Below are 115,343 nucleotides of genomic sequence, written 5' to 3'. Positions count from 1 at the left end.
CCGAAGGACGGCACGGGAACGGTCGCAGCAGGCGAGCAACCCGCGGGCCGCAAGATGGGCCATGTGGTGCTGCGCCGTGGCCACCAGGCGCTGCTGCCGGCCGGTTGCGCGTATCGCTTCAGCGCGCAGAAAAGCGGCGTGGCGCTCGTGCAGACCATGGTCGGCGCGCTCTCCGTGCAGAAGTGGGCGGATATCTGCCTGCACTGAACTCGCACACACGAACCGATCATCCCCAGGAGACACAGACATGGCCAGCCTCGAAAACCACGATCACCTCGCAAGCTTCGCCGCCGATACCGTATGCGCGAGCGAACCCGACGCCGTGACCGGCTATTGCCGCTTCAAGCTCGGCGCCTTTGAATTCACGCGCGACGAGTATTTCGTCAAGGTGCTGTGGCCCGCGAAAGGCCAGACCCGCACCCACGCCATTCCCGCCGATGCCTTCCTGCGCGCAATGATGCGCGACGTGGCATGGGGCTTCTTCTACGGTTGGGTGAATTTCGACCACGTGTTCGGCACACGCAACCATTACGGCAAGGTGGACGTGTATGCGGGTTCGTTCAACGGCATCATGAAGGATGCCGGCGTGGACTATACCGAGACCTTCGAAACGCCCACCATCATGGCGACCTTCAAGGCAATCCTGCACGACTGGACCAACGAAGGCTTCGACCCGTTCGCCGCGCCCGAGGAAACCGGCACCGCGTTTGGCCGCAAGCACGGCGATAACGACGCCGCGATCGAGCGCACGCGCATTGCCACGCGCCGCATGCCGGGCCTCGAAGGCGATTCGCCGCTGCGCGACGACCTGCCCGTGAACCGCGCCTTCGCCGACGTGCCCCAGGACAACCCCGAGGTGCACGTGGAACCGGGTTTCGAAGGCGAGCTGCACGCATTCAATCTCTTCAAGTACCTCTCGCGTTCGGACGTCACGTGGAATCCGTCCGTGACTTCGGTGTGCGGCCAGAGCCTGTTCTGCCCGACGACGGAGGAGTACATCCTGCCGGTTTTCCACGGCAACGACCGCGTCGAATGGTTCCTGCAGCTCTCGGACGAAATCGTCTGGGACATCGGCGACAAGAGCACGGGCACGCCGCGCGCTCGCATTACGATGCGCGCCGGCGACATCTGCGCGATGCCCGCCGACATTCGCCACCAAGGCTACTCGACCAAGCGCTCGATGCTGCTCGTGTGGGAGAACGCCACGGCCGACTTGCCCAAGCGCTACGAGCGCGGCGATCTCAAGCCGTATCCGGTCGAGTTCTGAACGAGTTGTGCAGCTATTTAGCATGACAAAGCATCAATCAAGGATTTAATCATGCAAACGCAATTGTTCATCGACGGCCGTTTCGTTGACGCCGTCGAAGGCGGCACCATCGACGTGCTCAATCCGCACGACGGCTCGCTGATCACGAAGATCGCCGCGGCTACCGCTGCCGATGTCGATCTTGCCGTGGCCGCCGCCACGCGCGCGTTCCCGAAGTGGGCGGCGCTGCCCGCCGCCGAGCGTGGCCGCCTGCTGCTGCGCCTCGCCGACGCCATCGAAGCCAACGCCGAAGAGCTCGCGCAACTCGAATCGCTCGACACGGGGCACCCGATTCGCGATTCGCGCGCGCTCGACGTGCCGCGCACGGCGGGCTGCTTTCGCTACTTCGGCGGCATGGCCGACAAACTGCAAGGCTCGGTGATTCCGGTCGAAACGGGCTTTCTCAACTATGTGCAGCGCGCGCCCATTGGCGTGGTCGGTCAGATCGTGCCGTGGAATTTCCCGCTTATGTTCACGAGCTGGAAGATGGGCCCGGCGCTCGCAGCCGGCAACACGGTCGTGCTGAAGCCTTCGGAAATCACGCCGCTCTCCACGCTGCGCATTGTCGAGCTGATGGCGGAAGTGGGCTTCCCCGCGGGCGTGGTCAACATCGTGCCGGGCTATGGCCACACAGCCGGGCAACGGCTTGCGGAGCATCCCGGTGTAGGCAAGATCGCCTTCACGGGATCGACGGCCACGGGGCGGCGCATCGTCGAGGCCTCGCAGGGCAACTTGAAGCGCGTGCAACTCGAACTGGGCGGCAAGGGCGCGAACATCGTGTTCGACGACGCCAATCTCGATGCCGCCATCAATGGCGCTGCCTGGGCGATCTTCCACAATCAGGGGCAAGCCTGTATCGCGGGCTCGCGCCTCGTGCTGCACGAGCGCATTGCCGACGCGTTTCTCGAACGCTTCGTCGACCTCGCTTCGTCGATTCGCGTGGGCAATCCTTTGGATCCCCAAACGGAGATGGGGCCGCTCACGTCGCTGCAGCATCTGGAGCGCGTGAAGGCTTATGTGGAGCTGGCGCGCGAGCAGGGCGGGCGCGTGCTCACGGGCGGCAGCGCACCGCAGGACCCCGCGCTGGCGAATGGCTACTATGTGCGCCCCACGGTGATCGAGGCGAAGACGCCGAAAGATCGCATCGCTCAGGAAGAGGTGTTCGGCCCGTTCGTGACCGTGCTGCGCTTCAAGTCCGACGAAGAGGCGCTGGCCATTGCCAACGGCACCGAATACGGTCTCGGCAGCGGCCTCTGGACGCGCGATCTGTCGCGTGCCCACAGCATCGCGGGCAAGATCGACGCGGGCATGTGCTGGATCAATTGCTACAAGCGCGTGAACCCGGGCAGCCCGTTCGGCGGCGTCGGTCAGTCGGGCTACGGGCGCGAAATGGGCTTTGAGGCGATGCACGACTACACGGAGGCCCGCTCGGTGTGGGTCAACGTGGACGCCCAGGTGCCGCCGCACTTCAAGCGCTGAGGCTCGTATGGATCGCTTCGTCTATCAAGGTTTGCCGTCGCGCGTGGTATTCGGCTGGGGCAATCTCGCGCGGCTGCCCGAGGAAGTGGATCGTCTCGGCGCGCGCCGCGCGCTGATTCTCTCGACACCTGAACAGCGCCCGCTCGCCGAGGAAGTCGCGCGTTTGCTCGGCGATCGTGCCGCGGGCATTCACGCCGAGGCGGTCATGCATGTGCCCGTGGAAGTCGCGCGGGCCGCCTGCGAAAAGGCGGCGGCGCTGGACGCGCAATGCTGCGTGGCCGTGGGCGGTGGTTCGACCATTGGCCTCGGCAAGGCCATTGCGCTTGAATCGTCGCTGCCGATCGTCGCGGTGCCCACCACCTATGCGGGTTCGGAGATGACGCCGATCTACGGCCTCACCGAAGGGCGCCTGAAGAAGACCGGGCGCGATTTTCGCGTGCTGCCGCGCACGGTGATCTACGATCCGTCGCTGACCGTGTCGCTGCCCGCGGGCATTTCGGCGGCCTCGGGCATCAATGCGATGGCGCACGCGGTGGAGGCGCTCTACGCGGAAGATGCCAATCCCGTGATCAGCCTGATGGCCGAAGAGTCGATTCGCGCCTTGGGCGAGTCGCTGCCGGCCGTCGTGCAGCGTCCCGACGATCCGGCGATGCGCGGCCGCGCGCTCTACGGCGCGTGGCTCGCGGGCAGTTGCCTCGGCGCGGTGGGCATGGCGCTGCATCACAAGCTTTGCCACACGCTGGGCGGCACGTTCAATCTGCCGCACGCGCAAACGCATGCGATCATGCTGCCGCATACGGCGCACTATAACCACGCGGCCGCGCCACGGGCGCTCGATCGCGTGGCGCGCGCGCTCGGTGCGGAGCAGGCGGCGCAGGCGGGGCCACGGCTCTATGATTTGAACGCGTCACTGGGCATTGCGACGGCGCTCAAGGACATCGGCATGCCCGAAACGGGCCTCGACGAAGCGGCCGATCTGGCCTGTACTAATGCGTATCCCAATCCTCGCGCGCTGGAGCGCGAGGCGATCCGCGCGTTGCTGCAGCGCGCGTGGGAAGGTGCGGCACCGCAATAGCCGGGCCCGGCTGTGCGAGCGGCGCGCGAGAAAGACGAAAGGAGACAACCATGTCGATGCATGGAAACGAGGCCGAGCAGGCCTTGACGGAACAGGTCGTGGCACGCTTCGCGAATACGTCCGACGCGCGCCTGCGCACGCTGATGCAAAGTCTCGTGCGGCATCTGCACGCTTTCGTGAGCGAAGTGGAACTGACCGAGGCGGAGTGGTTCGCGGCCATCCGCTTTCTCACCGAGACGGGGCAGATGTGCGACGGCGTTGTGCGTCAGGAGTTCATCCTGTTGTCCGACACGCTCGGTGTGTCGATGCTGGTCGACGCGATCAATCACCGCTACGCGACGGGCGCAACCGACACGACCGTGTTCGGCCCGTTCTACATCGAAGGCATGCCCGAGCGCGTTTATGGCGAGAACATGGCGTTCACGCCGGGCGTGCCCGCGATCGTGCACGGCCGCGTGCTGACGACCGAAGGCGCACCCGTGGCGAACGCGCTGCTCGACGTGTGGCAAACCGCTGAGAACGGCATGTACTCGGGGCAGGACACCGAGCAACCGCACGGCAATCTGCGCGGCCGTTATCGCACCGACGCCGAGGGCCGCTACGCGATCCGCACCATCGTGCCCGTGTGCTACCCGATTCCCACCGACGGCCCGGTGGGCCGCATGCTCGAGGCGACAGGGCGGCACCCGTGGCGGCCCGCGCATCTGCACTTCATGATCACGGCGCCCGGCCACAGCACGCTCGTGACGCATCTGTTCAACCGGCACGACCCGTATCTCGACTCGGACGCCGTATTCGGCGTGAAGCCGTCGTTGCAGGTGGACTATTGCGAGCGCGCGGCGGGCGATGCGAACGCACAGCAGTTCGGCTTCGAGGGTGGCTTTCGTGAGGCCTGCTACGACTTCGTGCTGGAACGCGCATGAGACCGTCGACCCGCTACTACGCGGTATTCGCCACCGACAAGCCGGGCATGCGCGAGGTGCGCGATCGCATACGGGCGGTGCATCGCACGTATCTGCGCTCGGCACCGCAGCACGGCGTGTTCGTGAGGCTCGGCGGATCGACCTTCGCGCCGCGATGCGATGGGCACAACGGCACCTTGCTCGTGGTCGAGGCCGAGGGTTACGACGACGTGATGCGCTTCGTGCGCGACGACCCGTATACGTTGGCGGGTGTGTTCGAACGTGTCGAGATCCGGCCGTGGGACTGGAATGTGGGTAATCCTGAGCAGAGGGTTTGAGTGATGAGCGCTCGCTTTCTGTGCTGCGTCGACGACGTGCCGGACGGTGGCGCACGCGTCGTGGACGACTCGCCCGGCGACGGTGCGGTCGTCGTCGTGCGGCGCGGCGCATCCGTGTGGGCGTATGTCAATCGCTGCCCGCATTTCTCGGTGCGACTCGATTTCGAGCCGGGCGAGGTCTGCACGTATCGATCGAAAGTGCTGATGTGCGCCCATCACAGCGCGCTGTTTGCTTTCGAGAACGGTCACTGCATCGAGGGACCGTGCGAAGGTGCTGCGCTGACGCCCGTCGCGGTGCGCGTGGTCGGTGCCGATGTGTGGTCGGGCGTGGCTGGTTGAATGGGGGCCGCGAAGTGTTCGAACCATGCCCACGGGAAAATACCCCGGTCGTGGCCGTCGCTGAAGACGAGTTGCACGCCATAGCCCATCGGGACAATGCCGGTCAGCGTGAGATCTTCATGTGCGGTGTCGCCGGCGCGGTCGCCCATGTTCGCCCCCGTGTTTCCATTCATGCGCTCACGGCGGCAGCCCGCGCAGGGGCATGCGCGGCGCAGACTCGCGAGCGGAAGATGCTGGCGCAGGCCGCCTGACCATACGAGAATGAGCGCGCCCGTTTCGCAACGGACTTCCAGAGGCACGTTCATGGCGCACCGCCTTCGAATCGCCCCGCGAGTTGCTGCAATGCGATCCGCACGGCTTTGCGCACTTCCGGGTCGCGGTCGTCGAGTGCTGCCTGCAATGGCGCGAGGCTCGATGTCGATGGAAGCTCGCCCAGCGCGAGCGCGGCCTCCTTGCGCAGGTTGCTGATTGGATGCACGAGCAACGCGCTCACGGCGGGCGCGGCGTGAGCATCGCCGATGCGCCCCAGCGCGCGCACCGCGCGCAGGCGCACTTGCCAGTAGTCGTCGGCGAGCGCATGGATCAGTGCGTCCCGAGCGGCGGGCAGGCGCAATTTCCCCAGTGTGGTCGCGGCTTCCTCGCGGACTTGCCAGTCGGCATCGGCGAGCGCGTGGAGCAGCGCCTTGCCTGCATGGCCCTCGTTCACGGCGGCGAAGCCGAGCGCGCCCACCGCAGCGCGCCGCACCGCGCCATGCGCGTCGCCGGTAGCGAGCGCCGCGAGCGGCGCCACGGCGCGCCTGTCCTTGAGCCAGCCGAGCACGGCTACCGCTTCGAGACGCACCTCGGCATCGGCATCGGCGAGCGCGGCTTGCGCGGGTTCGAAGGCCGCCGCGTCGCGCAATTCGCGCAGTCCGCGCAACGCCGCGCGCCGCGCGAACGGTTCGGGCCGCGCCGCCCAGCGCCGCAGCACGCGCGCCGAGCCGGGCTCCTTGAGTTCGGCGAGCGCTTGCTGGGCCGCTTCGCGCACGCCCGGGTCGGCGTCCAGCAGCGTGGCGCAGAGCGCTTCCACCACGTCTTCCTGTTCCCACGATGCGAGCACGGACGCGGCTTCGCGGCGAACCTCGGGCGAGGGGTCGTCGCGCAATGCTGCTATCAGTGGCGCAATCAGTGCACTGTCTTCCAGATCGCCGAGATCCAGCACGGCGATGCGGCGCACGGCGGCGTCGGCGGCCGCGAGACGGGTGAGCGCGCCGGCCGCTTCGGGCGGCGCTGCATTCAATTGAATAGAGTCGGTCATAACTTTTTATCGATATGGAATCCGAAATTAATGCGAGAGGTAGAGTCCGAATGTAGTCGCGCCACGGCTAGCGCAGCAGATACGGAATCTCGACTTTCACTGCGCCCGTGGGGCAGTCGCGCTCGCAAGGCATGCAGTACCAGCATTCGTCGAATTGCATATAGGCCTTGCCCTTCGTCATGTCGATGGCCAGCAGGTCCAGCGGGCAGACGTCGACGCATACGGTACAGCCCTTGTCGGCAATGCAGAGCGACTCGTCGATCGTGACCGCTGCGCTGCTGCGCTGGAAGATGTCGTGGGGCGTGTAACTCATGGTGTTTTCCTCGCTGCGTTCGTTCGGGAGTGAGTTCAAAGCGGGGCTCAAAGCGCTTCCGCCGGTTCGGGTGCGCGTTCGCGCTGGATGCGCATGCGGCTGTATGCGCCGAGATCGGCGGCGTCGACTGGCACGACATAAGGCGCGATGGCGCGCTTCTCGCAGGTCATGCGGCCGCTGGCGTCCTTGCGCAGGTCGGTGTGGCAGAACCAGTTGGCGTCGTCGCGCTGCGGATAATCGACACGATGGTGATAGAGCCCCCAGCGGCTTTCGGTGCGAAACAGCGACGCGCGCGCGGCCATTTCCGCGCAATCGCGAATCGCGCGTACTTCCGCTGCACGCATGAGTTCGTGCGGGTTATGGGCCTTGATCGCGCCGATGTCTTCGGCGATTTCGTCGAAGCGCTGCAGGCCGATCTCCATCTTGCGCGTGACCTTGGGCGGCTGAAGATAATCGTTCACCATGCGCCGCAGCTTGTATTCGACCTGCGCGGGCGCGAGGCCGTGTTCGCGTTCGAGCGGTGCGTAAATACGTGCGCGCTCGGCGTCGATCTGCGCGTGATCGAGCGGCGCGTGCTCGCGGTCGGCCACATAGTCGGCGGCGTCGTGCCCGGCGAAGCCGCCATAGGTGAATGCGCCAAGCATGTAGTTGTGCGGCACGGCGGCCATGTCGCCCGCGGCGTAGAGGCCGCGCACCGTGGTTCGCGCGCGTGCGTCCACATACACGCCGGATGCGCTGTGGCCGCTGCAAAAGCCGATTTCGGAAATGTGCATCTCGATCATCTGCGTACGGTAGTCGTTGCCGCGTCCCGCATGGAAGCGTCCCCGGCTCGGGCGCTCGTTGGTGTGCAGGATCTGCTCGATGGTCTGGATGGTTTCCTCGGCCAGGTGGTCGAGCTTCAGGAACACGGGACCGTTGCCGCTTTGCAGTTCCTGGTAGAACTCCCACATCATCTGGCCGCTCCAGTAATCGCATTCGATGAAGCGTTCGCCCTTGCCGTTCGCGGTGAAGCCGCCGAGCGGACCCGTCACGTAGGCGCAGGCGGGGCCGTTATAGTCCTTGATGAGCGGATTGATCTGGAAGCACTCCAGATTGGTGAGCGCCGCGCCCGCGTGGTACGCCATCGCATAGCCGTCGCCCGCGTTGGTGGGATTCTCGTAGGTGCCCATCAGATAGCCCGAGGCGGGCAGGCCCAGGCGTCCGGCCGCGCCGCAGCACAGGATCACGGCCTTCGCGCGCACCACCACGCATTGCGCCGTGCGGCAGTCGAAGCCCATGACGCCGCACGCGGCGCCTTGCGCATCGGTGAGGACGCGCGTGGTCACGATACGGTTGGTGATGCTCACGCGCGCACGCTTGAGCTGGCGGTACAGCACTTTCTTGATGTCGTGGCCTTCGGGCATCGGCAGCACATAAGCGCCCATGTGATGGACCTTCTTTACCGCGTAGTCGCCGTTGCCGTCCTTTTCGAACTTCACGCCCCAGCGGTCGAGTTGTTCGATGGTCGCGAAGCTGTTCTGCGCGTAAGCGTACACGGCCTCCTGATCGACGATGCCATCGTTCGCGATAGTGATTTCGCGCGTGTATTGCTCGGGCGTTGCGTGGCCCGGAATCACGGCGTTGTTCAGGCCGTCCATGCCCATCGAAATCGCGCCGCTGCGCTTGACGTTGGCTTTTTCGAGCAGCAGCACCTTCAGTTCGGGATTGCGCTCCTTCGCCTTGATCGCGGCCATGGGCCCAGCCGTGCCGCCGCCCACTACCACGATGTCGTATTCGAGTATTTCGGTGTTCATTGCAGTTTCCTTACGTAGTTGCGCAGGCAGGGGCTTTTTCGCGGTCGACGCGCAGGCGGTACTGGAACGCATCGCCGCGAAAGTAGAGGTATTCGAAATCGATCGGCGTGCCTTGCACATCGTGTGTGGTGCGCTCGATGCGCAGCACCGGGCTGCCTTCCTGCACGTGCAGCGCGTCGGCGATCTCGTCGTTGGCGAGCATGGCGTCGATCGACACGTCAGCGTGGCCGAGCCGCACGCCGCAGTCGTTTTCGAGGATCAAAAAAATATCGCGAGTGGCAAGGTCTGCGCTCGCGAGGCGCTTGCCGAGCGGCTCCGACACCCAGGTCAGCTCGAGCGAGATGGGCTCGCGATCGAGCAGGCGCACGCGGTGAATTTCGGCTACGCGTGCGCCTTCCGGTAGATCGAGTTTTTGCGCGATGTAGCGACTGGCCTCGACGATGCGTAAGGCCAGCAGCGTATTGACGATCTCATGCCCCATCGACAACATCGCTTGCGCGAAGCCCTGCAACGAGGTCACGTTCTGGAATGCCTTGGGCTTCGAAACGAAGGTGCCCTTGCCATGCACCCGGAAAACCAGCCCCTCGTTGCGCAGATCGCCGAGCGCCTGGCGCACGGTAATTCGGCTTACGCCGAACATGGCGCACAGCGCGTACTCGGAGGGCATCTGGCTGTTCGGGCCGTAGGTGCCGTCGAGAATGCGCGTGCGCAGGGTGTCCTTGATGCGCGCGTGGAGTGGCTGCGGTGCGCTCGCCTGGAGATTCGTTTTGGGCATGATCCACTTGTCATGACAAGATGGATCGCAGTGTAATCAGGCCGTTTGCCGCCACCAACGAAGCATTTCTGCTATCTATTTTCCCAGGCGCCATACGGCACTACAGGGCGCTGTGCGGTGCTATACAGCGCGCGCGGGCGTCCGTTCGAAGGCGGAAAGATCCGGTGCTGCCATGACCTCCCTGAAGCGGGCGTAGTTCCAGGGCCAGCTCGCGGGCACGCCTTCGCCGTCGAGGTACCAACTCTTGCAGCCCGATGCGAAGATCGTGTTCTTCGCGGCCGCAAGGCGCGCGGCCTCATAGGCATCAAGCGAATCCTGCTTCACGGAGATTTCCGTGCAAACGCCGCTGCGCAGCAAGTCGAGCAGTTGCGCAATATAACCCCATTGCTTTTCCGCCACGTCGATCAGCGAGAAGTTGCCAACCGGGCTCGTCGGGCCGTTGAGCATAAAGAAGTTCGGAAACTCGGGGATGGAGATCGCCAGGTAGGCGTGAGGCCTTTTGGCCCACACGTCGTCGAGACGCCTGCCATCGCGCCCGGTGATCTGCATCGGCCGCATGAACCGGTCCGCGTGGAAGCCGGAGGCCAGAACCAGCACGTCGAGTTCATGTTCGACGCCGTCGCGCGTGAGCACGCCTTTGTGGGTGACAGTCTCGATGCCTTCGGTCACCAGTTCCGCGCTCGGGTGCTGGATCGCCTGATAGTAATCCGGCGAGAAGATCAGGCGCTTGCATGCCGCCCGATAGTTGGGGCGCAGCTTCTCGCGCAGCACGGGGTCCTGCACGCTGCGTTCGAGGTTCTCCAGCACGATCGCTTCGATGGTGGCGATTTCGGGGGAAGTCGCATCGGCCACGGCGGTGGTGAAGCGCTCGACGTTGGCGAGATAGGTTTCGTCGTTTTGCATGCGTTTGAGCAGCGCGGGATCGTCGCGAAACGCCTGCTTCTGCTCTTCGGTGAACGATGGATTCTCCACCGGCATGATCCATTGAGCGGTGCGCTGGAAGTGCTTGAGTTTCCCGGCGCGGCTTGCGAGTGCCGACACCAGTTGCACGCCGGTCGACCCATTGCCGACGATGCCGATGCGCTTGCCGTCCAGCGCGACCGAGTGGTCCCACCGCGCGCTGTGAAGCAACTCTCCGCCAAAGCTCTTCAAGCCAGGAATGTCGGGCGTGCGCGGGTGATGCAGCACGCCGGTGGCCGCGATCACCACGTCGGCCTCGTCACGCAGGCCACTGGCCGTTTCCAGATGCCAGCGTCCGCCGACGAACGCGCAGCGGGTCACTTCCTGACCGAAGCGAATTAGTTCGCTCACCTGATATTTTCTGGTCGTGCGTTCGAAGTATTCCTGGACCTCGGCGCCCGGCGGCAGCTGGCGGGTCCACTCGGCGTTCGGCTCGAAAGAGTAGGTGTAGGCGTGAGAGGGGACATCGCAGGTCAAGCCCGGATAGGTGTTTTCGCGCCACGTGCCGCCCACGCGAGTCGCTTTCTCGTAGATCGTGACATCGCGGTAGCCGGATTCGAGCAGCTTGATGCCGCTCAGGATGCCCGACATGCCCGCGCCGAGTACAACGACGCGCAGGTCGCGATTGGAGTTGTGTTGCTTCATGGCGTGATTCGTCCTTGTGCAAAGTTATTCGAATGAGTTTTGCGTCGTCGAGAGCAGGAACTCGACGGCGCGGTCGTGTGCTTCGGGGGCGCCGGCGCAATTGATCTTGTCAGTGCCGCCCTGTTGCTCGCTGTAGCGGCGCACAGTGGCTTCGATCCAGGGACCGTGACGCCCGCACTCGCACGGTTCGTCCCAGCCGCCGATCGTGACTTCATCGCCGCTGACGAGCCCGCCCCAGTAGGTGTCCGGGAGCAAGTCGAGGTAAGCAAAGCGGCCCGTCTGGCGGCCTTCGCGCGGTAGCGCCTTGCCGGTTTCCGGGTCCAGAACGAAGGGGACGAGCACCGGCGGCACGTGATAGTGACCGTGTTCGCAGCGCGGGCAACTGACCATGAGTTCGCTCATGCTGTAGAACTCGAATACGCGCTCGAAGCCGAGGAACGTGAAGATCCGTTCGCGGTAGTCGTCGGGAAGCGCGCGCCCCTTGTTGCCGCCGCCGCTCATCAGCACGCTGCCCGTGCCGAAGGCGCCGCGCACGCCGGTTGCAAGCGCCTCCTCGGCCCATTCAAAGAGAATCGGCCAGACGGCGAACAGGCAGATGTCATGGCCGCCGTATCGCTGGATCGCCGTGTCGAGAAACGGCTTCATGCGCTGCGGCCGTGCCTGTTCGCGCGCGGCGAATTCTTCGCGCCGCGCCAGCAGCGCAGGCGAGAGTTCCAGCCGGCCTTGCTCGCCGCGCGCTTCCGCGGCGCGCAAACGCCCTGCCAGCGAAGCGATATCGGCGCTGAAGTATTCGTTCGGATAGAGGAACAGCGCGTTGTCGTCGCCGCCGGCCCAGCGCTCGACCATCTGTCCGACGCCGCGATAGGTCGCGCCTGCTCCGTGCCGATAGCCTGGCTGGATCATCGGCATGCGCGCGCCGTACAGGTCGGGACCGGAGTCCGGGCCGTTCCAGTCGCGCACGCAATGCGTGGTCAGGCGGTTCGCCTCGATCCATTGCGACGCCGTGCGCGGCACGAACGACAGCTTGCCGCTCGTCCCGAACGTGTGCAGCACGCGCAGGTCCGTGCTCTCGTCGAGTCGCTTGATCCAGGCGTCGATAGAGTCGATGCCGGCATGATCGATGCGGCTCAGGTCGCACGCGGTGAGTCCGCTCAGCCAGCGCGTCAAGCGTTCGAACTGGCCGCGCTCGATGATCGAGAACGGATACGACTTGTAGACCGTATGCGGAAACAGCAACGGCACCACGTCGTCGAGCGATGCGATGCGCTCCACCTCCTGTTCTTCAGCGAGCTTGCGCAACACGGGAATGCGCTCGCGCAGCGCTTCGAACCGCTGTTGCGCGCCCCTGAGGTGAATAGCGTCGAGTTGCGCGCGCGTGAGCCGGAATCCGTCGTCATAGCGTGCGTCGAGATACGACTTCGGGTCGTGCATCAGGTCTTCGGCAAGTGCTTCCATCAGGACTCCTTTAAAGAATGGGTGCCAGTGGCAAGCTGCTCGAGCATCGTGGCGTCGCTAGTCTGCTCGACGATCCACTTGCACATGCGCCGCACCGGTTCGATACCGTCCTGCGGCGTGGCTGCATCCTCGAAGATGGCAGCCGCGCCGAGCGAGACGAGCCGCTGCGCACCCTGAAATGCGAGACGGTCACGCAAGCGCACTTTCAACGCTTCAGGGTAGATGCCGATTGTCTGCGTGTACGCGTTGACCGAGCGCACGGCCACATCCACGTCGTCGATCGGTACGAGGTTCGCGACCCGGCAGGCGAGGGCGCGCGCGAAGTCGACGGGCGCGTCAGTGCGCGAGACGATGATCGCGCCTTCGTTGCGGCGCCCGCCGAACACCCTATATTCATCACTGGCAAAGCGCAGGCCGTCGATCTCGTCCTTGAGCGCGGTGTCGAACGCCTTGTGCGGTGTGCTCAGGTGCGGCGGCAACTGCTGAAGCGCTTCGAACGTCAGGCGTCCGAACTGCTCGATGCGCTCGAGCCCGGCGTCGTCCGTGCCGGAGGCCACGTACACCACGCGGGCGTTCACGCAGCCCTCCTGGTTCATTGCGCCGATATCGACGGCCAGGCGCTTCGCGACGTGCCGAAGCGTTTCATCGCTGGCGAACGCTTCCGCACCAATGAGCGTTGCGCTGTGCTTGGGATCGAGTGTGATTAAATCGAGCCCGGGCTGGAGGTAGCCGGAGATGTGCTTGATACTTGCGAAGCCGCCCCATGCGACGATTTTCTCCACCGCGCGCGGATCGTAGATTTCCCGCTCCACACGCGCATCGCCGCCTTTCCAGTAGACGACGCTCAGATGGCGCGTGAGGGGGTGGTCGGGTTCCATATCGATCATCGTCTGCGCAATCGCAGTGGCCGTGAGCGGATCGTTCGATGGCGTCTTGATGATGGCGTCCGAGCGCGTGAATGCATTGCGAATCACCGTGCCTACCCCGACCATCGGCACGTTGCCGGCAATCACGTGGACGCAGCGCGCGCCGAATGCGCGGATGCGCGTGGGCTCGCCCGTATGCACGGTGGACGGTTGCGGTACCCAACCTTCGAGGTAGTCGATACCCACGAGACGGTCGGCGGTTTCGCGCACCACGGCGGGCAGGAACGATGCAGGAATCGCCTCGTAGAAGTGGCGCAGTATCGACTCCGAGAGGCCGGAGGTGCGTCGCGACAATTCATAGGCGGCCTGCAGGTGTGCGTTGCGGTGGATGTCCAGACGCTCACCCAGGCGCGCGAGGTAAGCGACGATGTCCTCGAAGCGCAGCGCATGGAGATCGGCCATCTGCGAGGGATTGCGTAGCAGCAGGTCGGAGAGGTGCGGTATGAGGTCGGGCACGGCGAAGCGCACGCCGTCGAGGCGTGCGCCGAATTCCAGCGCGCAGTCGTCCAGCACCTGGCCGCGAATGACGATCGGCACGCGAAATGGGGATTGCATCATCGGTGATCTCTTCAAGAATGGCTGGCTCTTTTCGCTCACGTCAGCCGAATAGGCGGATGGGTTCGAGGCTCGCCAGATCGACCTCGATCAGATACGGTCCGTCAACAGCCAGCGCGGATTCCAGTGCGTGCGCAAACGCATCGGCCGAGCGGACTAGCGTGCCGGGCATGCCCATGGCGGCAGCCAGCGCGACGAAGTCCGGCGTGTGCAGATCGACCGCGTACGGGCGTCCCGTGGTCACGCGCTGCAGGCCCTTCAGCACCCCGTAGCCGCTGTCGTTGAAGACGCATAGCACGAGGAGCGCACGCGTTTGCACGGCGGTGGCGATCTCCGCGAGATTGAGCATCACGCCGCCGTCGCCGTGAATGACCAGCGTCTTCTTGCCGGTGCCGAGCGCGGCTCCGATCCCGATCGGCAACGCCGGACCAATCGCGAGCCCCGTGCTGTAGTGGCCGATGCGCGGGGCGCGGATGGAAAGCAGGTAGTTGCCCCAGGTGTTGGCGGTGATGGTGGCGTCGCCGACCACCGGGCTGTCGGCGGGGAGGAGGGCCTCGATCGCCTCGACGATGCGCTGATGATCGGGCCCGATCATCCGGTTCACTGTCTGTTTCAGCGTATGGCGGACCTCTCGGGCGAGCGCGGCGAACCCGCTGTCGATGTCGATGGGCGCCACGCGGGAGAGCAAGCCTTCGACGGCGAGCCGCGCATCGGCCACCACGGAGAGCGCTGCCGGATAGTTGCGGCCGATCACGCTCGAATCGGCGTCGATGTGGGCCAGGTTCTTCGGCATCGGCTGCTGCCAGTACTGGCTCGCGAGCGCCTGGAAGCGCGTGCCGATCGCGAGCACCAGATCCGCTTGCGCGAGCAGCTCGTTGAAGGCCGGCAGATGGGTCTGGCAGCCGACATAGAGCGGATGACCGGCCGGCAGCACGCCGCGCCCGTTGACGCTGCTTACGACGGGCGCACCGAGGCGCTCGGCCAGCTCGCGCACGGCGCTGGCGGCGTTCGCGCTCACGCAGCCGCCACCGACCCAGAGCAAGGGCTTGCGGCTTTGGCCCAGGCGTTGCGCCACAGCGTCGAGCATCGCGTCGTCGGCGGGCAGCGGCGCGGGGCTCGCATATTCGGACGTTTCATCAGGCAGCGTTGCCAGCAGAAGGTCGGTGGGAATCTCCACCGCACCCGGTTGCGGGCGTCCCGTGGCGATGTCGGCCATCACGCGATGGATCGTCGCGGCGATGTCGCGCGCATGCAGCACGCGCTCGCTGCGCCGTGTGACCGTGCGCAGCATCGCGAGTTGCTGATCGGCGTCGTGGATAAAGCCCTTGCCCCGGCCCAGATAGCGCGTATCGACCTGAGTCGTGAGCAGCAGCACCGGCGACGACGCGAAGCCGGCCTCGTACAGGCCGTTGACGGCATTGACCGTGCCGGGCCCCGTGCTGACGATGGCGACGCCGAGCTTGCCGGTCGCCCGTGCATAGCCATCGGCCGCATGCACGGCCCCTTGCTCGTGGCGCGTGCCGATCACACGAATGTCGCCGTGCCGGCACAACGCATCGTAGAGGCCGAGGTTGTGCTGGCTGGGGATGCCGAAAACGCAGGATACGTTCGCGGCCTTCAGTGCGTGGTAGACGGCATCGCCGCCGGTCATCGTCGACATGGAATCGTCCTTTGCGGTGAGCGGTCCGGAATTCGAGGTGACCCACGATGCCAGCGCGCGGCGAGACGCACATCGGACAAATGAACTAGGCGCGAACCCGCAGCCGCGCCTGGCCCGCTGATTAGTGCGCTATTTAGTGCGCTATTTAGTGCATTTGGCGGATGCACGACGCCATGACGTCCGACGATGATGGACCGATCAACCGCCAGACCAGGCAATCAGCCAACCAGCCGAGAGAGACAGGAGCGCGCCGCCCATGCTGAAGATCGTCCAGACACTTGCAATGGATGGCGTCCGCGAGACGCCTGCGGATTACCTCCCCGCGTTCGCGGCGCGGGAGATGACGCCCGATTTTCGGGTCATGCACTGCACCGGAGAGGACGAGTTGATTGCTGCCTGTGCCGATGCGGACATCGTGTTCGGGCAATGCAGCGTTCAACGTTTCAGCCGGCGGGTGCTCTCGGCCCTGCGGGCGTGCCGGATGATCGTGAGCATGGGCATCGGCTTCGAGAATCTCGACCGCGATGCGGCCAGCGAAGCCGGCATCCTCGTGGCCAACGTGCCGGACTTTTGCCTGGAGGAGGTCGCCGACCACACGCTCGCGCTGATCCTTGCCTGCACGCGGCGGATCGTGGCCTTGCATGGCGCGGCGCGCGAAGGGGGCGGCAGCGACGCCATCCGGCGGCTGCGCCAGCATCATTGGCCGCGCATGAGCCGGCTGAGCGGACGTACGCTCGGGCTTGTCGGGTTCGGCGCCATTGCGCGAGCAGTGGTCCCGCGCGCGGCGGGCTTTGGCCTGAATGTCATCGCCAGCGACCCGTATGTCGATGCGGGCACGATGGCGCTTGCCGGCGTTCGTGCGGTTTCACAGGACGCGTTACTGGCCAATGCCGACATCGTCTCGCTGCATGTGCCGCTGAACGACGGCAACCGGCACCTGCTGGGGGAGGCGGCTTTCGCGCGGATGAAGCCGGGGGCCATCGTCATCAATACGGGGCGGGGCGGGTTGATCGACCATGCGGCGCTCAGCATCGCTTTGCGCGATGGCACGTTGGCGGCGGCGGGGCTCGACGTGACCGAGCCGGAGCCGCTGCCGCCCGCGCACGATTTGTGGGGCCTGGATCAAGTGGTGATCACGCCGCATTCCGCGGGGATCTCGCCACAAGCCATGAACGCGTTGGTGCAACGCCCCTGGCAGGAGACCCTGCGCTTGCTCGATGGCGAATGGCCGGCCGGATGGATCAATCCGGAGGCCAAAGCGGCGTACCAGGCGAGGTGGCGTTGAACGGACGACTGCGTTTGCGGGCGGTTCGCGATGATCGTGCCGCGGGCGATATCATCGAGCATCGTTGATCGTCGGCACGCTTTCCGCCTATGGCACACAACCTCATCGGCCTGATAGACGCCCTGTTCGCCAGTACGCTGGACACCCCGCCGTGGACTGCGTTTCTCGAGGCGATGGGGCGCTCCATGCCGTGCCGTCATCCCACGCTGGTGTTGCGCAAGCCGCGTTCCGGCGATCCGGGCGTCGTGATCTCGGCCGATGCGCATACCGATGCGATCGTCGCGTTGCAGGAGCGCGTGTTCCGCGATTCGCCGTTTCTGGAGTTGCCGCAAGGCCAGGTGTGCATCCTCAGTCAGATGATGAGCGAGGCCGAGCTGGCACAGCGCTTCCCGGTCTATCACGCGTATCTCCGCGAGTATGGCGACGTCATCGACCTGATCGGGCTCGATCTGGCGGAGCCTGCTACGGGAATGATCTTTCGCCTGCGTGGCGCGCGCCTGCGAGGCGAGGCCGGTTTCGGGGAGGCTGAACGCAAGTTTCTGGAAGCGCTGGCGCCGCGCCTGCAAACCGCGTTCGCGATCTATGCGCGCCTCGCACATCAGCAATACCGGCTGCGCGTGCTCGACGATACGGCGGAACAGTTGACCGTGGGGTGTCTCGTGTTGAACGAAGACGGCCGTGTGCTGCTGAAAAACGCGGTGGCGGACCGATGGCTCGAGCAGCAGGATGGCTTTGCGCTGCGGGAAGGGACGCTGTATTGCACCGATTCGCGCAGCGAACGGGCGATGCGCGACGCGCTCGCCAGGGTGGTGGCCGCAGAGGCTGGAGGGCCGGACGACGCGCAGGTGTTTCGCGCGACGCGTGGCGGTGGTGCTCAGTCGTGGAGCGTGCTGTGCCGGCCGCACGGGGTGCGTGCAGGCCTCGCCGAAAAGACGACGGCAGCCGTACTGATGCTGATACGCGATGCGAACCAGCAACCCGAAATTTCGGTAGGCGTGCTGATCGAATTGTTTCGCTTGACAAGGGCGGAAGCCGTGCTCGCGACGCGCCTGGTGCAGGGTGAAAGCGTCAAGGAGGCGGCGGCTTCGCTGGGGATTTCTCACTACACGGCGCGTGCGCAGCTTGCGGCCATCTTCGGCAAGACGGGCACGCATCGGCAGCCGCAATTAGTCAGTCACATTCTGCACACGGTGCACAATCTGTGGCCGTGAGGCCACGCGCCAGATGCGCGATGCGGCCGGGGGCGCGTGTCTTGCGCGCCCCCCGGCACGCTAGAGGCGTGCTATCAGGCCTCGGAGACAGAAGGCAGCGCTTCGAGTTCGGCGAGTTTTTCGCGTTCGTCGAGGTACTGCGAGCGATAACCCGAGTTCACGCCCCAGTAGTAGAAGCCGAGCGAGATGATCGCAACCACCAGCATGTCCCAGCCGTAGGGAATGAGGTCGTGGCCGCCGAACTGCTTGCTGCCGATCAGCGACAGGACCGCCATCACCGGCAGGTACGCGCACAGCCACCATGCAGCCTTCAGATCCTGGCCCCAGCCGTCGAAGCCCGTCTTGCGCTGGAAGTAGAAGTACACCGGCAGCGCGACGACCATCAGCAGGATGATTTCGCCGGTCAGCGGCCACTTCGCCCAGTACAGGATCATCGACGCGCACACGAACGCGAACGGCGCAATGACCTTCATGAACGGCACGGTGAGCGGGCGTTCCAGATCGGTTGCCGCGCGCTTGAGCGCCATCAGGCTGATCGGGCCGGTGAGGTACGAGATCACGGTCGCCACCGAGATCACCGCCGCGAGCGAGCTCCAGCCGCGGAAGAAGAACATGAAGATGAACGAGACTAGCAGGTTGAACCACATGGCCTGGCGCGGCACGCCGTAGAACGGATGCACATTGCCGAACATCTTCGGCATCGTGTTGTTGCGCTCCATCGCGTAGATCATGCGCGAGGTCGTGGCCATGTAGGTCGTGCCGGTGCCGCTCGGGCTCACGAACGCGTCCACGTAGAGCATGATTGCCAGCCAGTTCAGGTTCAGCGCGATCGCGAGCTCGGCGAACGGCGACTTGAAGTTGAAGGTGTTCCAGCCTTTCATGACATCCGTCGGCGAGACCGCGCCGATGTACGCAATCTGCAACAGCACGTAGATCACGAGCGCGCAGAGGATCGAGCCGATCACCGCGAACGGCACGCTCTTCGACGGGTTGCGTGCTTCACCCGCGAGGTTGATCGGGCTCTGGAAGCCGTTGAACGCGAACACGATGCCGCTGGTTGCCACAGCCGTGAACACCGCCGACCAGCCATAAGGCGCGAATTCGGTCGACTGGCCGAAGTTCTCGTGATGGAAGCCGGTCGCCATCAGGCCTGCGATCGTGAGACCCGGGATGATGAACTTGAAGATCGTGATGGCGCTATTGGCGCGCGCGAAGAGCTTCACACCCCAGTAGTTGAGCATGAAGTAAATGATCACGAGCAGCGCGGAGAGCAATAAGCCCGATGAGGTGAGCGATCCGTCGACGAACAACGCGTGCGCCCATGGGTAGGGCCAGGTGCTCATGTACTGGATCGAGGCTTCGGCTTCGATCGGAATCACCGAAACAATGGCGATCCAGTTGGCCCATGCGCTGATGAAGCCTACGAGCGCGCCGTGCGAGTAACGCGCGTAACGCACCATGCCGCCCGATTCGGGGAACATTGCGCCAAGCTCGGCGTAGGTGAGCGCAATCGCCAGAATGACCACGGCGCCGATGATCCATGCGCAGATGGCTGCGGGGCCGGCAATCTTGGCTGCCTTCCACGCACCGAACAGCCAGCCCGAACCGATGATCGACCCAAGGCCGGTGAACATCAGTGCGAACGGCCCGATATGTCGTTTAACAGAACTACTCACATTGTCTCCTTATCTCCAGATCGCAAGAAATCGTCGCGACTTTCGTCCGAATCTTGTTCTCGTCATACGCATTTTTGCTGCGCCTTGAATGCCTGTATGCGCATTGAAAGGCTGGTGCGGCCAGGCAGCAATAAATGGTGAAGGCGGATACTCGTGTGACTTCCCTGGTGCGTCCAATGCTGAATGCACATAGCTTCATGCGAAATTTGCATGATGGAAATAATAGTGGCTATATAAAGGGGATTTGCCTGCGCGTGACATGCATGGAGTAGCGTCGAACCTATGCATATTCATCTATTTAATTCGCACATTCGATTAGCTTTCAAGACATTCAGGCAAATGAAGCGGATTTTCCGGCATGGCAGGTTCTGCATGCCGCGACTAGACTCCACAGGTTATTGCTCCGTCCGCCCACGCCAGGCGTTGGTACTTACACAGCACAGAAAAGGTCGAACAACATGGTACAGATCGTGGTGAATGGAAAGCGCCATCAATTCGATGGCGATCCCGGGATGCCCTTGCTCTGGTATCTGCGCGACGAGCTTGGGCTCACGGGCACGAAATTCGGCTGCGGCATGGCGCTGTGCGGCGCATGCACGGTGCATCTCGACGGCCAGCCCACACGCGCCTGCGTGACGCCGGTCGGCTCGCTGGAAGGCCGCAGCATTACGACCATCGAGGCCATTCACGAGCAGAAGGTCGGCGCCGCCGTGCAGGCCGCCTGGATCGAGAAACAGGCGCCGCAATGCGGCTACTGCCAGTCGGGCCAGGTGATGTCGGCGGTGGCGCTGCTTGCGGCCAAACCCAATCCTACCGACGCCGACATCAACGACGCGATGAGCGGCAACATTTGCCGCTGTGCGACCTATCAGCGGATTCGCGCCGCGATTCATCACGCATCGGAGGAGCTCAAGCATGCGTGATCCGATCCTTCGTGATGAGGCCGCGCAGGGCGGCGCGGAACCCCGTGCGACGCTTACGCGCCGCCAGTTTCTTGCCGGCATGTCGGCGTTGACGCTTGCGGTCGGCTTTCGCGGCGGCCTTGCGGTGGCGGCATCGCTCGATCCCGCGAAGCTGCCGTTCGAGCCGAATGCGTTTGTTCGCGTGAATGCGGACGGCACGGTCACGGTCATCTCCGAGTATCTGGAGATGGGCCAGGGCACGTTTACGGGGCTGGCCACCATGGCCGCCGACGAACTCGACGTGTCGCTCGACAAGGTGAAGGTCGTTCCCGCGCAGGCCGACGTGAAGAAATATGCGAACCCCATATTCGCAACGTTTGGCTGGACGGTGCAGGGTACCGGCGGCAGCACGGCAATGGCCGGCGCGTGGAAGCAGATGCGCGAGGCCGCTGCGGCTGCGCGCATGATGCTGGTGTCCGCCGCCGCGAAGACCTGGAAGGTGGACGCGAACACGCTGCACGTCGAAGACGGCGTGATCGTGCACGCGCCATCGGGCCGCCGTGCGGGCTATGGCCAGTTCGTTGCCGCCGCCGCGCGCGAAAGCGTTCCGACGCACGTGGTGCTCAAGCATCCCGACGACTTCAAACTGATCGGCAGCGATAAGACCCGCCGCGTCGACGTGCCCGCGAAGGTGGACGGTTCCGCGATTTATACGCAGGACATCAAGGTGCCGGGCATGCTGGTGGCGGTGATCGCGCATCCGCCGCGTTTGGGCGGCAAGGTCCAGCACGTGGACGCGAGCAAGGCGAAGGCGATCAAGGGCGTGGTCGCCGTGGTCGAGGTGCCGGGCGACGGCGAAGTACAGGGCGGTGTGGCGGTGCTCGCCCACAACACGTGGATCGCCCGCCAGGGTCGCGACGCGCTGGCGATCACGTGGGACGACAGCCACGCGTTCGCCCTGAGTTCCGACGACATCTACAAGCAGTTCCGCGCGCTTGCCGATCAACCTGGCGTTGTAGCGGAAAAACGCGGCACGGTGCTGAACGCGGCGCCCGAGGGCGGCAAGTATCTGGAAGCCGTTTATGAGCAGCCCTATCTTTCGCACGCACCGATGGAGCCGTTGAACTGCCTCGTGCATCTGCAGGGCAGCCGCTGCGAGATCTGGAACGGCGAGCAGTGGGCCACGGGCGACCAGGCGATGGCCGCGAAGGAGCTAGGGCTCAAGCCCGAGCATGTCACCATTCATCAACTCTATGCGGGCGGCAGCTTTGGCCGTCGCGCGAATCCGCAATCGGACTATGTGCGCGAGGCGTGCCGCATCGTGCGCGCGGCGCACGCGCAAGACATCAACGCGCCCGTCAAGCTCGTGTGGATGCGCGAGGACGATATGCGCGCGGGCTATTACCGGCCGCTCACGGTCCACAAGGTGCGAGTCGCGCTCGACAAGGCGGGCAACTTGGTGTCGTGGAATCACGATGTGGTCGGGCAGAGCTTCATGCAACTGCCCAAGCCGGATTCGGTCGATCCGGTGCTGGTCGAAGGCACGGCCGACATTCCCTACGACATTCCGAACTTCAAGGCCACGCAGCACGCGCCGAAGCTGCCGGTGCAGACCCAGTGGCTGCGCTCGGTCGGGCACACCCACGCCGCCTTCGTGGGCGAAACCATGATGGACGAAGCGGCGCGGGCAGCCGGTAAGGATCCCTATGCATTTCGCCACGCGCTGCTGGCGAGCAAGCCACGGCATCGCGGCGTGCTCGATCTCGCGGCGCAAAAGGCGGGCTGGTCGACGCCGCTGGCGGCGGGCGCGCAGGGCACGAAGCGTGGCCGGGGCATTGCGCTGCAATTCGCGTTTGGGACCTATGTCGCGCAGGTGGCCGAGGTGACCGTGCAGCAGGACGGCTCGTTCACGGTCGACCGCATGGTCTGCGCGGTCGATTGCGGCACCGTGATCAATCCGGATATCGTCGCGGCACAGGTGGAAGGCGGGATCGGCTTCGGCCTCGCGTTCCTGCACACGGCCATCACGTTCGACAAGGGGCACGTGAAGGAGGGCAACTTCAACGACTATCCGGTGCTGCGCATGAGCGGCATGCCCGTGGTCGAGGTGCATATCGTGCCGTCGAAGGAGGCGCCCACCGGCATTGGCGAGCCCGGCGTGCCGCCTGCTGCGCCCGCGGTGGCGAATGCGCTGGCAGCCGCTACTGGCGCGACGATTCGCACGCTGCCGCTCGGCGACACGCTGCGTCCTGCCTGATAGCGGATTGGGGGCCGGCAAAGCTGGGGCCTGTGGGGCGTGGCAACTACGCAAGGCGCGCATGATGCGATGAGGGCGGCAGTGTTCGCGAATGAGCAGGGCAATCGCGGATAAAATGTCCGGCCGAAGCATTCACGCGCCTTGCGGCAGTTCGCGCTCGCAACAGGAGAAAACATGACGGACCCCGGCATTATCGAGTTGACCCGCTTCCTGCCTCACACGCCTGAGCACGTATGGACCACCTTGACCGATCCGGTCATCCACGCGAAATGGTGGGCGGCGGGCGACGTGCGCGCGAGTGTCGGGCATCGCTTCACGCTCGACATGGGTCCGTGGGGGCAGCAACCTTGCGAAGTGATTGCCGTGGAGCCCGAGCGTTTGTTCGCTTATGCGTTCGCAACGGGCACGCTGAACACCACGATTACCTGGCGCCTCGCCCCGGAGGGCGACGGCACGCGCCTGACGCTCGAGCACAATGGGTTCGACCTCGACGCACCGTTGGGCAAGACGGCTTACCAGGGCATGGGGCGCGGCTGGCCAGGCGTCATCGAGCGGCTTCAGGACGTGCTGGCCTCAAACTGAGGCCGCATGCGCGGCTTCGATTAGCTGCGCACGCTCAGCAAATTGGCGTCGCGCGCGAGGCGCCACTTTCCATCGGCCTCCTTGCGCAGCAGCGTGAGCGTATAGCCCGCGCGGCGCACCGTGCCGCCGTCCGGCGGCGTGATGGCAATATCGATGCGATTGCGGATGAACGCCCAGTCGCCGAGGATCTGCAGTTCGACGATCTCGCTGTTGCCATCGACCTTCATGCCTTCCATGCCCTTCGAGGCGGCAGCGAACGTTTCCTTGCCGAACGGCTCCTGACCCGGGACCATGAAGATGACATCGTCCGTCATCAGGCTCAGAACGGTTGCCGTATCGCCGCGCTTGCTGGCGGCCATCCAGGTTTCCACGACTTGCCGAATGGCGCGTTCATCGTCGTTCATGGTGTGCTCCTCCAATTTGTTCAGACGTGGTGGAAGGCTACACCTTGTTGAACGTCACTTCCTCGTCTTTCTTGTCATAGTCGATTTCCACGCTATCGCCGGATTTGAGTGCATCGCCGAGTATTTCCTTTGCAAGACGGGTTTCCACTTCCTGGCGGATTTGCCGTTTCAACTCGCGCGCGCCGAACTCCGGTTGATAGCCGACTTCGGCCAGATGGTCGACCAGCGAGTCGCTCAGCTTCAGCGTGATGTCCTGCGCGGCCGCGGCCCGAACGACACGATCGAGCTGAATCTGCACGATCGCGCGAATATTCTCCTTTGAAAGGGCGTGGAACACGATAATGTCGTCGATCCGGTTGAGGAACTCGGGCCGGAAGTGGCCCTTGAGCACCGTCATCAACTCGTCTCGCACGGCCTTTTCGCTCTTGCGCTTCGCCTCGGGTTGTTCGAGGTTCTCCATGATGATCGAAGCGCCCAGATTGCTCGTGGCGATGATGATCGTGTTGCTGAAATCGACCACGCGGCCCTTGCCATCGGTGAGACGCCCGTCGTCGAACACTTGCAGAAGCACGTTATAGACATCCGGGTGCGCTTTCTCGATCTCGTCGAGCAGGATCACGCTATACGGACGCCGCCGCACGCGCTCGGTGAGTTGCCCACCCTCGTCGTAACCCACGTATCCCGGCGGCGCGCCGATCAGCCGGGCGACGGCATGGCGCTCCATGTACTCGCTCATGTCGATCCGGACGATTGCCTGTTCATCTCCAAAGACGCTTTCCGCTAGCGCTTTAGCGAGTTCGGTCTTGCCAACGCCCGTTGGCCCGAGAAACAGGAAATTCGCAATGGGCCGGTGCTCCTGGCCCAGGCCCGCGCGCGACAAACGCACGGCATCGCTCACCGCGACAACCGCATCGTCCTGGCCGACCACGCGCGCTCTCAGCGTGTCTTCCATCTTCAGCAGTTTTTTGCGCTCCTCCTGGGTGAGCTCAGTAACCGGAATGCCCGTGAGCCGCGAGACGACCTCCGCGACGGACGCCACCGTCACTTCCAGCGTTTCCGTGCCGGTCTTGCGCTGCCATGCCTCCATCTGCTCTTCGAGCTGTTTCTCTTTCTCGTTGATGCGTTCTTCAAAGGCCTTCGCCTGGTCGTAACGCTTGCGCGAGGAGGCATAGTCCTGTTCGCGCTTGAGTTGGGCTACTTCGGCCTCCAGCTCCTGAATGTCGGCTGGCCGCGACGTGGCGCCGATGCGCACGCGCGCGGCCGCCTGGTCGATCAGGTCGATGGCCTTGTCCGGCAGAAAACGCGAGGTGATATAGCGATCGGCGAATTCTGCCGCGGCGACGAATGCATCATCGGAAAACGTGACCTGATGGTGCGCTTCAAGTTTGTCGCGCAGACCGCGCAGGATAACGATGGTTTGCTCGACGCTAGGCTCGGGAACGAGCACGGGCTGGAAACGACGCTCCAGCGCCGCATCTTTCTCGATGTACTTCTGATACTCGTTCAGCGTGGTCGCACCGATCAGGCTCAACTCGCCGCGCGCGAGTGCGGGTTTCAGCACGTTCGCGATGTCGAGACCGCCTTCGCCGCCGCCTTGCCCGGCGCCAACGATCGTATGCAGCTCGTCGATGAACAGAATGAGTTCGTCCTGCTTGGCCGTCACCTCGTCGATCAATTGCTTCGCGCGCTCTTCGAATTCGCCACGATACTTCGCGCCGGCGACCATCGAGTTGATATTGACTTCCACCAGGCGTTTGCCGCGCAGCACCTCGGGGACATCGCCGTTGACCATGCGCTGCGCGAGTCCTTCAACAATCGCGGTCTTACCGACACCCGGTTCGCCGATGAGCACCGGGTTGTTCTTCTTGCGGCGCGCCAGGACCTCAATCGTGCTTTCAATCTCTTGAGCGCGGCCAAGCACCGGATCGAGCTTGCCCTGACGCGCGAGCGCGGTGAGGTCGCGCCCGAACTTGTCGAGGTTCGGCGTACCCGTGGGCGTTTCAATGCGCCCGTCTTCCGCGCCCTTGCCGACAACCTTGACCACTTTCTGGCGCAGCGCCTCTGGCGTCACGCCATATTTTTTCAGCAGCGTGCCCGCCAGGCTTTCCGGCACGGCGGCCAGGCCGATTAGCAGGTGTTCCGGACCCACGTATGAATGTCCGAGATCGCGCGACGCCTGGAATGCGAACTGAAATGCCTTCTTCAGGCGCGGCGATACGGTCATTCTTTCGAGCGATTCGTCGTCGCTGGCCGAGCCTTGCTTTGCGTGCTCGTCGATATAGCCCCTGATGTCCTGGGGGGAGAGCTTCAACTCTTTGAGTAGCGCCGCGCACACGTCGGTATCCGCGAGTACGTAAAGCAGATGCTCCGTATCGAGTTCGGTGCGGTGCAATTCGTGAGCCTTTTCGGCGGCGCGTTGCAGCAACTCCATGGTTTGCTCGCTGAACGCATCGGTGGCGTCGACGGACTCGCGAGGCACGCTCGCGCTCATTGCGGAATCGTCGCCGTATTCGCCGAGCAAACCTGAAAGATCGCCGCCTCCGCCGCCAAGCAGCGAATCGAACGGATTGAGCATGCTTTGGTGGCGCATCAACTGCCGATAGTGATAGTCGCAGATCGACAGCGACTTGCGCTCGCCGTTTTCGGTTACGACGACGCGCGCGACAGCGGGGCGAGCGTGGCAGATATCGCAGAGCGTAGACATGGCCGGAGTTCCTGTTCACAAGCGCCACGGACACCCGATGAGCGCGCGATGGCAACCCAAAAGGGACAATTTGACGATTGAATTTTATGGTTGGATTCAACCGGTGTGAACGTTCGGCGAGCCGATACTTTATATCGGAGAGCTGGCGGTCGAACTTTCTGCTCGATATTGGGTATCGTATTAAGCTGTACTATCGGTGTAGCGTGCGTGGCTGGCGCTGACCATATAGCTCTTTCGATCGGGATTCAATGATGAAAACTGACACCGAAGCGAGTGCGCGTGTTGAAGAGCGCAAAAAAGCCGGGCCGCATCTTACCGCGCATGAGCATGTGGGGCTGAACGGCAGGATTGCCGTCGCTATCACCAATGTCGTTGGAACGATGTGGTGTGCCTACGTTTTTGCGGCAATTGCGCTTGTGAGCTTGCCGTCGGCCATCCAAGGCGGCGTTGCCGCGCTCGTTGCGTGGCTCGCCCAGACGTTTTTGCAACTCGTACTGCTTTCCGTCATCATGGTTGGGCAGAAGGTGGCGGCTGCTGCATCGGATAAACAGGCATTGCAAACCTACAAAGATGCCGAGGCGCTTCTGAAACTGCAGGACGAAATGCGCAGGCTCATTGAAATCAACAACACGCTAACGGAAGCAATCCATGGCGCGGTACAGGAAATGCGAAACCCGGCGGCCAGACAGCCGTCCGTGACGGGGGAGTCCCGGCCGCAAACTAGATGATTACGGAGACAGCGGATGGCTCGAACCGAGAGTATGACGTGTCACGGGTTTGAAATAACGACGCAATCCCGCGACAACGGGCGAGGCGGCTGGATTGCGCACGTGGAGGTCCGTCACGATGGCCGCTTGTTTGCGACCTGTAGCCCGGACACCGTGCAGCCGGAATGGTTAACGGAGGAAGAGGCCAATCGCGATGGCCTGGAGCGAGGCTGCAAATTCATCACCCATATAAAGACTGGCGGTGAGGATCGCTCATGGGTCGCCATTCGCGAGCACGCTGAGCGCTGGTTTTTCAGAATCGAATCCTCGCAGGAGGCGGAGCAAATCGTTCGTGACCTGCATGACCGTTGATGTGACCCATTCGTGGGTTTTAACCATGCGATACACGGGGATCGCATGGTTCTGAGTTAGCTATCGGGACAGCGTATCGGCGATATAACCCCTGAGCGTGTCGACTACTTTACGGACCCGCAACGGAATTGGACGTTGCGGCTGGATAAGCAGGTTCAGCGCCAGCGCAGGCATTTCGTACTGTGGGAGCACCTGTACCAGTCCGCCCGTTTCGAGTGCGTCCTTTGCAGCCGGCGCTTCGAGCACGCCGAGCCCGAGTCCTGACAAAACCATTTCATACATCGGGCGCCAATGCGTGGTCTTGATGACCGTCTGAATCGGAACGCTCTCGATGAGTGCGCCATCTCGCGAGACCGGTAGCAGGTCGGCGTCGAACGATCCTTTCACGCGAATCAGATTGTGCCTTGCGAGATCCGCGAGATCGTCAATCGCGTCGTGCCGCTTTAGATAATCCGGCGATGCTACGAGCACACGCTCGATGTCCCCAAGCGGCCAAGCAATATACGCACCATCGGCTAGCTGTCCGAGGCGAAACGAGATGTCGACGCCCTCGGTGACCAGATCGGTGATCTTGTCGTTGAGCACGAGTTCGATGTCGATGCGCGGAAAGCTTTCACGGATACGCTTCACGCCTTCCGGCAGAAGCGTTTCACCGAAGCAGTGCGGCGCTGCAATACGGATCGAACCTTTCACGGCCTGTTCGTCGTTCGAAACCTCGGCCACGGCCTGCTCCACGGCCCCTAGAACCGCCTTGCTGCGCTCGTGAAAAATCGTTCCCTCCGGCGTGCATTTGAAGGCGCGTGCGTTGCGTTGCAGCAGGCGGCAGCCGAGGAACTTTTCGAGCCGCTCGATGCGCTCGCTCACGGCCGGCTGGCCGATGTCCAGATCCCGTGCGGCGCCCGAAATGCTCCCTCTTTCGACGACTCTCACGTAAATCCGCATGGCCTCCAGCAGGTTGACATTACGTTCCTTACTGTGGGTGGCGATATTCGCGGTGCGTCCTTCAGCAAATGGCGTTGACATATGATCCCTCTCATCTTTAACTCCGATTCTTGCTTCGCGTCCCGAAGTGGCGACGCGGCGATGGGATAAGAGTAAGAGCGATCACTCATGCGTGGAGCGCACAAATCTGGCTCATTGAATAGAGCACAGTTTGAATGAAGCGAGCCCCGTTTGAGCGTAGAGATAACAGTCGACGCTCAGGTCAGCTGATAGGGGCGAACCGGCTCGACCGGATCGGGAACGGGACATCCACAGAGTTCGAGAACGGAGCGCTCGATATTGCGCGACATCGCGTCGAGGGCGAGCGCGTTGGGCGCCACGCTGAACGGATCGGCCACTTCACTCGCAATCGCTTCGAGTGCGATCAGCGTATAGGCAATGAACACGCACAGTAGCGGCGTAAAAAACTCCGTGGAATCCACCAGCCCGAACGGCAGCAAAACGCAATAGGCGTAGACGGTGCGATGCAGCAGCACGTTATAGGCGAACGGAATCGGCGTAGAGGCAATCCGCTCACAGCCACCCAACACTTTGCCCAACTCGCCGATCTGGGCGTCGAGCATCCACAGCCTGGTATCGGATGGGTGAATGCGATGCTTCGGGGTTGAGAGCTCGCGCCGTATTTCGTTGAGAATGGACATCGGTCTATAGATCTGGCTGCACACGCTTTCAGTCTGTTCGGGGCCAAGTAGACGCTCGAGATCCATCGTGGGATCGGTGCCGCGCAATTCGTGCTTGATGGCGTAAACGAATCCGATGACCTGCTGCGCGATACGCAAGGTATCCGCGCGCTCCGGAATGTAGCAAAGCATCTGCGAAGTCAGCGTGCGCGACGCGATCAGCAAACTGCCCCAGAGATGCCGTGCTTCGTTGAAGCGCTCATAACTGGCGTTGTTCCGAAACGCGAGGAAGATAGCCAGCGCGACGCCGAACAGCGTGAAGGGCGCGGTGTTGAGCGGAATCTTTTCCCCAAACACGCGCCCGTGTGTGAAGACCGCAAGCGTGCTCACCACCGCCATGAAGCACAGTTGCGGAATGATTGAAGACAGAACCGAACCGTTCCAGACGAACAGCAACCGGAACCAGTTCTCGCGGGGCCGGACGATCATGATGGCCTTTTATACATTCTCGTGTACTTCAACTTCAGTGATAGCCGTGATCGCCTTCGCGCACCTTGCCCCGGAACACGCGATATTGCATGGCGTTGTAGACGAGAATGACCGGCAGCACGATGACCGTGCCCACGAGCGCGAAGAGCTGGCTCGAATGGCTGGACGAGGCGTCCCAGATCGTGAGTGAGGGCGGAATGATGTACGGCCAGATGCTGATTACCAGCCCGGTATAACCGAGAAAGCAAATCGCCAGCGAGAGCAGGAAGGGCATCGCTTCGTGGCTCTGGTTCAGCGAGCGGTAGATGCCCAACGCGCACAGCACCACGAGAATCGGCACCGGCAGGAACCAGCCGAGATTGCCGCTGAGGAACCAGCGTTGCCGCACGGCGGGCAGGCCTAGCACGGTCCAGAGGCTAACGATGGCAATCGCGAAGAGCAGCACGGCAAGGAGCGGACGCATCACCTGGCGAATCTTGCGTTGTAACTCGCCGTCGGTCTTCAAGATCAGCCAGCCGCAGCCGAGCGTCGCATACGTGAGCAACACACCGAAGCCGCAGAACACGCTAAACGGCGAGAACCAGTCGAACGGATCGCCCGCGAATTTGTCGTCGACAATCTTGATGCCTTGCAGGAGCGATCCCAGCGTGATGCCTTGGCACATGGCAGCGAGCGCCGATCCACCGATAAACGCGAGATCCCAAGCATGCTGCGTACGCGTGGCTTTCGCGCGCAACTCGAAGGCCGCGCCGCGAAAGATCAGGCCCACTACCATGAGAATCAGCGGCATGTAGTTGGCGGGCAGCAGCGTCGAGTAAACCACGGGAAAGGCGCCATAGAGGCCCGCGCCACCTAGCACGAGGAAGGTTTCGTTCCCGTCCCACACCGGCGCGACGGTATTGAGCATCACTTCGCGTTCGGCTTTTCCTTCGAAGAATGGAAATAGCAGGCCGATGCCCAGATCGAAGCCGTCGAGCATCACATAGATGAAAACGCCGAGTCCGATGATGGCGGCCCAGATCACAGGAAGATCGATTTGCATGGTCTCAGTCCCCCACCACAGCGTCGAGTGCGCGATTGTGCAGTCCCGGATACTTGAGCGATTCAACACTTTCGATGCCGGTAGCCGGTCCCTTTCTCATCATCTTGAGCATGTAATAAACGCCTGTTCCGAAGACGAGAAAATAGACAACCACGAAGATGAGCAACGACACGCCGACCTGTTGTGCGCCGATGGGCGACACCGAGTCGACGGTGCGCACGACGCCATACACGGTCCACGGCTGCCGGCCCACTTCGGTCGTGATCCAGCCCGCGAGCAGCGCCAGAATGCCCGAGGGTCCCATGCAGAACACGAACCACTGAAACCAGCGTGCTTCGTAAAGGCGGCCACCGCGACGAAGTAAAAGTCCGACTACGGCAGTCAATAACATCAGCATGCCGAGCCCCGCCATGATCCGGAATGTCCAGAACACAATGGGCGAAAATGGACGATCCTCTGGTGGAAACTCCTTGAGTCCGCGAATTTCGCCGTTCCAGCTATGAGTGAGAATCAGGCTGCCGAGATGCGGCACCTTGATCGCGTAACGCGTCACTTCTGCATTCATGTCGGGAAAACCGATCAGGTTGAGTGCGGTGCCGCCATGCTCGGTTTCCCAGAGTCCTTCAATGGCGGCGATTTTCGCCGGCTGATACTCACGCGTGTTGAGGCCGTGCGCGTCGCCGACCAGAATTTGAATGGGTGCGAGAAAGAGCAATATCCACAGCGCCATCGAGAAACTGCGCTTGACCGGCACGTCGCGCCGCCCGTGGAGCAAATGCCATGCGCCGCAGGCGGCCACGATAAAGGCCGCGACGATAAAGGCCGCGATCGTCATGTGCGCAAGACGGAACGGGAACGAGGGATTGAAGATCACCTTGAGCCAGTCCACGGGCACGATGCGGCCATTCTGAATCGCATAGCCCTGCGGCGTTTGCATGAAGCTGTTGGACGAGAGAATCCAGAATGTCGAAATGAGCGTGCCGACCGCGACCATGAGCGTGGCGAAGAAATGCGCTTTCGGGCTCACACGACTCCAGCCGAACAGCATGACGCCGAGAAAGCCCGCTTCGAGGAAGAACGCCGTCAAGACTTCATAGGTCAGCAGCGGACCCGTGATATTGCCCGCAATGGTCGAGAATCCGCTCCAGTTGGTCCCGAACTCGTAAGCCATCACGACTCCCGAGACCACGCCCATGCCGAACCCCACCGCAAAGATCTTCGACCAAAAGCGGTACATGTCCTTGTAGGCCGCATCGCCCGTGAGCAGCAGGCGCCATTCGAGCACGGCGAGGAAACTCGCCATGCCGATGCTGATTGCCGGAAAGACGATATGAAAAGAGACGGTAAATGCGAACTGCAGCCTGGCGAGATGAAATGCGTCGAAGATGTCCATGATTTTTTAGTGCTCCCAGGTGACGGCTGCATTCACACGCCAAAGACATGCCAGCCGGGGACAACCTGACCACGTGGCGCACCCGGCCGGACTACCGAAACTGCCCGAGACTAAGTCCCTGCCCCGCGCACCACGCGCACCGGCACAGACTTGTATGAGGGCGTGCCACTTTCTTTGTCGATATAGTCGAGTGGAACCAGCACGTTGGCTTCCGGGTAATAGGCCGCGACGGAACCGCGTGCGATGCTGTACACGATTGCAGTAATGTTCTTCAAGCGCAGCGTACGGCCCGGCGTGACCGTTTCGATATCGACAAGATCGCCGTGCTCGATGCCGTACGCGGCCATGTCGTCGCCGTTCATGAAGAGCACGTCGCGCCGGCCGAACACGCCGCGGTAGCGGTCATCCATTGCGTAGATCGTCGTGTTGTACTGGTCGTGGCTGCGTATCGTGATTAACCGCAGCACGTTCTCCGCGCCCAATACGTCGGCGTCTTCCTTCACGCCTCCATAGACGGAGAACTCGGCTTTGCCCGATGGTGTGTGCCACTGGCGTTCGGTTGGCGGAAGCGGCAAGCGGAATCCGCCGGGCACGCGAATACGCCGGTTGAAGTCCTCGAAGCCGGGTACGGTCTGCTCGATCAGGTCGCGGATCTTGTCATAGTCGGCTGTGAGGTCCATCCACGCCACTTTCGTATTGGGCAGCGTGGCGCGCGCGATGCCCGCAACGATAGCGGGCTCCGAGCGCAACTGGTCGGATGCGGGCGTGAGTTTTCCGGCCGACGCATGAACCATGGACATCGAATCTTCCACCGTGATGGACTGACGCCCGCTGCTCTGCATGTCGAGTTCCGTACGGCCGAGGCACGGAAATACATAGGTTTCCTTCGCAACTAGAAGATGCGTGCGATTGAGCTTCGTGCCGACGTGAACGCTCAAGTCGAGCGCCGCCATCGCGGGGAACGACTGTTCGGAGTCGGGCAGCGCAACCGCGAAATTGCCGCCCAGACAGAGCAGCGCCTTGGCCTTGCCGTCGATCATCGCCTGCATGGCCTGCACTGCGTCGTGACCGTGGCCGTCGGGCGGCGTGAATCCGCAGGCCTGCTCGATCAGCTTGAGAAAAGCTTTTGACGGCTTCTCGGTGATGCCCACGGTGCGATTGCCTTGCACGTTCGAATGGCCGCGCAGCGGACAAATGCCGGCGCCGGGTTTGCCGAAATTGCCGCGCAGCAACAGCAGATCGGCGATCAGGCGTACGTTTGCGGTGCCCTTGTTGTGCTGGGTCACGCCCATGCCGTACGTGACAATTGTCGCGTTCGATTTCGCGTAGGCAATGGCCACATGTTCGAGGTCGGGGCGCGTGAGGCCGCTGGCTTTCTCGATGTCTTCCCAGGCGGTCGCCTCGAGATCGGCGGCGAAAGCGTCAAAGCCTTCGGTGTGCTGCGCGATAAACGCCTGGTCGAGTACGCCGCCTTGCTCCGCCTCCATTTGCAGCAACACTTTCATGATGCCCTTGAGCGCAGCCGCGTCGCCACCGGCGTCCAATTGGAAATAGGTGGACGCGATGCGTGTCGAGCCGAACGTGGCCATTTCAATCATGCTTTGCGGGTCGGCAAAGCGTTCTAGCGCGCGCTCGCGCAATGGATTGAAGACGATGATGGGCACGTTGCGCCGCGAAGCTTCGTGCAAGGTCCCCATCATGCGTGGATGGTTCGTGCCCGGGTTGTGGCCGATGGAAATAATGAGTTCGGTCGAATCGAAATCTTCCAGCGAGACCGTTCCTTTCCCGATGCCGATCGATTGCGGCAGGCCAACGCTGGTCGGCTCGTGACACATGTTCGAGCAATCGGGGAAATTGTTCGTGCCGTACTCGCGCGCGAAGAGTTGATACAGAAACGCGGCCTCGTTGGAGGCGCGGCCGGACGTATAGAACTCAACCTGATCCGGCGAGAGCGAGCGCAGGATTTCGCCGATGCGCGCGAATGCGTCTTCCCAATCGACAGCGCGAAACGTGTCGCTGGCGCGGTCGTAGACCAGTGGGTGAGTGAGCCGGCCCATGTCTTCGAGTTCATAGTCCGTCTTTTGCAGCAGCGAGGCGACGGTGTTCGCAGCGAAGAATTCCGGCGTCACGCGCTTCGTTGTGGCTTCCCAGGTCACGGCCTTCGCGCCGTTCTCGCAGAATTGAAAGGTGGAACGATGCTCTTTGTCAGGCCACGCGCAGCCGGGGCAGTCGAAGCCGTCGGGTTGATTGGTCCGCATCAGGATAATGGGCGCCTCGATGCTGTCCATTTGATCGTGAATCGCTTGTGCGGTTGCTTTAAGCGCGCCCCATCCGCCTGCTGGACCCGTGTAGGGATGGATGCCGGGTACATCACGTAGTTTCGTCATGGGAAACTCCATTGTGTTTTCTACGCATGCAGCGCAAGGCCGGGGCCACGCTGCATCGGGGACCGCACAGGTCCGGGAATTCGTAGCTAGAACGAATATTTTCCACCTCATTCTAGGGAGGCGGCGTGTTGCCGTGAACGGTCGGCAATCCGATATTAGCTATCGGTTGTGAAACGCTTATACGCAAGCGTAAACGTTAAGGACTGCCTCTATGACACACAGAATTCACCGGTCGCTTAGAGTACAGTTTCGCCCACAGCAGTACACTGCACGAACTGTGCTGTGAGCGACCAGCGGGGAGAACGCGGTGAAGCTCTATGAAAAGCTCGCGGACGATATCGAGACGCTGATTCGCAAGGGCGTTTACCGGCCCGGCGACCGCGTGCCGTCGGTTCGCCAGGCGAGCCAGCAGCATCGCATCAGCATTACCACGGTGATTCGGGCGTACTTGCTGCTAGAAAGCCGTGGGGTGGTGGAGAGTCGCCCGCAGTCCGGCTATTTCGTGAGCGCGCGCATGGGCGATGGGGGCGCGGATTCGAATGAGTTGCGCACGAGCCGGCCGATTGCGGTGTCGGCAACTGTAGACGTGAGCCGTCTCGTGCTGTCCACTTTGCGTTCTATTGGCACGGACGACGCGGTGCCGCTCGGTTCGCCGTATCCAGACCCGCAGCTTTTTCCATACGAAAAGCTCAACCGCTATGCGTCGGCGGCGGGACGCAAGAAGTCGCTATGGGGCGTAACCAACGCGCTGCCGCCGGGTACCCCGGAGCTGGTTCGCCAGATCGCCCGTCGCTACCTCGAGAACGGCATGGCCGTGGACCCCAACGAGATCATCGTGACGGTCGGCGCGACGGAGGCGATCAATCTGTGTCTGCAGGCTGTGGCCAAGCCGGGCGACGTGATCGCCGTGGAGTCGCCCACGTTCTACGCCATGCTGCATGCTATCGAGCGATCGGGCATGAAGGCGATCGAGGTGGCGACGCACCCCGAGTACGGGATCGAAATCGAGGCGCTGGCGAAGATCATTGAAGCGGGGCCGATCGCCGCTTGCATGGTGATGCCGAATTTTCAGAATCCGCTCGGGTTTCAGATGCCCGACGAGCGCAAGCGCGCACTCGTCGATTTGCTCGCAAAGGCGGGGATTCCCGTGATCGAAAACGGCGTTTATAACGAACTGTATTTCGGCGATTCGCATCCCACCACGCTCAAATCCTATGACAAAAAAGGCACGGTGCTGCACTGCGGGTCATTTTCGAAGAGTTTGACAGCGGCGTATCGCATCGGCTGGGCTTTGCCGGGCCGCTATCGCGATGAGGTCGAAAAGCTGAAGTTTCTGAATACGCTGACGACTTCGGTCATTCCTCAATTGGCCATTGCCGAATACCTCGAGCGCGATGGCTATGAGCATCATCTGAGGCGTATCCGCAAAAATTACGCTCAGCAGGCCAATTTAATGAAGTCGATGGTCATGCGTTTTTTCCCGGCGGGCACGCGCACGTCGACTCCGATGGGCGGATACGTGCTCTGGATCGAGTTGCCTGCGAAGGTGGATTCGATGACGCTTTATCAGCTCGCTCTGGCGCGCGGCATCACGATTGGTCCGGGTTATATGTTTTCCGTGTCGGACAACTATCGCAACTTCATTCGGCTCAATTACAGCACGCCCTGGTCGCCGGAAATCGAGCAGGCGGTCATCACGGTCGGAAAGCTCGCAGCCTCGTGCGCGAAGTAGGCAAAAGTTCGTGCACCGCTACTTCCTCATCATGGCCATGACGAGAAAGTGAAACGGCAACACGAGTAAAACGGTTGCGCCGAATCCCACGCACCAGAGAATGATTGTCCACTTCAGGTCGCGCAGAAAACGGTGCGGTCGGTCCTTGGGTTCGCGCGTCACGATGGGCTCCCGTTCGTCATCCGTAAGGGCATGATCGCGTCGGCATGTGCGGGCGATCAGTACGCATTGAAGCAAACGGGGATTGAATTGCCAACGTTCAACGGGCGATTTTAAGTATCGGAGCAGGAAGGTCGGATAGCGAATTGCGGGCCGATGACGTCCTTCACCAGGCGAACCCAGTGTGCAGACAACTGCACACTGGGCGTCCTCAAGCCGGTGCGCCGTCCACGCTGCGCGGCAATCCGGCCGGATTGCCGGCGCGCAGCGTCTCGGGCAACAGCGCATCGGGCAGGTCCTGGTAGCTCACGGGCCGCAAAAAGCGCGTGATTGCGAGGCTGCCGACCGAAGTCGATCGGCCATCCGAAGTCGCCGGGAAAGGTCCGCCGTGGACCATCGCATGGCCGACCTCGACACCGGTGCCGAAGCCGTTCACGAGCACGCGGCCGGCTCGCCGTTCGAGTGTCGGGAGCAGGGTGCGCGCGAGGGCGTGATCGGCATCATCGAGATGGAGCGCTATCGTCAACTGGCCTTCGAGGCGTTCGACGATGGCGTGCAGCGTTTGCGCATCGGGGCATCGCACGACGAGCGAAGCCGGTCCGAAGACTTCCTCGTGAAGCGCCGCCTGCTGTGCGAATACCTCGGCGCGGGTCACGAAGAGCGCGGCGCGGCCTGCGTGCGCGCAGGCGCCGCTCGAGTCCGCGCCCATGCCCGCTTGCTCCACGCCAGGCTGGGTCCTCAGGCGCTCGATGCCGCGCAGATACGCGCCGTGAATGCCCGCGGTGAGCATCGGCGTGGCCGGCTGCGTCCCCAGCGCTGCGGCGGCCGAATCGACGAAGCGTTGCAGGTCCGGTCCGTCGATCGCGAGCACAAGGCCCGGATTCGTGCAGAACTGGCCGGTGCCGAGCGTGAGCGCAGCGGCGAATGCCTGGCCGATTGCCTCGGCACGGGCGGCGAGCGCATGCGGCAAGAGCAGGACCGGGTTGATGCTGCTCATTTCCGCGTAGACGGGGATAGGCTCGCTACGCCGGGCCGCGAGCTGCATGAGCGCGACGCCGCCCGTGCGCGAGCCCGTGAAGCCTACCGCCTTGATGTGCGGGTTCTCCACCAATGCGACGCCTGCGCCGATGCTATCGTCGAACACGAGCGAGAACGTGCCATCGGGCAAGGCGCAGTCGTGCACGGCTTGCTGGATCGCGCGGCCGACGAGTTCCGAGGTGCCCGGATGCGCGGGATGGGCTTTCGCGACCACGGGGCATCCCGCCGCGAGCGCCGCGGCCGTATCGCCGCCGGCCACGGAAAATGCGAGCGGGAAATTGCTCGCGCCGAATACCGCTACCGGCCCGAGCCCGATATGCCGCAGGCGCAAGTCGACGCGCGGTGCGGGTGTGCGCTGCGGCTGCGCGGGATCGATGCGCAGGCCGAGAAATTCACCGCGGCGCACGACATCGGCGAACATCTTCAACTGGCCGATCGTGCGCGCCCGCTCACCCTCGATGCGTGCGCGCGGCAAGCCGGTTTCCGCCATGCAGCGTTCGACGAGCGTATCGCCGAGGTTGAGCACGCATGCGGCGATGCGCTCGAGGAATGCGGCGCGTTGTTCGAGTGGCGTTTCGCGGTAAGTGTCGAATGCCTTGGCGGCGAGCTCGCATGCGAGTGCGACGTCCTGCGCCGATGTGCGCATGAACGCGGGTTCGAGTGGTGCGCCCGTGACCGGGTTGACGGCGCGGAACGCGGACGAGCCCATGACATTGTGTTCGTCGTGTTGAGCGCTGCGCTGACCGATCAGCGCACTTCCTGAAATCTCCATGAACCTTCCTGACTAGCTGTTTTCCGAAACGGGAGCGGTTTGTGATGCAAGGCGAGGCTGCGGACGCTCAGCGGCCCCAACGCAGCACGAGCGGATCGAGCCGCCGCGCGATGCGCAGCAGGCTCGCGCGCGTGGGTTCGGACATGCCGGGCAGCGGGGCGCGCACGGCGTCCGAGGCGATCACGCCGCCTGCTTTCATGAGCGCCTTGGCCGTGGCGATTCCACCCTGGCGGTTCTCATGATTGATCAGCGGTAGCCAGCGCTGGTATTCCTCCTCGGCCGCCTCGGTCTGTCCTGCCGCCCATGCGTCGACGATGCGGCGGATACCGTCCGGAAAGCCGCCGCCCGTCATTGCGCCGGTCGCCCCGGCTTCGAGATCGGCGATCAGGGTAATCGCCTCTTCGCCGTCCCAAGGCCCGAGGATCGTGTCGCCGCCCACCGCGATCAGTTCGCGCAGCTTGGCCGCTGCTTGCGGCACTTCGATCTTGAAGTAGCCGACGTTATCGAGCTCGCGCGCCATGCGGGCGAGAAAGGGGACGGAGAGTGCGGTGCCGCTCATCGGCGCGTCCTGGATCATGACCGGAATCGTGATCGCGTCCGAAACGGCGCGGAAGAACGCGTAGATGGCCGCCTCGCTCGCGCGTAGCGTGGCGCCGTGATACGGCGGCATCACCATCACCATGGCGGCGCCCGCATCCTGTGCCGTGCGGCTGCGCTCGGCGCATACGCGCGCGCTGAAGTGAGAGGTCGTGACGATCACCGGCACGCGGCCCGCGACGTGTTCGAGCACGGTGCGCATGACGGTGTCGCGCTCGGCGTCGGTGAGCGAGAACTGCTCGGAGAAGTTCGCGAGGATGCACAGACCGTTCGAGCCCGCGTCGATCATGAAGTCGGTGCAGCGGCGCTGGCCGTCGAGATCAAGCTCGCCGGTTTCGGTGAAGATCGTCGGCATGACCGGAAAAACGCCGCGATACGGTGTAGTGGAAGCTTGCGTTGCCATGAGCGGGTTGAGTCCTCGTAAATGCTTTGTCGATGTCGAATGATGTGTAGCGATTGCTCGAGCAGCGCGCCTCAGGTGATCGCGCCGATCTGCCACGGCACGAACTCGTTCTGCCCATAGCCATGCAATTCGCTGCGCGTGCGCTTGCCCGAAGCGGTGTCGAGCATCATGCGGAACAACGCTTCGCCGAGCGAGTCGATGTCGGCCTCGCCGTCTACCACGCCGCCGCAGTTCAGGTCCATGTCGTCGGACTGGCGCTGCCACAGCGCGCTATTGGTCGCGAGCTTCAGCGAAGGCGTGGGCGCGCAGCCGTAGGCCGAGCCGCGGCCCGTCGTGAAGCAGATGAGGTTGGCGCCGCCGGCGACCTGGCCCGTGGCCGAGATCGGGTCGTAGCCGGGCGTGTCCATGAACACAAAGCCCTTCGCCGTGACCGGTTGTGCGTATTCGTAGACTTCGACGAGATTGGTGCTGCCCGCTTTGGCGATGCCGCCGAGCGACTTTTCGAGTACCGTCGTGAGTCCGCCGGCCTTGTTGCCCGCCGAAGGATTGTTGTTCATCGAGGCGTGGTGGCGCGCGCAATAGTCCTCCCACCAGCGGATACGTGCGACGAGCTTTTCGCCCACTTCGCGAGTTGCCGCGCGGCGCGTGAGCAGATGTTCGGCGCCATAGATCTCCGGCGTTTCGGACAGGATGGCGGTGCCGCCGTGGCGCACGAGACGGTCCACCGCCGCGCCCAGCACCGGATTCGCGGTGATGCCCGAATAGCCGTCCGAGCCGCCGCATTGCAGGCCCACGCTCAGATGGCTCGCGCTCACGGGCTGGCGGCGTACGTCGTTGGCGGCCGGGAGCATCGACTTCACGATTTCGATGCCCTTGGCGATCGTCTTCGCCGTGCCGCCGCTGTCCTGGATCGTGAACGTGCGCAGGCGTGCGTGCTCTTTCAGGCCCTGCGTTTCGAGCAGGCGCGGAATCTGGTTAGTCTCGCAGCCGAGGCCGATGACGAGCACGCTCGCGAAGTTCGGGTGGCATGCGTAGCCGCCTAGCGTGCGTTGCAGCAGCGCCAGCGCTTCGCCTTCGGTGTCGACGGCGCAGCCCACGCCATGCGTGAGTGCAACGACGCCATCCACGTTCGCAAACGCAGCCAGCGCCTCGGGATGGATGTCACGGCGGAAGTGATCGGCAATGGCGCGCGCGACTGTCGCGGAGCAATTCACGGAAGTCAGGATGCCGATGTAATTGCGAGTGGCCACGCGGCCATCGTCGCGCACGATGCCGTCAAAGGTGGCGCGCTGTGTCTCGGGAACGTATTCGGTGGCGCGCGCGCCCTGGCCGAACGCGTAATCGCGTTCGAACTCGCCGATGTCGAGATTGTGCGTATGCACGTGTTCGCCCGGTGCGATCGGCTGGCGCGCAAAGCCAATGATCTGCCCGTAGCGATGCACCGGCGCGCCTGTCGCGATCGCGCGCGTGGCGACCTTGTGGCCGGGCGGAATCAGGCCGCTGACCACGACGCTCTCGCCCTCGAGGGGCGTGCCGCCGATCAGCTGTTCGAGCGCCACGACGACATCGTCGTCGGGATGCAGGCGGATGATGCGTGCGCGACGTTGCCGTTGGTGCGCAGGGTCGCTTGAGTGCAGGTCCGCAGTGGAAATGGAATGCATGTTTTGATACCGGGAGAAGGGGGATAGCCCTCAGTCGAGGCCGCGGTCGCGATAGTCGACGAGGCTCGCACACACGGCGAGGCCGAATGCTGCGGCGACGAAGAACATCAACGCGAGGAAATACGTGCCGGTCGTCTGCACGATGACGCCGATCAGAATCGGCACCACGACACCGACGATGTTGCCGCAAAAGTTCATGGAGCCCGCGAGCAGGCCTGCACGGGACTGGCCGCCGAGCGCGGCGGGCACGCCCCAGAACATCCCGCACCAGCGGATGAAGAACAGGGCAACCGAGAGCAGCACGATGACGCTCACAAAGCCCGTCGCGTAGCTCACCGCGAGTATCGCCGCTGCCGAGAAGAGGCCGGCGAAGCCGAACATCGATTTCATCACGCGGTTGGCATCGCCACCCGCCGCGCGCCATTTGTCGGCGAGCCAACCGCCGAACAGCTCGCCGAAAAAGCCACACAGGAAGATCACGAAGGTCGCGCCCCCCATCTGCTTGAGGTCGAAGCCGTGGGCCTTGTGAAGATAGGTCGGCATCCAGGTCATCAGACCGTAGAACACGCTGTTGTAGCAGGCCCAGCTCGCGAACATGCAGAGCACCGAGCGATCGGCCAGCACGGCGCGCAGCGGCAGGCGCTCGCGCGGCGCGCTGGTTGCGGGCTTGCGGCGCGCGGATTCCACGTGCGCGCGTTCTGCGTCGTTCACGCCCGCATGTTCGGACGGATCGTTGCGGATGTACCACCACGCCAGCACGCCCACGACCACGGTGCCCACGCCGGCTACCACGAACGCCAGCCGCCAGGAGCCGAGCCACGCGATCAGCGCGGTGATGATGATGGCGCCGAACGCCGAGCCGAGCGGCGCGCCGCCGTCGAGCAGCGCCGCACCGCGGCCGCGCTCGGAGGGCGTGAGCCAGGAGCCGGCGAGCTTGGCGCCGGCAGGCATGATCGGCGACTCCGCGACGCCGAGACCGAGGCGCGTGAGCAGCAGCGGTAGCCAGTGGAAGCAGCCCGCGGCGAATGCCTGACACGCGCCCCAGGCGATCGTCGCCATGCCGACGATGTTGCGTGCCTTGAAGCGGTCGACGAGCAGCCCGCTCGGAATCTGCATCAGCGCGTAGGTCCAGAAGAAGGCGCTCAGAAGCACGCCCTCCGTCGCGGGCGTGAGATGAAACTCGGTCGAGATGATCGGCAAGGCGACCGAAAGCGAAGCCCGGTCGATGTAATTGATCGATGAGAGCAGCAGGAGGATCCAGAAAATGCGCCAACGCACGACCGTGGGCGCGGCGACCTGATGCCCGGCCTGGCTCATGACCGGTACGGCGGCGCGCGCCTCTCCGGGATCGCGGCGGGATGCCGAGTCTTCGAATTGCATGGTGTCTCCTGCGTGAAAGTGGCTTACGTGGATTGATGCACTAGTCAACTAATATATTAGTACGCAGATGATAAGAGAAGCGCGATACGAGGGCAACCATGGCATGGGGATTTAGGGGAAAACCCTTGGATGGTGAAGCGCTGGAGGCAGAAGGATTAGGACACTAATATACTGACGCCCGCTCCGAGGCTTCGATGCCGGAGCGCGAAGCAACTCAAAACCACCTATGACAGAAGACCGTAACGAGCCGTCCGTATTCGTCGCCCGGCTGCTTCCCGCCGATTTCACCCTCGATCGTTCGAAGGCGCTGTCAGTGCAGCTCTACCAGTTGTTGCGCGATGCCATTGTGACAATGACGCTGCAACCCGACGACGTGATCTTCGAGCGCGCACTTGCCGACGCGCTCGGCATTTCGCGCACACCGGTGCGCGAGGCGCTTCTGCAGCTTTCGCGCGAGGAGTTGGTGCGCATCGCTGCGCAGTCGGGCACCTTCGTCGCGCCCGTGAAGCGTGAGCAGTTCGCGGAGAGCGCCCTTATTCGCAAGGTGCTCGAAACCGCGAGTATTCGCCGCGCCGCCGAAATCATCACGGCGCACGAGCTCGAACAATTGCATGACATTCAGGAAGCGCACCGGCGTGCCATCGAGCGCAATAACACCGTGGCGGCGATTGCGTGCGACAACGCTTTTCACGCCACCGTATGCGCGGCCGCGCGTTTGCCGCGTGTGCAGCAGCTTGTGGAGTTCGCGCGCGCGCCGATCGACCGTGTGCGTCATGTGACGGTACGCGACCCCGTGGTCGCCGACCTGACGCTGAAGCAGCATCAAAAGGTACTTGAGGCGCTGGAGCAGCACGATCCCGACGCGGCCGAGCGCGCGCTGCGTGAACATCTCGACGACGCCTACGCGCGACAGCAGGCGGCTTATGACGCGAACGTCGAGCTATTTCTGGGCAGATGAACGGGCTGATGCGCGCTCGAGATGGCAGCCTCGCCATCCTTGCGCATCAGGCTTCCCATGAAAGACAAAGGCGCCAGTCATCCCTGCCCTCGCGCCTCGATCACATCATCAAGCCTTTTCAGGCAAGAACCAGTTCATCACGAGCGCGCAGATGCCGCCCGTGGCCACGCCCGATTCCAGCACGTTCTTGAGCGCGTGCGGCAGGTTCGCGAGAATCTCCGGCACCTGCGAGACGCCGAGGCCCAGCGACAGCGAGACCGAGATGATGAGCAGCGCGCGGCGGTCCAGCCGGATGCCCGCGAGAATGTTGATGCCCGAAGCGGCCACAGCGCCGAACATCACCATGGCCGCGCCGCCCAGCACGGGCTCGGGCACGGCTTGCAGCGCGCCCGCGACCGGCGGGAACAGGCCGAGCACCACGAGCATGGCCGCGATCCAGATGCCCACGTGACGGCTGGCAATGCCGGTGATCTGGATCACGCCGTTGTTCTGCGCGAAAACCGAGCTCGGGAAGGTGTTGAACACGCCGGCGATCAGCGAGTTGGCGCCGTTCACGAGCACGCCGCCCTTGATGCGCCGCATCCACACCGGGCCCTCCACGGGCTCCTTCGAGATCTTGCTGGTGGCCGTGACGTCGCCGATGGCTTCGAGCGAGGTGACGAGGTAGATGATCAGCATCGGCACGAACAGCGACCACGAGAAGCTCAGGCCGAAGTGCAGCGGGGTCGGAATCTGAAAGAGAGCGGCTTCGCGTGCGCCTGTGAAGTCGAGCCGGCCCATCATGCCGGCCACCACATAGCCGACCGCGAGCGCGCTGACGAGCGCCGTGCTGCGCACCCAGACGATGGGCACGCGGTTGAGCACGATAATGGTTCCGAGCACGACTAACGACAGCGTGAGGTTTTCGGCGCTCGCGAAGGTGTGGTTGGCGATTGCGCCATAGCCGCCGCCCATGCTGATAAGACCGACCTTGATGAGGGTGAGGCCGATCAGCAGCACCACGATGCCCGTGACGAGCGGCGTGATGAGCCGCTTGATGAAGGGCAGGATGCGCGAGACGCCCATCTCGACGAACGAGCCCGCGATGACCACGCCGAAGATGGCCGACATCACGGTGGTCACGGGTGTGCCTTCATGGACCATCAGGCTGCCGCCGGCGATCAGCGGGCCGACGAAGTTGAAGCTCGTGCCCTGCACGATCAGCAGGCCCGCGCCCAGCGGTCCGAAGCGCTTGCACTGGAGGAAGGTGGCGATGCCGGAGATCACGAGCGACATCGATACGATCAGCGTGGTGTCGCGGCTCGAGACGCCCAGCGCCTGGCAGATCAGGAGACCCGGCGTGACGATCGGCACGATGATGGCCAGCAGGTGCTGCAGGGCGGCCACGAAGGCCAGCGTGGGGGCGGGCTTGTCGTCGGGACCGTAGACGAGGTCGCGGGCGAGGTCGGCGTCGTCGTCGACGCCGTGAGAAGTGCGTTGTGCGGAGGAAGCGGGTTGCATCTAGGGCCAGCGGGTCGAGAGGGTCAGAAGAAAACTGCGGGAAACTGCAGAAAGTGCGAGATTTTAACGGCAAGACCGCGCCCGCACCCGGAAAATCAACGAGCGTCATAGGATTGGAGCGCACTATTCGTGCAGCGATATGCATCGAATATGCTGGTGCGTATGATTGCAGCGGCAAGGAATCGGCATTCGTTGTGCCGGGTTCATATCACGCGCATGTTGCAGGCACTCCCGAAGGAGGGCGAGATGACGAACAGATTCAAGCCCGGAGACCGGGTCGGATGGAATTCCGAGGCGGGCTGGGTCACGGGCACGATCGTCGCGGTGCACACGGCGGACTTCGACTATAAGGGCCACACGCATCGTGCCTCGCCGGACGACCCGCAGTACGAGATCAAGAGCGACAAGACCGATCACATTGCCGCCCATCGCGGCCGCGTTCTTCAACGGCTTTGAAGCGGAGGCAGCCCGTGACGCTTCCATTCTTTACGATCGGCCACTCGAATCGCACCCTCGACGACTTCATGGGTTTGTTGAGCGGCGCGGAGATCGCGTTGCTCGCGGACGTGAGAAAAATGCCGAGGTCGAGAACTCATCCGCAGTTCAACGAGGCGACGCTTCCCGATGCGCTGGCGGCATTCGGCATTGCGTATGAGCATGAGGCTGCGCTGGGTGGCCTGCGCGGCAGGACGCGCACGGTTGCGGAAGACGTCAACGGCTTCTGGACCAACACGAGTTTTCACCATTACGCCGATTACGCGCTATCCACGCCATTTCATGCGGGCCTCGATCATCTGATCGAGCTGGGGCGAGCGCGGCGCTGCGCGGTCATGTGCTCCGAGGCCGTGTGGTGGCGTTGCCATCGGCGCATCATCGCCGACTATCTGATCGCGCGCGGCGAGACCGTTTTCCACATCATGGCGCCGGGCCGCGTCGTGCCCGCCACGCTGACCGACGGCGCGGTGGTCCAGCCGGACGGAACGATCGTCTACCCCCGCGAGCCGGGCGGGCAGATTATTGCGTGACGTACCAGAGGGCGCTGGTTCCGAGGGTACTCGCTTGCGGTTTGCGCGCGGGAGCCGAGCTGGCGCTGACTGGCTGGGCAGCTTGTGCCGTTGGTGCCGCTTGTGCGGTTGGTGCCTCCCGTGCCGTTTGCGGCGCGCCCGTTTGTGGCGCAGGCGCGCTCGCCGCTGGTGTTTTGCCCGGCGGCGACGTGGTTACATACCAAAGCGCGTCCGTCGAGACGCTGGAAGCGCCACGCGCGCCGGCGGTCTTCGATACTGGACGCACGCCCGCGTCCGGCGCCGCCGCTGCGCCTGTCTTTTGCGCGGTGGCTTCGGCCGAGCCGATCTGGAAAACGAGCTTGCGCTCCGGCGACGAAATCACGGCATAGGGCGGCTGCGCTTCCCAGCGCAGCACGACGCGCCCGCGCGGCGTGTCCGCGAAGATGGCCGGCACGCGCTTCATGTCGCTGAACTGCACGTAGACCCGGGTGCCGTCGTCGAACACTTGCACCGGTTTCGCGGCGTCCGCGCCGGTCACGTTCCAGCCGAAGTTATAGGCGCCGGGCGCGGCGGACGCCATCGCGGGCGGCGGCGCTGCGGGAACCGACTGCGCGCCGCGCGGCGCGCTCATCTTCACCTGGTTGACCTGCAGGGTCGCGAACGGGCTATAGGTCTCGGGCGGCACATACGACGGAGGAAGGATAGGCATGGGCGAATCCGGCGAGCTGGTGATGGATTGCGCGGTGGCGTAGACCTTGCGCGCATAGGCGAGGCGCTTGTCGGGCGACGTCGCGTTGTAGGCGCCGATCGCGCTCCACGTAGGGCCGTAGTGGCGGATATTTTCCGAGAGTATCCAGGCGCCAACATAAGCATTGGTGCACGGATCGAGCAGGCTGGGCTCCGAGATGCCTTCGCGCGCGAGGCGCGGCAGCCAGGAACTGTTGATCTGCATGAGGCCGATATCGACCGTGCCATTGCTATTGGTGTTGATCGCGTGCGTTTGCGTGCCCGACTCCACTTGGGCAATGGCGCGCATCAGGCTCACGTTGACGTGATGAAACGACGCTGCATCGTCGATGCAGTCGGCATGGGCCATGACCGGCATGGCGCATAGCATTGCGGGCAGAAAATGGCGGAACGAGGCAGGGTTTGAATACCGCATGATTTTAACGGCGGGGACGACTATCGCGTCCGATTCTCGGGTACGGGATTTTATCGAAGAATTAACGACATCGCTCGCGTAGATGCCGAACGCAATTCAATTTGATAAGGATGCCATATCATTGGGCAGCGCTTCACGCCCGCAGGGCGCGATGGCTATATGCACCTTAGGCGATGCGCAGCGTCGTGTCGATGCGCGTGCCGCGCTTGATGAAGCGCGTGACCGGCGTCTTCTCGCAGATCTCGGCAAGCCGCGCGCGTTGCATTTCGTCGAGCGGGCCAGCCACAGCGACGCCTCGGCGGATGTATTGCGTGCCGTCCTGGTCGGCGTGCAGGCTGACTTCCACGTCGATCACCGCATTCGGCCAGGTCTTGCGCTGCATGTACATGCGCAGCGTGGCGGCCGTGCAGGCCGCGAGGCCCGAAAGCACGAACTCGAACGGCGCCGGGCCGCGATCCTCACCGCCTTCGTGCGGGCCTTCGTCGCCGGTCAGCGCATGGCGGCCGGCCTCGATGGCGACGACATAGTTGGGCGCATCGGCGGCAAGACGGGCGGTGGCGGTGGCGAGCGGCATGGTCGACTCCTCGGGGCAGGTGTTTTTGTGGCAGTGCGGCGGTTGCGGAGATTGTGCCATCGACGCCGCGGCACGTGTCGGGCTGCCTCCGCATGAGCACGCCGTGGGCGTGAGTGCTACTGCGTAGCCTGTGCGCGACACGATTTATGCGTGATAGGTAATTTTGCTTCGGATAATTCCTAAAAATCCAGAAATTGCCGCTCGATTGACAATGTTTGTCCATTCCGAGATACGAACTGCAAGAAAATCGCTTGTACGGGAACAGTGATTGAATATTAAAAAAGGGCGATATCGAATCGGATGCCGTCTCAATACAACAGGAAGACCAAGCAAAGCCATGATTAATATTTCGCAGAAACAAATCGCATGTGGTGTCTGGAAACTCGTTGAGAGCGGCATTTTCCAGTACGTGGCCGATCACGGGCGCAAGCCGGCCGCGCTTATTCTGCACCCGGAGCAACAGGCCGAATTGATGCGCGAAATGGGGCTGAAAAGCGCGCTGCTCGACGGGATATCCATTTTGAGCAGCCCGTGTTTCGACATGCCGATACTCGCGGACAGCTACGGAAATTTTGTCGAGCTGTAATTGAAAATCCACAAGAGGTTGGCGGCGCTGCCGCTCACAGCCCTCGTCGCGCTCGCGTCGCACGCGCAACACGCACCAGGCCCGGCTGACGAAGCCGCAGCCGCACGTGCGAACGCAGAACAAAATCGCCAGCTCCAGCAACAGCACGATGCACAGCAGCGCGAGGCAGCCGTGCAGACGCCTTCAGTGCGTTCGACCTTGTCCAATCGTGCCGTGTACCCGGAACTGCCCGGCGAGACGCCGTGCTTGCGCATCGACGCGTTCGTGCTCGAGGTGCCCGCCACACTGTCAGAATCAGCACGCGCGAAGGGCGCGTCGGCACTACCGCAGGACCCGTTTGCATTCGCGCGCGAGTGGCTGGACCACTACAAGGGCAAGTGCGTGGGCAAGGCGGGAGTGGACGTGCTCACGAAGGGCGTGCAGCAGACCATTCTGGGTCATGGCTATGTCACGACGCGTGTGCTCGTGCCGCAGCAGGATTTGTCGTCGGGCGTGCTGAAGCTGTCGCTCGTGCCGGGCGTGGTGCGGCAGGTCCGCTTTGCCGATCCGTCCACGCGGGGTACGTGGAAGACCGCCTTCCCCGTGACCGGCGGCGACTTGCTGAACCTGCGCGACCTCGAACAGGGCCTCGAGCAGATGAAGCGCGTCGCGAGTCAGGACGTCGACATGAAGATCGAGCCCACCGACCTGCCCGGCGAAAGCGATGTGGTGGTGACCGTGACGCGCACGAAACCGTGGACCTTCGTTGCATCGGTCGACAACTCGGGCAACGAGGGCACGGGCAAGTGGCAGGGCAACGTCAGTCTCGGCATCGACAATCCGCTCGGGCTGAACGACATCGTCACCCTGGGCGCGAACCAGGACCTGTACTTCAGCAACAAGTCGCTCGGCTCGCACGGCTTCAACGGTTCGTATTCGGTGCCGTTTGGCTACTGGAGCGCGACGCTCTCGGGCAACACGAATACCTACTACCAGAACATCGCGGGCGTGAACCAGACGTTCGTTTCCAGCGGCAATTCGCAGACGGCGGCGCTGAGGCTGGCGCGCGTGCTCGCACGCAGCCAGAACGATGTTTTCGGCGCTTATTTCCAGCTCTCGAAGCGGTTTGGCGAGAGCTTTGTCGAGGACACCAGCATTGCCGCGCAGGCGCGCAACAACACGTTCATCGAGGCGGGCTTGACCGACCGGCATTACATCGGCGCCTCGCAGTTCGACGGCTCGCTGGCGTGGCGTCATGGCATTGGTGGACTGGGCGCGACGGCCGATCCGGTGCAGAGCGATGGCACGCCATTTTTCAACAATCCGACTTACCGCTTTCAGATGGCGGTGCTCGACGCGAATCTCTCCGTGCCGTTTGCGATCGCGAACCAGCGCTTTGCTTACGTGACCACCTTCCACGGCCAATACACCGACGACGCGCTGTTCTACATCGACGATCTGACGATCGGCAGCCGCTACACGGTGCGCGGCTTCGACGGCAACACGATGCTTGCCGCCGAGAAGGGCTTCTATTGGCGCAACGAGTTGCAGTGGCCGGTGTTTCAGACCGGGCAGACGCTTTATGCCGGGGTCGATTACGGGCGGGTGTTCGGGCCTGCCACTGAATTTCTTGCGGGCACCCAGCTTGCGGGCGCGGTCATCGGCATACGCGGCGGCATTCCCGCGAAATATGTGGGCCTCAGCTACGACTTGTTCGTGGGAACGCCAATCTACAAGCCCAGCGGCTTTCCGACCGCAAGCGTGACGGTCGGGGTTCAGGCCACGGCGCGGTTTTGATCAACCATGGCGCACGCGGCGGTTTGCACAAGCAAACCACCGCGTGACGTTCACGCCGTTATCGCGCGTTTCCCGCGGCTTCCCTCGCGATCTGGCCAAACCGGCCGCTATTGAAGTCCTGCACCGCCTCGCGGATTTCATCGGCCGTGTTCATTACGAACGGGCCATACGCCACCACGGGCTCGTCGATCGGCTCGCCGCCGAGCAGCAGGATCGTCGCGTCGCTGGACGCGTCGATTTGCACCCCGGTGCCGGTGCGCTCGAACAGCACCATCTCGCCGTCTCCCACTTGCTCGCTGCCGTTCACCACGATGCGCCCACGCGACACGATGAGTGCAAGCGAGCGTCCGGCGGGGTAGTCGAGCTGCGTGCCGTGCCCGGCCTTCACGCGCATGTCCCACACGTCCATGGGCGTGAACGTGAGCGCCGGACCTGCATGGCCCGCGTACTCGCCCGCGATCACGCGCACGCTGCCAGCGCCCCCGGGCAATTCAACGGTCGGAATCGCGCTCGCGAGCAAGGTTTGATAACGCGGCGGCGTCATCTTGTCCTTCGCGGGCAGGTTCACCCAAAGCTGAGCCATTTCCAGCGTGCCGCCCGACTTCGCGAAGTCGCCCGAGTGAAACTCCTCGTGAAGAATGCCCGCGCCCGCGGTCATCCATTGCACGTCGCCGGCGCCGATCTTGCCGCCGCCGCCCGACGAGTCGCGATGTTCGAGTTCGCCCTCGTACACGATCGTCACGGTTTCAAAGCCGCGATGCGGGTGTTGGCCGACACCGCGACGGTGCGTGGTCGGATCGAATCGGGCGGGGCCTGCGTAGTCGAGCATCAGGAACGGGCTCAGCTGGCGGCCCACCGTGCGGTCCGAAAACAGCGAGCGAACCGGAAATCCGTCGCCCACCCAATGCTGGTTGGGGTTGCTGTACTTGCCGATGATCTTCTTCATGGTGCGAATCCTTATCTTCCGGCCGTAATGGCCTCGTTGTCATGTAGGGAAGATAGGACCGGGACAGGGTTTCCGGTAGGGGGCGCCGGTAAGCCACTGTGTCTCATGGATGAAACAATCGAACGAACGTTCGAGTTTCGTTATTCCGATCTGTATACCAGCTTAGTTATGCAGATGTTTTGATCGGTAATTTATATGGCCGTAGATCATAGGAGATCGCACGCGCGCCTGGAATGCCTTTCGCGGGAAATCAGTATTGCGCGTGAGGGATAACCTTATTCGAGCGTTGATCCATAAGCTATTGGCAGATTTTGATCCATTGCCAGGGGTTTTCCAGCGCTATCCGGGCAAGACGGCATTTTCTACGCTGTCGCGCTATTAGAGGCACAGGTTCCAGCCAGGTGTAGCGGTGCTGATCCCAGTGTCTCATGAATGCAGTCCAAGATTCACGAACGTTCATGAGTTTCGCGCGCCCCTCATTGGTGGGGGCGGCGAGGCACGCAGTCCGCGGAGAGGAAATGAAGCGAAACCGTAATGCAAAGATCATCGCCACGCTCGGGCCGGCCAGTTCGGACCCGAAGGTCATCCGTTCGCTTTTCGAGGCCGGCGTCGATGTCTTCCGTCTGAATTTCAGCCACGGCACGCACGAAGACCATAGCCAGCGTCATGCGGAAATCCGCCGGCTCGAACAGGAATACGGCCGTCCGGTCGGCATCCTGCTCGATCTCCAGGGGCCGAAGCTGCGTCTCGGCACGTTCGAGACGGGTTTTGCGGAGCTCGCCGTGGGCGCGCGTTTCCGTCTCGACCTCGATACGAAGCCGGGCAATCAGGAGCGCGCGCCGCTCCCGCATCCCGAGATCTTCAAGGCTGTGAAGCCGGGCTCGGAACTGCTGCTCGACGACGGCAAGGTCCGTCTGCGCGTGGAGGCCTCGGGTGAAGATTTCGCCGAGACCGTCGTGCTGGTGGGCGGACGCATTTCCGACCGCAAGGGCGTAAACGTGCCGAGCTCGCATCTGCCGATCTCGCCGCTCACGAAGAAGGATCGCGCAGACCTCGCGTTCGGTCTCGAACTCGGCGTCGACTGGGTGGCGCTGTCGTTTGTCCAGTGCGTGGAAGACATCGAAGAAGCCCGCGAGCTGATCGGCGACCGCGCATGGATCATGGCGAAGCTCGAAAAGCCGCTGGCGATCGATCACCTCGAAGGCATCGTCCAGCGCAGCGACGGCGTGATGGTGGCGCGTGGCGACCTCGGCGTCGAGCTGCCGGCCGAGCAGATTCCGGAGCTGCAGCGCCGTATCATTCGCGAAGCGCGCCGCGTCGGCCGCGTGGTGGTGGTGGCGACGCAGATGCTCGAATCGATGACGAATTCGCCGGTGCCCACGCGTGCGGAAACCTCGGACGTCGCTGGCGCGATTTACGAAGGCGCTGACGCGGTGATGCTGTCGGCCGAATCGGCGAGTGGCAAGTTCCCGCTCGAAGCGGTCAGCACGATGAACCGCATCATCGAGCGCGTGGAAGGCGATCCCGCCTACCGCGAGCAGATCGACGCTTCGCACACGCGTGCCGATGCGACCGTCGCCGACTCGATTTGCTGCGCGCTGCGCAAGGCCGTGCAATTGATCCAGCCGGTCGTCACCGTCACCTACACGAGCTCGGGCTTCACGAGCCTGCGCGCGGCCCGCGAGCGTGCTCCGTCGCGCATCGTCGCGCTGACGCCTTCTGAGCAGGTCGCACGCCGTCTGGCGCTGACCTGGGGCGTGCACGCAGTGCCGCGCGTGGAAGCGTCCAACGTGGACGAGATGATCGGTCTCGCCTGCCGCGCGGCAGTGACCGAGGGCTTCGGCCGCGAAGGCGACCTCGTGGCGATTGCCGCCGGCCTGCCGTTCGGCGAGTCGGGCACGACGAACCTGCTCCAGATCGCGAAGATTGCGGGCTGAGAACGTCGATCGAGTTAGCCTGCGCTAGTTGCGCAGGTTTGCAGCGCCCCTCACAGCAGTGGCAGCGTCAGCCGGATGTGTTCGGCAAACGCTGCGACGAGATGTGAGGGGCGTTTGCGTTCGAACTTCAGCGTAATGCCGACGCTGGGCAAGGGCGGCAGACCGGGCTCGCCGTGCAGGATGGCAAGGTCCGCGGGCACGGCCGCCTGCGTCATCACGGCGAAGGCTTGCCCGGAGCGCACCAGCGCGGTCAGACCGGAGAGGCTGCTGCTCGCATAGGCCACGCGGTAAGCGCGGCCGATACGTTGCAGCGCCTCACACGCGGCCATGTGGTCGAGCGTGTCCGGGTCGGAGAGCGCGAGCGGCAATGGATCGAAGTGCTCGGGTTCCAGCCCCGGATAGCCGATCCACACGAGCTGCTCGTGGCGGATGATGTCGTCGTCCGCATGGCCGTTGGCATCTTCCGGCAATGAAATCATCGCGAGATCCACGGAGCAGCTTTCGAGTTGCTCGATGAGGCGCGGCGTAGGTCCGCAAACGACCTCCACGAGCGCCTGCGGGTGTTGGCGCGAAAACTGGCGCAGCAGCGAAGGCAGAAACACGGCGGCATAGTCGTCCGGGCAGCCGAAGCGGATCGTCCCCATCAATCCCTTGCCGCACAAGTCGGCCATGGCCTCGTCGTGCAGCCGCAGCATGCGCTGCGCGTGAATCAGCAGGCGCTCGCCGGGATTCGTCAGCGCCACGCCACGTCCGGTGCGCTGAAACAGCGGCTGATCGACGATCTCCTCCAGACGTTTCATCTGCTGGCTCAACGCGGATTGCGTGCGGCCGACCCGGCTGGCCGCGCGGCTCAGCGAGCGTACTTCCGCAACGACAGCAAACGAACGCAGCAGATCGATTTCCAGCGACCGGCTCACGGTATTCGTCACGATATTCGCCCCGGATATTAACGGCCGAAGTGGGTTGCCGACGCCGGCCGCTGAAATTGGCCGCCGATATTAGCCATACTGCTGGCTCGCATTAAAACTATTCGTTTCTATAAAAACAGAGGCGCGCCTACACTGCAAGTCATTCCCGCCAAGCCCTCGTTTGGCAGCCAACCACCAGGAGAAGCACGGTGTCCCGGAACGACGACGCAACGTTTTGGCGCAATGCCAGGCAGCACCTCATCCGCTATGGCGGTACGTTCGAACCGATGATCATCGAGCGCGCCAAGGGCAGCTTTGTCTACGACGCGGATGGCCGCGCGATCCTCGATTTCACCTCGGGGCAGATGAGCGCGGTGCTGGGGCACAGCCACCCGGAAATCGTCTCGGTCATCAACGAGTACGCCGGCAAGCTCGACCATCTCTTCAGCGGCATGCTCTCGCGGCCCGTGGTCGATCTCGCCACGCGTCTGGCCGAAGTTACGCCCGACGGGCTCGACCGCGCGCTGTTGCTCAGCACCGGCGCGGAGTCGAACGAGGCCGCCATCCGCATGGCGAAGCTGGTCACGGGCAAGTACGAGATCGTCGGCTTTGCCCAGTCGTGGCACGGCATGACGGGTGGCGCGGCCTCCGCGACCTATAGCGCGGGCCGCAAGGGCGTCGGGCCCGCGGCGGTCGGCTCGTTCGCGATACCGGCGCCATTCACGTACCGGCCGCGCTTCGAGCGCGACGGCCATTACGATTATCTTGCGGAGCTGGATTACGCATTCGACCTGATCGATCGCCAGTCCAGCGGCAATCTCGCCGCCTTCATCGCCGAGCCGATCCTGAGCTCTGGCGGGATCATCGAACTTCCCGAAGGCTACATGGCGGCGCTCAAGCGTAAATGCGAAGAGCGCGGCATGCTGCTGATTCTGGACGAGGCGCAAACCGGGGTGGGGCGCACCGGCACGATGTTCGCCTGCGAGCGCGACGGCGTGACCCCCGACATGCTCACGCTCTCGAAGACGCTGGGCGCCGGACTGCCGCTCGCGGCCGTCGTGACCTCCTCGGAGATCGAAGAGCGCGCGCATGAACTGGGTTATCTGTTCTACACGACGCACGTGTCCGATCCGCTGCCGGCCGCCGTGGGCCTGCGGGTGCTGGACGTGGTGGAGCGCGAGGGGCTGGTTGCGCGCGCGAACGTCATGGGTGACCGGTTGAGGCGTGGTCTGCTCGATCTGATGGAGCGCTTCGAGTGCATCGGCGACGTGCGCGGGCGTGGTCTTTTGCTCGGCATGGAGATCGTCAAGGATCGCCGCACGAAGGAGCCCGCCGATGGGCTGGGCGCGAAGATCACGCGCGAGTGCATGAACCTCGGGCTCAGCATGAACATCGTGCAGTTGCCTGGGATGGGCGGCGTGTTCCGGATCGCGCCGCCGCTGACCGTGAGCGAGGAGGAGATCGACCTGGGGCTTTCGCTGCTGGGTCAGGCGATCGCGCGCTCGGTCTGAGCGCGTGATATCGCGTCGAGCGCTATTTCCCGGGCACCAGCACGACCCTGAAGCGCGCCTTGCCGCTCATCATCCGCTCGTAGGCTTCGGCCGCACGGTTGAGCGGATATATCGCATCGTCCAGCACCACGTCGAACGCGCAGGCGCCGCCAGGCTGAGTGGGATCCTGGTGTTCCTCGAACTGCATGCGCACACGCTGGCGGACGCGTTGCAGGTTGGTGCGCCGTTGCGCGGTGTCTAGACCCGCATAGCGTTCGAGCTGCGCGCGCATCGCGCGTTCCCGGGCCGGACGGGCATGCCATGTGCTTGCGATGCATCGTTAAGCGCGAGATGCCTGCGACCCGAAACCTGCCTGTGCGATGCATACGACCGAAACGCAATCCATCGTCGAAACCGATCTTCCCGCGCGCCTCGACCGCCTGCCGTGGGGACGCTTTCATGTGCTGATTGTCGTGGCGCTTGGCGTCACCTGGCTGCTGGACGGGCTCGAAGTGACGCTCGCGGGCGCCGTGGCGAGTGCGCTGAAGACGAGCCCGATGCTCCATTTCGACAACACCCAGGTCGGGCTTGCCGGCAGCGCCTATATTGCCGGTGCGGTGTGCGGCGCGTTGGGCTTCGGCTGGCTCACGGACCGGCTGGGGCGGCGCAAACTCTTTTTCATCACGCTCACCGTCTATCTGATCGCCACCGCTGCCACGGCGTTCTCGTGGAGTTTCGCGAGCTTCGTGGTGTTTCGCGCGCTCACGGGCGCGGGCATCGGCGGCGAATACGCGGCGATCAATTCGACCATTCAGGAGTTCACGCCGGCGCGCGTGCGCGGCTGGACCGACCTCGGCATCAACGGCACATTCTGGGTGGGCGCGGGCATTGGCGCCGCGGGTTCGCTGGTCGTGCTCGAACCGCATCTGCTGCCACCCGATTGGGGCTGGCGCGTGTGTTTCTTCATCGGCGCGGTGCTTGCGCTCGTGATCCTGCCGATGCGCTCATGGATACCGGAAAGCCCGCGCTGGCTGCTCACGCACGGCGAGCATGACGAAGCCCGCGCCATCGTCGAGACGATCGAGGCGCGCTTTCGCAAGGCGGGACATGTGCTTGGCGATCCTCCGGGGAAGCCGTTGCGGCTGCGCGCGCAAAGCCATACGCCGCTCTCAACCGTGCTGCACGCGATCTTCGTGCAGCACCGCCGGCGCGCAGCGGTCGGACTTTCGCTGATGACGGCACAGGCGTTTTTCTATAACGCGATCTTCTTTACCTACGCACTGGTGCTCACGGACTTCTATCACGTGGCGGGCGGCGACGTGGGCCTCTACCTGCTGCCGTTCGCGCTCGGCAATTTCCTGGGGCCGCTCGTGCTGGGGCGGCTGTTCGACGTAATTGGACGCCGCAAGATGATTGCCGCGACGTATGCGATCTCGGGCCTGTTGCTGACGGGAAGCGGCTACTTGTTCGCGCAAGGGATGTTGACCGTCACGACACAAACTATTGCGTGGATGGTGATTTTCTTTTTCGCTTCGGCGGCGGCCAGCTCCGCTTATCTGACCGTGAGCGAATCGTTCCCGCTCGAAATCCGCGCGCTCGCGATTGCGGTGTTCTATGCGTTCGGCACGGCGCTAGGCGGGATTATCGGGCCGGTTTTCTTCGGACATCTGATTGATACGCATCAGCGCGGCGAGGTATTCACGGGTTACCTCGTGGGTTCCGCGCTGATGGTGGGGGCGGCGCTGGTCGCTGCGATCTGGGGCGTGGATGCCGAGCGCAAGTCGCTGGAGCAGGTGGCCGCGCCGCTTTCGGCGGTGTCGGACGAACCGTGAGCCGATGGTTGCCATCGTTCACGGCCCATGTGCCGTGCGTGGCGCTTACGACCCCCACACCTGCATTTCGTCGAGCGAGTAGCCCCACTGCGTTGCGCGCTTCGTGCCGTACATCCGCACATAGCGGCCCTGGCCGTTGAGATTCGACAGCTTGACGTGGCCGTAGGCGACGCCGTTGCTCGTTGAGTAGAGCGTCGTCCAGTTGACGTTGTCGTTCGAGGTTTGGATTTGATAGACGCTGGCGCCAGCGTCCCAGTACAGATCGACGCCACTGATGCTCTTCACGGCGCCGAGGTCCACGGAGATCCATTGCGGATCGACGCCCGCGCCTTCGGGCGAGTCCCAGCGCGTGCTGGTCGTATTGCCGTCGAAGGCCTTGTCGGGCGTGAGCGACGCGTTGTAGCTGGCCGAAGCGCTGGCGGGATGCCCCTGCGAAAGCAGCGCGGTCTGGTTCGCAGCCGGGCCGCCGTAATAGCTCGACCCGAGCTTGGCCTTGGTGGAATCGGCATTCACGCCGAACTGCGTGAGGCTCCAGCGCTGGCCCGTGGTCACGTCGGCCATGTAGAGCTGGTAGCCGCCCGCCGTCGTCGACGAGAAGAACAGGTAGTTCGTGCCGTTCACCGGGGCCGGGTCGGAGTTGTTGCTGACGCAGTCGTTGAGCGACAACGGGTTCGGCGTCGAAGCCGGGTCCTGCGTTTTCTCATAGATCTGGTCAAGCCCGCTGGCGTCCTTCCAGCGCGCGTAGAACACGTTGCCGTCCGCGCGCACGATCGGGTAGTAGGTTTGCAGCGAAGCGGGATGATCGAATACGGCCGTGACGCCGGTTGCGAGCGTGCGCTTCATGAGCCCCATGTTCGCGCCCGCGCCGGTGGCGTAGTAAACGGCGCTTGCGTCGGGCGCAAGAAAGGGCATTGAATACTCGGCGCCCGAGGGGGCGTTGGTCAGGCTCACGACCGAAGTGAAGGTCGGGCCCGCGCTCGTGTACGAGAGCGTTGCTTGCTTGACGTCGCCGTTCTGCTTGAACACGAGGGTCTTGCCGTCCGCGCTGAATTTCGGGTCTTCATTGCGCGTGGCGCCCGTGCTGTTTGTCATGTTCACCGGCGCGTTGCTGGTGCCAAGCTGGTACATGAACACATTCCACGCGTTGTTGGTCACGCCCATGAAGGCAATCCATTTGCCGTCGGGGCTGAACACGGCGTTCATCGGGTCCTTGATGCCCCACGAGGCCTTGCTCAACTGCGTGAGCGAGCGCGCCGAGAAGTCGTAGAGAAAGATCTGGCTCGTGCCGTCGCCGTATGTCACGTAACTGTGATAGACGAGCTTGCCCGTAAGCGTAGCGGGAAACGAGGCGTCAGGCTGGGCGGCGGGGTTGGTGACGCAAGCTGCGCCGGCGACGCCGGCAAACATATTGAGGGTGAGACCGGCCATCATTCTGGCAACGAGATGTTTCACTTTCACAATCAGTTATCCTTATCAAACTAAACTGGGTAATGCGCAGGATCTTCCAGCGAATTTGAAAAAACTCGCGAGGGTTTGCGGGCTGTCTGCTGCTGAGGGGCGCTTGAGGGGCTAGCCAGGCAAGCGCCTTTGCTGGGCCGATCTCAGGGTCCTTCGGGGCTGAACCGATAGCCGCCGCCAGAACGCTTGGCGTCGTACATGGCCTGGTCGGCTCGCTCGACGAGGTCGGCAAGCGTTTCGCTCGCCGCTTCGCGGATTGCAATGCCGATGCTCAGGCCCACAAAGCCGAACTCGCGCGCCAGCGGGCCTACCGCTGCAATGAGCCGGGCGCAAAGCTGATCGACGTCCGCGCGGTTTGCGAGGCCTGGTGCGATCAGCACGAATTCGTCGCCGCCCACGCGCGCGAGCAGATCGCCGGAGCGCTTCACTTGCCGCATCCGCTCCGAAACGCGGCGCAGCAGCGCGTCGCCGGTTGCATGTCCCTGGGTGTCGTTGATGAGCTTGAAGCCATCGAGATCCATGAACAGCGCGGTGACAGGGCCATGGGCCGTCGCCGTGTGGCCTTCGAGCGCGCGTAGCCGCAGATCCAGATCGCGGCGGTTCGGCAGGCCGGTGAGCGCGTCGCGCAGCGCGGCGCGCGTCATGCGTTCGGCGCCGCGCACGACGCCCGTGAACGCTTTTCTTTGCATGACGGTGGCAAACGCCAGCAGCGCGAGAACACCCAGCAGCAAGCCGGCGAATGCGTAGCCCGTGCGCTCGACGCGCAAGGTTTCGTCGCGCAGCGCAGCCGCGCTTTTTGCGTCGCAATCGGCAGCGATCGCCTCGATGCGCTCGCGAAGCCGGTCCATCGCCGCCTTGCCGGCATTGGTCCTGACCACGGCCAGTGCGCGCTCATGCTGGCCGTTGCGCTCGAGTTGCACGGTCTGGGCCAATTCGGCGAGCTTTTCGTCCATGTCGCGGCGGACGTCCCGCAGCGCGGCAACCTGCTCGGGGCCGTGAAGCAAACCGGAGAGCCGGCCGAGCGCGTCGAGCGCTTCCGCCCTGCCGCTCACATAGGGCGCCAGATACTGTTCGTCCGCGGTCAGAAGGAATCCGCGCTGCCCGCTCTCCGCGTCCTTCATGCCGCTGAGCAAGGCGTTGCTGGTGCTCACGAGCAAGGATGCGCGGTTTTGCACGCGGGCATCGGCGACAACCGCGCTTGCCTGCCAGGCGGAAGCCACGGCGCTTGCGAGGAGGGCGGCAATGATGCTTGCATAGACCCGCAGCGAACGGCGCCGCTCCGCAACAATGGCTCTTCGCACCTCGATCACCGCTCGCTCCCCAACGTCGCTGGCGGAAACACTCCGCTTCAGCATTGCGAACCCAGTCTATCTTTCTGTATGAACATCAATTGGGGGATTAGAGGTAATTCGTGCCGGCAGCTTACTCATTTGAGCGTGGGCGGTAGATCTTGCTGACCATGCGGGTTTTTCACATTGGCATATGAAAATCCGGGTCGGAAACGCAAATATCACCCTGTCGTTGCGGCCAGAATTATACCGTCTGCGGAAAGCGTTTCCGGTTAACGAGAGGGAGGTCAGGCACAATAAAGTTGTGCACACAACAGATTGTGTCGTAGTGCAAATAGAACTTATGAAAGCGCACGCAACTGCTTGCGTAACCGGTCGACTTCTCCTGCAGAGAAGTCCTGTTCGATTTCGGCATGCGTGCGCTGCCACACAGGGAACGCTTCGGCAAGCAGGCGTTCGCCCTCGGGGGTCAGGCTGAGCAGGCGGCTGCGCTTGTCGTCCGGATCTTGCACGATGCCGACGAGCCCGCGGCGCTCCAGCGGTTTTAGCGCGGCCGTGAGCGTGGTGCGATCCATGGCCAGCAGCGTGGAGACATCTTTGATGGCCGGCGGATCCGGCCGGTTGAGCGACATCAGCAGCGAGAACTGGCCGTTCGTGAGATCGAGTGGGCGCAAAGCCTCGTCGAAAATGCGCGCGAGGTTGCGCGCCGCGCGCTGCATGTGCAGACACAGGCAGCAATCACGCACCATGAGCGTGGTTTCGAAAGGGATTTTCTTTGCGCGTGACATGTTGCAATTATGTTGATATCAACCTATATTGTCAAGGCCGGATGAGCAACATCCCGTTGCTCTCAATGCAGACGGAGGACGCATGAGCGATCAGAAACTGTTTCTCGCCATTTTTCTCGGCAGCCACGACAACCCGCGTGCGCAGGCATGGTGGGCGCTTCCCGAAGACGAGCGGCACGCCCGCGAGCGCGAGGGCATCGCAGCATGGAAGGCGTGGGTGGAAGAGCACAAGGCCGACATCGTCGAACTCGGCGGGCCGCTCGGCAAGACCAAGAGCATTGGCCCGAACGGTGTCAAGGACACCAGTAATGCGCTAACAGGCTTCACGGTTGTGCGCGCCGCATCGATCGAGGACGCCACGAAGCTGTTCGAAGGCCATCCGCATTTCACGAAGTTTCCCGGGGATGCTGTCGAGGTGATGCCGGTGCTGCCGATTCCTCCCGGCTGAACTGCGGATTCAGCCCCGCCAGGCGGCGCAGGCGTTTTTCGACTGCGCTTTCGACTGATTGCTTTGGAGAGTCGCGATGAAGCTTTACGGATTTGCGGGAACTCGTTCGCAACGCGCGCTATGGGGTCTCAAGGAAGTCGACGCCGATTTCGAGTTCATATCGGTCAATCTGCTCGAAGGCGAGCACAAGCAGCCGGAATTCCTGCGCGTCAATCCGGCCGGAAAGGTCCCCGTGCTGATCGACGGCGACCGGGTCATTCCCGAATCGGCGGCGATCGTGCTGTACCTCGCCGACAAATATCCGGAGAAAGGCCTGATGCCCGCCGACCTGGATGCGCGGGCGCAGACTTATCGCTGGATCTTGTTCGCGGTAACGGAGCTGGAGCAGCCGCTGTGGCGAATCACGAGGCACTCGATGCTTTATCCGCCGGACAAGCGCCTGCCGGCCGATATCGAACTGGCGCGCGACGAATTCGCGGCCATGGCGGCCGTGCTCGAAAAGCATCTGGAAACGCGCGAATTCATCGTAGGGGACCGGCTCACGGCGGCCGATTGCGTGACGGTTTATCTAATGGACTGGGCCAACGAATTCCAGATGCTCGGCGGCTTTCCGCGTTTGCAGGCGTATCTGGAGCGGCTCTATGCACGCTCCGAAGCGCCGCCGCGTATTGCCGACGCACGCAAGGCGGCATGAGCCTGGCCGATTGAGCCGGACTGGCGGCTCAATCGGCCACTCAACCGCCATTCAATCGCCATTCAACCGCCCGCGATCAGCTTGCGCCGCGCCGCCTTCACGCGGGCGAGATGTGCTTCGTCCCAGTCGTAAAAGCCCGCGCCGCTGCGCACGCCAACCCGTCCGGCGTTTACCTGCTCGCGCAGCAGATCGATCACGTCTTCGTCCTTCGCGAGCGCGGGCATGAGGTGCGAAGCGATGTCGACGAAGGTATCGAGGCCGCCCATGTCCGCGCTTTCGAGCGGCCCGACGATGCCCCAGCGGCGGCCAAGCGATGCCTTCATCACGCGATCGACCACGTCGGGGCTCGCCGCGCCCGAGCGCACGATGTTGAGCGCCTCGCGCAGCACCGCGAATTGCAACCGGTTGCCGACGAAGCCCGGAATCGACTTGGCGAGCACGACCGGCTCCATGCTGATCGCGCGCATGAGCGCCTCCGTGCGCGCCGTGACCTCGGGCGCGGTCGCGCGGCCCGGCACCACCTCGACGAGCGGAATCATATGAGGCGGGTTCCAGAAATGGGCGATCACGAAACGCTCGGGCGCGGGCAGGGGGCCGGCGAGCAGATCGGGCTCGAAGCCGCTCGTGTTGCTCGCGAGAATCGCATCGGGGGCGAGCACAGCGCCGAGTTGCGCATAGAGCCGATGCTTGAGATCGAGCACTTCGGGCACGGCTTCGAAAACGAACTGTGCCTGCGCCATGGTGCCGAGCTGCGCGGTGGTTTCGATGCGCGCGAGCGTGGCTGCACGCGCGGCCGCGTCGATGCGTCCGGCGTCGATGAGTTCGTCGAGCACGGCCTCGGCCTTTGCCGCCACGCTCGCGAGCCGGGCGGGATCGACGTCATGCACGATTGTGCGCAGGCCATGCAGTGCACATTGCGTCGCGATGCCGACGCCCATCAGACCCGTGCCGACCACGCCCGCCACTGTCACCGTTCTGTCCATGACCACTGGCCTCCTTGCCTGGTCTTTGTCGAGACCGCAAGCATAGCGCGTTGCGTCTAGTCGACTGATTCAGGCGGGCAGTCGTTGCTCGGGCCGCGGCACGGGTTTCAGTAGCTCCTTTGCTGGATCGCCGGGGCTGCGCCCGCCTTATGTGCACAACGGCGGCCGTCACGCACCAAGCGCCGGCCCAAGGGGCCGTATACACCGTCCGGTTCCGGGAACAGCGTCAGCAGTGTCAGATACAGCACGCCGCCCATTAGCAGCGACACCGGCACGCTGAGGTCGATCCCGTCCGCGAGCTTGCCAAGCGGCCCGACGAATTGGCCCGGCAGGTTCACGAACGACAGGCCGATGAACGCGGCCGGCAGCCACGCGCCCATCGCGCGCAGGTTCCAGCCACGCGTGAACCAGTAGTGCCCGCCGTGCAGCCCGCGGTTGAATACCTGCAGGTCATCGGCAAGATAGTAGCCACGGCGCGTCAGATAGCCGATCGCCATGATCGCCATCCAAGGGCAACTGAATGTGTCGATCAGTGTCGAGAACGTCGCAACGCTTTCAACGAGGTTGAATGCGAAGCGGCCGATAAAGATGAATGCGATCGCGCAGGTGCCAATCAGCAGCGTGGCGCGGACGCGGTTCAGGAAGCGCGGGAACATGCTCGACACGTCGAGCCCCGTGCCGTACAGCGCGGTCGTGCCGGTCGACAAGCCGCCGACGATCGCGATCAGGCACATCGGCAGCAGGAACCAGCGCGGAGACACCGCCAGCAGGCCGCCGACGTAGTCGTTCGAGACGATGAAGGCAGGGGCTTTCGTCGCGATGACCGTTGCGGTGGCGAGACCGAAAAAGAATGGCAGGAAGGTGGCGATCTGCGCGGCGAACACCGCGCCGATCACCCGGTGCTTCGGTGTGGGCTCGGGAATGTAGCGCGCCCAGTCGCCGAGCGCCGAGCCAAACGACACCGGATTGCTTAGCGCCACCAGTACCGTTGCGACGAACGCGGCCCAGAAGCCAGCACTGCCTTCGTGCACTGTGCCCGCATAGTTCAGATCGAACAGGTTCGCGAACGCGATCAGGCCCACGATGAACATCGGGGTCGCGGACCAGACCGCAATCTTGTTGACCCACAGCATGAAGCGAAAACCGTACACGCACACGATCAGCACGAGTACCGCGAAGACCAGGTATGCGGCACCGAGCGTCCAGCTGTTGACCGGGACGCCGGCCACACTGTTTGCGCCGCCGACGAGCGCATCGCCGGAGCTCCAGACGGCGAGCGAGAAGAATGCGATCGACGTGAGCAGCGCAAGGAACGAGCCGACGATCCGGCCGTGAATGCCGAAATGCGCGCCAGACGACACGGGGTCGCTAGTGCCGTTGCGCGGGCCGAACAGGCTCATGGGGGCCAGGATGCACGTGCCGGCGAGCACGCCCAGTACGATAGCGCAGACGCCGGCCTTGAACGACAGCCCGACCAGCACGGGAAAGCTGCCAAGTACCGAGGTGGAAAACGTGTTGCAACCACCAAACAGCAAGCGGAACAGATCGATCGGTCGCGCGTACCGCGACGCATCCGGAATGCGCTCGAAACCGAACGATTCCACCTGCGTAATGCTGCCTTCACTCATTGTGTCTCCAACTTTTTATTGTCCATCTTGCCGGGGCGGTTGCCCCGGCCGGTCGTGGCGTCGCCGTCGAAGTACGGCATCAGGGCCAATGGCTCACGATCTTCCGGATACCATCAGGCGCTAGCCGCCGGACTTCAACTGCGTCCACAGTCTGCTTTCCAGTCGCTTGATCGTTGGCGGCAGCGGCTTGAGCAGGAACAGCGTTTTCAGCACCGGCTCGGGTGGATATACAGTCGGATCGTTCAGAATCTCGGGGCGAACAAACTTGCGTGCGGCCGCGTTGGCATTGGGATAAAACACCTCGTTGGTGATGCCCGCATGCACTTCGGGCTGCTCGATATAGTTGATCCACTCGAGCGCCGCTTGTGGATGCGGCGCATCTTTTGGAATCGCCATCATGTCGAACCACACCGGCGCGCCTGCGGCAGGAATGAAGTATTTGATCTCGTAAGGCTTGTTGGCCTCGCGTGCGCGATGACTCGCCATCGACACATCGCCCGACCAGCTCAGCGCAAAACAGATGTCGTCGCCAGCGAGATCGTTGATGTACGTGGTTGCGTTGAATTGCGTGACATACGGGCGAATCTTTTTGAGCGCCTCATAAGCCGCTTGATAGTCAGCGGGGTTTTCGCTGTTCGGATCCTTGCCGAGGTAGTGCAGCGTGACCGCAAACACATCGGCGGGCGCGTCGAGCATGGATACGCCACAACTCTTCAGCTTGCTCAAATATTCCGGTTTGAAGAGAATGTCCCAGCTATCGAGCGGCGCATCGTTGCCGAGAATCTTTTTGACATGGGTGATGTTGTAGCCAAGCCCTGTGGTGCCCCACGCCCACGGCACTGCATATTGATTGCCGGGGTCCGCATCGGCGACGAGCTTCAGCAGATTGCGGTCCAGGTTCACCAGGTTCGGCAATTTCGATTTGTCGAGTTTCTGATAAATGCCCGCTTCGATCTGTTTGGCGAGAAAATTCGAGGTTGGCACGACGACGTCATATCCGGTTGACCCAGCGAGCAGTTTCGCTTGCAAGGTTTCGTCGCCGTCGTAGACGTCATAGCGCACGTGAATTCCGGACTCCTTTTCGAAGTTCGGCACGGTGTCTTTCGCAATGTAATCGGCCCAGTTGTACAGATTGAGCTGCTTTTCTTCGGCATGCACGCTTGCGCCGGACGCGCATGCCAGCAGTGCTGCCAGTAACGGCTTCATGATGGTGTGGGACATGAGGGTCACCCAGAAATGGTTCGATCAAACCGGCTGTGGATTTACATGCGCTGGTGGCGGGCGAGCTTCTGATTGCGCATCAGGCACAGCATGTCGACGGCAAGATGAGCCGCGGCGAGCGCAGTCACATCGCTGTGATCGTAGGGCGGCGACACCTCCACCACGTCCGCGCCTACCAGATTGACGGGGCCCAGTGCACGAACGATTTCGAGCGCCTGCGCGGAACTGAGGCCGCCGGCTACCGGCGTGCCGGTGCCGGGGGCAAAGGCCGGATCGAGGCAGTCGATGTCGAAAGTCAGGTAAGCCGGCGCATCCCCCACAATGGACAGGACTTCGTCGATGGTCGCCTGCGTGCCGTTGCGATGTACCCACGGCGCGTCCAGAACCCGCACACCCATGAAGTCTTCGTTCCACGTGCGAATGCCGATTTGCACCGACCGTGCGGGGTCGATGAGTCCCTCGCGGATCGCCTTGTAGAACATCGTGCCGTGATTCAGCGAGTCGGGGTTGTCGTCCGGCCAAGTGTCGGAATGCGCGTCGAAGTGGATCAAGCTCAACGGTTTGCCGTACTTTTCTGCGTGCGCGACGAGCAGGGGGTAGGTCACGTAGTGATCGCCGCCGAGCGTCAACATGCGCGTGCCGGTCGCGAGAATGCCGCGCGCATGGGCGATGATCGCGTCGCGAATGCTGACCGGATTGTGGGCGTCGAACCAGCAGTCCCCGTAGTCGATCACGTTCAGGTGATCGAACGGGTCGATGCCCCACGGGAACGCGCCCAGCTCCGACAACATGACCGTCGCGGCCCGTACGCCCGCCGGACCGAAGCGGGTGCCGGGGCGGAAAGTCGTGGCAAGGTCGAGCGGAATACCGGATACGGCGACATCCACGCCGGCGAGGTCTCGCGTGTATGGCCGCCGCATGAAGGACAGCACGCCGGCGTAAGTGGGAGGGGAGGGTTGCCCGTCGATACCCGCTGCAGCGGTTGGCGTGAGGTGGGCAGGCGCAAGATTCAGGGTCATACGAATGGATCCGGTCAGTTGTGGTGGGAGCGTCACACAAATATTCCTCATGACTGCCTTAAAGCAGGACGCGTGTGGTGACGGCTGGCTGTATCATTGCGAGTAAGAATTCCGCTGAAAAGCGAAAAATCTTGCTGGAAGTATCGATATTTTTAATAGCTACTCGCCGCCACTCCATGCGCAGACTTCCCCCTTTGCAGGCCTTGCTTGCCTTCGACGCAGCGGCGCGGCTCGGCAGCTTCACGCGCGCGGCGCAAGAACTCGCATTAACGCAATCGGCAATCAGCCATCAAATTCAGCAACTCGAGGAATGGACGGGGCAGCCGTTGTTCCGGCGCATCGGGCGCGGTGTCGCGCTCACTGCCGCTGGATCGCTGTATGCGCAGACCGTGACGGCAGCGCTGACCACGCTCGCCGACGGTCGCGACCGTATCGAGCCGTATGGCAATCCTGATTCGGTAATCGTTGTGTGCACAGCCGAGTTCGCTTCGGGCTGGCTGATGCCGCGCATGCGGGCGTTTTCGGAAGCGTTGGGGAATATCGAGGTCTGGCTCGTGACCGGAGAAGATGTCAACGAGATCGATCGTGTCGATGTCGATCTGGTCGTATCACCCAAGGAAATCCGCACGCCTGAAGTCGTGTGCGAACACTTGCTAGACGAAGAAGCCGTCGCCATATGCGGGCCGGCGACGGAGCGCCGTTTGCGCTCTGTGCCGTTTCCCGACGTGTTGACGCAAGCGCCATTGCTGGTTCATGAGGCGCGCCCGGAATGGGCGCCATGGTTGCCGGATCTGAGGCGAAATGGCTTGCGAACGCGACGTGCCATGACCGTCAGCGATCCGCGTTTCCTGGTGGCGGCAGCCGGGCAGGAACTGGGGATTGCCATGGTGTCTCGCCTCGCCGCCGGGGATGCTTTGACGAGCGGGCGCATTAAGGTACTGCCGCAGGTGCCGGGATTTGCGCTCGCGCCGCTGTGGTTGATGCGCTCGGCGCAGCCTGCGCGCTCTGCTGCGGTGAATGCGGTTCACGAGTGGATGCTAAGGCTCAGCAGGAGTCAGGGCGACGGTTCAACCCGATAGGAGCCGCAAGACGCTTGGCGGCTTGTTCAGCATTTCAAAATACTCAATGGCTCGACGCTGGCACAACAGACCCGGTTACAGAAAGACGGCGCCAAGGCGGCGGAGCTGCAAATGGGCAAACGTATGATTTTTTGCGCGAGTGCGCGATGGTAACTTTCGCCGAACAATGGCGATGTGTCGGCTATGATGGGTTTCATCTTGTCACCGTGCCACGACATTCGCGCCCGCCGCGCCGAGGAGATGAACATGACTGCCCACGACTTTGCCGAGTTTTCCTGGGATGAACAGGCGGACGTCAAGGCGGTGCTCACGAGCCGGGGATTCGACCTCGGCGAGTTCAGGATCACGGACAAGAATCAGGACGACGGCGCGGCCAGCGGCGCGAAGGCTGCCGTCCGGCAGGTTTCTGTCACACGCATTGCCAACGGCAAGACAGAGACTTACGACACCGACCATTTCGCGCCGTGGATCACGGATTTCGACGAGGCGCTACAGGCCGGGAAATTCGACGACTGAGCGCAGCGCGCCCGCGCAGTTTCCCACCCCCGCGTCAGCGGAGGTGGGAATCGTGAAATCAGGCAGAAACTCAAGAAACTAAGGAATCCGATATTCATCGCCTCGTAAAGGTGCTCAAGGGAATATCGGCGTGGTTGGTTCGGCGCCTTCCGGATCGGCCCTTGGAACATGTTTCGCAACCGTCTGCGCGATTTCCTCTTCCCGCGCGGCGGGTACATCGGCCATGATCAGAAATTGCCCGTCTTGGATCGCTTCGCGAAAGCGCTGGAGCCGGGCATTCGGTTCGTCCACGCCTATCATGGCGGCGGTCCACGCGCCGAAGCTCGCGCCCGCCAACGTCAACGTCACGACCGCGCCGCCGCCGATGATGAGTCCGGCCGGCGGAAAAACCAGCGCCGCCAGACCCACAATGGCGCCGGCCGCGCCGCCCAGCGCCACGCCGCGTTCGAGTGCATGCACGACGTCGCTGCTTTGCAGCAACGAGGCGCCTGGCAATTGATCGAGCTGGACGGTGTGATTCGCGAGAACGTGCAGATGCCGCCACGTAATCCGGGCCAGCAACAGGTCGTCCACGACCGCTTTTGCCGTGGGTATGTCAGGCGCCAGGAAGTAAAGACGTCTCATGTTGGCTCCCCTCTGATCAAGCGGTGTTCGCCGCAGGGTAAGAGTTGATGGTACGCCTGCTGCAGCGAAGTGGCGCACCGTTCTTTCAGTGATTGCGCGGGTGAAATGGCAAGTCGGCGTGCAATTGCGTCGGGGCCGTGTACGATAGAAGCCGTAATGCCGTGCAGTTCCAATCAACGCAGGTGCCCTCATGATTTCAACCTCTCGCGAATCTCACGACGCCGACGCCGATGCCGAGGCATTGGCCACGCTGGCCGAATATCTCGAGCTTCTGCTCGACAAGGGCAAGAGCCTGATTCTGGTTCGAAACCAGGCGGAGAGCAGCGATGTGTTCCTCGGCGATGCGGGCGAGCCCGAGGAAGAATGGACACGGCACGGCAAAATTCGCAATGCAGTGGCGAGCGCGGTGCTGGGCGTGACAAGTTCGGGCTTCAACGAACTCACGATTGGCGGGCAGACTTACCGATTCGTGCGGGCGTTTACCGAGGTCGCTCATCATGGCGCCGTGGTTTTCAGCGCTGCGTAAAGCCGTCGTCACCAGCACACCCGCGAGATAAGACCTACGATATTTGAAAACACCAAGGAGGCCGTCATGACCACGGCTGCCAGTTTTCAAATCGGCTACACGCAGTATCTCGGCCCCAGCGGCGAACCCGTTCATCCGCTGCCACCCTTCGCAAGCGACCCCGCCGCGCTTTTGCCGCTCTATCGCGCCATGGTGCTCACCAGGGCGTTCGATACCAAGGCCGTGGCCCTGCAACGTACGGGCCAGCTCGGCACCTTTGCTTCGTCGGTGGGCCAGGAGGCGATCGGCGTGGGCGTGGCCAGCGCGATGCGGCCCGAAGACGTGCTGTTTCCCTCGTATCGCGACCACGCTGCGCAATTGCTGCGTGGCGTCACGATGACCGAAAGCCTGCTCTATTGGGGCGGCGACGAGCGCGGCAGCGACTTCAGCGTGCCGCTCTCCGACTTTCCCAATTGCGTGCCGATCGGCACCCAGGTCTGTCATGCGGCTGGCGCGGCCTATGCTTTCCTGCTGCGGCAGGAGCCGCGCGTGGCGGTGGCGATTTTCGGCGACGGCGCCACCTCCAAGGGCGATTTTTACGAGGCGATGAATTTCGCCGGCGCGTGGCGCGCGCCGCTCGTGCTCGTCATCAACAACAATCAGTGGGCAATTTCGCTGCCGCGCAGCCAGCAGAGCGCCGCGCAAACGCTCGCGCAAAAGGCCATCGCCGCCGGCATCGACGGCGTGCAGGTCGACGGCAACGATGTGATTGCCGTGCACCAGGTGGTGGGCGCGGCGCTCGCGAAAGCGCGGCGCGGTGAAGGCCCCACCTTGATCGAAGCGCTCAGCTATCGCCTCGGCGACCACACGACCGCCGACGACGCCACGCGCTACCGCGACGCCGAGATGCTGAGCCAGCAATGGGAACACGAACCGCTGCGCCGCCTGCGCGCCTGGCTGATGCGCATGAACGTGCTGGACAAGGCGCAGGACGAGCAACTCGGCAAGGCGTGTCACGAGCAGGTCGAGCAGGCGGTCGCCGCGTATCTCGCGGTTGCGCCGCCCGAGGTGGCGTCGATGTTCGACCATCTCTACGAGGTTCTGCCGCGTGCCATGCATGAGCAACTGGCGATGGCGCAGCGGTTTGCTTCAGTGGCTCCGGCGGATCCGGCCACGGAGAACGGCCATGGCTGATCTGAACATGGTCGAGGCGATCAATCTGGCGCTCGCCTGGGCGCTCGAGCATGACCCGGACGTCGTGCTGCTCGGCGAGGACATCGGCGTGAACGGCGGCGTGTTTCGCGCCACGGCAGGCTTGCAGGCGCGCTTCGGCGCGCAGCGCGTGATCGATACGCCGCTTGCGGAAACAGCGATCGGCGGCGCGGCGGTCGGCATGGCGGCGATGGGCTTGAAGCCCGTCGCCGAGATTCAGTTCAGCGGTTTCATCTACCCCGCGATCGACCATTTGCTCAACCATGCTTCGCGTTTGCGGCACCGGACGCGCGGCAGGCTTGCGTGTCCGCTCGTGGTGCGCTCGCCGAGCGGCGCGGGCATCCATGCGCCCGAGCATCACTCCGAAAGCCCCGAAGCGTTGTTCGCGCACATACCGGGCTTGCGCGTGGTGACTCCATCGTCGCCTGCGCGCGCTTATGGGCTGCTGCTCGCGGCGATTCGCGACCCGGATCCGGTGATTTTCTTCGAGCCCACGCGCCTTTATCGGCTCTTCAGGCAGTCGGTGGAGGACAACGGCGAAGCGCTGCCGCTCGACTGCTGCTACGTGCTGCGCGACGGCGCGGACATCACGCTGGTCAGCTGGGGCGGCGCGCTGCAGGAAGCGCTGGCGGCCGCCGACTTGCTGGCGCAAGAGGGCGTGAGCGCGGAGGTGATCGACGTGGCCACGCTCAAGCCGCTCGACATGGACACCATTCTTGCTTCGGTGTCCAAAACAGGCCGCTGCGTGATCGTGCACGAAGGTTCGCGCACGGGCGGCGTGGGCGCGGAGATTGCCGCTGGCATTGCGGAGCGCGGTCTTTATTCGCTGTTGGCACCGGTGCAGCGCGTCACCGGATACGACGTAGTGGTCCCGCTTTACCGGCTCGAAAGCCACTATATGCCCGGCACGACGCGCATTGTTGCGGCGGCAAGGCAAGCGCTGGAGGCGCAGTGAAGCCATGAAAATATTCAAGCTGCCCGATCTGGGCGAGGGTCTCCAGGAAGCGGAAATCGTCGAGTGGCACGTCAAGAGCGGCGACGAGATTCTTGCGGACCAGCCGCTCGTTTCGGTCGAGACGGCCAAGGCTATTGTCGAGATTCCGTCGCCGCAAGCGGGGCGCGTTGCCAAGCTGTTCGGCAAGCCGGGTGACATCGTGCATCTGGGCGCGCCGCTATGCGCATTCGAAGGCGCGGGCGCTGAGGATGCCGATGCGGGCACCGTGGTCGGCCACATGGAGGTGGGCCGGCAACTGGTGCAGGAAGCGCCCGCCGCGCTCGGTGGCGGCGCGGGGGCAGGGCAAGGCGCGATCAAGGCGATGCCCGCGGTGCGCGCGCTCGCACGCAAGCTCGACATCGATCTGGCGATGGTGACGCCGTCTGGTGCCGAAGGCGTCATCACGGCTGCGGATGTTCAACGCGCGGCGAAGCTGCTCGCCGAACTCGGGCCGCCCGAAGTCCTGCGCGGCGTGCGGCGCGCGATGGCGCAGAATATGGCGCGCGCGCAGAACGAAGTGGCGGCCGCCACGGTCATCGACGACGCCGACATCTACACCTGGCCATCGCACACCGATGTCACAATCCGCCTGGTCCGTGCGCTGGTGGCCGGGTGTCGCGCGGAACCGGGACTGAACGCCTGGTTCGACGCGAAGATGGAGCGGCGCCACGTGCTTGCGAAAATCGATCTCGGCATTGCCGTCGATTTGCCCGAGGGCCTGTTCGTGCCGGTGCTGCGCGATGTTGCGCAGCGCGACGCGGCGGGCTTGCGTGCCGGGCTCGATCGCATGCGCGCCGATATCCGCGCACGCAAGATTCCGCCCGAGGAAATGCGCGGCAATACGATCACGTTATCGAACTTCGGCATGATTGCCGGCAAATATGCGGCGCCCGTGGTGATGCCTCCCACGGTGGCGATTCTGGGCGCGGGGCGCATGCACGATCAGGTCGTGGCGCACGAGGGCGCGCCCGCCGTGCACCGGATTTTGCCGCTTAGCCTGACGTTCGATCATCGGGTTGTCACGGGTGGGGAGGCGGCGCGTTTTCTGGCCGCCGTCATCAAGGATCTGGAAATGGCGCAATGAACGGCACGATGGGCAGCACTCCGGCGCTCTCCCGTTAGAATTGCGCACGACCGGCGCCGTGTTGCGCGCCGGCGCTTTCCGAATTCCTTGCCATGGCCGGTTCCGTTCACGCGTGAAGATCTCTACCCTCGAACAACTGCGCGCGGGCCAGCTCGCTGGCGCACGACAGCTCAAGCTCGCCTGCGGGCTGAGCGAATTTCCGCGCGAAATCTTCGACCTCGCCGATACGCTCGAAGTGCTCGACCTGTCCGGCAATGCGCTGAGTTCGCTGCCCGACGATCTGCCGAGGCTGCGCAAACTGCGCATCCTGTTCGCCTCGAACAATCCGTTCGCGGAGTTGCCGGCCATGCTTGGCGACTGCGCGTCGCTGAGCATGGTCGGCTTCAAGGCGAACCAGATTCGGCACGTGCCGGCGAGCGCGCTGCCGCCGCAATTGCGCTGGCTGATACTGACCGATAACGCCATCGACGCGCTGCCGGCCGAGATTGGCGAACGGGCGAATTTGCAGAAGCTGATGCTCGCCGGCAACCGGCTGCGCACGCTGCCCGACACCATGGCCGGATTGAGCCGCCTCGAACTGCTGCGCATCTCCGCGAATCGACTGGATGCGTTGCCGGACTGGCTGCTGCGTCTGCCGCGGCTCGCGTGGCTTGCCTACGCCGGCAATCCGTTGAACGCCGCGCGCGAGCGCACTGCGTTGGCCGGCGCGCCGGTGCCCGATATCGACTGGCATACGCTAGCGCTCGGGCAGACGCTGGGCGAGGGCGCATCGGGCGTGATTCATCGTGCGACGCGCCTTTTGCAGGACGGCCATCCGTCCGGCGCGGTCGCGGTAAAGCTGTTCAAGGGCGCGGTGACGAGCGACGGTTTGCCGGACCTCGAAATGGCCGCGTGCCTGCAAGCCGGGCAGCATCCCAATCTGATTCCGGTGCTGGGCAAGATCACGGGGCATCCGCTCGACGAGCATGGTCTCGTGATGGCGCTGATCGACCCGGCGTTCGGCAATCTTGCCGGGCCGCCGAGCCTGGATTCATGCACGCGCGACGTGTATGCAAACGATGTGCTGTTCTCGCGGCCGACCGCGTTGCAGATCGCGCGAGGGATTGCTTCAGCGGCGTGTCACCTGCACCGGCGCGGAATCATGCACGGCGACCTTTACGCACACAACATCCTCCACGATGGCGCGGGCCACGCGTTGCTCGGCGACTTTGGCGCGGCGTCGTTTCATGACGCGGACGATCCGGCACAAGCGCAGGCGTTCGAGCGGATCGAAGTGCGTGCGTTTGGCTGCCTGCTCGAAGAGCTTGCGCAACGCGTGGCCGAGGTTTCAACCGATGGCGCGGCCGGGTTTGACTCGCTAATCGAGGACTGTCTGAGCGATCAGGTCGAAATGCGGCCATCATTTGATGACATTCTCAATCGCTTGAATGCGCTTTGAATATACTTTGAAGGCGTTTTGAATGCGGTGGAATGGAAATTGTCAATATTGCAGAGGGCAAATTAAAGGATCGACTTTTCCCGCCGATAGGCAGATGAGGCATTATTGCGGACACGAGTCCCAATGAAGCGCCATCCTCAATCTGAAAACGAGCCTTGCATGGGACGAGCCAAATTCTTCTGGTGGTGGCGATACGGTTTGACGGGTCTGGCGTGCCTGTTTTTCCTGTCTGGTTGCCACGCGCACAAAGACGCCACGCCAAGGACGACTGCTGCCGCCCGGACCACCATCACCGCATTGGTCTGGGCGCCCGACTGGCCGCAGGAGATGCTTCAGATCGCCGCCGAATTCAGCAAGCTCAATCCCGACGTGCGTGTGGACGTTCAGTTCATGATCGGCAATTCGGTCGAGGAGAATATCAAGCCGCGCGTGGCGGGGGGCACGCTGCCCGATTTCGTGAGCGTGAATCCCAACGCCTACGCGGCCGAACTCGCGGACCAGGGCGTTCTTGCTGATTTACGGGGGACCTCCGCGTGGAATAACATGCTGACTCCCCTCAAGGCGGATTGGACCAGCCGCCGGGGCAAGGGGTTTGGCATTTCGGGCGGCGTCGCGACAACCATGATCTATTACAACCGGGAAATGTTCGCAAAGGCCGGCATTACCCAGTTGCCGACCGACTTCTATGCTTTCCTGCGGGTTTGCGCCCAGCTCAAGCGGGCGGGTTTTACGCCCATCATGTGGAGCGGCGGTTTTCCGAATATGCTCGGCAACGGGCCCTTTGCTTCGGGCTTTGCCAATGACGTAGTGGCAAACGATGCGGATTGGCGCAACAAGATGGCCGACGGCACGCTGAATCTCGACACACCGGCGGTGGCCGACATTTTCGCCAAGATGGCGCTGATTCCGGAACGCGGATACGTGCAGCCCGCTTTCATGACGACGGGCTATGACGAAGGCATCCGGCTCTTCAAGGAGGGCAAGGTGGCGATGGCTTTCGAAGGCAGTTGGTCGGCTGGCTCGATGCTGCACGGCAATGCCTTTCAGACCGGCGTATTCGTGCCGCCGTGGAATGCGCGCGGCGCGCAGGTGGTGCCGGTGCTCGGCAGCGAGACGGGTTTTGCCGTGTGCGAGACGCCGCGCAAGGCCGCTGCGTTACGCTTTCTGGAATTTATGGCGGGCAAGGGCTTCCTGATTCTGCAAAAGAAACGGCATAACATTTCGCCGTTCCGCGAGAATGCCGGCACGGCGGTGAGCGATCCGGTGATCGTCGATTACACCAACGCGGTCCGCCGCTATCCGGTCACCGCGAGTCCGTATTATTCGTCGTTGCCGTCGAATACCATTGAATACGTGCATGGGCTCATGCAGGACGTGCTGCTTCACAAAATTACGCCGGCACTAGCGGCGAAGCGACTGGATCAATCGGTCAAGAACGAAGCGAATATGCACTACAAATAATGAACTTGATTCCTGTTCCGCTACGCCCCGCATTCGACTACCTCTCGCAGGATCTGCTTCGTCGCGTCGAGATCCGTTACCGGCTCATGGCGGCTTTCGTACTGCTGTGCCTGCTCCCCGTGATCATCTCGGGCTGCATCTCGTACGTGAAATCGGTTGCTGCGATCAAGGAGAATGCGGAGGTCCTTTCGCGGGAAGTGGTCGAGCAGGTGTCCAAGAACGTGCGCATGCGCATGGAGCAGATCGAGACCGAGAGCAAGCTGCTGGTGGTGTCGAGCCGGCTGCAAGGCGCGCTTGCCGGCGCAACGAGCACCGGGCACGGCAGCGAGGCGCGCGAAGACATGGCGCGGCTGCTGCTCGAGCATTTCGGCTCGATGGATTTCATCAACCAGAAATATCTGCTCGACAAGAACAATCGCATTCTGGACACGCAGGCGTTTGCGCAATTGACGCGTGGCGTCAGCAGCCTCGTCGGGCGCGCCGAGGCCCAGCCCGAACGCACCTACTGGGGTAGCTACGACAACGGCGTGGGCGAGCAAAACCTGGGGATGGTCACCGGGATCTTCGACAAAAGCAACGACCAGAAAATCGGCAATCTGGTTCTGGTGGTGAGGCCGCAGTACTTTTCCACGATCTTCAGCAACGTGGCTTCGCGAAGCGGCATGGAGATCTGCATTCTCGATGCGGACAGCAAAGCCGTCGTTATCCGGGCCGACGACGCCCAGGCGCATGGCGGCAAGCCGTGGGTGTCCCGCCTGATCGGGAGCATCGAGCACAACGGCACAGCAGGCGATGCGAGCCGCTTCCTGACCGTGACGGGATTGCAAGGCGAGCGCTACCTCGTCGCGTATGCGCGCATTCCCGACACGAGTTGGCTCGTGGTGAGCATGATCGCGGAGACGAGCCTGACCGCCGAGGTGCGTGCAGTGCGCAACCAGATCGTGCTGGTGGGCATCTCGGGTTTTCTGCTTTCGCTTTTTCTCGCGTACTTCATTTCGCGCAGCATTTCGGAGCCGCTCAGCAAGCTGTTGCGCAAGATGCACGATACCGGCGACGATGCGGGCGTGCCGTTCGAGGACGGCGCGCCGGCGGGAACCGCGGCGCGAGGGCAGGACGAACTGGCGAGGCTCGAATTGCGCTTCGAGCGAATGCGTGCTGCGATCGGCCAGAAAATACAGAAGATCAACGAGATCAACGCTTCGCTCGAACAGACCATTATCGAGCGCACGGCAGAACTCGTGGCGCGCGAGCGCGAGTCGCGCACCTTGATCGAAAATTCGCCGGATACCATTACCCGTTACGACCGCGACGTTCGCCGCATTTATGCGAACCCCGCGTTTTGCTCATCCTCAGGAAGCAGTCTGGTTGAAGCGCTTGGGAAGCGGCCATCGGAACTTCCCGGCGGCCCGAACGCGCTGATTTACGAAAGGAAAATTCGCGAGGTCATTGCCAGCGGAAAAAGCACGCAATTCGAGCTGAGATGGGTCGGCAAGGAAGGCTCCGAGCAATGCTCCCATATTCGCATCACGCCGGAAATCGACCTCTTTGGCGAGGTCAATTCCGTGATGGCAGTCGGGCGCGATCTTTCGGACCGCATGGCGTTCGAGGCGACGATCTGGCGGCAGGCCAATTTCGACGCGCTCACGGGCCTGCCGAATCGCCAGATGTTCCATGAGCGTCTCGACCACGAAGCGCAGCGCTCACGCCGCTCGGGCCGGCGTATGGCGCTGATGCTGATCGACCTGGACCGCTTCAAGGAAGTCAACGATTCGCTCGGCCACGACACGGGCGACGTGCTGCTGGTAGAGGCGGCGAGGCGTATCAATGCGTGCGTGCGCGAAATGGATACGGTGGCGCGCCTGGGCGGCGACGAGTTCACGATCATTCTTCCGGAGCTCGAAGACGACGAGCGCGTAGAGCGACTCGCGAGAGCGATCAATGCCAGCCTCGCATTGCCATTCAAGCTCGGCGCGGACGAGGAATTCATTTCCGCGAGTATAGGCATTACGTTCTATCCCGACGACGCCGACGAACTCGACGTGCTGTTCAAGAACGCCGATCAGGCCATGTACGCGTCCAAGAATGCCGGGCGCAATCGCTTCTGCTATTTCACGCCCGCCATGCGCGTGGTGGCCGAAAGGCGCTTGCGGCTCACGAGCGACTTGCGCGCCGCCTTGCCGGAAGGGCAGTTTCAACTTTTCTATCAGCCGATCATCGAGCTGGCGACCGGCACGGTGTGCAAGGCCGAGGCGCTGATTCGCTGGTTCCACCCGGTGCGCGGCATGATCAGCCCGCTCGAATTCATCCCGCTGGCCGAAGACACGGGACTGATCGTGCCGATCGGCGACTGGGTATTCCGGCAGGCAATGAGGCAGGCGCGACGCTGGCGCGAGCGATATCACGGCGCGTTTCAGGTGAGCGTCAACATGTCTCCGGTGCAGGTTCGCCAGGACAGCATGCAATGTGCGCGATGGTCCGAATATCTCGAACAGGAAGGCATGGCTGGCGGGAGCGTTGCCGTCGAAATTACCGAGGGCGTGTTATTGCAGCCGGAGTCGAATATCGATGAGAAACTGCTGACGTTGCGCCGCGCCGGCATTGGCATTTCGATCGACGATTTCGGCACGGGTTATTCATCGCTTGCTTATCTTCAGCGCTTCGAAATCGATTATCTGAAGATCGACCGGTCGTTTGTGCAGAATCTGAGCGTGAATGTAGATAATCAAGCGCTTTGCGAAGGGATGGTGGTGCTCGCGCACAAGCTCGGTATTCAGGTGATTGCCGAGGGTGTGGAGACGGCGGAGCAAGAGGCGTTTCTTAAAGCGGTGGGATGCGATTTCGCCCAGGGCTTTCTGTATTCGAAGCCGGTGTCGCCGGATCAGTTCGAGGCGTGGGCCTGGCGGCCCGTTGCTGAACTGGCGGACGAGGACTAGCGCGGCCAGGAAAGCGGGCGAGGCCGAATCGCAGGAGAATTTGGGCTGGACGATGCAGGGGAGCACATCATGCAACGCGATTCGAATGACGCCCAGGCCGCTGTGGTGACCGTTCATCCGGCGAGGGAGATCGCCACGTCACAGCGCCTGCCGTATTTCGTCGGCATCTCCTCCGCTACGGCGGGAGCGAAGGGCTTGTCGATGCATCTCGTCGTCGTCCCGCCCGGCGGGCATGCCGAGCCGCATAGTCATTGCGGCTACGAAACCGGCATCTACGTGCTCGAGGGCCAGGTCGAGACGCGCTACGGCCCGGGGCTGCGCCAGTCGGTGATTACCGAGGCCGGCGATTTTCTATTCATTCCGCCGGGCGTGCCGCACCAGCCATTCAATTTGAGCGAGACGACGCCCGCGAGGGCGATCGTCGCGCGCAATCATCCAGAGGAACAGGAGCAGGTGGTGCCGTATGATCCGTCGCGCGACGAGTGAGGGCGCCTGGCGCTACACGGCGCAAATCGGCCGCGGGAGCCTTGCGGACATGTATTGAAAGCGCTGTCCGAGGTTCGGCGACGCAAGCCATGATGGCGGTGGCAAGCGAACGCCCGCCGGTCTGTTCTCCAGATGAAAGCAATAAAAAACGCGCCCCGTATCCAGCCATGCCGGATACGGGGCGCGTTGCACTGCGGTGCGCACTAACTACGCAATAACGCGTCAGCTCTGCTTCGCCATCTCGCGCTTTTCCTCGCTCGAAGCGGGCGTGCCGTTGAGCTTGCTGCATGCCCACCAGCCCACCGTCATCAGCGCGATCCAGCCGATGCCGACGAACAGCGCGATGCGCGTGTCCTGCTCGTAGCCCAGAATGCCGATCACGAAAATCATGAACGCGATCGCTACAGCGGGGCCGACAGGCCACAGCGGCACCTTGAACTTCAGTGCGCGCACTTCGTCGCTGGACAGACGCCGGCGCATGGCCACCTGCGAAAGCAGGATCATCAGCCAGACCCAGACCGTGGCGAACGTCGCGATCGAAGCGATGATCAGGAAGATCTGGTCCGGAATCAGATAGTTGAGCAGCACGCCGCCAAGCAGCGCCACGCCCATCACGAGCACCGTCACCCAGGGCGCACCCGCGCGCGACGTGATCGCGAAGACGCGCGGCGCCTGGCCTTGCGCGGCCATGCCGTACATCATGCGGCACGCGCCGAAGATGTCGCTATTGATTGCTGAAACCGCTGCGGAAATCACGACCACGTTCAGGATCGTCGCTGCGGACTTGATGCCGAGGCCCGAGAAGATCTGCACGAACGGGCTGCCCTGGCCGTCGATCTTGGTCCACGGGAACACCGCCATCAGCACGACCATGGTGAGCACGTAGAACAGGAGGATACGCACCGGCACCGCATTGATCGCGCGCGGCAGGACTACTTCGGGATTCTTCGCCTCACCGCTCGTAATGCCGATGATCTCGACCCCGCCATATGCGAACATCACCACCGCAAGCGAGGCGATCAGGCCACCCATGCCGTGTGGCGCGAAACCGCCATGTGACCAGAGATTCGAGAGCCCATGTGCCTGCTCGCCATTCATGCCGATGCCCATCACGAGAATGGCGGCGCCGCCAATGATCATCGCGCCAATGGCGATAATCTTCGCGAGTGCGAGCCAGAACTCCATTTCGCCGAAGATCTTCACGTTGCACAGATTGAGGCCGCAGATCAGCAATACGATCGCCAGCACCCAGATCCACTGCGGCGTGTGCGGAAACCAGAAGGCCATGTAGATGCCGAAGGCCGTGACGTCCGCGAGGCCCACGATGATCATTTCGAGGATATAGGTCCAGCCGGTGAGAAAGCCGGCGAGCGGGCCGAGGTAGTCGCCGGCGTAGCGGCTGAACGAACCTGAGATCGGATTGCGCACGGACATCTCGCCGAGTGCGCGCATGACCATATAGACCGCTGCGCCACCGAGAATATACGCGAGGATGACTGCCGGGCCGGCGAGCTGGATCGCGGATGCCGACCCGTAGAAGAGCCCCGTGCCAATGGCCGAGCCGATCGCGAGGAACCGGATATGGCGGGCGCCGAGATTACGCTGAAGATTTTCCAATGTCTCTTTCCTTGAGCGGGCCGGCCCCGATGGCTGGCGCCAACGGGGCTAACCGCCGGCCCGCTTCATCTTCTCCTGGACACGGCCGTGGGGTGGCACCGGGCAATGCCGATGCATTGCTCAGTATTCCTGACGGCCGTGCATGCTTGATACGCGATGCGGGCCTTTACAGGCTCGGCAGCGTGGCGGCGGGCAGCAGCGCGCTCAGATGGCGCTGGGCGATCAATGCGCTTGCTGCTTCGATGTCGGGCGCGAAGTAGCGGTCCTTATCGTAGAACGGCACGGTCTGGCGCAGGATATAGCGCGCGGTTTCCAGGGCGTCGGTGGTCTTCAGGCCTTCGCGGAAGTCCAGGCCCTGGCATGCGCCGAGCCATTCGATCGCGATCACACCCTTGACGTTGTCGGCCATTTCCCAGAGACGGCGGCCCGCATTGGGCGCCATCGACACGTGGTCTTCCTGGTTGGCCGAGGTCGGCAGGCTGTCGACGCTGGCGGGGTGGGCGAGCGCCTTGTTGTCCGAGGCGAGCGCCGCGGCCGTCACCTGCGCGATCATGAAGCCCGAATTCACACCGCCGTTCGCCACGAGGAACGCGGGAAGCTGCGACATGTGCTTGTCCATCATCAGCGAGATGCGGCGTTCGCTGAGCGAGCCGATTTCAGCAATCGCGAGCGCGAGATTGTCGGCGGCCATTGCAACGGGTTCGGCGTGGAAGTTGCCGCCCGAAATGACGTCGCCTTCTTCGGGGAACACGAGCGGGTTGTCCGAAACCGCGTTCGATTCCACTTCGAGGACTTCAGCGGCGTTGCGGATCTGCGTGAGGCACGCGCCCATGACTTGCGGCTGGCAGCGCAGCGAATACGGGTCCTGAACCTTCTCGCAATTCTCGTGCGATGCGCCCACCTGGCTCGATGCGCCGAGCAGGTGACGATACACAGCAGCCGCGTCGATCTGGCCGCGCTGGCCGCGAGCGGCGTGAATGCGCGGATCGAACGGTGCACGCGAGCCGAGCATGGCTTCCACGCTCAACGCGCCACACACGCTTGCGGCGGCGTAGAGGTCTTCGGCGAGGAACAGGCCCTTGAGCGCGTACGCGGTCGAGGCTTGCGTGCCGTTCAGCAGCGCGAGGCCTTCCTTCGCGGCGAGGCTGAGCGGCTCGAGGCCGGCGATCTTGAGCGCTTCGCGCGCCGGCATCCAGCGGCCGTCGTGGCGCGCTTCGCCTTCGCCCAGCAGCACGAGCGACATGTGCGCGAGCGGCGCGAGGTCGCCCGATGCGCCCACCGAACCCTTCACGGGAATGCGCGGATACACCTCGGCGTTCACGAGCGCGATGAGCGCGTCGATCACCGAGCGGCGGATGCCAGAAATGCCGCGTGCGAGGCTGTTGATCTTGAGCACCATGATCAGGCGCACGAGCGCATCGTCGAGCGCTTCGCCCACGCCTGCAGCGTGCGAGAGCACCAGCGAGCGCTGGAGATTTTCGAGGTCTTCGCGAGCGATGCGCGTCGAAGCGAGCAGGCCGAAGCCGGTGTTGATGCCGTAGGCCGTGCGGTCTTCCGCGATGATCTGCTCGACGCAGGCCACGCTGCGCTCGATGGCTTCATTGGAGCTGGTGTCGAGCGAGAGTCGTACGGGGTTCTGATGCACAGTGCGCAACTGCGGGAGCGTGAGCGTTCCGGGGGTGATGCACAACGCCGTAACTTGATGAGTATCCTGGCAACGCGAAGTCACGGACTTCCTCCACATAAAAAATTGATAGCTAAGGCAGGTAGGTTTACTGCCACGGTCGAAGCATATTGTATAGACAACTTTGCCGATATGAGGGTTTACGCATAGGCCAATGTGGGCCGAATTTGCGTGATTCTGCGAGATGGTGTGCCGTGTAAGCCTGCCGAAAGTTGTCTAATCAATATGAATTGGGGAGGGAGCGTCAGGGGGCGCCGGGAGACTGGCAAGATCGGGCGAATAACGGCGAGCCGCGTAGCGCGTGGGGCAGTATTGGGAGGACTACATCAACATTCACGGTCGAGGAACCCACGCCTGCGCCGGCCGCCGCAGCGCGAGTGCGCAAAAAGGGGGCGGGCGGCCGCGAGATGCCCCTTGTCGTCGGCATCGAAGTAGGCGTGCGGCTGCGTAGATCGCGCAAATCTCCGAACACTTCTTCGATGCCTGCCATTGGCCGCAGGAATGTGCATGCCTCCGCGCATGCCGGCAAGCGTCGAATAAGCCCGATGGAGGAAACCGCGGAGTGCCCCAATGCGGTTGGGGGCTTCACGGCTATAACGATTGATAGATCGGGATGGTCAGTGGTGTCGGATTCGACACGGTCAGGCGGTGTGCCGGACGGTCGCTAACGCCATAGCGAAGCGGTGCAGTCGGGCATTCACGATGATGAAACGGGCGGGCGAAGCGCCAACGTTCGCCAGGCAGTTAGAGGGGGAAATTGGTTATACACTGCAAATGCGTCACGGCAGTGCTTGAATGCGCCCAATCCATGGAGAACAAATCATGCTCAAACGTCTGATGTTGACGCTCACAATCCTGCTGTTATTGCCTGTCTCTGCTGCTCGGGCCGACGAGTATTCGGACACACTCAACCTGTTCAAGAATGCGGGAGAAAGCGGCAGTCTTCTGCATAGTGCCTACGCCTACGCCGTGTTTCCGAAGATTGGCAAGGGAGGAGTCGGTATCGGCGGTGCCCGTGGCAAGGGCCGCGTCTATAAGCAAGGGAAACATATCGGCGATGCGACGATGACTCAACTCACTGTGGGTTTGCAACTAGGCGGCCAGGTGTACAGTGAACTCATCCTGTTCGAGGACGAACGCGCACTCAAGGAATTCACCGGCGGCAACTTCGAATTCGGCGCAGATGCGAATGCAATCGCGATCACTGCTGCGGCGGGCGCACAGGCAGGCACGACCGGAACGTCTGCTAACGTCAGTGGAGGCAAGAACGACGCAAAAACTACGGGATCCTATCGAAAAGGCATGGCCGTATTCACTGTGGCCAAGGGTGGGCTGATGTACGAGGCAAGCGTCGGCGGCCAGAAGTTCTCTTACAAGCCCCGGTGATTTGCGGCGACTGTTCCAGTGAGTTATGGCCCAGGGAGAAATCGAACGTCTCCATACCATGCCCGCGTCGTAGTGCCGGTGTTGTCGGTATCGGTGAGCAGGCCGTAGCTGGTGATCCGTCCTGGCGGCTCGTGAAAGACTTTCTCATAGTCCTGCACGATGTTGCGACGGAGGGTTTGCCACTGGCCGGCATCGCCCGGTTGGCCGGAAACGACGATCATCTGAACACGGTCCGTGTGAGGGTTGGCGATGACGCTGCCTTGCGCGGCCGAGGTCGACCAGATGTACATAAGCGTCGCGTAGGGCAGGTCTTGGCCGCCCATGCGCTTTGCCATTGCCATGCTCGTGCGAGCAAAAATCGAAAGCTTGCTCACGTCGCCGTCAAATGTAAATACCAGTCGCGTGGGTGCGTCTTCCTTCGAACCGACACGATTGTCGGCGCCCTCGATAGGCTTTTCTGCTTTCCAGCGCCATGCCACGACGGGTGTCTGCGTCAGTTCGATATTGCCTTTATGCATCAGCGCGGAAGCGGAACGATCCGCGTCTGCCTGAAGGACCGTCGTGTTGCCGTCGCGAACTAGTGTGTATTGCGTCATCGCCTTGCCGTGCACCACCGGCAAGTTCTTCCACCCCGCTGGCAGCGGTCCGCCCGGCTCGAGCGTGGAAAAGGCAATACCCGGTGTTTCGTCCTGGGCAGGCAGGGCAAGTGGTGACAGCAAAAAAGCGATGCACGCAGCGATACGGATTGGCCTGGCTGTTCGTTTCCACGCTCGCGTGATCGAGATGCGGTGCATGATGGACCCCGGTAGTCTCCTGGTGTTCATTCATTTTAGTGGATGTAGCCGACGACGGTCCGGCCCGGATGCGGTGCGCCCGCCGTTGTGCGGCCGCAGAACCACGAACTTCCGTGGTCGACCCTAAGCGGCCTTCCACTGTTGTATTGGCATAGCGGCTGTTTCCAAGGTGAAGCGGCCATTCAACCTATAGTGACAGTCGACAAGTCATATGCTTTCGTGGTCATAGAACTTCGTCGGCAAAAAAGCCGCTGAGCGTCACGAACAGGACGCGCAGTTGCGTGCGACTGTCCAACATTCACGCTCGCACTTTCGATTGTGGCGAACACCGCGAGTAGTTGGGACATAAACAACCCCGTTACTGGCCGGGGTGCTTGGCCAGCCTCATGAAATTACTCGCAGCAAAATTTGATCGTACGCGTGATATCGGCTTACTTTTCTTGTAGTATCCCGTCTATTGCCAAAACATCCAAATCATCGTGAGAGACCGCATGTGGACGGAAAATTCTGTTCCGCTGAAACCACCACATCCGCTATGACAGACGAACTAGACCAAGAACGGCATTCATTGAGCGCTACACCTGGCGATGTTCTCCTTTCACGCTGGCGCGTTCCGTACCCAGGGCTAATTCTTCAGGGCTTCAGCAGACAACGTAGATCTGAACCTGAGATTGAACCTTATTTTTCCTTCAAGGTATTGCGCGAGTTTCTTGAATTCCTCGAATTTGTGGTTTGTACCGAGCGGATCATTGTCCCGATCCCAGTCTTCTCAAAGAGGACAGATAGGATAGTCAATAGTAAGCGAAACTGGGTTGATTTTTCTGTTTTTCACCTTAAGGGCGACCTTGACCTAGACGACGAAGCGATCATCGATCGGCTGGCTAAGGCAGGCGTACTACACGCGGCACATATAGGCGTCGGCGATCCCACAGCCGATGATGTTGCGGCCCGCCTCACTCCCACTAGCAGAGCTCTGCAGCGCGAATTTTCAAAGTTCTTGGCGATAGAGCAGCCGAGGCGTAGGGCCCACCTTCCGTTCGCGGCTGCTCAGATGGCATTTTGGTACGGAGCCCCGCTGCATGTAGCAGAATCAGCTTCGTTGGCTCGCGTCCCATATATTTTATCTCACGTTGATGAGAAAAATCTCGCCGGCTACGAAGGTGAACTGCTTCGAATTCGAAAAGGGGCGACAGAGCTACTTCTAGATCGATTGAATGCTGGTGCGAAACGCGAAATATCCAAGCTTGCCGAACTTGGAGCTGCGGTGAATTTTCCCGAAACGCCAATTGCATCGATGATCGTGCGAAACGCTACGTCTCCTTCTGGGTTAATCGACGCTGCATTGGAGCTGCGTAGGGAATTTGCAGAGTACCGCGCGCAGATGAATCAATTGGAAAGCGATCTTACTGACCCTGACGTTCCCCTAAAAAGGCGACTAAAACGAGCGAGAGAGCTTGACCTATTGGCCAATTCACTTTGGCCGGATGAAAGGCAAGACCTTCGGACTGCGGCGACTTCTGTGTCTGAGGCGTTTCTTGCCATTCCCGAAGTTATCGCGTCCCCTTCCGTCAAAACAGTAAAGACGCTTGCCGAGAAGCTGATCTCTCTCCCGGTTGAGAGAGTCGTCGATGTATACCGTAAGCGACGTGTCCGTCTGTTAATGAAAGCTAGGCGCCAATTTCTTCATGCACCGGATCTTTCCGGAAGACTCGCCAAGATATTTGATATTCCATTCGAGGTCGTTGAGCGATCGCGCCACCTTTCCGAACCTCGGCAATCGTCACGACACTCCAAGCTTCACCTTTCAGTGGCGGAAAAATGGCAGGATAGTGACGAAACTGACGTGGCCTAAGTCACGCGGTACGCCTGAGAAAATTACCTCAAGAAGGAAGTTCGATTTTATGCAGTCGCTCACATACGTGAATCGAATTGCCGTTCGCAGGCCGCAGCGGACGTTCGAGTGTCAGTGCCGCAAAGCTAACGAATGACACTTCATGGCCGATAGTGTTGAAAAACTCCTATCTCCGCGGAGCAGGACCGACTCGCGAAAAATCGGCCTCTCAGATCGCTCTACAAGCCGCTCGTGAGCATCGGTTAGGGGTAAGAGGACCCACGAAAACCTCGTTGAACTCGTGGTCGGGGAGTTTTTCAACACTATCGGCCGATTACAGCCTGTCCGCAATCGGCCTCCACGGAAATCCGCGAAGAACCTAAAAAAGACTATCCGTGTCTCGCGGACGTCGAACTCGTGTTCGAATGAAGGCCGGTGGCAACAACCGCCAGGCCAGAAGATTGCTAGACCCGCACTGAAATAGAAACGCGCCGCACTCGCGAAACACACGAGCGCGGCGCGCGAGTATCTTATGCCTTACTTCTTCGTACCCACGGTCTGCAATGGCACCCACTTGCCGCCCTGGACCTTGTACACCGTCACGCCGCCGTACTTCAGGTCTCCGTACTGATCGTACGAGAGCTCGCTGGTGGTAACACCCTTCATGTTCGTCGCCTTCAGCGCGGTAAGGAACACATGCGGATCGGTCGAGTCCGCCTTCTTCATGGCATTAAACACGGCCATCGTGCCGTCGTACGCGTACGGCGCGTACAGTTCCACCGGGTGATTGAAGCGCTTTTCATAACGCTCGGCAAACGCCTTGCCGCCCGGCATCTGGTCGAGCGGGCTGCCTTCCGATGCGGCCAGCGTACCTTCAGCCGACTCGCCCGCAATCTTGATCAGGTTTTCCGACTGAACCATGTCCGGCCCGATCAGCGTCGACTTGATCGCCAGCGAGCGCATCTGCTTGAGCATCGGCGCGGCCTGGGTGTCGGCGCCGCCGTAGAACACCGCATCCACGTTTGCCGACTTGATCCTCGTGAGAATCGCGCGGAAGTCCACGGCCTTGTCGTTCGTGAATTCCTGATCGACGATGGTCGCGCCCGCTGCCTTGGCGGCCTTGGTGAACTCCACGGCCACGCCTTGCCCGTAGGCGGTGCGGTCGTCGACGATCGCAATGCGCTTGAACTTGAGACCCTTCACCGCGTAGTCGCCCAGCACGCTGCCCAACTGCGTATCCGAAGTCAGCAGACGGAACGTGGTGGGCAGGCCAAGACGCGTGTAGGTGGGCGCCGTGGCCATGGCGATTTCGGGGATGCCCGCCTTCGCGTAGATCGGCGCGGCCGGAAGGCTGGTGCCCGAGTTGTAGTGGCCGATCACGGCGGCCACGCCGTCGTCCACGAGCTTTTGCGCGACCGTCGTGCCGGTGCGCGGGTCGGCCTGGTCGTCCTGAGCGTCAAGGACGAAATGCACGGGCTTGCCGCCGATGACCGGGTTGGTGGCGTTCATGTCCTCGATGGCGAGCTCTACGCCGCTGCGGAAGTCGGCGCCGTAGTGAGCCTGACCACCCGTGAGCGGCGCGGCAAAGCCGATCTTCACGTCGACCGGCGAGGCTGCAAAGGCGCTGGAGGCGCTTGCCAGGGTAAAACCCAAGATACATGCGGCGGAAAGGGCAGTGCGATGAAACGTCATTCTTGTAGTGCTCCTCGATGGTGAATCGTGCTGGTGCCCGCACCTACGATGGCCTTGCAGGCACATGTCTCCTCGCGTTCCGTTTTTACGGTCGGCTGCCACCAATATACGAACCCGGAGCTTGTTGGGTCTTGTGGGAAATAAACCCCGCCGATGCAGAAATCGGCATAGTTGCAAGACCCTGTCCGAGGCAACGTTAGCCACGCGCGTCCGCTGTCGTTCTGAACACCGCGACCGCTTCCTGAAGACGATGCGACTGCTCCTCCAGCGATTGCGTGGCCGCAGCCGCTTGTTCTACTAGTGCTGCGTTCTGCTGGGTCTTGTCGTCCATCTGTGCGACGGCGGCATTGATCTGTTCCAGCCCATTGCTCTGGTCCGCTGCCGCCGCCGCGATCTCGTGAACGATGCTGGTCACGCGTCCGATCGCGCTTTGTGCTTCGCTGATCGTCGCGCCGGTGGCCTCGACGAGTTCCGCACCGTTGCCCACGCGCTCGACCGCCTGGCCAATCAACGCGCGGATTTCCTTTGCCGCGTTCGCGCTGCGCTGGGCGAGCGTGCGCACCTCGGCCGCCACCACGGCGAAGCCGCGGCCTTGCTCGCCGGCGCGCGCCGCTTCCACGGCGGCATTCAGCGCAAGAATGTTGGTTTGAAACGCAATGCCCTCGATCACGCCGATGATGTCGACCATCTTGCGCGATTCGTCGCGAATCTCCTGCATGGTTGCGACGGCGCGCGTGACCATGTCGCCTCCGCGGTTCGTGATCTGTGCGGCAGTGCCGGCCAACTCGCTCGCTGCCCGTGCGTTTTCCGAGGTGTCGCGCACCATTCCAGTCAACTGATGCATGCTCGACGCCGCTTCTTGCAGCGCAGCGGCCTGGCTTTCGGTACGCGCGGACAAGTCCATGTTGCCGTTCGCAATTTCGCCCGCAGCGGCCGCGACGTTGCCGGCGCTTGCCCGTATCTGCGCGACAGTCATCGCAAGTGCGTCGCGCATCTGCCTGATCGCGAACATCAGGCTGCGTTGATCCTTCTCGCGAATGGCGAAAGGTGTCGCCAGGTCACCGGCGGCAATCGCACCGGCCATGTGCGCTGCCGTGCGAGGATCGCCGCCGATCGTGTGCTCGATGCTGCGGTTCGTGTACACGACGATCAGCGCGAGCAGCGCGGCCACCACGGCGAACACACCGCCCGACACGTAGAGCGACTGGATGAATGCACCTTCGATGTCGTCGATGTAGGCGCCTGTCGAGATGATCCAGTCCCACGGCGCGTAGCGAATGACATAGCCGAGCTTGTCGACAGCCTTGGCCGGCACGACGTTCGGATGCGGAAACACATAGTCGACGAAACCGCCCGCCGGGGACTGGGCAACGGACGCGAAGCTCAGGTAATGGTGCCGGCCATCGGCGTCCGCCACCTGAGAGAGGTCCTTGCCCTCGGTGCCAGGCTTGATCGGATGCATGATCATGCGGGGCGCCGAATCGATCACGAGCAGGTAGCCGTCGCTGCCGTAGCGCAGGCCGCGCAACCGTTCCAGCGCTTCCTTGCGCGCCTGCGCCGGCGTGAGCGCACCGCCTTGCGCAAGCGCGGCATATTCCTCGACGATGCTGAGTCCGACCTGCGCGATATTCTTCAGATCATTGCGGCGCTCCTCCATGCGTGTCTGATAGGAGAGCCATGCGGAGCCGATCGATACAAGGAGCAGTGCGGTCAGGCTGACTACGAGCGGTAGCCAGAGTTTTTGCCGGAAGCTGAGCGTGTACATCGAGGAATATTTCCTGGTAGGTCGTACCGTTGATTCGGTCGTGAGAATGCTCATTACGAACCTTTCCTAACGGCACGACAAACCGTTGATTGATAGTGTTAAACCCGCATGAAAACGAGTTGCATATTATTCAGGATGCCGACGCAATAATGCTGTCTGGTAATGCGCCATACGCATTGAAATGCCAGTTCACCTATGGCCCGATTCGCTCCGACCCCGCTAAGAGGCCGCTGCCATCAGAGGCCTGCCAGCGCACTCGCAACACGAGTGAGCGACAGTCATGAATTGGGGAAACCCCCAAATGCGATGCATGAACGGGACAGATTTAACAAAGTTAGAATTAACACTCTAAATTGATCGGCGCATCGATATGCAGGCAGCGGAGCTTCTGGCTGCTGTGACGCCGGTCATTGGCCGCTGTGGCAACGGCCAGCCTGTTGATGCGAAACGGGTGACGATGCGTGACTGTTCCTGAAAGAACGTCTTTTGCCACTACGCCGGAATCCAGCGCGGCTGTCCTGCTCGCCCTGGCCGGCCCCGTTGCGCCTGCAACGGTTTTGGCCCCGCAAAAACGACGACGCCCTTTTCCGGGGCGTCACGTATCGGCTGGATAGCCGACGTCCCCGCGCCACACGGCGCTCCATCGACAGTGCTGACATGCAGCCGCCGCTGCGGGTATTTGTTCATTCTGTTTTCGGCTTTACGGGTGGAAGGTAGTGTCATGTTGAGTCCTCACGAGCTTGCTACGCTGATGCTGGTGAAGAGTGCGCCCGACTGGATCGAGCCGGACCGAATCGAGCTTGGCGCGCTTCGCGAGCTTCAGTTGATCGACATCGGTCCGCCGGAATTCGGCGCTCCGCTACCTCGCGTGACGCCGCGTGGCGATGCGCTATTGCGCGCGGTGGCGCGCGTGCGCTAGGTGGTGCGGCAGGCAACGGGGATCTATCTTGAGCAACGATTTCGCCGAAAAAGATCTGGCGCACATTGGCAATGTTCTCTGCTATCTGGAGCAGTCGGCGGTGGGCGCGCGCGCGCCTGAAACTGGCCCGATGACTCGTCTCGACTATTGGCAGGCCAGGGTCCGCGCGATCCTGGCCACGCCGGCGCTGCCGATGCACGCGCAGAGGCAGGCCAAAGACCTGCTCGCGCGTCTCGACCGGCTGAAAGACTTGCGCCGATGCGCAACCAGCCCATGATGCGCCAGGGCATCGACTTCGAGTTTGAGCGTTGGATGCTCGAGTTTTATCGCCGTGCGCGGGCTCACGCACCGCACGCATGAATCAGAAACTGTTGCAGCGCGGCGGCGGGCCCGCTCATTTGCGCATTCTTCTGCCAGATCATGCCGGCTTCCATGGGCGGAATCGCGTCGAGAATGGGGCGCGCCTCAATGCGCTTGCCTTCGAGCGACCACGGGCGAAACACCATATCCGATAGCACCGTCACGCCAAAACCGTGGGCGACGAGCCCGCGCAGCGCCTCCATCGAAGAGGTGCGGAACGCGATATTGGGCTTGGCGCTTTTCTTCTTCCAGTAGCGCAGCGTCGACTGCTCGGCCTCGTCCACCGTGATCAGAATATAGGGGTGCGCGGCGATGTCTTTCAGCGACGGCGCGTCGGTCTGCGCGAGCGGATGCGAAGGCGCCATCCACAACTGCCGCCGCGAGCGATTGAGTACATGGCTGCCGAAGCGGCTCAGGCGCTCGACGTTCGACAGCAGCACCACGCCCAGATCCAGTTCGCCGTTCAGCACCGCGGTCTCGATGTCGGGGCGCTCGCGGTCCTGCAAGTCGAAATCCACGAACGGGTACGTCGCCCGAAAGCGCGCGAGCAATTCGGGCAGGAAATAACCGAGCAGCGTATAGGTTGCCGCAATGCGCACGGTCCCGCGCATGTCGTGCGCCCGAAACGGCGGTTTGTGCACTGCATCACGCGCGGCGTCCAGCACGCGGCGCGCGTGATTGTAGAAATCCTGACCGTCCGGCGTGAGCACGACGCCATGGGGCAGGCGCTCGAAGAGCCGCGTGTCCAAGCCGCTTTCCAACGCGAGCACCGCATTGGTGATCGCCGATTGCGAGACGTGCTCGTTGGCTGCCGCCATCGAGAACTGGCCCGTTTGCGCCGCCGCCACGAAGTAGCGGAGCTGCCGCAGAGTGAGATCGAACGCCATCTGTTTTTCGCATATCAGAGTTGCCTATTTGTGATTTTACGATACGAATATGGCTTCCTATACTCGCCGGAAAACGATCATCCATTGGAGACAAAACCCCCATGAATGCGCGCGACCCGATTGCACACGATGCACAGGACGTAACGATCGACTCGCCGGCCACCCCGGTTTCGCTCGACGACAAGTACACGCTCGAACGCGGGCGGGTTTACATCAGTGGCACGCAGGCGCTGGTGCGTTTGCCGATGCTGCAAAAGGCCCGCGACCGCAAGGCGGGCCTGAACACCGCTGGCTTCATTTCGGGCTATCGCGGCTCGCCGCTGGGGGCGCTCGATCAGTCGCTGTGGAAAGCCAAGAAGCATCTGCACGACAACGACATCGTGTTTCAGCCCGGCGTGAACGAAGATCTGGCCGCCACCGCCGTGTGGGGTTCGCAGCAGGTCAACTTGTGGCCGGGCGCGACGCGTGACGGCGTATTCGGCATGTGGTACGGCAAGGGCCCGGGCGTCGACCGTACCGGCGACGTGTTCAAGCATGCGAATTCCGCAGGCAGCGCGGCCCACGGCGGCGTGCTCGTGCTCGCGGGCGACGACCACGCCGCAAAGTCTTCCACGGTCGCGCACCAGTCGGAGCACGCGTTCATCGCGGCGGGCATTCCCGTGCTCTATCCGTCCAACGTGCAGGAGTACATCGACTACGGTCTGCACGGCTGGGCGATGAGCCGCTACTCGGGCCTGTGGGTGGCCATGAAGTGCGTGACCGACGTGATCGAATCCACGGCGTCGATCGATCTCGATCCGGACCGCGTGGAGATCGTCACGCCCGACGACTACGCAATGCCCACGGGCGGCCTCAATATCCGCTGGCCCGATACGCCGCTCGTGCAGGAAGCGCGCTTGCTCGACGAGAAGTGGTATGCGGCGCTCGCCTACGTGCGCGCGAACAAACTCAATCGTGTCGTGATCGATTCGCCGAAGCCGCGCTTCGGCATCATGACCGCGGGCAAGGCCTACCTCGATGTGCGCCAGGCGCTCAGCGACCTCGGCCTCGACGATCAAACGTGCGAGCGGATCGGTTTGCGCGTCATGAAGGTGGGTTGCGTGTGGCCGCTCGATGCGCAGGACGCACGCGCATTCGCCACCGGCCTGGAAGAGATTCTCGTGGTGGAAGAAAAGCGCCAGATTCTCGAATACGCGCTAAAGGAAGAGCTATACAACTGGCGCGAGGACGTGCGCCCGAAGATCTACGGCAAGTTCGACGAACGCGACAATGAAGGCGGCGAATGGTCCGTGCCGCGCGGCAACTGGCTCTTGCCCGCGCATTACGAACTGTCGCCCGCGCTGATCGCGAAGGCCATCGCTCGACGTCTCGCGCGCGCCGACCTGCCCGAAGACGTGCGGGCCCGCATGCTGGCCCGCGTGGCGATCATCGAGGCGAAGGAACGCGAGGCCGCGAAGCCCCAGGTCAGCGCCGAGCGCAAGCCGTGGTTCTGCTCGGGCTGCCCGCACAACACCTCGACCAACGTGCCCGAAGGCTCGCGCGCGCTCGCGGGCATCGGCTGCCATTACATGTCGATCTGGATGGATCGCAAGACCGAAACCTTCAGCCAGATGGGCGGAGAGGGCGTGACGTGGATCGGGCAGATGCACTTTGCCGGCGACAAGCACGTGTTTGCGAATCTCGGCGACGGCACCTATTTCCATTCCGGACTGCTTGCCATTCGCGCGGCCATCGCGGCTAACGCGAACATTACGTACAAGATTCTCTATAACGATGCCGTCGCCATGACGGGCGGCCAGCCTATCGACGGCGTGCTGACCGTTTCGCAGATCGTGCATCAGGTTCACGCCGAAGGTGCGAAGCGTGTCGTGATCGTTTCGGACGAGCCGGAGAAATACGATTCGCGTATCGCGCTGCCGGCGGGCGTGGATATTTTCCACCGCGATGAACTGGACACCGTGCAGCGCACGCTGCGCGAAGTGCCGGGCACGACCGTGCTGATCTACGACCAGACTTGCGCAACGGAAAAGCGCCGCCGCCGCAAGCGCGGCACGTATCCCGATCCCGCACGCCGCGCGTTCATCAACGACGCGGTTTGCGAGGGCTGCGGCGACTGCTCGGTGCAATCGAATTGCCTGTCCGTCGAGCCGCTCGAAACGCCGCTGGGCACCAAGCGCAGGATCAATCAATCGTCGTGCAACAAGGATTTTTCGTGCGTGAAGGGCTTTTGCCCGAGCTTCGTAACGGCCGAAGGCGCGCAGTTGCGCAAGCCGCAGGCCGCGCGTAGCGCCGCCGCGCCCGATTTCGACGCGCTGCCCGCGCCCACGCTGCCCGCGCTCGCACGGCCTTACGGCATTCTCGTCACGGGTGTGGGCGGCACGGGCGTGGTGACCATCGGCGGGCTGATCGGCATGGCCGCGCATATCGAGCGCAAGGGCGTGACCGTGCTCGACATGGCCGGGCTCGCGCAGAAGGGTGGCGCCGTGCTCAGTCACGTGCAGATTGCCTCCGCGCCCAGCGCGCTGCATGCGACGCGCATCGCCACGGGCGAAGCGCGCCTCGTGATCGGTTGCGACGCGCTGGTGAGCGCATCGAACGACGTTCTTTCGCGTACCCAGCATGGCGTAACGGTGGCCGCGGTCAACAGCGGCGCGACGCCCACGGCGGACCTCGTGCGCAATCCCAAGTGGGTATTCCCTGGCGCGCAGACGGAAGCGAGCCTGCGCGAGAGCATTGGCGAGGGCTGCGAGTTTATCGACGCCAATGCACTCGCATTGACGCTGCTGGGCGACACGATTTACAGCAATCCGCTGCTGCTGGGCTTTGCATGGCAGAAGGGCTGGCTGCCGCTTCAGCTTGCGAGCCTGCTGCACGCGATCGAGCTCAACGGCGTGGCGGTCGAGAAGAATCGCCTTGCGTTCAACTGGGGCCGCCATGTGGCGCAACACGGCGAGGCCGCTATTCAGACGCAGGCGAAGCCCACGCAACAGACGATTGTCGTGCGCATGCCGGAGTCGCTGGACACGGTGATCGCCTCGCGCGAAGCGTTGTTGACTGCGTACCAGAACGCGGCTTATGCGCAGCGCTATCGCGACGCCGTCGACCGGATTCGTGCGAAAGAAATGCAAGCTACCGGGAATACGAAGCTGCCGCTTACGCGTTCCGTTGCCGCGAATCTCGCGAAGCTCATGGCCTACAAGGACGAGTACGAAGTCGCGCGTCTCTATGCCGATCCCGCTTACCTTGCGAAGCTGCGCGAGCAATTCGAAGGCGAGCCGGGCCGCGATTACAAGCTGAAATTCCATCTCGCGCCGCCGTTGCTCGCCAAGCGCGATGAACAGGGTCGCTTGAAGAAGAAGCAGTTTGGCCCGTGGGTGCTGCCGGCACTGCGTGCGCTCGCGCGCATGAAGGGGCTGCGCGGCACGTCGCTGGACGTGTTCGGCCACACGGCGGAGCGGCGCGGCGAACGTCAGTTGATTGCCGATTACCTCGCGCTGGTCGAGGAATTCTGCACGACGCTCGATGCCGAACGTCTCACGGCGGCGCTCAAGCTGGCGGGCATTCCCGATGACATTCGCGGTTTCGGCCATGTGAAGGAGAACAATATTCGCGCCGCGGCCAGCAAGCGGGAGCAACTGCTGCGCGAATACCGCAACCCGGTGCGCATGGCGGTAAGCGCGTAATCGCGCGGAAATTTCCACAAGCCGTGCATTGTCCCTCTCGCCGCAAGACGTTCCGCCGGCGAGGGGGATAGAGAGGGACAGAGCGAGATTTTTTGCATCACGCTGTGATATAAATACCCCGTGGGTGCCACCGATCCTCCCGCACCCTCCAAGGGGAATCATGAGCGAGCACAGCGAGCATAAGGGCGATTTCGCAACCGATGTCCGGCTTCTGCGCATCAGCGCCATCGCTGCGGTGGGCGGCGCGCTGAGCACCGTTGCCGCCGACTTTCTGCTGCACCTCATCCGCTTCTTCACGAACCTGTTTTTCTTCCAGACCTTATCGACCGAGAACCACTCGCCGGCGCAAAACACGCTGGGGTGGCTCGTGGTGGCCGCGCCCGTGATCGGCGGGCTGCTGGTGGGGTTGATTGCACGCTTCGGCTCGGAGCAGGTTCGCGGCCACGGTATCCCTGAAGCCATCGAGGCGATTTTGTTCGGCAAGAGCAAGATGTCGCCGAAGGTGGCCGTGCTCAAACCGCTCGCCTCGGCCATCGCGATTGGCAGCGGCGGACCGTTCGGCGCCGAAGGCCCGATCATCATGACGGGCGGCGCGATCGGCTCGCTCATCGCGCAGTTCTTCCATCTGTCGAGCGCAGAAAGAAAGGCCCTGCTGGTGTCGGGCGCCGTCGCCGGCATGACCGCGGTGTTCGGCACGCCGGTGGCCGCCGTGCTGCTTGCCATCGAGTTGCTGCTGTTCGAGCTGCGGCCCCGCAGCCTCCTGCCGGTTGCCATCGCCTGCGCCGTGGCGGGCTTCGCGCGTCCGCTGTTTCTGGGCAGCGGCCCGCTGTTTCCGCTGCATACGATACCGATCGGCCCGATCGGCATCGTTTCGGCGGCCGCTGCCGGGCTGATCGCGGGCGCGCTGTCGTGGGCGTTGTCGACGTCGCTTTACAGGGTGGAGGACCTGTTCGGCAAGCTCCCGATTCACTGGATGTGGTGGCCCGCATTGGGCGCGATTGCCGTGGGCATCGGCGGATATTTTCAGCCGCGCACGCTCGGTGTTGGCTACGACGTGATTGGTGACCTGCTGCAGAATCACCTTGCCGTGCAGGCCGTGATCGGCATCGTCGTGGTGAAGGCCATCATCTGGGTGATCGCGCTGGCCTCGGGCACGTCGGGCGGCGTACTTGCGCCGTTGCTGATGATGGGCGCGGGCGTGGGCGCGCTGGTGGGGCCGTACATGCCGGGCCACGACCCCGCGCTGTGGCCGCTCATCTTCATGGCCGCCGCGCTGGGCGGCATGATGCGCGCGCCCGTGATGGCCGCGGTGTTCGCCTTCGAGCTGACCGGCGACGCCAACGCGTTGCTGCCGCTGCTCGCTGCAGCCGCCGTGGCCTATGGCTTCACGGTCATGTTCATGCGCCGCTCGATCCTGACCGAGAAAATTGCCCGGCGCGGCTATCACATCTACCGCGAATACAGCATCGACCCGCTCGAACGCCATTACGTGGACGAGGTGATGACGCGCACGGTGGTGACGATCGATGCGAGCACAACGGTTTCCAGCGTGCTTGAGGATTATTTCGGCAAGAACCAGAAGTTTCGTGCATTCCCCGTACTCAGGAATGGCGTGCTGGTGGGCATGGTGGATCGCACGCTGCTCGACCGGATTCCGCCGGGCAAGGGCGAAATGCCTATTGGCTCCGCTTTCGCCAGAACGCAGCCTGAGATCGCCTTGCCCGGCGAGACTTGCCGGAACGTGGCGGCGCGGCTTGCCATTACGGGCCTCGACCGCGTGCCAGTCGTGGACGACGAGAAAACCTTGCGTCTGCTCGGCGTGGTGTCGCGGCACGACCTGGTCAAACCTTCGATGCAGGTTTTCGCCGAGGAGCGCGAGATGGAGCAGTTCCGCCAGGTCAGGATTCCGCGCAGCACGCTTTTTGCACCCACGCGCAAGCGCCAGGACGTGCCCGACGAGCACGCCGATGCGAGCCGATAGCACGGCCAACACAAACCTGGCGGAATAACGCCCTCCTGCTTTCGAAGAGAAATATCCGGCATGCCCGGAATAATCTCGCACGCGACTGGTTCACCCCATTGAGACTCAATGACTTGCAGGGGAGAACCATCGTGCGAACAGTCCAGTGCGCCTTCACGGCCGGCATTGCCATTCTTGCGCTGTGCGGCCCGCCTGTATTCGCGGCGGGCTCGCAGACCGTATCCTCCGACGAAGCCTCCTTCATGGCCGAGAACGACGCCGCCATGACCCGGATGATGGACGGCATGTCCGTCAAGCCGACCGGCGACGTCGACCGCGATTTCGTCGCGATGATGGTCCCGCATCATCAAGGCGCCATCGACATGGCCCAGGCCGAGTTGCGCTATGGGCACAACGAACAGTTGCGCCGCATTGCACAAGAGATCGTGGTCGAGCAACAGCAGGAAATCGTTGCCATGCGCCTCGCGCTCGGGCAACCCTTGCCGCCTCCGGCAAGCACGCCCGATCAGCAGCAAGGGCCGGCCTCCAGCCCCGCAGTCCACCTTCATCCGTCGCCACACCAGGGCATGCAGATGCGCATGCCAAATTCCGCACCGAATTCCACACAGAAGGAACCGTGATGAAACGCCTATCGTTTTGCACCGTCGCAATGTCGGCGGCGGCTATGGCAGCCGCGCAATTGGCGTGGGCTGGACAGGCCCCCGGCTTGCTATCCGCCCCCGACATTCCTGTGAGTCATCACGATCGCGTATATGCCGCCGAGCAGTTCTCGAACACGGTCTCGGTGATCGACCCGGCCGATAACAAGCTGCTTGGTCTGATTCGCCTCGGCGATCCGTCGCCGGGAAATTTCAGCCCGTTATACAAGGGGCAATTGCTCGTGCATGGCATGGGCTACGCGCCGGACCATCGCACGATCGCGGTGGTGTCGATCGGCTCGAACTCGGTTTCGTTCATCGATACGCAGACCAATGCCGTCAAGCACGTCACCTATGTAGGCCGCTCGCCGCACGAGGCGTTCTTCACACCTGACGGCAAGGAAGTGTGGGTGACCGTGCGCGGTGAGAATTATGTCGCGGTGCTCGACGGGACGACGTACGAGGAGAAAACGCGCATCACCGTTCCTGCCGGCCCAGGCATGCAGATTTTCTCGCCCGACGGGAAGTACGGTTATGTGTGCTCGTCATTCAATCCGCAGACCGAGGTGATTTCCGTGGCCGACCACAAGATCGTGGGTACGGTCAAGCAGGCCAGTCCGTTCTGCCCGGATCTTGCCGCCACGCCGGACGGCAAGCAGGTCTGGTTCACGCTCAAGGATGTGGGCAAGGTGCAGGTGTTCGACGCCAAGCCGCCGTTCGCGATGCTCAAGACCATCGACACAGGGCCGATCACGAATCACGTGAACATCGTGCATAACGCGAAGGGCACGTTCGCCTATGTAACGGTAGGAGGACTGAATGTTGTGAAGGTGTTCCGGACCGACGACTTCTCGCAGGTCGCGACGATTCCGGTCGGCAGCCTGCCGCACGGTCTTTGGCCATCGGGCGACGGCAGCCGCATTTATGTCGGCCTGGAAAACGCCGATGCGATGACCGCCATCGACACGCTCACGAACACCGTGATTGCCACGGTGCCGATTGGCCAGGCGCCGCAGGCCGTCACTTATGTGCCGGACGCCGTACCGCAAGGCGATGGCACGCAGAACCTGCAACCGCTGGGCCTCGCGGGGCAGAGCGCGCACGTTGTGCTGGTGCCGGTGGGTTCGGTGGCTTCGGGCGGGGCCACGGACGCCGCGCACGCGCCCACCACGGTTGCGTTGTTCGAACAGGGGCTCGTGCAGGTTCTGCAGGCTGCCGTGACCGGCTTGCAGCCGAAACAGCCCTATGCACTGGGACTGGCCGACCATCCGGACGGCAGTGGCGACGTGCAGGTGCTCGCGAACTTCATGACGAACCCGGCGGGTTCGGCGATCGTCAATGCGCTCGGGCAGATCCGTCAACTGGTCACGCCGGGCATGGGCGCCTCCGGCGATAAGCGCCGCTATCTCGTGGTGGCGCCGGTGGTGGAGGGCAAGCTGGGTGCGCCCGTGCAGGCGCAGACGTTATGAACGGGCAGGGCGCGCCCGCTATCGAGAGACCCGTATCAAGAGACCCGTATCATCCCATCATTGTTGCGAGCCGCTGGCTGATGATGCCTTCGGCCTCGCGCATGATGCGGTCGATCAGTTCCTTTACGGACGGGATGTCGTGAACAAGTCTGGCCACCATGCCGCAGGACCAGGCGCCGGCGTCCATCGCACCCTCGAGCATGATCTTGGGGTAGACGCCGGCCACTTCGCCGATGATGTCGTCGAACTTGATCGCGCTGCCCAGCGCGCGCTCTTTCTCCACAATGCGGTCCACGGCCTCGTTACGGAGTACGCGTTCGGTGTTGCGCAGCGGGCGCATGATCAGCCGGGTATCGAGTTCCGTGGCCGCCACAATGGCCTGCTTCACTTTTTCATGCACTGGCGCTTCCCGGGTCGCGATGAAGCGCGTGCCCATATTCATGCCCTCGGCGCCCAGCGCCAGCGCTGCTACGAGGGAGCGGCCGTCGGCCATGCCGCCGGAAGCGACGAAGGGAATCTTCAATTCGTCGGCGGCGCGCGGCAACAGAATGAAATTGGGCACGTCGTCTTCACCGGGATGACCGCCGCACTCGAAGCCGTCGACGCTCACGGCATCACAGCCGATGGCCTGAGCCTTTAGCGCATGGCGCACCGACGTGCATTTGTGGATGACCTTGACGCCGGCATCATGCAGTGCCGGGAGGTATTTCTCGGGGTTGTTGCCAGCCGTCTCGACCACTCTTACGCCACCGTCGACGATGGCCTTGATGTATCCGGGGTAGTCGGGAGAACTGACTGTTGGCAGGAAGGTCAGGTTGACGCCGAATGGTTTATCGGTCATCTCGCGGCATCGGGCGATTTCGCGCGCGAGGTCGTCCGGCGTTCGCTGGGTCAAGCCGGTAATGATGCCGAGGCCGCCTGCGTTGGACACAGCGGAGGCCAGCTCGGCAAATCCGACAAAGTGCATTCCCCCTTGAATGATGGGATGTTGAATATTGAAAAGCTCGGTGATTCTGGTGCGCATGATGGGTTCCGCCTGGTAACGATTGAATACTTTTTTTCGAGCGGGGTCGAAGGTCAGTGCATATCCGCCGACAACACACCACCCGCGTCTTGTTTGCACAAGCGTGCGCGGTCAGCCGCGGGTTGAACCAGAAGCGCCGATAGAAGGCCGCCCAGCGTGACAAAAATGCCTGCCAGCATCAGTCCGGTCCGATACCCATCAGCCTTGACGGGAGAAAGGTCGATGATATAGCCGATGACGATGGGGGTCACCAGGCCGGCGAGCGTCATGATGCAATTGTTCAGGCCCAGCATCCCGCCGCGTTGGCGCGGCGGCGTGATTTCGCTGATCATCATCACGCTGCTCACAAAGGCGAAGCTCGGCACGCCGAAGGTCCACATCACAAGAATCATCAACATGGGGCCGGCGTCGAGCCGGGTGACCAGCACCAGCGACAGGCCTGCGCTCATCACCAGCGCAGCACCCAGTACTCCACGGGACAGCCGGGTCGAGAGCCCCCGGCTTTGAAGACGTTGAGACAGCCAGCCGAGTAGCGGCGTCAGCACGATTTGCGTCATGGCGGGGAGCGCAACGATCGTTCCGACTCTGGCGGGCGAGTAGCCGACGGTCTGCTCGAGGTAGCTCGGCAGCCAGATGGTCGCGATGGTCAAGATCACGTACGCCGAGAATCCCGCCGCGAAGCAGCCGAGCGAAGTGCGCAATAGTGCGAGGCGGATCATCGGAATCTGTTCCGGCAATGCGCTGGCCGAAGCATCGGTGCCACCGTGGTGGCCGCCGCTCGTATTGTCCAGCGGCCCTTCTTTGCCCGTCACCAGCCAGAAGGCGGCCCAGACCAGGCTCGCGATCGTGACCGCGAGAAAGGCCGAGCGCCAGCCGTATGTCACGATGATCCAGATCACCACAGGGGCCACGACCCCGGTTCCGAACGCTCCGCCCATCGACAACAGCGTGGATGGCAGCGCTCGATCCTTGTCGTGGAACCATTTGTACAGCGAGTGCATGGCCACCGGATAGGCGGGCCCTTCCGCGGCGCCCAGGATGACGCGCGATACGAGCAAGGTCGCCGGCGTGGCCATCAGCAGCAGGGGGGCCTGCGCGACCGCCCAAATTACTGTCATGCCAATCAGCATCCAGCGTGTCTTGACGCGATTGGCGATCAAGCCGCCGATCAGCCCGGAAATTGAAAACAGCAAAAAGAAACTTCCTGCAATGCGGCCGAACTCGCTGTGAGACAGCTTGAGATCCCGCATGATGGGAGCGGCCGCCAGACCAATGACCGCTTTATCCGCGAAGTTCACCGCCATGAAGAGAAACAGGCCCAAGGTGATGAACCACTGATAGCGGCCCTTAACTGAAGTTGTGCTCATCTGCTTTCCATGTCTATGGGCAACGTGTTCACTGAAGCTCGGCCAATACCTCTGCTGTGTGCTCGCCGAGATGCGGAAGCTTGCCGGATCGCCGGCGATAATCGCTGAGCAGGCTGAGGCCCGGAATGTTCATCGCGGTGCGTTTCGCCGTGTGCGTGGGAACGAATAAATCCTCGGATACGCCATTCTGTCCGGGGTGAATCTGATCCATGGTCCGAATCGCCCCAACGACAACGCCGGCGTCAGTCAGAAGATCGCAGACTTGCCCGGTGGAAAAATGCCTGAACGCGGCGTTGAGAATAGTCAGGAGTTCTGTTCGGTTTTGAACGCGCGAGCAATTATCGGCGAAGCGGGGATCGCTAGTGAGCGACGCCTGGCCGATCGCGGCGCACAAGCGTGGAAAATGCTGCTGGGTATAAGCCGAAACCACCACGAGGCCATCGCGGGTCGCCACGACTTCAGCGGCGGGCGCGGCCATTGGCTGTCCGTTGCCGCGCCGCATCGGCACTTCGTTCTGCAAGCGATATTCCGCCCATGCGTTCGCCAGCGAGGTCACGGCAACGTCGATGAGCGAGAGCTCGATCAAGGAACCGCGGCCGGTAACCGTGCGTCGATACAAGGCAGCGAGCACGCCGCTCACCAGCGTCTGCGCGGTCAGCACGTCGACGACGGTGAAGCCGATACGAACGGGGGCGCGCCCGGCTTCGCCGTTCAGGCTCATCATGCCGCTCTCCGCTTGAGCCGCGATGTCCAGGCCCGCACGCACGCTGGCCGGCCCCGTCTGCCCAAAGCCGCTGACCTGCCCATAGATGAGGCGTGGCAAACGCTCCGTCAACTTCTGCGCGCCGAGTCCGATTCGCTCCAGGCTGCCCGGCCGGGCATTTTGCAGGACGATGTCCGCGCGATCGACCAGGCGGTGCGCATGCTGTTGCCCCTCCGCGCTGCGCAGATTCAGCACCACGGAGCGCTTGCCGCGGTTATAGGCGCTGAACATCGGGCCGCAGTCGTCCTGTACCCAGCCAATCTGGCGAGCAGCGTCGCCGCCGTCCGGCTCGATCTTGATGACATCCGCACCGAGATCGGCGAGTGCCTGTCCCGCAGCGGGCGCCGCGATGTACTGCCCGAATTCCACGACGCGGATGCCGCGCAACGGCGCCTCTTGATCGTCGATAGGGGGCTGAAACGTGTTGGCCATCTCAAGACTCCTTAGCGCTTGCCGAACACCGGTTTGCGTTTTTCAAAAAAGGCTTGGGCGCCTTCCTGGAAATCCGCGCCGGAAAACAACCCGGGAGCGTTGTCGAGCTGAAACGCCAGGGCGTCTTCGAGATTCATGGGGGCATTGCGAAGCCCGGCCTTGATGCGGCCATAGGCGCGCTGCGGACCGTTGGCAAGTTTTTGCGCCAGAGCGAGTGCGGCCGGCAGTGCGGAACCGTCGGCCACGTATTCGTCCGCAAGGCCGATTTCCACGGCCTTCGCACCCTGGACCTCGGTGGCCATGAGCATCATGCGCCGCGCATGGGTTGCGCCGACGCGCGCGGGCAAGGACCAGAACAACGCTGCGTCCGGCATCGCGCCGACGCGTGTAAAGGCGCTGCAAAACACCGCGTCCTTGCCGGCCACCACGAGGTCGCAGGCCAGCGCCAGGCCGAGGCCGGCGCCATAAGCGGCGCCATCCACGGCGGCGATGACGAGTTTTTCGCCAAGCGCGAGGCGTCGGTAAAGCCACGTGTTGCGGGTCATGCGCCGGTGCACTTCGTCTTCGCTGCTCCCGGCCAGCAGCTTGAGGTCGCCGCCGGAGCAAAACGCGCCGCCGGCCCCGGTGAGAATGGCGACGTGCAAGTCGGGATCCTGCTCGAAGGTTTCCAGACCGGCCAGCAGCCCTTCCAGCACGCCAGGCGCCTGAAGCGAGTTGCGCACGTTTGGCGCATTGATGGTCAAGGTCAAGACGTGGTCCGTGCGGCTCTCGATCACGGCGGCCGGCGAGGCGAGTGTCGTATCCATGTTCATTGTCCGGGTTGCGTTGAAAGTGAAAGGCCGGCGAGACGCTCCTGGTGGACATGCATCGCGCCATGGAGCGAGCTGGCCAGTGCCAGGCGGCGCACGTATTCGCCCAGTGCGTATTCCTCGGTCATGCCGATCGCGCCATGAAGCTGGACCGCTTCTTCCCAGACATGGCGGGCAAGATCGCATGTGCGAATCGCGAGCGCGGCTACATTTCGCGGCATTGGCGATGCCGCAGTTGCCCGCCACAATGCCTTCACCTCTTCGATCTCGACGTACAGATCAACCAGCCGATGCTGAATGATCTGGTTGCTACTGATCGCTCGCCCGAATTGCTTGCGCATTTGCAGATACTCGTGCGTGATGTCGAACGCCGCCGCAGCCGTGCCCGCGGTTTCCGCGCAGTGCGCGATCAGCCCACGGTCCACAGTGGCCTGCACCATGGCGCGGATCGAGTCCGCCCCTGCGCTATGGACCAATACAGCCGCTGCGTTTTCCAGCTGCAACCGGGCCGCATGCCTGCCGTCGTACAGACGCTCGTTGTGAATCCGCGCGCCCGGCGTTTCCGGGGTGAGCAAAAAAATGCCCCAATACCCGGCCTGGTTATCGAGCGTGGCGGTCAGCAGCACGCCGTCCGCGCCCTCGAGACCCGGGCTGCGCCCTTTGGCGCCGGTGAGCAACCACTGGCCGCTCTGGCTTCTGGCCGTCACTTGCGGGTTGAACACCGCGCCTTCGCAGCCGGGTTCCCATGCCGCGAAAGCAAGGCGCCGCTCGCCGGCGGCCATCGCGGGCAGCCACTCGGAGCGCAGCGGCTCCTGTGCGGCGGCGATCATCAGATGGCTTGCCATCACCGCGCTGGCGACGAACGGCTCGATCAGCAGCCCGCGCCCCAGTTCTTCGGCGATCAGGCAAATGTCTTCGAAACGGCCACCAAGGCCCTGGTCGTCTTCTGGAATCGGGAACGCGGTCCAGCCCATCTCGGCCAGCATTTCCCAGCGCGCATCAGGGCAACCCGAGCCATGCGCGGAGGACGCTGCGCGCAGGGGTTGCGTACAGGCCTGATTGCTCCAGCGGCGGACGCTGTCGGCGATCATTTGCCGTTCATCTGTGTGTGCGGTGCTCATAGTCCGAGTGCCTGCTTTGCGAGGATGTTGTGCTGGATTTCGCTCGAACCGCCGGCAATGGTGTAGCCGCGAGCGAGGAAGCGGCGCGACGACGCCGTGCCGGCCAATGCGTCGCGTTCCGTGGCGTCGGGACGAGCCTCCAGCCAGTTCGGATCGAGCCCGTGTGCTTCGGCGCCGAGCGCGTCGACGGTGAGCGCTTCCCAGAGCTGGATGAGGCGGCTGCCGCGCATCTTGAGCATCGACACTTCCGCGCCCAGGATTTCGCCGTCCTGTTGCCGCTTGATGAAGCGTGCGGCATTGGCTTCGAGTGCGATCAGGCGCGATTCGAGGTCGGCAAAGCGTTCGCGGAACCACGCTTGCTGACAGACCGGCTTGCCCATCTGCGTGCGTGTCAGGGCGGCCTCGCGGGCGCGGCTCATGCGCCGTTTGTTTTCGCCGATGCGGGCGAGCTTGAGCCGCTCGAACTCCAGCAGCGATTTCGCAATGGTCCAGCCGCGGTTTTCTTCGCCCACCAGCATCTCGCAGGGCACGCGGACGTTGTCGAGGAACACCTCGTTGAACACCACCCAGCCGTGGATGCCGACGATGGGACGCACCGTGATGCCGGGCGTCTTCATATCGATCAGCAGGAATGAGATGCCTTCTTGCGGTTTCGCGGCCCGGTCGGTCCGCACGAGACAGAACATCCAGTCTGCGTATTGCGCATAGGAGGTCCAGATTTTCGAGCCGTTGACCACATAGTGATCGCCTTCGCGGCGTGCCTGGGTCGCGAGCGATGCCAGATCGGAACCGGCATTGGGTTCCGAATAACCCTGGCACCACCACTGATGCCCCGAAGCGATGGCCGGCAGAAAGCGCTGCTTTTGCTCCTGCGTGCCATAGCGGATCAAGACCGGCCCCAGCATGTCGAAGGTGACGCTGTTGAGCTCGGGCGCGTGCCCCAACGCCATCTCCTCGTCGAAAATCATTTGCTGCTGGACGGTCCAGTCCTGGCCACCCCATTCAGCCGGCCAATGGGGCACCAGCACGCTCTGCCTGCAAAGGATTTCGTGCCATTGCACCATCTGCGCCCGCGATAGCTGCTGGCCTCGCTGGCTGGTGATGCGGATATCCGGCGGCAGCGCGTCGCGGACAAATTCTTTGATTCGTTGCCTGAACAAGGCGAGGTCGTTGGAGTCGTTCATGGTGGCGGTGCGGGAAAGTCAGGCGGAAAGGCGCTGGTGCAGCGCGCGCCTGGCGATGGCGGAGCGATGGACCTCCGATGCGCCGTCATAAATGCGGAACGGCCTGAGCATCCGGAAAATCATCGAAACGGGGGTGTCTTCGGAAATCCCCATGGCGCCGCAGATCTGGACTGCGGAGTCGGCCACGCTGCAGACGGTTTCGGAGACGAAGACCTTGGCCATCGAAGAGTGATGACGAATCGATTCCCCCGCATCGAGCCGCCTGGCGACGTCGCGCGTCATCAGGCGCGCGGCATAAAGCTGGATGTGTGCATCGGCGATCATCGCTTGCACCATCTGGTGGTCGGCCAGCCGGGCGCCGAAGGACTCGCGCTGGCTGGCGTATTCCTGTGCAATATCCATCGCACGAGAAGCAAGACCGATATAACGCATGCAGTGGAACAGGCGGGCGCCTTCGAGCCGCAATTGGGCATGGTCCAGACCTTTGCCCTCTTCGCCAAGCAGCGCATCTTCCGGGACTCTGCAGTTATGCAGAACAATTTCCCCATGACCGCCGATATCGAATGGCTCCATGGTCGGGATGATGCGCGTGACTTCGAAGCCAGGTGTTCTGGAGTCCACAAGGAACCACGAAACACCGGCATCCGTGCGTGCGACGACGATGGCGAACTGCGCGTATGCGGCTCCGGTGATGAACCACTTGTGGCCGTTGATTTCCCAGTCTCCACTATCGAGCCTTCTTGCTGTCGTGTTCAGCATGCGCGGATCCGAGCCTGCGCCTGGCGCCGGTTCGGTCATCGCGAAACACGAACGTAGCTGTCCGTGTTTCAGGGGCTCCAGATAACGCTGCCTTTGGGTGGGCGAGGCCAGGGCCTCCAGTGCGAACATGTCCGGCTGAATAGGGGGCGCGCAGTGCAGTACCGCCGGACCGAGAAAGCTCCGCCCGGCGGTTTCGAGGTAGGCGCAGCATTGCTCCCATGTCAGGCCCAGACCGCCTTCTGAGCGATTGCCGCGCGGCCTGCCCAGCCCCAGGGCGAGCGCCTCGCGTTGCAACGCCTGTACTGCTTGCTGGACGGCGTGCGTGTCGTGGGCTTGAAGAAGCTGCTCTCGAGGGATGACCTGGCTGTCAATGAAGTCTCGCAGCCTGGCCGTCAAGGCTTCGTGGTCCGAGGAAGGTAGTGCAGTCACGTCCGGATCTCCTTGCGGCTATCGCAGGCCGGAATAGTCGGCCGGCCATCGACCTGTCATAATAGGTTCGATGTGGGCGATTATGCTTTACCTATTATGACAGGTTGAATGAAGGTAAACCCTTTAGATTGTTCCGGCGCCATGTTTAAACTCACCTCTCCCAGCACCGCAGTCCCGGGCGAATCATCGGATTGCGCAGACGATTTGCCTTTGTTTGCTCAGGTTCAACAGCAATTGCGTCAGGAAATTCTTGAAGGCAGTCTGGCTTCGGGGCAAAAGCTGCCTTCCGAGTCGAAGCTTCAGGCGAGATTCGACGTCAGCCGCATCACGGTGCGTCAAGCACTATCGGCCTTGCAGGCGGAGGGGCTGGTGGAGACCTTCAATGGCAAGGGCAGCTTCGTCACCAGGCCATCGAATGCTCCACGGCTGGGCATGTTGACGGGTTTCTACGAGCACATGCGAGCCCGGGGGAAAACCGCGGAAGGCCGCATCTTTTCGGTCAAGGCCATCAAGGCAACGAAGCTGCTTGCGCATGACCTCAAGATCAAGGCCGGGACACCGTTGACATCGATATCCACCGTTCGCCTGGCGGACGGCGAGCCGGTGGTGGTCGGGAAGCTTGTCATGGCGCCCGATCTGGCCACCACGATGCTGGCGCATAACCTGGAGACCGCCGACGCGATGACCCTGCTGGAGACAGAACTTGGCTACCGGCTGGAAAGCACCCACATCGAGACCAGTGCCGTTTTGGCCGGGGATGAGCGGAGTCGCATGCTCGATGTCGACCCTGGAATGCCGCTATTGCGGATCACATTTGTGCCGCACGACATCAATAACACGCCGCTGTTTTACGCCGAAATGTATTTCCGCCCCGACAAATTCACCTACAAGGCGGTGATTCGCCGGTAATTCCGGGCGGGTTTGGGCGCGCCGCTCAACCGCGCATGAGTTCGAGAATCCGGGCGCGCAGCCACAGACTGGCCTGGTCCTGCTCGCTGCTGCGATGCCAGTACAGATGCCATTCCAGATCGGGAAGCTCGAACGGCAGCTCGAAAATGCGTGCATCGTGCCGTTGCAACAGTTCGACCGGCGCGGTTAGCGCGAGATCGGTGCGCAGCGCCACGAGCGGCGCGACCATGTAGTGCTGCACGCGCATCTGGATGCGCCGCTGCCCGCCGAGCTTCTTCAGCTCCGCGTCGACGAAGCCGCTTCCCTGGCGGCGGCTCGACACCTGGATATGGCCGAGCGCAAGGTAATCGTCCATGGTCAGCGTATCGCCCGCGAACGGGTGGTCGTGACGCAGCATGCACGCATAGTGGTCGTTGCCGAGCGGCGCTTGATGCAGTTGCGGGTCGTCGACGAGCGGCACGTCGATCGCAAAGTCGATCTTGCCGGTGGCCAGCGCGGTGGACATCTCGCTGCGCGGCGTGAAATAGCATTCGATGCTCATGCCGGGCGCCTGTTGCTGGAGGACTTCGCCCAGCGCGGGCAGCAACATGGCCTCGCTCAAGTCGGGCATGCTCAGGCGGAAGGTTCGCTCCGAAGTGGCGGGCACGAACACATCGCCTTCGGTCGCGCTTGCTTCGAGCAGTTGCAGCGCTTCGCGCACGCGGCCAATGATGTTCTCGGTGAGGGGCGTGGGCACCATGCCGGCCGATGTGCTCACGAAAAGCGGGTCGTCGAACGCCTTGCGCATGCGGGCCAGCGCATTGCTGACCGCGGGCTGCGTGATGAAGAGCGCCTCGGCTGCGCGAGTCAGATTGCGCTTCTCGTAGATCGATTCGAATACGACGAACAGATTCAGATCCAGTTTGGGGGAACGCATCTCACAGTCTCCGTTTGCCTTCATCATAAACGAGAGGCGCCGTGACGATGCGTTCGTCCCTTGTCGCTGGACTGCGCTGCGCGAGGGATCAGTCGCGCAACGGTGCGTTCAGGTAGGCCGCCATGGTGCCGAGCCGTTCCTTGCCGCGCGCAAGCTCCATTTTCGCAATGGCCTGGAGGTGGACTTCGTCGGGGCCGTCGGCGTAACGCAGCGCGCGCCCCCAGGTCCAGTGATCGGCCAGCGGCGTGTCGGGGCTCACACCCATGGCGCCGAACACCTGCATCGCGCGGTCGCAAACAGCGGTATGAACCTGCGGAACCAGCGCCTTGATCATCGAGATCTCCTTACGCGCCGATTTCGCGCCCACCTCGTCGATCAGCCACGCAGCTTTGAGCACGAGCAGCCGGGCCTGATCGATTTCGATGCGCGACTTCGCGATCCATTCGCCCACCGTGCCATGCTGATGCAGATACTTGCCGAAGGTCTTGCGCTCCTGTGCGCGCTCGATCATCAGTTCGAGCGCGAGTTCCGCCGCGCCGATCGAGCGCATGCAGTGGTGAATGCGCCCCGGTCCGAGACGCGCCTGCGCGAGCGCGAAGCCGCTGCCTTCCTCGCCGAGCAGGTTCGATGCAGGCACGCGCACATTGGTGAACGTGATCTCGCAATGGCCTTCCGGCGAGACATGGTTCATGACCGTGATATTGCGCACGATCTTCACGCCGGGCGTTCCCGCCGGCACGAGAATCATGCTTTGCTGGCGGTGAGTTTCGGCATCGGGATCGGTCTTGCCCATCACGATGAAAATCTTGCAGTTCGGATGCGCCGCGTTCGTGATGAACCATTTGCGGCCGTTGATCACGTAGTCGTCGCCGTCGCGGCGGATCGACGTCGTGATGTTGGTTGCATCGGAGGAGGGCACGTCCGGCTCCGTCATGGCGAACGCCGAGCGAATCTTGCCCTCCAGCAGCGGCTCGAGCCACTGCTCGCGCTGCGCCGGCGTTGCGAACATATGGAGCAATTCCATGTTGCCGGTATCGGGCGCATTGCAATTGAAGACTTCGGGCGCCCACGAAACGCGTCCCATGATTTCGGCGAGCGGCGCATATTCGAGGTTCGTGAGGCGCGTGCCGGGTTCGTCGTCGTGCAAATGCGGGAGGAACAGATTCCACAGACCCTCGGCTTTGGCGAGGGCCTTGAGATCTTCCATGAACGAAACCGGGTAGTGGCCTGCGTGCACTTCTTCGTGCCATTGGCGCTGGCGCGGCACGATATGCTCGTCCATGAAGTTGCGCACGCGGCGGATCAGGTCTTCGACCTTGGGGCTATAACCGAAATTCATGATGTATCGACTCCGAGGGTATGTTCGCCTTAGATCGTCAGTCCGCCATCGACGACGATGCACTCGCCGTTCGTATAGCTCGCCGCGTCGGACACGAGATAGAGCACGGTGCCAGCCATGTCTTCTGGCTCGGCGTGGCGGCGCAGCGGGATTTCGCTCATCCAGCGGTCATGGATGTCCTTGTTCTCGAACAGCGCGCCCGCGAACTTCGTCTTCGTGAGACCGGGCAGCAGTGCATTCACGCGAATGCCGAGCGGGCCGCATTCCTTGGCGAACGCGCGGGTCATGTTGACGACGGCCGCTTTCGTGATCGAGTAAATGCCTTGACGGTCGCCGGGCTGCAGCGCATTGACCGAAGCGGTATTCACGATGGTGCCGCGGCCCTGTGCCTTCATCATCTTGCCGGCTTCCACCGACATGAAGAAATAGCCGCGCACATTCACTTCGACGGTCTTGTTGTAGGCAGCCAGATCGGTATCGAGGATATGGCCGAAATACGGATTCGCCGCCGCGTTGTTGACGAGAATGTCGAGCCGCCCGTGCTGCTCGCGGATATGGGCAAACGTGGCGGTGATGTCCTCCATGCGGCCGACGTGGCAGGCGAGGGCTTCGGCGCTGTGGCCGTTCTCGCGAATGCTCGCGGCAACGGTTTCGCAATCTTCGAGCTTGCGGCTCGACACGATCACATGGGCGCCTTGCTCGGCCAGCAGCCTTGCAATGGCTTCGCCGATGCCGCGGCTCGCGCCGGTCACGAGCGCGATCCGGCCCGAGAGGTCAAACAGGTTCGTGGTCAATCTCGTCTCCTTGATTCGGTGTGAGTGTCCGGACGCGGGTGAGGCGTCATGCAATCAGTTCCGCCGCGAGAGTCGCGAGCGGTTCGACCATGCTGCCCACTTCGTGTGCGTTCGCGTTCGACGCATTGCCTTGCAGCGCGCGCGCTTTCACGCCCTGGGCAATCGAGGCGAGGCGAAAGAAGCTGAACGCCAGATAGAAGTTCCAGTTGGCGATGCCTGGCAGGCCACGTAGTTTGCAGTACTGCGCAATCATTTCTTCTTCTTCGGGAATACCCAGTGCGGCACGGTCTTGTCCGCGCAGCCCTGTGATATGCCCCTTCGACGGCAGGCGCAGACACATGCAGAAGTACGCAAGATCCGCGAGCGGATTGCCGAGCGTCGAAAGCTCCCAGTCGAGTATGGCGCGCACGCGCGGCGCATCGTGATCGAAGATCAGGTTGTCGATGCGGAAGTCGCCGTGCACAAGCGTCGGGCGCTGCGTGTCGGCCGGGCAATGCGCGGGCAGCCACTCGATCAGCGCCTCCATGGGCGCGATGCGCTCTGTTTCGGCGGCGCGGTATTGCTTGGTCCAGAGTTCGATCTGACGCTGGAAATAATTGCCCGGGCGACCGTAATCGCTCAAGCCCACGCGTTCGGGATCGACATCGTGCAGCGCGGCGAGCGTCGTGACGATCGCGGAGTAATAGTCGCGCCGTGCATCTCGATCGACTTCGGACAGCGCGGGGTTCCAGAAAATGCGCCCATCCTCGTAGCTCATCAGATAGAACAGGCTGCCGAGGACGTCGCGGTCTTCGCAGAGATGCCAGACGCGCGCGACGGGAACCGGCGTGTCGGCCAGCGCGCTCAGCACGCGAAATTCGCGGTCGACGGCGTGCGCGGATTTGAGCAACTGTCCTGGCGGCTGGCGGCGCAGCACGTAACTGCCGCTTGGCGCTTCGATCAGCCAGGTGGGGTTGGACTGGCCGCCCGGGAATTTCGTGGCGCGCGCGGGGCCGCGAAAGCCCGCGAGATGCTGCTCCAGGTAGGGCGTGAGCCGGCCGAGGTCGAGCGACGGGCTGGAGAGTTCACTGGTCATATCGTTCAATGCCGGACGTGTACTTGTATGCCTGGTGGACGGCCTAGCCGTAGGTTCGAAACGCGTGGCGCTGCGGATCGTCGAGATGGGCGAGGCCGTTGAAGCTCGACAGTTGCAGCGCCTCGCGGTTGAAGTAGCAATGCGTCACGCTGCTATTGAGGATTTGCATGTTCAGCGCGATGGCCGTTGCAGCAGGGGCTTGCAGGATCTGCTGAACGAATGCGCCAATCACGCCGCCCGAGGTGACCACCAGTACGCGCTGCGCGCCGCTTTGCTGAATGGCGGCCCGGGCGTTGGCAACGCGCTGCTGAAATGCGCTCCACGTTTCGGGCGCGCGCTCGACGAGCGTGCCTTCGGTCCACAAGCGCAGCACTTGGCGCAAGGCCTTGAAGAACTCGCGCGAACCGCGCTTGACGGCATCGGCAAGGTGGCGATGCTCGTCGGGCAGCGCGGCAAAGAGCGCGTAAAAATCGTATTCGTCCAGACCGGGATGGATTTCGCACCGCGCGGGAAGGGTGGGCAGTGCGTGGCGGATCGCGTCGAGCGTTTGCGCGTGGCGGCGCAGCGTGCCCGTCACGATGTGGTCGAACCGGACATCATCGCGCACGAAATGCTCGCCAAGCCAGAGACCTTGCTGCTCGCCCGCCGCTGAGAGGCAGTCGTAATTGTCCGCGCCGAGTGACGCCTGGCCGTGCCTGATCAGATAGAGTTCAGCCATCGCTTCGCTAGCCATTGGAGGAGTGGGGCTAGATTAGCGGTAGCTTTGGTATTGATGAAGTTTATTTGATGAATGGGTGGGAATTCATGCTGATGATGGTGTGCGGGTAAATCAGGTAGATGATTGCGCAGGTGCTCTGCGCAGCCGCCAGGACATATCAGGACGATCGATGTCGGAGGGACGCGTCGAGAGGAAGGCATTGAAGCCGAGCCGGCCATTGCTGCCGAGTTCAACCGGGTTCACGCCGTCGCGACGGAGTACGAGGCAGACTTCATATTCGAGCGTCATGCCCGCTAGCAGGTACAGCATGCGGGCAAGCGCAAGCGCACGCTCGGAGCCTGGGAGGAGTTTGTCGTACTGTGCTGCTGTCAGTGGCCCGATGACCAGACGCACGCGCAGGTTGCGCAGCCAGATCCGCTCGCCTGCCAATGCGTTTGTGCCAAGGACGATGTTGCCCTGCCCAAGTTTCGACTGCTGCCTGGGCGGGACATCGTACATATGGCCGACAAACTGTTCGATACGTATCCGCACATCGAAGTAATCGGATAGCGTGCGCTGGAGGTAATACGCGGAGACGGCGCGATGGCGCGCCACGGCGCCATGTCCGGCCACCGCGTCGCTGATAAGCGCGCCGGGTTGCTGATGCAGAGCCTGTTGCGTGCTGGCGTCGGCAATGCCGGCCAGCGACTGCAGAATCGGCAGATAGCGCGCGTTCCGGTCGAGTTCGTAGTGGTATGGCAGCCGGTACTTCTTCCATGCGGCGTAAAACCAGGCTGTTGCCCGGTTCGAGAAGATGTCGAGAAACGCTCGTCCGGAGTGGTCGTGGTTCGTGTGCTCCTGGTCCGCGATCTGCTCGGTATAGCGCAGGGGCAGTGCGCCTTGGCTGCCGAGCAGGCCAAAGAAGGCTGGCGAGAGATCGATGCGGAATACCTCTGAGGCCGTGTGCTGTGGCTTTTCTGTCAGACGTTCGCCATCGACGTTATACGAAACAATCTGCTTAATCTCGCTGGGCGGAAATGCTGTCGATAACGTTGTTCGAAATGTAATCCGGTAAGCGAGCACATCGCGTTGCCGTGCCCCGCCGTGTTCGACGAACCAGCGTTCGAGCATATGTACCGCGTTGAAGAACTCGAAGCGCCAAGGCTCGGTTAGCAGATGGTCGAGGGGGGAAGGTGATTCGGGATGGGGTGGCATGGGGAAAATGCTTCAGGTTGGTGGGTATCGGGCGCTAGTGTCGGCCGTTGCATGGTTCCAATTGCAGCAGAAGTGGCTGACGGATTTCGACGGGCGTGTCGTGCTTGCGATCATTTCTTCTCGTCGCCCTGCGCCTGGGACCTATCCGGCATTTTGTGGGCGAGGCATATCATGAGAGGTAAAAATCATGGATATGCCGATGAAGAAGAAACGTACGGTGGCGTCTCAGGCAGCGGCCCGAGGGCCGCTGCCTGAACTGCCCAAGGCGCTGCTGGACGAACTGGTCAAGGGGCCGATGACGCCAGCCCAGGTGCAGGATCTGATGCTGGCGTTCAACAAGGCGGTCATCGAACGCGCGATGGGCGCCGAGATGAACCGGCATTTGGGCTATCCGCCGGGCCAGTCCAAACCAGCCGGGCAAGCCAACGAGCGCAACGGCGCCAGTGGCAAGACCGTCATCACGGATCGCGGCCCCGTGCGCGTGGAGGTACCCCGCGACCGTGACGGCAGCTTCGAACCCATCCTGATTCCCAAACACGAACGCCGCTTCACCGGCTTCGACGAGCGCATCATCGCGATGTACGCGCGCGGCATGAGTGTGCGCGAGATTCAGGCCTTTCTGGCCGAAAGCTACGGCACCGAGGTATCGCCCGATTTCATCAGCTCGGTCACCGACGA

Annotated in this window: 98 protein-coding genes and 1 pseudogene (1 of these 99 running past the window's edge); 45 read left to right on the top strand and 54 right to left on the bottom strand. The window is 62.9% G+C overall.

Annotated elements, in window-relative coordinates; genetic code table 11:
• The 7 genes in view from HV773_RS10355 to HV773_RS10325 are tightly spaced (at most 51 nt apart) and all read left to right on the top strand, a layout consistent with a single transcriptional unit that may run on beyond the window.
• On the top strand, positions 1-207 hold the final stretch of the coding sequence (locus HV773_RS10355; RefSeq protein ID WP_175195031.1) for a cupin domain-containing protein. The gene continues 288 nt to the left of window position 1, outside the view; the window shows 207 of its 495 coding nt (coding positions 289-495); its start codon lies beyond the left edge, outside the window; the stop codon is at positions 205-207.
• Between the two features lie 40 nt (positions 208-247).
• Positions 248-1,267, top strand: coding sequence for a hydroxyquinol 1,2-dioxygenase (locus HV773_RS10350; RefSeq protein WP_175195029.1), 1,020 nt, complete (start codon positions 248-250; stop codon positions 1,265-1,267).
• 51 nt (positions 1,268-1,318) lie between these two features.
• Positions 1,319-2,785 carry an aldehyde dehydrogenase family protein gene (locus HV773_RS10345; protein ID WP_175195027.1) on the top strand — a complete coding sequence of 489 codons (1,467 nt, stop codon included), beginning with the start codon at positions 1,319-1,321 and terminating at the stop codon, positions 2,783-2,785.
• A gap of 7 nt (positions 2,786-2,792) precedes the next feature.
• Positions 2,793-3,860 (top strand): maleylacetate reductase, encoded by a 1,068-nt coding sequence (locus tag HV773_RS10340; RefSeq protein ID WP_175195025.1) that lies wholly within the window; start codon positions 2,793-2,795, stop codon positions 3,858-3,860.
• Between the two features lie 50 nt (positions 3,861-3,910).
• Positions 3,911-4,783, top strand: coding sequence for an intradiol ring-cleavage dioxygenase (locus tag HV773_RS10335; protein WP_175195023.1), 873 nt, complete (start codon positions 3,911-3,913; stop codon positions 4,781-4,783).
• A complete protein-coding gene (locus HV773_RS10330) occupies positions 4,780-5,100 on the top strand; it encodes a YciI family protein (RefSeq protein ID WP_175195022.1) in 321 nt (106 codons plus the stop codon). Before HV773_RS10335 ends, HV773_RS10330 begins: the two co-directional genes overlap by 4 nt.
• 3 nt (positions 5,101-5,103) lie before the next feature.
• On the top strand, positions 5,104-5,439 hold the full coding sequence (locus HV773_RS10325) for a Rieske (2Fe-2S) protein (RefSeq protein WP_175195020.1): 336 nt from the start codon (positions 5,104-5,106) through the stop codon (positions 5,437-5,439).
• Here HV773_RS10325 and HV773_RS10320 read toward each other — a convergent pair.
• The 9 genes from HV773_RS10320 to HV773_RS10280 form a co-directional block, all read right to left on the bottom strand.
• A complete protein-coding gene (locus tag HV773_RS10320) occupies positions 5,346-5,744 on the bottom strand; it encodes a DUF971 domain-containing protein (protein ID WP_175195018.1) in 399 nt (132 codons plus the stop codon). The genes HV773_RS10325 and HV773_RS10320 overlap by 94 nt on opposite strands.
• Complete coding sequence (locus HV773_RS10315; protein WP_175195016.1) at positions 5,741-6,736, bottom strand: HEAT repeat domain-containing protein; 996 nt, start codon at positions 6,734-6,736, stop codon at positions 5,741-5,743. Before HV773_RS10315 ends, HV773_RS10320 begins: the two co-directional genes overlap by 4 nt.
• A gap of 67 nt (positions 6,737-6,803) precedes the next feature.
• Positions 6,804-7,049, bottom strand: a complete 246-nt coding sequence (locus HV773_RS10310; RefSeq protein WP_175195014.1) for a 4Fe-4S dicluster domain-containing protein — start codon at positions 7,047-7,049, stop codon at positions 6,804-6,806.
• A gap of 47 nt (positions 7,050-7,096) precedes the next feature.
• Complete coding sequence (locus HV773_RS10305; RefSeq protein WP_175195012.1) at positions 7,097-8,842, bottom strand: fumarate reductase/succinate dehydrogenase flavoprotein subunit; 1,746 nt, start codon at positions 8,840-8,842, stop codon at positions 7,097-7,099.
• A gap of 10 nt (positions 8,843-8,852) precedes the next feature.
• Positions 8,853-9,617, bottom strand: coding sequence for a GntR family transcriptional regulator (locus HV773_RS10300; protein WP_175195010.1), 765 nt, complete (start codon positions 9,615-9,617; stop codon positions 8,853-8,855).
• A gap of 120 nt (positions 9,618-9,737) precedes the next feature.
• Positions 9,738-11,222, bottom strand: a complete 1,485-nt coding sequence (locus HV773_RS10295; RefSeq protein ID WP_175195008.1) for a flavin-containing monooxygenase — start codon at positions 11,220-11,222, stop codon at positions 9,738-9,740.
• Between the two features lie 24 nt (positions 11,223-11,246).
• Positions 11,247-12,677 (bottom strand): long-chain-fatty-acid--protein ligase, encoded by a 1,431-nt coding sequence (locus HV773_RS10290; protein ID WP_175195006.1) that lies wholly within the window; start codon positions 12,675-12,677, stop codon positions 11,247-11,249.
• Positions 12,677-14,161 carry an acyl-CoA reductase gene (locus HV773_RS10285; protein ID WP_246282261.1) on the bottom strand — a complete coding sequence of 495 codons (1,485 nt, stop codon included), beginning with the start codon at positions 14,159-14,161 and terminating at the stop codon, positions 12,677-12,679. The genes HV773_RS10290 and HV773_RS10285 overlap by 1 nt, the downstream gene beginning before the upstream one ends.
• Positions 14,162-14,201: 40 nt before the next feature.
• Entirely contained in the window at positions 14,202-15,818 is a 1,617-nt protein-coding gene (locus HV773_RS10280) for a thiamine pyrophosphate-binding protein (RefSeq protein WP_175195004.1), read from the bottom strand.
• 256 nt (positions 15,819-16,074) lie between these two features.
• On the opposite strand from HV773_RS10280, the gene HV773_RS10275 reads away from it, so the two are divergent.
• Both HV773_RS10275 and HV773_RS10270 read left to right on the top strand, forming a co-directional pair.
• Positions 16,075-17,103 (top strand): C-terminal binding protein, encoded by a 1,029-nt coding sequence (locus tag HV773_RS10275; protein WP_175195002.1) that lies wholly within the window; start codon positions 16,075-16,077, stop codon positions 17,101-17,103.
• Positions 17,104-17,192: 89 nt separating this feature from the next.
• On the top strand, positions 17,193-18,314 hold the full coding sequence (locus tag HV773_RS10270; RefSeq protein ID WP_175195000.1) for a helix-turn-helix transcriptional regulator: 1,122 nt from the start codon (positions 17,193-17,195) through the stop codon (positions 18,312-18,314).
• Between the two features lie 74 nt (positions 18,315-18,388).
• Here the strand turns inward: HV773_RS10270 and HV773_RS10265 are convergent, their stop codons facing one another.
• Complete coding sequence (locus tag HV773_RS10265) at positions 18,389-19,990, bottom strand: APC family permease (RefSeq protein WP_175194999.1); 1,602 nt, start codon at positions 19,988-19,990, stop codon at positions 18,389-18,391.
• A 458-nt stretch (positions 19,991-20,448) separates the two neighbouring features.
• Between HV773_RS10265 and HV773_RS10260 the strand changes: the two genes are divergently transcribed.
• From HV773_RS10260 to HV773_RS10250, 3 genes are all read left to right on the top strand, one after another.
• The gene (locus HV773_RS10260) at positions 20,449-20,913 is read left to right on the top strand and encodes a (2Fe-2S)-binding protein (protein WP_175194997.1); all 465 of its coding nucleotides are present in this window, start codon (positions 20,449-20,451) and stop codon (positions 20,911-20,913) included.
• Positions 20,906-23,149 carry a xanthine dehydrogenase family protein molybdopterin-binding subunit gene (locus HV773_RS10255; protein ID WP_175194995.1) on the top strand — a complete coding sequence of 748 codons (2,244 nt, stop codon included), beginning with the start codon at positions 20,906-20,908 and terminating at the stop codon, positions 23,147-23,149. The genes HV773_RS10260 and HV773_RS10255 overlap by 8 nt, the downstream gene beginning before the upstream one ends.
• A 174-nt stretch (positions 23,150-23,323) precedes the next feature.
• Positions 23,324-23,731 carry an SRPBCC family protein gene (locus tag HV773_RS10250; RefSeq protein WP_175194993.1) on the top strand — a complete coding sequence of 136 codons (408 nt, stop codon included), beginning with the start codon at positions 23,324-23,326 and terminating at the stop codon, positions 23,729-23,731.
• Positions 23,732-23,751: 20 nt separating this feature from the next.
• On the opposite strand, the gene HV773_RS10245 is transcribed toward HV773_RS10250, so the two are convergent.
• Together HV773_RS10245 and HV773_RS10240 are read right to left on the bottom strand one after the other, a co-directional pair.
• Positions 23,752-24,135, bottom strand: coding sequence for a YybH family protein (locus HV773_RS10245; protein WP_175194991.1), 384 nt, complete (start codon positions 24,133-24,135; stop codon positions 23,752-23,754).
• Positions 24,136-24,175: 40 nt separating this feature from the next.
• Positions 24,176-26,839, bottom strand: a pseudogene (locus HV773_RS10240) (ATP-dependent Clp protease ATP-binding subunit); the annotation flags it as partial.
• A 248-nt stretch (positions 26,840-27,087) separates the two neighbouring features.
• Here HV773_RS10240 and HV773_RS10235 point away from each other — a divergent pair.
• Both HV773_RS10235 and HV773_RS10230 read left to right on the top strand, forming a co-directional pair.
• The gene (locus HV773_RS10235; RefSeq protein WP_217481906.1) at positions 27,088-27,567 is read left to right on the top strand and encodes a hypothetical protein; all 480 of its coding nucleotides are present in this window, start codon (positions 27,088-27,090) and stop codon (positions 27,565-27,567) included.
• A gap of 15 nt (positions 27,568-27,582) precedes the next feature.
• A complete protein-coding gene (locus HV773_RS10230; RefSeq protein ID WP_175194985.1) occupies positions 27,583-27,918 on the top strand; it encodes a DUF6566 family protein in 336 nt (111 codons plus the stop codon).
• 60 nt (positions 27,919-27,978) lie between these two features.
• Here HV773_RS10230 and HV773_RS10225 read toward each other — a convergent pair whose 3' ends face one another.
• The 5 genes from HV773_RS10225 to HV773_RS10205 all read right to left on the bottom strand — a co-directional run bounded on the left by HV773_RS10225 (position 27,979) and on the right by HV773_RS10205 (position 34,851).
• Entirely contained in the window at positions 27,979-28,860 is an 882-nt protein-coding gene (locus HV773_RS10225) for a LysR family transcriptional regulator (protein ID WP_175195249.1), read from the bottom strand.
• 257 nt (positions 28,861-29,117) lie between these two features.
• Positions 29,118-30,029, bottom strand: coding sequence for a bestrophin family protein (locus HV773_RS10220; protein ID WP_175194984.1), 912 nt, complete (start codon positions 30,027-30,029; stop codon positions 29,118-29,120).
• A 34-nt stretch (positions 30,030-30,063) separates the two neighbouring features.
• Positions 30,064-31,071, bottom strand: a complete 1,008-nt coding sequence (gene cydB / locus HV773_RS10215; protein ID WP_175194982.1) for a cytochrome d ubiquinol oxidase subunit II — start codon at positions 31,069-31,071, stop codon at positions 30,064-30,066.
• A gap of 4 nt (positions 31,072-31,075) precedes the next feature.
• Entirely contained in the window at positions 31,076-32,464 is a 1,389-nt protein-coding gene (locus HV773_RS10210; RefSeq protein WP_175194980.1) for a cytochrome ubiquinol oxidase subunit I, read from the bottom strand.
• Positions 32,465-32,574: 110 nt separating this feature from the next.
• The gene (locus HV773_RS10205) at positions 32,575-34,851 is read right to left on the bottom strand and encodes an FdhF/YdeP family oxidoreductase (RefSeq protein ID WP_175194978.1); all 2,277 of its coding nucleotides are present in this window, start codon (positions 34,849-34,851) and stop codon (positions 32,575-32,577) included.
• Between the two features lie 307 nt (positions 34,852-35,158).
• Between HV773_RS10205 and HV773_RS10200 the strand changes: the two genes are divergently transcribed.
• Positions 35,159-36,583, top strand: coding sequence for an aminotransferase-like domain-containing protein (locus HV773_RS10200; protein ID WP_175194976.1), 1,425 nt, complete (start codon positions 35,159-35,161; stop codon positions 36,581-36,583).
• A 370-nt stretch (positions 36,584-36,953) separates the two neighbouring features.
• On the opposite strand, the gene HV773_RS10195 is transcribed toward HV773_RS10200, so the two are convergent.
• From HV773_RS10195 to HV773_RS10180, 4 genes are all read right to left on the bottom strand, one after another.
• Positions 36,954-38,552: an aldehyde dehydrogenase (NADP(+)) gene (locus HV773_RS10195; RefSeq protein ID WP_175194974.1), complete on the bottom strand. Its 1,599-nt coding sequence runs from the start codon at positions 38,550-38,552 to the stop codon at positions 36,954-36,956.
• A gap of 67 nt (positions 38,553-38,619) precedes the next feature.
• Positions 38,620-39,552, bottom strand: coding sequence for a dihydrodipicolinate synthase family protein (locus HV773_RS10190; protein ID WP_175194972.1), 933 nt, complete (start codon positions 39,550-39,552; stop codon positions 38,620-38,622).
• 71 nt (positions 39,553-39,623) lie between these two features.
• On the bottom strand, positions 39,624-41,213 hold the full coding sequence (locus HV773_RS10185; RefSeq protein ID WP_175194971.1) for a UxaA family hydrolase: 1,590 nt from the start codon (positions 41,211-41,213) through the stop codon (positions 39,624-39,626).
• A 30-nt stretch (positions 41,214-41,243) separates the two neighbouring features.
• Positions 41,244-42,593: an MFS transporter gene (locus HV773_RS10180; protein WP_377731306.1), complete on the bottom strand. Its 1,350-nt coding sequence runs from the start codon at positions 42,591-42,593 to the stop codon at positions 41,244-41,246.
• 226 nt (positions 42,594-42,819) lie between these two features.
• Here HV773_RS10180 and HV773_RS10175 point away from each other — a divergent pair, with 226 nt between their 5' ends.
• Positions 42,820-43,551, top strand: coding sequence for a GntR family transcriptional regulator (locus HV773_RS10175; RefSeq protein WP_175194969.1), 732 nt, complete (start codon positions 42,820-42,822; stop codon positions 43,549-43,551).
• Positions 43,552-43,659: 108 nt separating this feature from the next.
• Here the strand turns inward: HV773_RS10175 and HV773_RS10170 are convergent, their stop codons facing one another.
• Positions 43,660-45,051, bottom strand: a complete 1,392-nt coding sequence (locus HV773_RS10170; RefSeq protein ID WP_175194967.1) for a uracil-xanthine permease family protein — start codon at positions 45,049-45,051, stop codon at positions 43,660-43,662.
• A gap of 246 nt (positions 45,052-45,297) precedes the next feature.
• On the opposite strand from HV773_RS10170, the gene HV773_RS10165 reads away from it, so the two are divergent.
• Entirely contained in the window at positions 45,298-45,507 is a 210-nt protein-coding gene (locus HV773_RS10165) for a hypervirulence associated TUDOR domain-containing protein (RefSeq protein ID WP_175194966.1), read from the top strand.
• Between the two features lie 14 nt (positions 45,508-45,521).
• Positions 45,522-46,076, top strand: a complete 555-nt coding sequence (locus HV773_RS10160) for a DUF488 domain-containing protein (RefSeq protein WP_175194964.1) — start codon at positions 45,522-45,524, stop codon at positions 46,074-46,076.
• On the opposite strand, the gene HV773_RS10155 is transcribed toward HV773_RS10160, so the two are convergent.
• On the bottom strand, positions 46,066-47,217 hold the full coding sequence (locus HV773_RS10155; RefSeq protein WP_175194962.1) for a lytic transglycosylase domain-containing protein: 1,152 nt from the start codon (positions 47,215-47,217) through the stop codon (positions 46,066-46,068). The two genes, HV773_RS10160 and HV773_RS10155, sit on opposite strands and share 11 nt — an antisense overlap.
• Before the next feature lie 166 nt (positions 47,218-47,383).
• A complete protein-coding gene (locus HV773_RS10150) occupies positions 47,384-47,791 on the bottom strand; it encodes an OsmC family protein (RefSeq protein WP_175194960.1) in 408 nt (135 codons plus the stop codon).
• A gap of 268 nt (positions 47,792-48,059) precedes the next feature.
• On the opposite strand from HV773_RS10150, the gene HV773_RS10145 reads away from it, so the two are divergent.
• Both HV773_RS10145 and HV773_RS10140 read left to right on the top strand, forming a co-directional pair.
• Positions 48,060-48,377 carry a hypothetical protein gene (locus HV773_RS10145; RefSeq protein WP_175194958.1) on the top strand — a complete coding sequence of 106 codons (318 nt, stop codon included), beginning with the start codon at positions 48,060-48,062 and terminating at the stop codon, positions 48,375-48,377.
• Complete coding sequence (locus HV773_RS10140; RefSeq protein ID WP_175194957.1) at positions 48,378-50,153, top strand: ShlB/FhaC/HecB family hemolysin secretion/activation protein; 1,776 nt, start codon at positions 48,378-48,380, stop codon at positions 50,151-50,153.
• A 58-nt stretch (positions 50,154-50,211) separates the two neighbouring features.
• Here the strand turns inward: HV773_RS10140 and HV773_RS10135 are convergent, their stop codons facing one another.
• Complete coding sequence (locus HV773_RS10135; RefSeq protein ID WP_175194955.1) at positions 50,212-51,099, bottom strand: pirin family protein; 888 nt, start codon at positions 51,097-51,099, stop codon at positions 50,212-50,214.
• A gap of 518 nt (positions 51,100-51,617) precedes the next feature.
• Here HV773_RS10135 and pyk point away from each other — a divergent pair.
• A complete protein-coding gene (pyk, locus tag HV773_RS10130; RefSeq protein WP_175194953.1) occupies positions 51,618-53,036 on the top strand; it encodes a pyruvate kinase in 1,419 nt (472 codons plus the stop codon).
• Positions 53,037-53,086: 50 nt separating this feature from the next.
• On the opposite strand, the gene HV773_RS10125 is transcribed toward pyk, so the two are convergent.
• Positions 53,087-53,953, bottom strand: coding sequence for a LysR family transcriptional regulator (locus HV773_RS10125; protein ID WP_175195245.1), 867 nt, complete (start codon positions 53,951-53,953; stop codon positions 53,087-53,089).
• Between the two features lie 200 nt (positions 53,954-54,153).
• On the opposite strand from HV773_RS10125, the gene HV773_RS10120 reads away from it, so the two are divergent.
• Positions 54,154-55,455, top strand: coding sequence for an aspartate aminotransferase family protein (locus HV773_RS10120; protein ID WP_175194951.1), 1,302 nt, complete (start codon positions 54,154-54,156; stop codon positions 55,453-55,455).
• 22 nt (positions 55,456-55,477) lie between these two features.
• Here the strand turns inward: HV773_RS10120 and HV773_RS10115 are convergent, their stop codons facing one another.
• Complete coding sequence (locus HV773_RS10115; RefSeq protein WP_175194862.1) at positions 55,478-55,726, bottom strand: hypothetical protein; 249 nt, start codon at positions 55,724-55,726, stop codon at positions 55,478-55,480.
• 88 nt (positions 55,727-55,814) lie between these two features.
• On the opposite strand from HV773_RS10115, the gene HV773_RS10110 reads away from it, so the two are divergent.
• Positions 55,815-57,266 carry an MFS transporter gene (locus HV773_RS10110; protein WP_175194949.1) on the top strand — a complete coding sequence of 484 codons (1,452 nt, stop codon included), beginning with the start codon at positions 55,815-55,817 and terminating at the stop codon, positions 57,264-57,266.
• Between the two features lie 45 nt (positions 57,267-57,311).
• Here HV773_RS10110 and HV773_RS10105 read toward each other — a convergent pair whose 3' ends face one another.
• The 3 genes from HV773_RS10105 to HV773_RS10095 all read right to left on the bottom strand — a co-directional run bounded on the left by HV773_RS10105 (position 57,312) and on the right by HV773_RS10095 (position 60,801).
• Entirely contained in the window at positions 57,312-58,724 is a 1,413-nt protein-coding gene (locus tag HV773_RS10105; RefSeq protein ID WP_175194946.1) for a discoidin domain-containing protein, read from the bottom strand.
• A 143-nt stretch (positions 58,725-58,867) separates the two neighbouring features.
• Positions 58,868-60,025: a GGDEF domain-containing protein gene (locus tag HV773_RS10100; RefSeq protein ID WP_175194944.1), complete on the bottom strand. Its 1,158-nt coding sequence runs from the start codon at positions 60,023-60,025 to the stop codon at positions 58,868-58,870.
• Between the two features lie 329 nt (positions 60,026-60,354).
• Positions 60,355-60,801 (bottom strand): MarR family winged helix-turn-helix transcriptional regulator, encoded by a 447-nt coding sequence (locus HV773_RS10095; protein ID WP_175194937.1) that lies wholly within the window; start codon positions 60,799-60,801, stop codon positions 60,355-60,357.
• A gap of 82 nt (positions 60,802-60,883) precedes the next feature.
• On the opposite strand from HV773_RS10095, the gene HV773_RS10090 reads away from it, so the two are divergent.
• Positions 60,884-61,249, top strand: a complete 366-nt coding sequence (locus HV773_RS10090; RefSeq protein WP_175194935.1) for a YciI family protein — start codon at positions 60,884-60,886, stop codon at positions 61,247-61,249.
• A gap of 76 nt (positions 61,250-61,325) precedes the next feature.
• Positions 61,326-61,943: a glutathione S-transferase family protein gene (locus tag HV773_RS10085; RefSeq protein WP_175194933.1), complete on the top strand. Its 618-nt coding sequence runs from the start codon at positions 61,326-61,328 to the stop codon at positions 61,941-61,943.
• 62 nt (positions 61,944-62,005) lie between these two features.
• On the opposite strand, the gene HV773_RS10080 is transcribed toward HV773_RS10085, so the two are convergent.
• The 4 genes from HV773_RS10080 to speB all read right to left on the bottom strand — a co-directional run bounded on the left by HV773_RS10080 (position 62,006) and on the right by speB (position 66,794).
• Entirely contained in the window at positions 62,006-62,926 is a 921-nt protein-coding gene (locus HV773_RS10080; protein WP_175194932.1) for a 3-hydroxyacyl-CoA dehydrogenase family protein, read from the bottom strand.
• Between the two features lie 107 nt (positions 62,927-63,033).
• Positions 63,034-64,554 carry a purine-cytosine permease family protein gene (locus HV773_RS10075; protein WP_175194930.1) on the bottom strand — a complete coding sequence of 507 codons (1,521 nt, stop codon included), beginning with the start codon at positions 64,552-64,554 and terminating at the stop codon, positions 63,034-63,036.
• Positions 64,555-64,674: 120 nt separating this feature from the next.
• Positions 64,675-65,775, bottom strand: coding sequence for a polyamine ABC transporter substrate-binding protein (locus tag HV773_RS10070; RefSeq protein ID WP_377731298.1), 1,101 nt, complete (start codon positions 65,773-65,775; stop codon positions 64,675-64,677).
• A gap of 41 nt (positions 65,776-65,816) precedes the next feature.
• Positions 65,817-66,794 carry an agmatinase gene (gene speB, locus HV773_RS10065; protein WP_175194928.1) on the bottom strand — a complete coding sequence of 326 codons (978 nt, stop codon included), beginning with the start codon at positions 66,792-66,794 and terminating at the stop codon, positions 65,817-65,819.
• A 176-nt stretch (positions 66,795-66,970) separates the two neighbouring features.
• On the opposite strand from speB, the gene HV773_RS10060 reads away from it, so the two are divergent.
• Together HV773_RS10060 and HV773_RS10055 are read left to right on the top strand one after the other, a co-directional pair.
• Positions 66,971-67,873 carry a LysR substrate-binding domain-containing protein gene (locus HV773_RS10060; protein ID WP_175194926.1) on the top strand — a complete coding sequence of 301 codons (903 nt, stop codon included), beginning with the start codon at positions 66,971-66,973 and terminating at the stop codon, positions 67,871-67,873.
• A gap of 183 nt (positions 67,874-68,056) precedes the next feature.
• Positions 68,057-68,389, top strand: coding sequence for a hypothetical protein (locus tag HV773_RS10055; RefSeq protein WP_246282260.1), 333 nt, complete (start codon positions 68,057-68,059; stop codon positions 68,387-68,389).
• Positions 68,390-68,503: 114 nt separating this feature from the next.
• Here the strand turns inward: HV773_RS10055 and HV773_RS10050 are convergent, their stop codons facing one another.
• The gene (locus HV773_RS10050; RefSeq protein ID WP_175195239.1) at positions 68,504-69,013 is read right to left on the bottom strand and encodes a DUF1269 domain-containing protein; all 510 of its coding nucleotides are present in this window, start codon (positions 69,011-69,013) and stop codon (positions 68,504-68,506) included.
• A 190-nt stretch (positions 69,014-69,203) separates the two neighbouring features.
• Here HV773_RS10050 and HV773_RS10045 point away from each other — a divergent pair, with 190 nt between their 5' ends.
• The 8 genes from HV773_RS10045 (at position 69,204) to HV773_RS10010 (ending at position 79,126) form a co-directional block, all read left to right on the top strand.
• On the top strand, positions 69,204-69,539 hold the full coding sequence (locus HV773_RS10045; protein ID WP_175194924.1) for a hypothetical protein: 336 nt from the start codon (positions 69,204-69,206) through the stop codon (positions 69,537-69,539).
• 66 nt (positions 69,540-69,605) lie between these two features.
• Complete coding sequence (pdhA, locus tag HV773_RS10040) at positions 69,606-70,712, top strand: pyruvate dehydrogenase (acetyl-transferring) E1 component subunit alpha (RefSeq protein WP_175194922.1); 1,107 nt, start codon at positions 69,606-69,608, stop codon at positions 70,710-70,712.
• Positions 70,705-71,685 carry an alpha-ketoacid dehydrogenase subunit beta gene (locus HV773_RS10035; RefSeq protein WP_175194920.1) on the top strand — a complete coding sequence of 327 codons (981 nt, stop codon included), beginning with the start codon at positions 70,705-70,707 and terminating at the stop codon, positions 71,683-71,685. Before pdhA ends, HV773_RS10035 begins: the two co-directional genes overlap by 8 nt.
• Positions 71,686-71,689: 4 nt before the next feature.
• Positions 71,690-72,808, top strand: coding sequence for a dihydrolipoamide acetyltransferase family protein (locus HV773_RS10030; protein ID WP_175194918.1), 1,119 nt, complete (start codon positions 71,690-71,692; stop codon positions 72,806-72,808).
• Positions 72,809-72,920: 112 nt separating this feature from the next.
• Positions 72,921-74,246 carry a protein kinase gene (locus tag HV773_RS10025; RefSeq protein ID WP_246282259.1) on the top strand — a complete coding sequence of 442 codons (1,326 nt, stop codon included), beginning with the start codon at positions 72,921-72,923 and terminating at the stop codon, positions 74,244-74,246.
• Positions 74,247-74,405: 159 nt separating this feature from the next.
• Positions 74,406-75,707, top strand: a complete 1,302-nt coding sequence (locus HV773_RS10020; protein WP_175195235.1) for an extracellular solute-binding protein — start codon at positions 74,406-74,408, stop codon at positions 75,705-75,707.
• Positions 75,707-78,640 carry a bifunctional diguanylate cyclase/phosphodiesterase gene (locus tag HV773_RS10015; protein ID WP_175194916.1) on the top strand — a complete coding sequence of 978 codons (2,934 nt, stop codon included), beginning with the start codon at positions 75,707-75,709 and terminating at the stop codon, positions 78,638-78,640. The genes HV773_RS10020 and HV773_RS10015 overlap by 1 nt, the downstream gene beginning before the upstream one ends.
• Positions 78,641-78,709: 69 nt before the next feature.
• Positions 78,710-79,126 (top strand): cupin domain-containing protein, encoded by a 417-nt coding sequence (locus HV773_RS10010; protein WP_175194914.1) that lies wholly within the window; start codon positions 78,710-78,712, stop codon positions 79,124-79,126.
• Positions 79,127-79,348: 222 nt separating this feature from the next.
• On the opposite strand, the gene HV773_RS10005 is transcribed toward HV773_RS10010, so the two are convergent.
• Positions 79,349-80,743, bottom strand: a complete 1,395-nt coding sequence (locus HV773_RS10005) for an amino acid permease (RefSeq protein ID WP_175194912.1) — start codon at positions 80,741-80,743, stop codon at positions 79,349-79,351.
• 166 nt (positions 80,744-80,909) lie between these two features.
• Positions 80,910-82,487 carry a histidine ammonia-lyase gene (gene hutH, locus HV773_RS10000; RefSeq protein WP_175194910.1) on the bottom strand — a complete coding sequence of 526 codons (1,578 nt, stop codon included), beginning with the start codon at positions 82,485-82,487 and terminating at the stop codon, positions 80,910-80,912.
• A 762-nt stretch (positions 82,488-83,249) separates the two neighbouring features.
• Here hutH and HV773_RS09995 point away from each other — a divergent pair.
• Positions 83,250-83,813, top strand: a complete 564-nt coding sequence (locus HV773_RS09995; protein WP_175194908.1) for a YSC84-related protein — start codon at positions 83,250-83,252, stop codon at positions 83,811-83,813.
• A gap of 23 nt (positions 83,814-83,836) precedes the next feature.
• On the opposite strand, the gene HV773_RS09990 is transcribed toward HV773_RS09995, so the two are convergent.
• Positions 83,837-84,607 (bottom strand): DUF3047 domain-containing protein, encoded by a 771-nt coding sequence (locus HV773_RS09990; protein ID WP_175194906.1) that lies wholly within the window; start codon positions 84,605-84,607, stop codon positions 83,837-83,839.
• Positions 84,608-85,142: 535 nt separating this feature from the next.
• On the opposite strand from HV773_RS09990, the gene HV773_RS09985 reads away from it, so the two are divergent.
• Positions 85,143-86,459 carry a hypothetical protein gene (locus HV773_RS09985; RefSeq protein ID WP_175194904.1) on the top strand — a complete coding sequence of 439 codons (1,317 nt, stop codon included), beginning with the start codon at positions 85,143-85,145 and terminating at the stop codon, positions 86,457-86,459.
• A gap of 516 nt (positions 86,460-86,975) precedes the next feature.
• Here the strand turns inward: HV773_RS09985 and HV773_RS09980 are convergent.
• Together HV773_RS09980 and HV773_RS09975 are read right to left on the bottom strand one after the other, a co-directional pair.
• Complete coding sequence (locus HV773_RS09980) at positions 86,976-88,130, bottom strand: branched-chain amino acid ABC transporter substrate-binding protein (protein WP_175194902.1); 1,155 nt, start codon at positions 88,128-88,130, stop codon at positions 86,976-86,978.
• Positions 88,131-88,326: 196 nt separating this feature from the next.
• Positions 88,327-89,895, bottom strand: a complete 1,569-nt coding sequence (locus HV773_RS09975; protein WP_175194900.1) for a methyl-accepting chemotaxis protein — start codon at positions 89,893-89,895, stop codon at positions 88,327-88,329.
• Positions 89,896-90,616: 721 nt separating this feature from the next.
• On the opposite strand from HV773_RS09975, the gene HV773_RS09970 reads away from it, so the two are divergent.
• Together HV773_RS09970 and HV773_RS09965 are read left to right on the top strand one after the other, a co-directional pair.
• Positions 90,617-90,814 (top strand): hypothetical protein, encoded by a 198-nt coding sequence (locus tag HV773_RS09970; protein ID WP_175194898.1) that lies wholly within the window; start codon positions 90,617-90,619, stop codon positions 90,812-90,814.
• A gap of 28 nt (positions 90,815-90,842) precedes the next feature.
• The gene (locus HV773_RS09965) at positions 90,843-91,091 is read left to right on the top strand and encodes a hypothetical protein (protein WP_175194896.1); all 249 of its coding nucleotides are present in this window, start codon (positions 90,843-90,845) and stop codon (positions 91,089-91,091) included.
• Between the two features lie 64 nt (positions 91,092-91,155).
• Here HV773_RS09965 and HV773_RS09960 read toward each other — a convergent pair whose 3' ends face one another.
• Positions 91,156-92,061 (bottom strand): LysR family transcriptional regulator, encoded by a 906-nt coding sequence (locus HV773_RS09960; protein WP_175194894.1) that lies wholly within the window; start codon positions 92,059-92,061, stop codon positions 91,156-91,158.
• Between the two features lie 101 nt (positions 92,062-92,162).
• Between HV773_RS09960 and HV773_RS09955 the strand changes: the two genes are divergently transcribed.
• The 4 genes from HV773_RS09955 (at position 92,163) to HV773_RS09940 (ending at position 99,832) form a co-directional block, all read left to right on the top strand.
• Complete coding sequence (locus HV773_RS09955; protein ID WP_175194892.1) at positions 92,163-95,744, top strand: indolepyruvate ferredoxin oxidoreductase family protein; 3,582 nt, start codon at positions 92,163-92,165, stop codon at positions 95,742-95,744.
• A gap of 160 nt (positions 95,745-95,904) precedes the next feature.
• Positions 95,905-97,725, top strand: a complete 1,821-nt coding sequence (locus tag HV773_RS09950) for a chloride channel protein (RefSeq protein ID WP_175194889.1) — start codon at positions 95,905-95,907, stop codon at positions 97,723-97,725.
• A 131-nt stretch (positions 97,726-97,856) separates the two neighbouring features.
• Complete coding sequence (locus HV773_RS09945) at positions 97,857-98,345, top strand: DUF305 domain-containing protein (RefSeq protein WP_377731289.1); 489 nt, start codon at positions 97,857-97,859, stop codon at positions 98,343-98,345.
• Positions 98,345-99,832: a YncE family protein gene (locus tag HV773_RS09940; RefSeq protein WP_175194888.1), complete on the top strand. Its 1,488-nt coding sequence runs from the start codon at positions 98,345-98,347 to the stop codon at positions 99,830-99,832. Before HV773_RS09945 ends, HV773_RS09940 begins: the two co-directional genes overlap by 1 nt.
• A 49-nt stretch (positions 99,833-99,881) precedes the next feature.
• Here HV773_RS09940 and HV773_RS09935 read toward each other — a convergent pair whose 3' ends face one another.
• Genes HV773_RS09935 through HV773_RS09905 form a run of 7 tightly spaced genes read right to left on the bottom strand, consistent with a single transcriptional unit; the run spans position 99,882 to position 107,720 of the window.
• Positions 99,882-100,856: an NAD(P)H-dependent flavin oxidoreductase gene (locus HV773_RS09935; protein ID WP_175194886.1), complete on the bottom strand. Its 975-nt coding sequence runs from the start codon at positions 100,854-100,856 to the stop codon at positions 99,882-99,884.
• Positions 100,857-100,909: 53 nt separating this feature from the next.
• The gene (locus HV773_RS09930) at positions 100,910-102,223 is read right to left on the bottom strand and encodes an MFS transporter (protein WP_175194884.1); all 1,314 of its coding nucleotides are present in this window, start codon (positions 102,221-102,223) and stop codon (positions 100,910-100,912) included.
• Positions 102,224-102,251: 28 nt separating this feature from the next.
• Positions 102,252-103,418 carry a CaiB/BaiF CoA transferase family protein gene (locus HV773_RS09925; RefSeq protein ID WP_175194882.1) on the bottom strand — a complete coding sequence of 389 codons (1,167 nt, stop codon included), beginning with the start codon at positions 103,416-103,418 and terminating at the stop codon, positions 102,252-102,254.
• A gap of 11 nt (positions 103,419-103,429) precedes the next feature.
• The gene (locus tag HV773_RS09920; protein ID WP_175194880.1) at positions 103,430-104,224 is read right to left on the bottom strand and encodes an enoyl-CoA hydratase/isomerase family protein; all 795 of its coding nucleotides are present in this window, start codon (positions 104,222-104,224) and stop codon (positions 103,430-103,432) included.
• A 2-nt stretch (positions 104,225-104,226) separates the two neighbouring features.
• Positions 104,227-105,348, bottom strand: coding sequence for an acyl-CoA dehydrogenase family protein (locus tag HV773_RS09915; RefSeq protein WP_281365265.1), 1,122 nt, complete (start codon positions 105,346-105,348; stop codon positions 104,227-104,229).
• Entirely contained in the window at positions 105,345-106,532 is a 1,188-nt protein-coding gene (locus HV773_RS09910; RefSeq protein ID WP_175194876.1) for an acyl-CoA dehydrogenase family protein, read from the bottom strand. The genes HV773_RS09915 and HV773_RS09910 overlap by 4 nt, the downstream gene beginning before the upstream one ends.
• A gap of 18 nt (positions 106,533-106,550) precedes the next feature.
• Positions 106,551-107,720, bottom strand: coding sequence for an acyl-CoA dehydrogenase family protein (locus HV773_RS09905; protein WP_175194874.1), 1,170 nt, complete (start codon positions 107,718-107,720; stop codon positions 106,551-106,553).
• 108 nt (positions 107,721-107,828) lie between these two features.
• Between HV773_RS09905 and HV773_RS09900 the strand changes: the two genes are divergently transcribed.
• The gene (locus HV773_RS09900) at positions 107,829-108,629 is read left to right on the top strand and encodes a GntR family transcriptional regulator (protein WP_246282258.1); all 801 of its coding nucleotides are present in this window, start codon (positions 107,829-107,831) and stop codon (positions 108,627-108,629) included.
• Between the two features lie 25 nt (positions 108,630-108,654).
• Here the strand turns inward: HV773_RS09900 and HV773_RS09895 are convergent, their stop codons facing one another.
• The 6 genes from HV773_RS09895 to tssG all read right to left on the bottom strand — a co-directional run bounded on the left by HV773_RS09895 (position 108,655) and on the right by tssG (position 114,665).
• Positions 108,655-109,545, bottom strand: a complete 891-nt coding sequence (locus HV773_RS09895) for a LysR family transcriptional regulator (protein ID WP_175194872.1) — start codon at positions 109,543-109,545, stop codon at positions 108,655-108,657.
• A gap of 88 nt (positions 109,546-109,633) precedes the next feature.
• Positions 109,634-110,884, bottom strand: a complete 1,251-nt coding sequence (locus tag HV773_RS09890; RefSeq protein WP_175194870.1) for an acyl-CoA dehydrogenase family protein — start codon at positions 110,882-110,884, stop codon at positions 109,634-109,636.
• Positions 110,885-110,913: 29 nt separating this feature from the next.
• The gene (locus HV773_RS09885; protein ID WP_175194869.1) at positions 110,914-111,678 is read right to left on the bottom strand and encodes an SDR family oxidoreductase; all 765 of its coding nucleotides are present in this window, start codon (positions 111,676-111,678) and stop codon (positions 110,914-110,916) included.
• Positions 111,679-111,724: 46 nt separating this feature from the next.
• Positions 111,725-112,753, bottom strand: a complete 1,029-nt coding sequence (locus tag HV773_RS09880; RefSeq protein WP_175194867.1) for a phosphotransferase — start codon at positions 112,751-112,753, stop codon at positions 111,725-111,727.
• Positions 112,754-112,796: 43 nt separating this feature from the next.
• Positions 112,797-113,471 carry a histidine phosphatase family protein gene (locus tag HV773_RS09875; RefSeq protein ID WP_175194866.1) on the bottom strand — a complete coding sequence of 225 codons (675 nt, stop codon included), beginning with the start codon at positions 113,469-113,471 and terminating at the stop codon, positions 112,797-112,799.
• A gap of 111 nt (positions 113,472-113,582) precedes the next feature.
• Positions 113,583-114,665, bottom strand: a complete 1,083-nt coding sequence (gene tssG, locus HV773_RS09870) for a type VI secretion system baseplate subunit TssG (protein ID WP_175194864.1) — start codon at positions 114,663-114,665, stop codon at positions 113,583-113,585.
• A gap of 193 nt (positions 114,666-114,858) precedes the next feature.
• Between tssG and HV773_RS09865 the strand changes: the two genes are divergently transcribed.
• A partial coding sequence (locus tag HV773_RS09865; protein WP_425496170.1) for a transposase occupies positions 114,859-115,343 on the top strand: 485 nt, incomplete at its 3' end.

Source organism: Paraburkholderia caffeinitolerans (genome assembly GCF_902859945.1).
Classification (GTDB): domain Bacteria; phylum Pseudomonadota; class Gammaproteobacteria; order Burkholderiales; family Burkholderiaceae; genus Paraburkholderia; species Paraburkholderia caffeinitolerans.
This window is presented reverse-complemented; position numbering and strand designations above follow the sequence as displayed.

Excerpts from the sequence above, each read along its gene's own strand:
- HV773_RS10195 (WP_175194974.1), bottom strand. The coding sequence starts at position 38,552 with ATGGAGATTTCAGGAAGTGCGCTGATCGGTCAGCGCAGCGCTCAACAC.
- HV773_RS10175 (WP_175194969.1), top strand. The coding sequence starts at position 42,820 with ATGACAGAAGACCGTAACGAGCCGTCCGTATTCGTCGCCCGGCTGCTT.
- HV773_RS10225 (WP_175195249.1), bottom strand. The coding sequence starts at position 28,860 with ATGCGGATTTACGTGAGAGTCGTCGAAAGAGGGAGCATTTCGGGCGCC.
- HV773_RS09970 (WP_175194898.1), top strand. The coding sequence starts at position 90,617 with ATGTTGAGTCCTCACGAGCTTGCTACGCTGATGCTGGTGAAGAGTGCG.
- HV773_RS09910 (WP_175194876.1), bottom strand. The coding sequence starts at position 106,532 with ATGAACGACTCCAACGACCTCGCCTTGTTCAGGCAACGAATCAAAGAA.
- HV773_RS10290 (WP_175195006.1), bottom strand. The coding sequence starts at position 12,677 with ATGGAAGCACTTGCCGAAGACCTGATGCACGACCCGAAGTCGTATCTC.
- HV773_RS09960 (WP_175194894.1), bottom strand. The coding sequence starts at position 92,061 with ATGGCGTTCGATCTCACTCTGCGGCAGCTCCGCTACTTCGTGGCGGCG.
- HV773_RS09980 (WP_175194902.1), bottom strand. The coding sequence starts at position 88,130 with ATGACGTTTCATCGCACTGCCCTTTCCGCCGCATGTATCTTGGGTTTT.
- HV773_RS10335 (WP_175195023.1), top strand. The coding sequence starts at position 3,911 with ATGTCGATGCATGGAAACGAGGCCGAGCAGGCCTTGACGGAACAGGTC.
- HV773_RS10320 (WP_175195018.1), bottom strand. The coding sequence starts at position 5,744 with ATGAACGTGCCTCTGGAAGTCCGTTGCGAAACGGGCGCGCTCATTCTC.
- HV773_RS10015 (WP_175194916.1), top strand. The coding sequence starts at position 75,707 with ATGAACTTGATTCCTGTTCCGCTACGCCCCGCATTCGACTACCTCTCG.
- HV773_RS10180 (WP_377731306.1), bottom strand. The coding sequence starts at position 42,593 with ATGCAATTCGAAGACTCGGCATCCCGCCGCGATCCCGGAGAGGCGCGC.
- HV773_RS10115 (WP_175194862.1), bottom strand. The coding sequence starts at position 55,726 with ATGCGCGCGCAGCTCGAACGCTATGCGGGTCTAGACACCGCGCAACGG.
- HV773_RS10270 (WP_175195000.1), top strand. The coding sequence starts at position 17,193 with ATGGCACACAACCTCATCGGCCTGATAGACGCCCTGTTCGCCAGTACG.
- HV773_RS09875 (WP_175194866.1), bottom strand. The coding sequence starts at position 113,471 with ATGGCTGAACTCTATCTGATCAGGCACGGCCAGGCGTCACTCGGCGCG.
- HV773_RS09880 (WP_175194867.1), bottom strand. The coding sequence starts at position 112,753 with ATGACCAGTGAACTCTCCAGCCCGTCGCTCGACCTCGGCCGGCTCACG.
- HV773_RS10295 (WP_175195008.1), bottom strand. The coding sequence starts at position 11,222 with ATGAAGCAACACAACTCCAATCGCGACCTGCGCGTCGTTGTACTCGGC.
- HV773_RS09950 (WP_175194889.1), top strand. The coding sequence starts at position 95,905 with ATGAGCGAGCACAGCGAGCATAAGGGCGATTTCGCAACCGATGTCCGG.
- HV773_RS10055 (WP_246282260.1), top strand. The coding sequence starts at position 68,057 with ATGATGGGTTTCATCTTGTCACCGTGCCACGACATTCGCGCCCGCCGC.
- HV773_RS10260 (WP_175194997.1), top strand. The coding sequence starts at position 20,449 with ATGGTACAGATCGTGGTGAATGGAAAGCGCCATCAATTCGATGGCGAT.
- HV773_RS09955 (WP_175194892.1), top strand. The coding sequence starts at position 92,163 with ATGAATGCGCGCGACCCGATTGCACACGATGCACAGGACGTAACGATC.
- HV773_RS10280 (WP_175195004.1), bottom strand. The coding sequence starts at position 15,818 with ATGTCGACGATGACCGGCGGCGATGCCGTCTACCACGCACTGAAGGCC.
- HV773_RS10245 (WP_175194991.1), bottom strand. The coding sequence starts at position 24,135 with ATGAACGACGATGAACGCGCCATTCGGCAAGTCGTGGAAACCTGGATG.
- HV773_RS10205 (WP_175194978.1), bottom strand. The coding sequence starts at position 34,851 with ATGACGAAACTACGTGATGTACCCGGCATCCATCCCTACACGGGTCCA.
- HV773_RS10085 (WP_175194933.1), top strand. The coding sequence starts at position 61,326 with ATGAAGCTTTACGGATTTGCGGGAACTCGTTCGCAACGCGCGCTATGG.
- HV773_RS10340 (WP_175195025.1), top strand. The coding sequence starts at position 2,793 with ATGGATCGCTTCGTCTATCAAGGTTTGCCGTCGCGCGTGGTATTCGGC.
- HV773_RS10330 (WP_175195022.1), top strand. The coding sequence starts at position 4,780 with ATGAGACCGTCGACCCGCTACTACGCGGTATTCGCCACCGACAAGCCG.
- HV773_RS10110 (WP_175194949.1), top strand. The coding sequence starts at position 55,815 with ATGCATACGACCGAAACGCAATCCATCGTCGAAACCGATCTTCCCGCG.
- HV773_RS09985 (WP_175194904.1), top strand. The coding sequence starts at position 85,143 with ATGACAGACGAACTAGACCAAGAACGGCATTCATTGAGCGCTACACCT.
- HV773_RS10010 (WP_175194914.1), top strand. The coding sequence starts at position 78,710 with ATGCAACGCGATTCGAATGACGCCCAGGCCGCTGTGGTGACCGTTCAT.
- HV773_RS10165 (WP_175194966.1), top strand. The coding sequence starts at position 45,298 with ATGACGAACAGATTCAAGCCCGGAGACCGGGTCGGATGGAATTCCGAG.
- HV773_RS10325 (WP_175195020.1), top strand. The coding sequence starts at position 5,104 with ATGAGCGCTCGCTTTCTGTGCTGCGTCGACGACGTGCCGGACGGTGGC.
- HV773_RS10235 (WP_217481906.1), top strand. The coding sequence starts at position 27,088 with ATGATGAAAACTGACACCGAAGCGAGTGCGCGTGTTGAAGAGCGCAAA.
- HV773_RS10310 (WP_175195014.1), bottom strand. The coding sequence starts at position 7,049 with ATGAGTTACACGCCCCACGACATCTTCCAGCGCAGCAGCGCAGCGGTC.
- HV773_RS10300 (WP_175195010.1), bottom strand. The coding sequence starts at position 9,617 with ATGCCCAAAACGAATCTCCAGGCGAGCGCACCGCAGCCACTCCACGCG.
- HV773_RS10170 (WP_175194967.1), bottom strand. The coding sequence starts at position 45,051 with ATGCAACCCGCTTCCTCCGCACAACGCACTTCTCACGGCGTCGACGAC.
- HV773_RS10210 (WP_175194980.1), bottom strand. The coding sequence starts at position 32,464 with ATGGACATCTTCGACGCATTTCATCTCGCCAGGCTGCAGTTCGCATTT.
- HV773_RS09995 (WP_175194908.1), top strand. The coding sequence starts at position 83,250 with ATGCTCAAACGTCTGATGTTGACGCTCACAATCCTGCTGTTATTGCCT.
- HV773_RS09915 (WP_281365265.1), bottom strand. The coding sequence starts at position 105,348 with ATGAGCACCGCACACACAGATGAACGGCAAATGATCGCCGACAGCGTC.
- HV773_RS10190 (WP_175194972.1), bottom strand. The coding sequence starts at position 39,552 with ATGGCAACGCAAGCTTCCACTACACCGTATCGCGGCGTTTTTCCGGTC.
- HV773_RS10220 (WP_175194984.1), bottom strand. The coding sequence starts at position 30,029 with ATGATCGTCCGGCCCCGCGAGAACTGGTTCCGGTTGCTGTTCGTCTGG.
- HV773_RS10135 (WP_175194955.1), bottom strand. The coding sequence starts at position 51,099 with ATGAAGAAGATCATCGGCAAGTACAGCAACCCCAACCAGCATTGGGTG.
- HV773_RS09935 (WP_175194886.1), bottom strand. The coding sequence starts at position 100,856 with ATGCGCACCAGAATCACCGAGCTTTTCAATATTCAACATCCCATCATT.
- HV773_RS10250 (WP_175194993.1), top strand. The coding sequence starts at position 23,324 with ATGACGGACCCCGGCATTATCGAGTTGACCCGCTTCCTGCCTCACACG.
- HV773_RS10035 (WP_175194920.1), top strand. The coding sequence starts at position 70,705 with ATGGCTGATCTGAACATGGTCGAGGCGATCAATCTGGCGCTCGCCTGG.
- HV773_RS10185 (WP_175194971.1), bottom strand. The coding sequence starts at position 41,213 with ATGCATTCCATTTCCACTGCGGACCTGCACTCAAGCGACCCTGCGCAC.
- pdhA (WP_175194922.1), top strand. The coding sequence starts at position 69,606 with ATGACCACGGCTGCCAGTTTTCAAATCGGCTACACGCAGTATCTCGGC.
- HV773_RS10045 (WP_175194924.1), top strand. The coding sequence starts at position 69,204 with ATGATTTCAACCTCTCGCGAATCTCACGACGCCGACGCCGATGCCGAG.
- HV773_RS09920 (WP_175194880.1), bottom strand. The coding sequence starts at position 104,224 with ATGGATACGACACTCGCCTCGCCGGCCGCCGTGATCGAGAGCCGCACG.
- HV773_RS10275 (WP_175195002.1), top strand. The coding sequence starts at position 16,075 with ATGCTGAAGATCGTCCAGACACTTGCAATGGATGGCGTCCGCGAGACG.
- HV773_RS10285 (WP_246282261.1), bottom strand. The coding sequence starts at position 14,161 with ATGATGCAATCCCCATTTCGCGTGCCGATCGTCATTCGCGGCCAGGTG.
- HV773_RS09900 (WP_246282258.1), top strand. The coding sequence starts at position 107,829 with ATGAAGGTAAACCCTTTAGATTGTTCCGGCGCCATGTTTAAACTCACC.
- HV773_RS10060 (WP_175194926.1), top strand. The coding sequence starts at position 66,971 with ATGCGCAGACTTCCCCCTTTGCAGGCCTTGCTTGCCTTCGACGCAGCG.
- HV773_RS10155 (WP_175194962.1), bottom strand. The coding sequence starts at position 47,217 with ATGCGGTATTCAAACCCTGCCTCGTTCCGCCATTTTCTGCCCGCAATG.
- HV773_RS09940 (WP_175194888.1), top strand. The coding sequence starts at position 98,345 with ATGAAACGCCTATCGTTTTGCACCGTCGCAATGTCGGCGGCGGCTATG.
- HV773_RS09890 (WP_175194870.1), bottom strand. The coding sequence starts at position 110,884 with ATGAATTTCGGTTATAGCCCCAAGGTCGAAGACCTGATCCGCCGCGTG.
- HV773_RS10095 (WP_175194937.1), bottom strand. The coding sequence starts at position 60,801 with ATGTCACGCGCAAAGAAAATCCCTTTCGAAACCACGCTCATGGTGCGT.
- HV773_RS09930 (WP_175194884.1), bottom strand. The coding sequence starts at position 102,223 with ATGAGCACAACTTCAGTTAAGGGCCGCTATCAGTGGTTCATCACCTTG.
- pyk (WP_175194953.1), top strand. The coding sequence starts at position 51,618 with ATGAAGCGAAACCGTAATGCAAAGATCATCGCCACGCTCGGGCCGGCC.
- HV773_RS09975 (WP_175194900.1), bottom strand. The coding sequence starts at position 89,895 with ATGTACACGCTCAGCTTCCGGCAAAAACTCTGGCTACCGCTCGTAGTC.
- HV773_RS10075 (WP_175194930.1), bottom strand. The coding sequence starts at position 64,554 with ATGAGTGAAGGCAGCATTACGCAGGTGGAATCGTTCGGTTTCGAGCGC.
- HV773_RS10080 (WP_175194932.1), bottom strand. The coding sequence starts at position 62,926 with ATGGACAGAACGGTGACAGTGGCGGGCGTGGTCGGCACGGGTCTGATG.
- HV773_RS10050 (WP_175195239.1), bottom strand. The coding sequence starts at position 69,013 with ATGAGACGTCTTTACTTCCTGGCGCCTGACATACCCACGGCAAAAGCG.
- HV773_RS09895 (WP_175194872.1), bottom strand. The coding sequence starts at position 109,545 with ATGCGTTCCCCCAAACTGGATCTGAATCTGTTCGTCGTATTCGAATCG.
- HV773_RS10020 (WP_175195235.1), top strand. The coding sequence starts at position 74,406 with ATGGGACGAGCCAAATTCTTCTGGTGGTGGCGATACGGTTTGACGGGT.
- HV773_RS10255 (WP_175194995.1), top strand. The coding sequence starts at position 20,906 with ATGCGTGATCCGATCCTTCGTGATGAGGCCGCGCAGGGCGGCGCGGAA.
- HV773_RS10345 (WP_175195027.1), top strand. The coding sequence starts at position 1,319 with ATGCAAACGCAATTGTTCATCGACGGCCGTTTCGTTGACGCCGTCGAA.
- HV773_RS10150 (WP_175194960.1), bottom strand. The coding sequence starts at position 47,791 with ATGCCGCTCGCCACCGCCACCGCCCGTCTTGCCGCCGATGCGCCCAAC.
- HV773_RS10090 (WP_175194935.1), top strand. The coding sequence starts at position 60,884 with ATGAGCGATCAGAAACTGTTTCTCGCCATTTTTCTCGGCAGCCACGAC.
- tssG (WP_175194864.1), bottom strand. The coding sequence starts at position 114,665 with ATGCCACCCCATCCCGAATCACCTTCCCCCCTCGACCATCTGCTAACC.
- HV773_RS09925 (WP_175194882.1), bottom strand. The coding sequence starts at position 103,418 with ATGGCCAACACGTTTCAGCCCCCTATCGACGATCAAGAGGCGCCGTTG.
- HV773_RS09990 (WP_175194906.1), bottom strand. The coding sequence starts at position 84,607 with ATGCACCGCATCTCGATCACGCGAGCGTGGAAACGAACAGCCAGGCCA.
- cydB (WP_175194982.1), bottom strand. The coding sequence starts at position 31,071 with ATGCAAATCGATCTTCCTGTGATCTGGGCCGCCATCATCGGACTCGGC.
- HV773_RS10315 (WP_175195016.1), bottom strand. The coding sequence starts at position 6,736 with ATGACCGACTCTATTCAATTGAATGCAGCGCCGCCCGAAGCGGCCGGC.
- HV773_RS10350 (WP_175195029.1), top strand. The coding sequence starts at position 248 with ATGGCCAGCCTCGAAAACCACGATCACCTCGCAAGCTTCGCCGCCGAT.
- hutH (WP_175194910.1), bottom strand. The coding sequence starts at position 82,487 with ATGTGGAGGAAGTCCGTGACTTCGCGTTGCCAGGATACTCATCAAGTT.
- HV773_RS10305 (WP_175195012.1), bottom strand. The coding sequence starts at position 8,842 with ATGAACACCGAAATACTCGAATACGACATCGTGGTAGTGGGCGGCGGC.
- HV773_RS10030 (WP_175194918.1), top strand. The coding sequence starts at position 71,690 with ATGAAAATATTCAAGCTGCCCGATCTGGGCGAGGGTCTCCAGGAAGCG.
- speB (WP_175194928.1), bottom strand. The coding sequence starts at position 66,794 with ATGACCCTGAATCTTGCGCCTGCCCACCTCACGCCAACCGCTGCAGCG.
- HV773_RS10230 (WP_175194985.1), top strand. The coding sequence starts at position 27,583 with ATGGCTCGAACCGAGAGTATGACGTGTCACGGGTTTGAAATAACGACG.
- HV773_RS10070 (WP_377731298.1), bottom strand. The coding sequence starts at position 65,775 with ATGTCCCACACCATCATGAAGCCGTTACTGGCAGCACTGCTGGCATGC.